This window comes from Stenotrophomonas sp. YJH_SMC_119, from assembly GCF_059368315.1.
On the sequence record NZ_JCAFRP010000005.1, the window covers coordinates 1 to 112,291 of the forward strand.

Below are 112,291 nucleotides of genomic sequence, written 5' to 3' on the forward strand. Positions count from 1 at the left end.
GGTGCGCGACGCTGAAAACGGGCTGGTCCCTGCCTAAGGCCAGCCAGGGCGCAAGACCAAAGGCTGCCGGCCAGCGGCCGGCACTACCGTGCCCGTCTCATGGAGGGGCCAAGTCCCTCCATCAACACAGTTGCTACATGGCCAAGTCGCTGGTATCCAAGACCCTGTCCGGGCCCGGCATCCAGCCCGCCTCCTGGACGTACACATACTCACCACACTGGTCATTCACCGGTGGCTGCACCTCCAACTGCGTTTCAACAACCTGGGAAAACCGGCCCGACGGCGTGCAGGCCGAGTATGTCTTCGGCAACGACTACACCGCCAACATCGGCGACCTGCAGATCGAGCGCCTTCGCCGTGCCGGCCTGGTGGTACAGGAAACCCGGTATGTGAAGGCAGCCGCATCGGGGCCCTACCCCGCACGCTATGGAACGCAACTGGCGCCACGCGGGAATCCGCTGACCACCCAGATCCGGCCGATGCAGGACACCCAGCTGCGCCGGGACGGGATGCTTCATCGTCGTTATGTGGATGCATTCGACGGCCTAGCGCGCCCGGTGCGCATCGTCGAATCGAGCACTGCTGGCCCATGATCGGAGCGTGTCGGGATGCGAGCCGCCGGGCGACCGGAACAAGGCCCCGGCAATGAATTCCCGACAATCGATAGACAGAAGCTATAGAAGTGAATGATTCATTCGATTATTCATTTCATCTGGCCATAGCTAAAGTCGAGTGAAGATGTTCCACCCCGTCTTCACCCGCAGGAGCCAGCCATGAGCCAGTCCGATAACAACAGCCCCAAGTGCCCGTATCACACCGCGCCGTCGCCTGCGGAAGGCACCCAGCAGCAGCGTGAACTGAGCACCACGCCCAAGCAGAAGCACGGCGATGATCCGGTCACGCCGATGACCACGGCCTTCGGCGCACCGGTGGTGGACAACCAGAACAGCAAGACCGCCGGCCCACGTGGCCCGCTGCTGATGGAAGACGTCTGGCTGCTGGAGAAGCTGGCCAACCTCAACCGCGAGATCATTCCCGAGCGCCGCATGCACGCCAAGGGCTCGGGCGCGTTCGGTACTTTCACCGTCACCCACGACATCAGCAAGTACACCCGTGCCAAGCTGTTCGAGAAGGTCGGCAAGCAGACCGAGATGTTCGCGCGCTTCACCACGGTGGCCGGCGAGCGTGGCGCCGCCGACGCCGAGCGTGACATCCGCGGCTTCGCACTGAAGTTCTACACCGAAGAAGGCAACTGGGACCTGGTCGGCAACAACACGCCGGTGTTCTTCCTGCGCGACCCGCGCAAGTTCGCCGACCTCAACAAGGCCGTGAAACGCGACCCGCATACCAACCTGCGCAGCGCGCGCAACAACTGGGACTTCTGGACGTTGCTGCCCGAAGCCCTGCTGCAGGTGACCGTGGTGATGAGCGACCGCGGCATCCCGCGCAGCTTCCGCCACATGCACGGCTTCGGCTCGCACACCTACAGCTTCACCAACGCCGACAGCGAGCGCTTCTGGGTGAAGTTCCACTTCGTCAGCCAGCAGGGCATCGAATCGCTGACCGACGCGCAGGCGCAGATCCTGGTCGGCCATGACCGCGAAAGCCACGGCCGCGACCTGTTCGCCGCAATCGAGAAGGGCGACTTCCCGAAGTGGAAGCTGTTCATCCAGGTCATGCCCGAGCTGGAGGCGGAAACCTACCGCATCCATCCGTTCGACCTGACCAAGGTGTGGCCGAAGAGCGACTACCCGCTGATCGAAGTGGGCCAGTTCGAACTGAACCGCAACCCGGTCAACTGGTACCAGGACGTGGAGCAGTCCGCGTTCGCACCGAGCAACCTGGTGCCGGGCATCGGCCCGTCGCCGGACAAGATGCTGCAGGCACGCCTGTTCGCCTATTCCGATGCGCAGCGCTACCGCCTGGGCGTGAACCACCACCAGATTCCGGTGAACGCCGCACGCTGCCCGGTGCACAGCAACCACCGCGACGGTGCGATGCGCGTGGACGGCAACTACGGCGGCCTGCCGCACTACGAGCCGAACAGCTACGGCCAGTGGCAGGAACAGCCGCAGTACCGCGAGCCGCCGATGAAGATCCGCGGTGACGCCGACTTCTGGAATTTCCGTGAGGACGACGCCGACTACTTCAGCCAGCCCGGTGCGCTGTTCCGCAGCTACAACCAGGCACAGAAGGACCGCCTGTTCGCCAACACCGCCCGCGCCCTGGGCGATGCGCCGGACTTCATCAAGCAGCGCCACATCGACAACTGCAGCAAGGCCGACCCGGCCTATGGCGCTGGCGTTGCCGCAGCGCTGAAGGCGCTGGCCAGCCAGCCTTCGGATCCGTTCAAGCCGGCGCAGCCGGAAGCGGACTTCCCCACCGCGACCCCGGGCGCCGAAGACATCGAGCTCTGATCGCCCTGCCCCGTGAACAGCACGCCGCCTCCCCGTGAGGCGGCGTCGCCGTTTTAACGGTCCGCGTCGTACCTTCTGCACGCCCCACCCCAATCAAGGATTCCGCAGATGAGCCTCACCGACGAACTTCTCGCCAAACTGCAGGGCGCACCGCTGCAGCAGGTGTCGCAGCAGCTCGGCATCAGCGACACCCAGGCTTCCGGTGCGATCAGTGCCGCGCTGCCGGTGCTGATGGGCGCGCTGGGCAACAACGCCTCGCAGCCGCAGGGCGCGCAGGCGCTGCTCGGCGCGCTGCAGAACAACCACAGTGGGCTGGACCTGGGCAGCGTGCTCGGTTCGGTACTGGGCGGCGGTGGCGGTGGTGCCGCCAGCGATGGCGCCGGCATCCTCGGCCACATCTTCGGCGGCAACCAGCAGAAGGTGGAAACCGGCCTGGCCCAGGCCACCCAGCTCGACAGTGGCCGCACCAGCCAGCTGCTGCAGATCCTCGCACCGATCGTGATGGCTTTCCTCGCCCAGCGCCTCGGTGGCGGCCAGGCCGACGCCGGCTCGCTCAGCCAGGCCCTCGGCCAGGAAAAGCAGCAGGTGCAGCAGCAGGGCGGTCTTGCCGGTGGCCTGCTCGGCAGCCTGCTGGACCAGGATGGTGACGGCCAGCTCGGCGTGGGCGATCTGCTGAAGATCGGCGGCAGCCTGCTGGGCGGCAAGCGCTGAGCCAAGGGGGCGCCGGATCCGGTCTGGCGCCCTGCTGCTTACAACGCGTCGATATCGCCGAGCGCGCGGATCAACCGCCGTGCGCGCTTGTCCGGCTTGTGCTCCGGCGGCTGGAAACCATCGCGCGCCGCGATGCGCAACGCGCGCTGTTCGGCACGGCGCGCCTTCGAGGCCTCACTCTCGGCATACAACTGCTGCGCCGTCGGCGCCGGCCCGCGCTGGTCGCTCAGGCCCAGCACCTGGATCTCGAAATGCTCTTCGCCGCGGTCGACCTGCAGCTGCTCACCGACGCGCACTGCGCGTGAGGATTTCGGGCGCTGCCCGGCGACGCTGACCTTGCCGGTTTCGATGGCCTGCTTGGCCAGGCTGCGGGTCTTGAAGAAACGGGCCGCCCACAGCCAGATGTCCAGGCGGACACTGGGCGACAGCGCGGAAAGCTCGGTCATCGGCAGGGACTACTCCGTTCGCTTGTTCAGGGGACGCGGGTTGTCGGGGTCGGTGCGGCAGCCGCTGCCCCCGATCAGGGTGGGAACGCCGGCGGAAAGATCCTGGCGCTGGCTGCCGACCAGGCACTCGGGGCGGTCGGTTGGCCGCACCTGGGTATCGCCCAGCCGGTCACCTGTCGAACATGCGGCCAGCGCGGCGCCGATCAAGGCCAGCGCCAGCCTTCGCTTCACCTGCAGTCGTTGACGCATTGCCACATCCCGCAAACCGGCTTGGTGCTAGTGTGCGCCTCCCGGGATTCGATCACCACTCCATGGCCAAAGCGCCGCTTGACCTGACCTCCGGCCCGATCGGCCGCAATCTCCTGTTGTTTTCCCTGCCGATCCTGGCCGGCAACATCGCGCAGTCGCTGAACGGTTCGGTGAATGCGGTCTGGGTCGGGCGCTTCCTCGGCGAGGCGGCACTGACCGCCACCGCGAACGCCAACAACATCATGTTCTTCCTGATCGGCTCGGTGTTCGGCTTCGGCATGGCCTCGACCATCCTGATCGGCCAGGCGATCGGCGCGCGCGACATCGCGCAGGCGCGGCGCGTGGTGGGTACCAGCGCCACCTTCTTCATCGGCCTGTCAGTGATCATCGCCATCGCCGGCTGGTTCATGGCCCATCCGCTGCTGGCGGCGATGGGCACGCCGGCCGCCTCGCTGCCATTGGCCGAGGCCTACCTGCAGATCATCTTCCTGGCGATGCCGACGCTGTATGCGTTCGCCTTCCTCACCGCCGCGCTGCGCGGTGCCGGTGACTCGCGCACGCCGTTCCGTTTCCTGATGGTGTCGGTGGCACTGGACATCGTGCTGAACCCGGTGCTGATCTTCGGCATGGGGCCGTTCCCCGCGCTGGGCATTGCCGGCTCGGCCTGGGCCACGCTGGTCGCGCAGACGCTGTCGCTGGCCGGCCTGCTGCTGTACATGCGGCACAAGCGCCACACCCTGTGGCTGGGCCGCGCCGACATGCGGCTGTTCAAGCTCGACCTGACCATCCTGAAAGCGCTGGTGCTCAAGGGCGTGCCGATGGGCCTGCAGATGGTGCTGATCTCGCTGTCGGTGATCCTGCTGATGACCATGGTCAACCAGTACGGCACCGACACCGCCGCCGGTTACGGCGCTTCCCTGCAGCTGTGGAACTACCTGCAGATGCCAGCGATGGCGATCGGTGCGGCGTGCTCTTCGATGGCGGCGCAGAACGTCGGTGCGCAGCGCTGGGACCGCGTACGCGGCACCGCACGCCAGGGCGTGCTGTTCAATTTCCTGCTGACCGGCGCGCTGATCCTGCCGCTGGTGCTGTTCGATCGCCAGCTGCTGGCGCTGTTCCTGCCGCCGACCAGCCAGGCGCTGGACATTGCCCGTCACCTCAACCACGTGGTGATCGGCTCGTTCCTGTTCTTCGGCGTCAGCTTCGTGATCTCCGGCGTGGTGCGCTCCACCGGCGCGGTGATCCCGCCGCTGCTGATCCTGGCGGGTTCGCTGTGGGGCGTGCGCGTGCCGTTCGCCGAGCTGCTGCAGCCGTATTGGGGCGCCGATGCGATCTGGTGGAGTTTCCCGGTCAGCTCGCTGGTGTCGATGCTGCTGTCGTTGGCGTATTACCGCTGGGGCGGCTGGCGCAAGGCGAAGATGATCAGCAAGCCCTCGCACGCCCAGGAACTGGCCACGCCGTCGGAAATTCCGGCCTGCCCGCCGTCGCCGGTGGCCGACCCGGATGCCGCACCGCTGCGGTAGTGCCGGCCGCTGGCCGGCAACCTCATGGGCCAGTGAACGCCACGGTAGTGCCGGCCGCTGGCCGGCAACCTCACACCTCTCCAGCAGCATCGCGGCACAGCCGGCCAGCGGCGCCGGCTCTACCGCTTCTTCTTCGCCGCGTTGAACATGGCCGCCGCGCGCATCAACGCCTTGAACGCGGCGGCATCCGGCATCGCGCCTTCATGGATATCGATCGCGCGCCGCGTGTTGCCCTCCAGGCTGGCGTTGAACAGGCCTTTGGGGTCGGCCAGCGCCGCGCCATTGGCAAACGTCAGCTTCACCGCCTGCTTGTAGGTCTCGCCGGTGCACAGGATGCCGTTGTGCTCCCACACCGGTGTACCCCGCCATTTCCAGGTTTCCTGCACGTCGGGCAGCGCCTCATGGATCAACGCACGCACGCGTGCCAGCGCTTCGCCACGCCAGTCGCCCAGTTCGGCGATGCGCGCATCGATCAGTTCGGCGGCCGGGGTTCCGGCATCGGCCGGGTTGGGTGCATGCGTGGCCATCAGCGGCTCTCGTCGGCAAGGAGATCAGAACGGTGGGCTTACATGTGTTCGCCGGGCAATGCCGCGGCCTGGCGCACCCAGTCAAGAAACCGGGCTTCATCCAGTACGCCATCCTGTGCAATGTGCAGGTAGCGCGTATCGGCACTCCTGGACGGCTCCGGCGGCACCGGTTTCAGCGCAGCGCCGCGGAAGAACGCCACCTTGATATAGCGGGTGAAGCAATGGAAGCTGAGAAACCAGCCTTCGCCCGCGGCCACCGCATACATCGGCGAGTTCCACTTCACCGCCTTGTGCACCCCAGGTACGGCCTGTTCGACCAGCGCATCCAGCCGTGCGCCGATCGGCCGCTTCCAGTCCGGCATCGCCGCGATATAGGCCTGTACCGTGGCATCGCCCTCGCCCTTGGCGATCTGCGGATTACCGCCTGACAACAGCTTGGGCGCAGCGGAAGGTGCGGTTCGCTTGGCAGGCATCGCACGGCACGTCCATCGGGATGATGCCGGCAGCCTACCGCGGCCTGTGCCGGGCGGTCACGGCGCAGTGCGCCATCGGCTCAGTCCGCCTGCCCCGCGCGGAACTGGCGCCACTCCGGTAATTTGCGGTGACGGCGCAGCGAGCGCATCAAGCCGGCCATCACCACGCCGAACAGCGCACCAGCCAACAGGCCGGCCGCCAGCAGCAAGGCCAGCGGACGCTCGCTGCCCTGCCACAGCATCAGCCACATCAGCGCGGTCCAGAACAGCCCGAACAACAGGCCCTGCACCAGCGCATTGGTACCGAAGCCGGCCAGGATCGGCGGTGGCAGTGCGATGCCCATGCGCCACAGCAGGCGATGCAGCAACGGCGCCGACTGCACACGCGCCAGTCCCTTGCCGTCGAGGAAGCGCAACGCCGACTGGATCACGGCGGGATAGCGCGGGTTGATGTCGTTCATCACCTGATCGTGGCCGATGCGATGCCGGAAACGCAAACGGCCACCCGAAGGTGGCCGTCGCGGCAACAACCGAAGTTGTTTATCAGGCCTTTTCGGCCAGACGGGCAGCCTTGGCGGCAGCAGCGGCAGCCAGGTCTTCCTTGATGCGGGCAGCCTTGCCTTCCAGGCCACGCAGGTAGTACAGCTTGCCGGCGCGGACCTTACCACGACGCTTCACTTCGACCGAGTCGATGATGGCGCTGTGGGTCTGGAACACGCGCTCGACGCCGTAGCCGTGCGAGATCTTGCGCACGGTGAACGAGGAGTTCAGGCCGGCGTTCTTGGTGGCGATGACGACGCCTTCGTAGGCCTGCACGCGCTCGCGGCTGCCTTCCTTCACCTTCACGTTGACGACAACGGTGTCGCCCTGGCTGAACTTCGGCAGTTCACGGGTGATCTGGGCGGATTCGAATTCCGCGACGATGGACTTGTTCAGCTTGCTCATGGGTTACACCGATTCTTGTTCGGGTGGGCGTGTCATGTAGACAACGTGGGCTCATGCAGTCACCGGACTGTGCTGCACGTTTGTTGTGGGTACTGCGCGCGCCGGCCTGGGCTGGCGGTAATTGGCCATGATAGCCGATAAAGCCGGCCCTGCGCTAGGGGTCGGCCTTCTGTTTCTGGGCCTGACGGCCCTGTTCCAGCAGCGTGCGGTCGGCCTTGCCCAGGGCCTGTTCATCCAGCAGGTCCGGGCGCCGCTGGGCGGTACGGACCAGCGACTGCTGGCGGCGCCACGCGGCGATGGCCGCATGGTTGCCTGAGCGCAGCACGTCCGGCACGTCGCCCAGAGGGTGCTGGGCCGGCTGGCTGTAGTGCGGACAGTCGAGCAGGCCCAGATCACCTTCGAAGCTGTCCTGGGCCGCTGATTCAGCGTCATTCAGGGCCCCGTCCTGCAGGCGGGCCACGGCGTCGATGATGACCGCCGCACCCAGCTCGCCACCCGACAGCACATAGTCGCCGAGGGAGATTTCCTCGTCGACATTGGCTTCCAGGAAACGCTCGTCGATGCCCTCGTAGCGGCCACAGAGCAGGACCATGCGCGGCAACGCCGCCAGTTCCCGCACCTTGGCCTGAGTCAACGGCGCCCCCTGCGGGCTGAGATGGATCACCCGCGCCGGGGTCGGATCAGCATCGCGGATCGCCTGCAGGCAGGCCTGCAACGGCTCGATCAGCATCACCATGCCCGGGCCGCCACCGAATGGACGGTCGTCCACCCGGCGGTAGTTGCCTTCGGCGTAATCACGGGGATTCCAGCCATGCAGGCTGAACAACCCCTTCTCCTGCGCGCGCCCGACCACGCCCAGTCCAGCGGACTGGGCGAGGAACTCGGGGAACAGGGTGATGACGTCGAAACGCATGCTCACACTCAGAACTCGGGATCCCAGTCGACCACGACCAGGTTGGCCTCGAAATCGACCGACTTGACGAAGTCCGGCTGCACGAACGGGATCATCCGCTCGCGGTCACCCCGGACCACCACCACGTCGTTGGCGCCGGTGCTGAACAGGTGCGAGACCTGGCCCAGGGCAACGCCCTCGGTGGTCTTCACGTCCAGGCCTTCCAGGTCCACCCAGTAATACTCATCGGGCTTCGGCGGTGGCAGGGCACTGCGGGCCACGTAGATCTCGGTGCCGCGCATCGCTTCGACGGTATCGCGGTCCTCGACGCCGGGGAACCGGGCGACCAGGTGCTTGCCACTGTCGCGGCCACGCACACCTTCAATCGTGGTTTCCACGCCGGACGGGCTGCGCACGATCCACGGCTGGTAACGGAAAATGGCGGAACGTGGCTCGGTCCAGGACTCGAGCTTGATCTCGCCGCGCACACCAAAAGCGCCGACAACCCTGCCCAGCAGGATGCGGCGCTCGATATCTTTCATCTGCTTCAACCAAGAGGGCCACGCCGAAGCGTGGCCCGTCAGGATCAGGCCGCAGCGGCCTGGGACTTGGTCGCTTCCTTGATCAGGTTGCGGACCTTGTCGGTCGGCTGGGCGCCGTTCTTGACCCAATGGTCAACGCGGGCCAGGTCCAGCTCGATGCGCTTCTCGCCGCCCTGGGCGACCGGGTTGTAGAAACCAACGCGCTCGATGTTGCGGCCGTCGCGCGCACTGCGCACGTCGGTGACGATGATGTGGTAGAACGGACGCTTCTTGGCGCCGCCGCGGGTCAGTCGAATCTTGACCATGGTGTTTTTCCTATTGCCCAGTCGCCAGGATGGCGAGGTAAGCGGGCGATTATAGCGGTAGAGTCCGGCCGAGCCAACCCCCGGGGGGGGCTGGGGTCAGATCCCTTTTGCGGCGCAAAAGGGATCTGACCCCAGCCCCTGCCAAGCTACCGCCGCCAGCACCGCCCTGCCCTGTTCAGCCAGCGCCTGCGAGCCTGGCAGGAGATGCCCGTCGATGGCCTCCAGCGCCCACAGGCCGCTGGCGTTGCAGGCAAAAGCGGCCTTCACACTGCCCAGTTCAGCCAGCGCCAACGGCCGCGCCAACTGCGTATCGGGCCAATGCCGCTTCAGCAGCGCTTCGGCCGTACCGCGCAGGGCCGGCGCCTGCGGCCAGAGCAGCCGTTCACCATCGTGCACGGCCAGGTTCCAGGTGCTGCCTTCACTCACGTCGCCATCAGCGGTCACGAACAGCACATCGTCGAATCCTTCGGCCATCGCCGCGCGGCGCTCGGCGAACAGGCCAAACGTGCCCACGTGCTTGATCCGCGGCATTTCGCGCTGCCAGAGCACACTGCGCACGCGCTTGGGCGCGACCAGGGCCACCGGCGCTGATACTGCCACCAGCACGTCCACCGGCACCGCCGCCAGCGGGTTGCGGAAATCGAACCGGCGCGAGTACACCGTCACCCGCAGCGAGGCATCGGCCAGGCCGGCCTGCTGCAGGGCCTGTGCCATCCAGGTCTGTACCTGCACCGTATCCAGCTCGCTGCCGAACAGTGCACGCGTCGCCTGTGACAGCCGCGCCAGATGCAGGTCCAGTCCCTGCACCGCGTGGTCGCGCACCTGCAGCGAGGTGAAATGGCCGTAGTTGACCAGCGCCGGCAGCAGATCCTCGACCTGTGCCGGCAGGCCGTTGCAGGTCACCGTCATCGCAGCAGCGCCTGCGCCTGGCTCCACATGCCGCGCAGCACGTCGGCGGCCGGCTGTGCCGGCGCCATCCACGCCGACTGCCCGGCCCAGGCCTGCATCGCCGCCAGGCGGTTTTCCTGCGCGGCCTGCTTGCGCATCGGCGCGGTCAGCCCGCGCTGCACCGGGTACGGGCGTGGCGGCGGGGCGCCTTCTGCGGCAGCGGCGCGCACATAGGCGGTCGCCAGGCCGCGGCCCAGGCGGCCGCTGAAAGCGCGGGTCGGCCAGGTGTCTTCCGGTTCGCTGGCGGCCAGCCCATCGGCCCACGCCGAGGCGATCGCGGCTTCGGGCGTGCGCAGGAACGCGGTGCCGATCTGCACCGCGCTGGCCCCCAGCGTGAGCGCGGCCGCGATACCGCGGCCATCGGCGATACCGCCGGCGGCAATCACCGGGATCTGCAGGTGATCGGCCAGGCGCGGCAGCAGCGCGAACAGGCCGACCAGCTGGCGCTCGGCCATCGCCGGATCGAACGCACCGCGATGGCCGCCCGCTTCCATGCCCTGCGCCACCACCGCATCGGCACCGGCGTCCTGTGCTGCACGCGCTTCGGACAAGGTGGTCGCGCAGGCGATCCAGGCAATGCCGGCATCCTTCAACTGCTGCACGTGGCGCGGCAGCAACACACCCATGATGGTCGAGGCCACCGCCGGGCGTGCGGCCAGCAGTGCGGCGAACTGTTCTTCGAAGTCGGCGGGCGTGGCATCGGCGGCGCTGGCCGGCACGTCCGGGCCCCACTGCGTCAGGAAGGCGCGGCTGGCAGCCTCGGCGGCAACGTCACGGGTCGGCACCGGATCCGGCACCCACAGGTTCACCTGCGCCGGGCCATTGGAAGCGGCGCGGAAGTCATCCATCCAGCGGCCGATATCGGCGGCCGGCGACAGCACCGCACCCATCGCGCCCATGCTGCCGGCATTGGCCAGCGCGGCCGACAGCGGCACCGGGCAGGCACCGGCCATCGGTGCCAGCAGGATCGGAAGCTGCAATGAAAAACGCCGACAGAAGGTGTCGGCGCGTTCAAGAATCGGCGATGCATTCACGCGACATACCTGTTGGAGAAGTCGCCATCCAGCATACGCCAGTCATTGTGACCGGGCCCGCGTCGCAATGCGCGCCGGCCCCGTCGCTGCATCAACGGAACGGCATGCCGCGGCCGCCCATGGCGCCCATCATGCCCTTCATGCTGCGCAACATGCCCTTCATGCCGCCGCCGGCCATCTTGCTCATCATCTTTTCCATCTGCATGTACTGCTTCATCAGCTTGTTGACGTCAGCCGGCGTCACGCCCGAGCCCTTGGCGATGCGCGCGCGGCGCGAGCCGTTCAGCAGGTTCGGGTTGCGCCGTTCCTTCTTGGTCATCGAGCTGATGATGGCGATCATGCGCGGCACTTCCTTGCCCTGGCTGACCTGCTGCTTCAGATGGTCGGGGATGTTGCCCAGGCCCGGCAGCTTGTCCATCAGGCCGCCGATGCCGCCCATGTTCTGCATCTGCTCGAGCTGGTCACGCATGTCGTTCAGGTCGAACTTCTTGCCCTTGGCGACCTTCTCGGCCAGCTTGGCCGCCTTGTCCTTGTCGACCTGCTGCTCGACCTGCTCGACCAGCGACAGCACGTCGCCCATGTCGAGGATGCGGCTGGCGATACGGTCCGGGTGGAACACGTCCAGGCCTTCCGGCTTTTCGCTGACGCCGACGAACTTGATCGGCTTGCCGGTGATGTAGCGCACGCTCAGCGCGGCACCGCCACGGGCGTCACCGTCGGTCTTGGTCAGCACCACGCCGGTCAGCGGCAGGGCGTCGCCGAAGGCCTTGGCGGTGTTGGCCGCGTCCTGGCCGGTCATGGCGTCGACCACGAACAGGGTTTCGGCCGGGTTCACCGCAGCGTGCAGGGCCTTGATCTCGGCCATCATCGCTTCGTCGATGGCCAGGCGGCCGGCGGTATCGACCAGCAGCACGTCGACGAACGACTTGCGCGCGTCGTCGATGGCGGCACGGACGATGGCTTCCGGCTTCTGGTCGGCACTGGACGGGAAGAACAGCACGCCGACCTGCTCGGCCAGGGTCTTCAGCTGTTCGATCGCGGCCGGACGGTAGACGTCGGCCGAGACCACCATCACCTTCTTCTTGCGCTTTTCCTTCAGGTGCTTGGCCAGCTTGCCCACCGTGGTGGTCTTGCCGGCGCCCTGCAGGCCCGCCATCAGGATGATGGCCGGCGCGGGCACATTGAGGTTCAGGTCGCTGGCTTCGGCGCCCATCACCGCGGTCAGCTCGTCGCGCACGACCTTGATCAGCGCCTGGCCCGGGGTCAGCGACTTCAGCACTTCCTGGCCAACCGCTCGTACCTTGATGCGCTCGATCAGGGCCTGCACCACCGGCAGCGCAACGTCGGCTTCGAGCAGCGCGATGCGCACTTCGCGGGTCGCCTCGCGGATGTTCTCCTCGGTCAGGCGGCCACGGCCACGCAGGCGCTCGATGGTGCCGGAAAGGCGCTGGGTCAGGGACTCGAACATGCGGCGCAACCTGTCTGAAAGCGGGGGACAATAAGGCAGACAGTATAACGGGTCCGGCTGTCTCCCCGGACTGCGGCCACGGGACCGTCGCCACCACCGCAGGGGTATGCGAAACTGCAACGATGACAATCGTTCTCATCGCCGTCCTGCTCTACCTGGCTGCCAGTGCCCTGCTGGTGCGCGCGCTCGGCCGCGATGAAACCACCGGCTCGCCCACCTGGCTGTGGCCGGCCCTGCCGGCGATGCTGCTGCATGGCAGCTACCACGTGATGGTGGCGATGCGCACCAACGGCGGGCCGGACATGCACTTTTTCGCCGCGCTGTCGCTGGTCGGCCTGGGCATGGCCTGGCTGACCTCGCTGGTCGGCGCACGAGGGCGGATGTCGGCGCTGGGCGTGGTGGTGTTCCCGCTGGCTGCCGTGCTGCTGCTGGCCTACCACGGCTACGGCCACGAACCGAGCAAAGTGCTGGGCTGGCGCCTGGCCAGCCACGCCTGGCTGGCGCTGCTGGCCTACGCCACGCTGAGCATCGCCGCGCTGCTGGCAATCATGCTGTGGCTGCAGGAACGCGCACTGCGTCGCCGCGAGTTCCGGCCGTGGCTGCGGGCGCTGCCGCCGCTGGCCGACCTGGAATCACTGCTGTTCCGGGTGATCATCGTCGGCTTCGCGCTGCTGACCCTGACCCTGGTCACCGGCGTGCTGTTCGTCGATGACCTGCTGGCACAGAAGCTGGTGCACAAGACCGTGCTGAGCGTGCTGTCGTGGGTCGTGTTCGGCGTGCTGCTGGTCGGCCGCCGCCGCTACGGCTGGCGCGGCATGAAGGCGGTGCACTGGACGCTGGCGGCAATGCTGTTGCTGCTGCTGGCGTTCTTCGGCAGCCAGTTCGTGATCGAACTGGTGTTCGGGCATACGCGATAGAAGCGTGCCGACCAACGGTCGGCACCCACCCAACATCACCTGGTAGTGCCGGCCGCTGGCCGGCAACTGGACCGCACCCTGCGTGGATGCTGCCGCCGGTCAGGGCACCGGCTGCGCCAGGATCTTCCGCACCGAACGGCCGCTGTTGGTGAGGATGTCATCGACCTGCCAGCAGCCCTGGCCCTGGCGCACCATCGGCAACCGGGTCACGTAGGCCTTCTTCCAGACCAAATAGCGCATTTCTACCTGGCCGGTGGTCGCCGAGGCCTCTTTCCAGCTGTAACGCACGGGGCTGTCGATGTCGCCATCCTGCGCATCCAGCCACGGATCGGAATCGATCGTGCAGATGCCCTCCTCGCGCTGCTGGCAGGCACGCTCATCACGCAGCGCCTTGCCGAAGGCCGCGCTGACCAGCGCGGCCGGCGGATCCAGCAGATCACCGTTGCCGGTCGTCGCCTCGTAGAAGGCGCGGGCCACAGCCGCAGGCTCCCGGCAGGCGGGAGCAGCCTGCACGGTGGGGGCCAGCAGCAGCCCGGCGATCACGAACATCCCTGTCTTTCGCATGTATTTCTCCTTGAGGGAGTGCCGGCCGCTGGCCGGCACTACAGGATATCCCGGCGCTGCCGGCCAGCGGCCGGCACTACCCGATACCCGGCTTACAACCCGTAACGCTCGATCACGTCCAGGTGCGGCTGGCGATCCTGGTCGCAGGCTTCGGCCAGGCGCAGCCAGCAATGCGGATGCGGCCACGTCGCGGTCTGCTGCTGGAGGAAGCGGTGCAGCGCCAGCGGTGCATGGTCCTGCGGCTGGGCCACGGTGAACAGCAGGCCGGGCAGCGTACCCTCTTCCACATCGGGGTCGGTGACGGTGTAGTCCGGGCGGCTGTGCGACCACACCTTCCAACCCTGTGCTTCGGCCGCCTCGACGAAGACGTTCCAGGCCTCTTCGCCCGGGTGCGCGCCATCGATCATCCAGCTGCGGGCGAAGCCGCCGCGTTCCAGCACATGCACCTGCGCATAGGTCGGGATGAAATGCTCGCGTGCTTCCTCCTCCTCGGGTGCCGGATGCACCAGCGCGGCATCGAACACCACCCAGTCGCCCACCTGCTGGGCGCGGTTGGACGGCGCGTTCTCGACGATGCGCGCGGTCACCGGTCCGCTGCGACGGGCGTAGTACTCCATCGGCTCACCGTTCTCTTCGCTGCGGATGATCACCCAGCCCCACGGCTCTTCGACCATGCCTTCCTGGCTGGACAGCTCCATGCCGATCGCCTTCGCCGAGCGACGCACGGCGTCCCAATCCCGCGCCGCGCTGGCGGCACTCATGTGGTCCCAATGCGCGGCATTCGGCTCTTCCAGCAATTCAACCAGCTGCGCATAGCAGGCCTGTGCTTCGCTGAAGCGGCCGGTTTCCATGTACATGCGCGCCAGCGTGCCGCGCGCGCCGTGCGAGCCCGGAGACAGCTCCAGCAGGGATCGGGCCGCCTGCTCCAGCGCCGGCCAGTCGGACACGCGGCGTGCACGCTGCACCTCGCACCAGTGCGCGAACACCGGCACGCTGCCGCGATAGAGATCGGCCAGCTGGCGCAGACCATCGTCGTCGCCCTGTTCGGCCAGCCAGCGCATCAGCGTGTAGGCCGCGGGACCATCGTTCTGCGCATGGCTGCGTACGAACCGCCACAGCAGCGCGCGCGCCTCGGGCTGCGCGCCGCAGGCATTGAGTGCGCTGGCCGCCATCTCGGCCAGCGCCTCGTCATCGGGCAACTCGGCATGCGCCTGCAGCAACCACTGCGCTTCGCGCTCGGGATCGCGCGACTGGTTCTGTTCGCCCTGCGCGTCCAGCCATGCCAGCAGCTCGCCCGCCGGCACCGGCAGCGGTGCGACATCCGGCAACGCGTCGATGCGCGCGGCCAGGCCGGCCACCAGCGCCGCAGCACCACGATCCTGGCGCAGCTGCGCCAGATGGGTGCGGGCCAGTTCCAGCTGCCGCAGTGCCACCCAGCGCGCGCCACGCTGCAGCGCCAGCTCCAGGCTCAGTGCTGCCACTTCGATCAGCAGGCGATGCGATCCGACCCGGGCAAAGTGCTCGATGATCGTGTTGAAGCGCGTGCCCAGATCCCAGGTATTGCGCGCAGGATCCCGCTGGCAGAGCGCGGCGGCGGTGTTGGCCCACAGGCGCCAGTAGTTCGGAGTCAGCTCGCTCCACGGCACCAGCTGCTGCAGCGCCTCTTCGTCGCGACCCAGCTGGGCCAGCGCCCAGGCCTTGGACAGGCGGCGCGGCACCGTGCAGTTGGCCGGCTCGTATTCTCCGGACGCAGCAACTTCGGCCTCCCGCTTTTCGATCAGCGCCAGTGCCTCATCGGCACGGCCCATTCCCAGCAGGATCTTGATCTGCATCTCCGGGAAGCTGTCGAACACTTCCTTGCCACAGGCCTCCACGGCATCGGCCTGCGCCTGCAGGTAATCCAGCGCCGCCTGGCCACGACCATCATCGAGCAGCGCATCGGCCTTCTCGCAGCTAAGGCACTGGAAACAGGCCCAGCTCGGATCGATGCGACCCAGTGTTTCATCGCAGACCTCGATGCGCTCGGGCACCCAGCCCGGGCCATCGATGTTGCCATAGCAGGCAGCCAGATCCTGGGTCACGCAGATCGACTGCGGGCATTCCAGCGTGTCATCACGGTGCGCACGTTCGAACAGCGCCACCGCTTCGCCCAGCGCGCTCTCGCCTTCGACGCGGTTGCCGACGCGGTTGCGCAGCGCCCAGTGGCCGACATAGACGTCGACCCACGGGTTGTCCAGCGCCTTGCCCAGCGCACGCGCTTCGGGCAGCAATGCATCGACGCGGTCGATCTGCAGTTCACTCACCTCGTCGGCGAGACGGTTCAGCAGGTGCGCGTTCTGCGCCTGGCCGGCCTGGCGCAGGTCACCCTGCAGTTTTTCGACCCAGTTCCAGATGTCCATGGGGTAAGTGCTCCTGTCTAGCGAAGGCTGGATGAGAAGGTACGGTGCTCAGCGCAGCATCTGCTGCAGGGCACCGGCAATATCGGTAAAGGCGCCGTTGAGATCCGGGCCGGGCGTAGCGTTCGCGCGTGCCAGCGGGCGGCCCTGCGCGGCGACGATGATCTTCAGTGAGCGCAGCAGACGGGCTGCGGCTTCGGCCTGTGGATGCCCCTCGCGCTGGGCGCGCAGCAGCGCCTGCACTGCCGGGTTATCGAGATTGAGGTACAGCCGCGACGGCGCGCGCGACTCGATGCGTGCGGTGAACTGCCGGGCCAGGCGCAGCGCGGCCATCGACACGCGCTTGTCGTTCTCGTCGTCTTCCAGGCGCTGCTTCAGCTCGGCTTCGCGGTCGGGCACCACCACCACCGGCAGCGACTCGGGGCTGAAGCGTGCCGGCAGCAACTGTTCGCCGTCGCCCAGCTGCTCGCGCAGCCATGCCAGCTGCGCCTCGTCGAGGCTGTCATCGCTTCGGAACAGTGCACGGTTACCCTGCTCGGTCCCCAGTTCAACCAGGCGCAGGCCCTTGGCCTGGGCCCAGCGACGCAGGAACGGCACGACTGCATAGCGGTGGCCATGCGCGACCGGTACCCCCATCGCGCGGAACAGCATCTCCTCGAAGCCACCGCCATTGTCGAGAATCACATGCACGGCACCACGCGCCGGCAGCGCACTGGCCGGCAGGTCGCCCTGCGAAGTCGGCACGCGCACGTGCTCCAGCAGCAGGTCGAACAGGCGGTCATCGCACAGCGCCGCGCCCAGCAAGGCCTCATTATGGCGCGTGAGAACGCGTCGCCAGGCTTCCGGCTGCTGCCGTGCGACGTCGGCCAGGCCATCAATCAGCGCCTCCAGCAGCGCGTGCTGCACGGCCCGGTACTGGTCATCGCGCTGCAGGTCTTCGCGGCTGGCGGTGGGCGTCAGCCGCGAGGATTCGATCACTCCGCCGATGAAGCCCGCCCACGGCGGCAGCAGGTCGCGCGCATCGTCGTCCAGCAGCATGCCGCGCACGAACACCGAAAGATTGCGGTTGTCACTGGTGCCGTAGGTAGCGCCGTCCTGGACCCACAACAGGCCGGTGGCATCGCTGTCGCCATCCGCGCGCAGTGGCACGGTGACGATCGGCTCGAAATCGTGCTCGAAGCGCGCAGCGAACTGCAGCGCCTGGCGACGCGCCTGCACCGGATGCACGACGACGTCACCCTGGCTGCGCCACGGCGGCGGCTCGGGGTTGAGCGCCTCGGCCGCAGCACCGATGAAGATCGGCTCGGACAGCAGCGCGCAATAGCGGCCCAGCACCTCGTGCAGGCGCGCCTCGTTGGCCAGCGGCAGGAAATCCGGATGCAGCTCCAGTTCCACCTCGGTGCCAACCGCGCGCGCCGGCATTTCGCTGACGGTGTACTGCTCGGCATTGCTGGACACGTACAGATGACCCAGTTCCGGCGTCTGGTACGAGGTGGTACGCACGCTGACCCTGCGCGCCAGCACGAAGGCCGACAGGAACCCGAGGCCGAACATGCCGATCAGGCCTTCATCGTCCTCCCCGCCCTGGCGCAGGCCCCGGGTGTAGCCGACGCCCACGGTAGCCAGGTAGTCATGGATTTCCTGGCGGGTCAGGCCGGCACCGGTATCGGTGATGCGCAGCACGCCGGCAGCGGCATCGACCTGCACCGAGATGCGCGACGGTACTTCGATGCCGGGCTGCTCGATGCGGCGACGGATGATCGAGTCATGCGCGTTCTGCACCAGCTCGCGCAGCGCCACCATCGGGGTGGAATACAGGTGCTTGCCCAGCACCGTCATCAATCCATTGAGATCGACCCCTGCGCGACGGATTTCGGCGTTGGGGGCGGTGGGCGTGGTGTCCTGCATGTAATCGTTTACTCCTGGACACGGAAAGACGCCAGAGGGCGCCTTCGTCGAGCGGGAAAAACTAGCACAGGCAGGCTGACCGTTGCCGTATACGACGTTTGTAGAGGCAGGGCCGCGCGCATCACGCCGCGTCGATAGCCTCGGACAGGCGCTCCACCGCGATCACTTCCATGCCCTTCACCGAACCGCCCTTGGGCGCGTTGGCCTTGGGCACGATGGCGCGCTTGAAACCATGGGTGGCCGCCTCGCGCAGGCGGTCCTCGCCGTTGGGCACCGGGCGGATCTCGCCGGACAGGCCAACCTCGCCAAAGGCAATCGTCTTTTCCGCCAGCGGCCGGTCCTGCAGTGAGGACAGCACCGCCAGCAGCACCGGCAGGTCGGCCGCGGTCTCCTGTACGCGGATACCCCCGACCACATTGACGAACACGTCCTGGTCGCCGACCAGCACGCCGCCGTGACGGTGCAGCACGGCCAGCAACATGGCCAGGCGGTTCTGCTCCAGGCCGACCGCGACACGGCGCGGGTTCGACAGCGGCGATGCATCGACCAGTGCCTGCACCTCCACCAGCAGGGGCCTCGTGCCCTCGCGGGTGACCATCACGCAGCTGCCCGGCTGATGGGTGCTGCCGCCGGACAGGAAGATGGCCGATGGATTGGAGACTTCCTTCAGGCCCTTGTCCCCCATCGCGAACACGCCGAGTTCGTTGACCGCACCGAAGCGGTTCTTGAACGCGCGCAGCAAACGGAAGCGGCTGCCGCTCTCGCCTTCGAAGTACAGCACCGCATCGACCATGTGTTCGAGCACGCGCGGGCCGGCGATGCCGCCCTCCTTGGTCACGTGGCCGACCAGGAACACGGCGGTGCCGGTCTCCTTGGCGAAACGCACCAGCCGCGCCGCGCTCTCGCGCACCTGGCTGACCGAACCCGGCGCGGCGGTCAGGCTCTCGGTCCACAGGGTCTGCACCGAATCGGCCACGATCAGCCGCGGGCCCGCCCTGGAGGCATGCTGCAGGATCGACTCGACGCCAGTCTCGGCCAGCGCGTTGACCCCATCCAGTGGCAGTTCCAGCCGGTGCGCACGACCGGCCACCTGCGCCAGCGACTCCTCGCCGGTGACGTACAGCACCGGCAGTTCGGCCGCCATCTTTGCCACTGCCTGCAGCAGCAGGGTCGACTTGCCGATGCCCGGGTCACCGCCGACCAGCACCACCGCGCCCTCGACCAGGCCACCGCCGAGCACGCGGTCGAACTCGCCGATGCCGGTGCTGACCCGGCGGTGCTCGGTCTGCTCCACGTCCTTCAGCGCGGTGATCTTCGGCGGATCGATCTTGCCCGCCCAACCCGCCCGGCGCGACGCCGGCGCCTTGGCCGCCGCCGCGCTCTCCAGCACGATTTCCGACAGCGAGTTCCAGGCGTTGCACTCGGTGCACTGGCCCTGCCACTTGCTGAATTCGGCGCCGCATTCATTGCAGACGTAGGCGGTGCGGGCTTTGGCCATCGGATGATTTCCAGCAACGGGAACAGGCGTGGCAGGATAGCCGAGCCGGGTCGCAGGTGCTGCGACCGCTCAAGTCCCGCCTGCCCGCGCCGATAGCTGTCGCGGGCGTGCGCCTTGCGGGCGCCCCCTCCCTCCCCCTCTGGATTCAACATGACTGGCAGTTACAGTCAGAGCCTGGTCGCCATCTCCCTGCTGGTGGCCATTCTTGCTTCGTACACGGCGCTGGACATGGCCGGCCGCCTGGCCACCGCCGAGGGCCGCGTGGCCCGCTGGTGGCTGGCCGGCGGCGCGGCGGCGATGGGCCTGGGTATCTGGTCGATGCATTTCATCGGCATGCTGGCCTTCGACCTGCCGATTCCGGTCGGCTACGACCTCGGCATCACCCTGTACTCGCTGGCCGTGTCGATCGGCGCCTCGGCCTTTGCGCTGTGGCTGGTGTCGCGGTCCAGCCTGCCCTGGCGACGTCTGCTGGCCGGCGCCGTGCTGATGGGCCTGGGCATTGCCACCATGCACTACCTGGGCATGGCCGCGATGCGCATGCAGCCGGGCATCGACTATCACCCGGGCTGGTTCGCTGCCTCCATCGCGGTTGCCATCGGCGCCGCCGGTGCGGCGCTGTGGATTGCCTTCCGCCTGCGTGCCGAGCAGCGCAACACCACGCGCCTGCGCCTGCTCGCCTCACTGGTGATGGGCCTGGCCATCGTCGGCATGCACTACACCGGCATGGCCGCGGCGCGCTTCCCGGAGGGCAGCATCTGCGGCGCGGTCGGCAGCGGCGGCATCGACACGCGTTGGCTGGCGGTGCTGGTGATCGTCACCACGGTGGCGACCCTGGGCATCGCCCTGGTGGCCTCGCTGTTCGACCGGCAGATGCGCGTGCGCACCGGGCTGCTGGCCGATTCACTGGCACACGCCAACGACAGGCTGATCCAGGCCGCCCTGCACGACCCGCTGACCCAGCTGCCCAACCGCATGCTGCTGCAGGACCGCATCGAGCAGGCCATCGAGAAGGCGCGGCGGCGCAACCAGGCGGTGGCGGTGATGTTCTGCGACCTGGACGGCTTCAAGGCGGTCAATGATGCCTATGGCCACCAGCTCGGCGACCGTTTGCTGGTGGCAGTGGCGCAGCGCATCGGCGGCCTGCTGCGGCCGCAGGACACCTTCGCCCGCCTCGGCGGCGACGAGTTCGTGATCGTGCTGGCCATCGATGTTCCCGACGATGCAGTGGTGGTCGCCGAGCGGATCATCGCGGCGGCGGGCGAACCATTCCTGCTGGATGCAGCCGAGCTGCAGGTCAGCGCCAGCCTGGGCATCGCCCTGTATCCGGCTGATGCCGGCAACGAGCGCGAGCTGATGGCACACGCCGATGCGGCGATGTACCACACCAAGGAGACCGGCCGGAACGGCTATACGTTCTTCACCCCCTCGATGCAGCTCAGTGCCAACCGCCAGCTGCGCCTGCTGCAGGACCTGCGCAAGGCCATCGCCCGCGACGAGCTGGTGCTGCACTACCAGCCCAAGTTCCCTGCCGCCGGCGCACCGGCCACCGGCGCCGAAGCGCTGCTGCGCTGGCAGCATCCCGAGCTGGGCCTGCTGGCGCCGGATGTGTTCATTCCCATCGCCGAACGCAGCGGTCTGATCCTGCCGATCGGTGACTGGGTACTGGACCGTGCCTGTGCACAGCTGCGCGCGTGGCACGATGCCGGACATTCCGAATGGTCGATGGCGGTGAACCTGTCACCGTTGCAGTTCGCCTCGCCGGCGCTGCTGGACAGTGTGCGCGAGGTGCTGCAACGGCACCGCATCGAGCCGGCGTGCCTGACCCTGGAGATCACCGAGACCACGGCAATGAAGGACGTGGACGCCAGCCTGGCGATTCTCAACGACCTGACCGCGATGGGCGTGCACATTGCCATCGACGACTTCGGCACGGGCTATTCCAGCCTGCTCTACCTGAAGCGCATGCCCGCCACCGAACTGAAGATCGACCGCGCGTTCGTGCACGATCTGGAATGCAATGAAGAGGATGCCGCCATCGTCTCGTCGATCATCGCGCTGGGGCGCACCCTGCAGCTGCAGGTGGTGGCAGAGGGTGTGGAGACGCAGGCACAGCGCGAGTACCTGAGCGAACTGGGGTGTGATCAATTGCAGGGTTACCACCTGGGCCGACCAATGGACGCCGAGGAATTCCTGCGCCGGGTGGGGTGAGACCCCATCCACGCATGGCGTGGATCCTGGTAGAGCCGGCCGCTGGCCGGCTTCCCGCAATTGCCGGCCAGCGGCCGGCACTACCACCCTGTGCCGGCCATGCCAGGCGGGATGAGGCCGATGGCTTTGGGGTCGGATCCCTTGCTGCAGGCAAGGATTCAGACCCCATCCACGCATGGCGTGGATCTCCTGGTAGAGCCGGCCGCTGGCCGGCTTCCCGCAACTGCCGGCCAGCGGCCGGCACTCCCCCCCGTGCCGGCCATGCCAGGTGGGATAAGGCCGATGGCCTTGGGGTCGGATCCCTGGCCGCAGGCAAGGGCTCTGACCCCATCCACGCATGGCGTGGATCCTGGTAGAGCCGGCCGCTGGCCGGCTTCCCGCAATTGCCGGCCAGCGGCCGGCACTACCCCCCTGTGCCGGCCATGCCGGGTGGGATGAGGCCAATGGCTTTGGGGGCGGATCCCTCGCTGCAGGCAAGGGCTCTGACCCCATCCACGCATGGCATGGATCTCCTGGTAGCGCCAGCCGCTGGCCGCCTTCCCGTAATTGCCGGCCAGCGGCCGGCACTACCACCGCGCGTGCCATTCCCGGCGGGCGCGACAAACAAAAAAGGCCGCCCGAGGGCGGCCTTTCTGCGTGGCAACGTCGCGCGGACGTCAGTGCATCATGTGCACGTTCATGTTGTGCATGACCCACAGGGTACCGACCACGATGATGCCGATCACCACCACGGTGAAGGCCGCAGCGTTGACGTTCCAGCGGCTTTCCGAAGAACGGTCCAGGTGCAGGAAGAACACCAGGTGGACCAGCATCTGCAGCACCGCGGTGATGGCGATGACCACACCGTTGACGGTGCGCGAGAAATCACCCGACATCACCATCCAGAACGGGATGACGGTCAGCACCACCGCCAGCACGAAGCCGATCAGGTACGACTTCACGGTGCCATGGCTTTCGCCGCCGGTGCCGTGGTCGTGTGCATGGTTGTCATGTGCCATTACAGGGCTCCATTGAGATAGACGACGGAGAACACGCCGATCCAGATCAGGTCCAGGAAGTGCCAGAACAGGCTCAGGCACGCCATGCGGGTCTTGTTGGTCGGGGTCAGGCCGTACTTCTTCAGCTGCACGAACATCACCAGCAGCCACAGCAGGCCGGCGCTGACGTGCAGGCCGTGGGTACCGACCAGGGCGAAGAACGCCGACAGGAAGGCACTGCGGTCCGGACCGTAGCCCTGGTGGATCAGGTGCTGGAACTCCCACACTTCCATGCACATGAAGCCGAAGCCCAGCAGCCAGGTGATGCCCAGCCACAGGTACATCTGGCCCATCTGCTTGCGGTGCATGGCGATCATGCCCAGGCCGAAGGTCAGCGACGAGGTCAGCAGCAGCGCGGTTTCCCATGCCACGAACGGCAGTTCGAACAGGTCCTTCGCGGTGGGGCCACCATCGGTGCCGCCTGCCAGCACCACGTAGGTGGCGAACAGCGAGGCGAAGATGAGGCAGTCGCTCATCAGGTACACCCAGAAACCGAAGACGGTGTTGCCGCCGGTGTCGTGGTGCTCGTGGTCGTCATGGCCATGGGCCGCCGCATGCGCGGCGTGCCCGTGGCTCAGGGTCGAGGTATTGGTGCTCATGCCTTCAGCTCCGACTTCACCAGGCCCTGCGCTTCCAGGTGCTTGCGGTGTTCGTTCTCGATGCGTTCCACCTCGGCGGCCGGGACCCAGTAGTCCACGTCCTGGTCGAAGGTGCGGTAGATGAACGTGGCGATCATGCCGACGAAGCCGACGATGGCCAGCCACCAGATGTGCCAGATCATCGCGAAGCCGAACACCAGGCTGAAGGCACCGATGACAACGCCCGTGCCGGTGTTGCGCGGCATGTGGATGTCGGTGTACTTGGCCGGCTTCGGCCAGGCTTCACCACGCTGCTTGCGCTCCCAGAAATCGTCCAGTTCGGTGACTTCCGGCAGGGTGCCGAAGTTGTAGAAGGCCGGCGGCGAAGAGGTTTCCCACTCCAGCGTACGGGCATCCCACGGGTCGCCGGTCAGGTCGACGGTCTTCTTGCGGTCGCGGATCGACACGGCCACCTGGATGATCTGGCACAGGATGCCGGCGCCAACGATGAAGGCACCTGCGGCGGCGATCAGCAGCAGCGGCTCGTAGGCCGGGTTGACGGTGCTCTGCAGGCGACGGGTCATGCCCATGAAGCCCAGCACGTACATCGGCATGAAGGTCACGTAGAAGCCGATGAACCAGCACCAGAACGCGCACTTGCCCCAGAACTCGTTGAGGCGGAAGCCGAACATCTTCGGCCACCAGTAGGTGATGCCAGCGAACATGCCGAACACCACGCCGCCGATGATGACGTTGTGGAAGTGGGCGATCAGGAACAGGCTGTTGTGCAGCACGAAGTCGATGGCCGGGATCGCCAGCATCACGCCGGTCATGCCGCCGATGACGAAGGTGACCATGAAGCCGATGGTCCACAGCACCGGGGTGGTGAAGTGCACGCGGCCGCGGAACATGGTGAACAGCCAGTTGAAGATCTTCACGCCGGTCGGGATCGAGATGATCATCGTCGTGATGCCGAAGAAGGCATTGACGTTGGCACCCGAACCCATGGTGAAGAAGTGGTGCAGCCACACGATGAACGACAGCACGCCGATGCAGGCGGTGGCGTAGACCATGCCCTTGTAGCCGAACAGCGCCTTGCGCGAGAAGGTCGCGATGACTTCGGAGAACACACCGAACGCCGGCAGGACCAGGATGTACACCTCCGGGTGACCCCAGATCCAGATCAGGTTGATGTACAGCATGGCGTTGCCGCCACCGTCATTGGTGAAGAAGTGCGTACCCAGGTAACGATCCAGGGTCAGCAGCACCAGGGTGATGGTCAGCACCGGGAAGGCAGCGACGATCAGCACGTTGGTCACCAGGGCGGTCCAGGTGAACACCGGCATCTGCATCAGCTTCATGCTGGGGGTACGCATCTTCAGGATGGTGATGAAGAAGTTGATACCGCTCAGCGTGGTACCCAGGCCTGCGACCTGTAGACCCCAGATGTAGTAGTCCATGCCGACGCTTGGACTGTATTCGATGCCCGACAACGGTGGGAACGCCAGCCAGCCGGTGGCAGCGAACTCACCGATCCACAGCGACAGCATGATCAGCACAGCGCCCGACACGAACAGCCAGAAGCTGAGCGAGTTGACGAACGGGAACGCGACGTCGCGCGCACCGATCTGCAGCGGCACGGCCAGGTTCATCAGGCCGGTGATCAGCGGCATCGCCACGAAGAAGATCATGATCACGCCGTGGGCGGTGAAGATCTGGTCGTAGTGGTGCGGCGGCAGGTAACCCTCGGACCCGCCGACGGCGAGCGCCTGCTGGGTACGCATCATGATCGCGTCGGAGAAGCCGCGCAGCAGCATGACGAAGGCGACGATGAGGTACATCACGCCGATCTTCTTGTGATCCACCGAGGTGAACCACTCCTTCCACAGATAGCCCCACAGCTTGAACTTGGTGATCAGGGCCATGACGCCCAGACCACCCAGCACCGCGCCGACCAGGGTGGTCAGCACGATCGGATCGTGGGGGATCGACTCAAGAGAGAGTTTTCCCAACATGTTCATTCTCCCGAACCCGCGTGGCCAGCATGGCCAGCGTGTTCGTGTTCGGTGGCATCCAGGTTTTCACCCGATTCCTTGGAATCATGCGCGTCACTGGGGGCATGCCCCTCGTGCGCTTCATGGCTGGCGGCATCGGCAGCGGCGGCACCGGCGTGCGAGTGCTTCATGCCGTAATGCTTGTTGTCGCCCATGTGCTTGGCGATGACCCAGTCGAACAGGCCTTCTTCGGTCTTGCCGAAGTAGGTGACCGGATACCACTCGGCGTTGCGTGCTTCACCCAGGGCCTTGAACGAGGCCTTGTCCAGGGTCTGCTCACCGGCACGGACCTGGTCCAGCCACTGGCGGTATTCGGCATCGGTGACCGAGTAGGCGGTGAAGTGCATCTTGGCGAAGCCTGCGCCACTGTAGTGCGAGGACATGCCCGGGAATTCACCGGTCTCGTTGGCGATCAGGTGGAGCTTGGTCTCCATCGCAGCCATCGAGTAGATCATGCTGCCCAGGTGCGGGATGAAGAAGGCATTCATCACCGAATCGGACGTGATCTTGAAGTTCAGCGGCGTGTTGACCGGGAACTTGATTTCGTTGACGACCGCCACCTTCTCTTCCGGATAGATGAACAGCCACTTCCAGTCCAGCGAGATCGCCTCGATGGTGACCGGTTTGACGTCCGATTCCAGCGGACGATACGGGTCCAGCGCGTGCGACGAACGCCAGGTCAGGACCGCCAGCACCAGCACGATCATGCAGGGAATGGACCACACCACCACCTCGATCGCCGTCGAGTGGGACCACTTCGGCTCGTAACGGGCCTTGGTGTTGGAGGCGCGATACTTCCACGCGAAGGTCAGGGTCATGATGATGACCGGGATGACGACCAGCAGCATGAGCACGGTGGCCGTGATCAGCAGGGTCTTCTCATCCTGGCCGATCTGGCCCTTCGGACTGAGGATGGCCACGGCATCGCAGCCGGTGAGCATCACCAGCAACGACAGCAGCAGGCCCGGGCGCAACCAGCGCCCAAGGGTTTTCAACGGAATCATCGGTCGATCCAATTGCGAGGGAATGCCGTTCCCCGTCCTGCCTGTTCCGGCCAAAGCCGGTCCCACCGGTCCGGGAGACAGGTAGGGAGGTGGGTCGAGTCAGCCTTTCAATTTTAGGCCGTCACCCACCATTTAAGAAAGGCATTGACATTGATCGAGCGCAGGAAAGGCCCGATTCTGGCTGCGACACGTTGTCGCACCGCGCGGGCATGACGGGGCGCATGACCCAAGGCGGCATTCCGGCCCCCGACGTTTGCGGGCCGTTCGCCCTCGTTCGGCAAAGTCACCTGAATCGGTTCAGGCGTGCTGACGGGTGCCTGGCATGGGATGCTCGGCACAGGAGGAAGACCCCGATGGACAAGATCGACTTTAAGAAGCGCGACCGGGCACTCTATCACCCGCCCGCCGGCCAGTTCGTACCGGTCGATGTACCGCCCCTGCCCTACCTGATGGTCGATGGTCGCGGCGACCCGAACACTGCCACGGCCTACCTGCAGGCGGTGCAATGGCTGTACTCGGTGAGCTATGCACTGAAGTTCGCCCTGAAGGCCGGGGGCCAGGACTACGTGGTGCCACCGCTGGAAGCGCTTTGGACCGCCGAGGATCCGTCGAGCTTTGTGGCACGCCGCAAGGATGAGTGGAGGTGGACGGCGATGATCCGCACGCCGGATGGGATCCGTCCAGCGCAGTTGGAGGCTGCCATTGCCAAGGCGGCGAAGAAACTGGGCGACGTTCCGGCCAGCCTTCGCCACGAAATTCTCGAAGAAGGCCTCTGCCTGCAGACGCTTCACGTAGGCGCCTACGATGACGAGGGTCCGGCCCTGGCCCATCTGCACGACGAACTGATGCCCGCACTGGGTTACACCTTTGCCGGCCCCCATCATGAGATCTACCTGAGCGACCCGCGCAGGACCGACGCGACGCGGTTGAAGACCGTGCTGCGGCAGCCCGTCCGCGCGGAATGACCGCCTGCGAGCACCGCTCTGACAAGGGAGCAGAAGATTCATGCCCCTGATTGATCGTTTACTGCGCTGGACCACCCTGCCCACCGGGCGCCGCGCCTTCGCGCTGCTGTGCAGCGTGTTGTTGCTTGTACTGGCCTGCAATCCCGACCTGCTGCCGCTGCTGTCGCTGATCGATGCACTGGGGATGGATGTGGTGGTGTTGCTGCTGGCTGCACAGGTAACGGTGGTACTGCCCTGGCTGCGGGAACACACCGGGCGATGGTTCCGGCTGGCCATGCGGATCGCGGCCGGGGTGCTGGCCGGGGTGATCGGCGGCTATCTGCGGCAACTGGTGATGCTCGTGCTCATCAGATCCGGCACCTGCTGCGCTATATATAGGGCTTGATGCCCCGGGCCTGCAGGGAAGACATGAAACAGCTCGCTATCACACTCGGTGCACTGCTGCTGTCCGGCAGCGCATGGGCCGATACACACCAGACCGGAAAAATCACCAAACTGGTTGTCGAATCCACGTTCGTTTCCGTGTGGCTGGAAGGCCAGCCCACCAACAACGAGTGTGCTTCCGACGGGCGCTGGACAATCGATCTGGCCAGCGACAAATCCGGACGGGAAAAGTACGCGGCCATCCTGTCGGCGGCGTCATCGCGGACACAGATCGGCTTCCACGCTCTCACCAGCGAAGGTTGCGGCGTGTTCGGAGCAAAGAAGATCTACTATTTCGATCTTGCTTATTGAGGCAGATCTTCTCCCCAACTCGCGCTGCCCCATGGCGGGGATTGCCAACGCCTTCCATGGCCTGACCGGGCTCATTCAATCCAGACGTTGGAAATCGAATGTGACCTTCCTGGTGCAGCGGGATGGGACCGGAGGGAAACGCCACTTCGCCACGGCAACCAAGGCTGCGCGCTCATAAGCAGCATTGTCGACCCTCCCCCGGTCCAGCGCTTCAAACTGTGACCGCGTGATGACGGGATTTGTCACCCGCCCATCCTCTTCAACGACGACGGTCGCCACGACAGAGCCACGCACCTGCATCTCAGTCGCGGCGGAAACGACCGGCGCAATGGACTCCACCGGACTGCTTGCCGCCTGGCAAGGCCCAGGGAGCTCCTCACCGGCGCGACATGAGGCACTGGACAAGGCCAACGCAAGCATCAGAACGCGGTTCATTCAACACTCCCGATTGCTGGTGGGGGAGCAGACATTAACCGTGCCGTTCGTGTCGCTGTAGCTCTTCCGGGCAGGCTCCCCCAGCTCACGCGCGGCCCGGGTCTCCACCCCCGTAGCCCGCGCCTCCTCCGAAGATACGCCGACTCGGATCTGCATCACGCCGTTGCTCTCCGAGTTGGACTGTGGCGCAACAAGCGAAGCTTGGAAAGCGGACAATCCAACCCGATCATGCTGGGCAGCATGGCTCACCTCGTGACCGCCCCCCAGAGCAGGAGACTGGATCTCCCCGGAGGATTTGACGCGAAGTCCAGAGGTGACATCAATGCTGATGATTCTCTTGTTCTCGTCATATCCAAAATCACCATTGCGATTGAACTGTATGGTGTAGGTCTCATCGGATAGGAGAATCTGCTTCAGTTCAGAGCTGATGGTTTCTGACTTCATCCAATGGTTGAGCACGGCAGCACCATCACGCAGCGTCGCTCCGCCTTCAAATGCGTACTTGACGATTCGCCCATCTGGATCCGTGAACCTGTAAGGATTCCCGTTCGCATACCTATACCGGTTGAACTGCCCCACCGGCTGCTCATACGCCGTGACCGGATCAACCGACAGGAACACCCCCAACTGCGGATCCATGTAGCGCTGCTGCATGTAGATCAGGCCCGTTGCCGAGTCGCTCACGTGCCCGGTATACCCCGGCCCGTCCGTGACCTGACCACCGACCACGGCCCCGTAGGGCTCGTAGTCATAGCGCTTGATCACATTGCCGTTGGCATCGCTCTCAGCCACGACCGAGCCCAGGGCGTCAGTGTGGATGTACGTCACAGTGGTCTGGGCGATTGCGGATGGCGACAGACCAAGGCCGATCAGCAGCACACAACACAGCCAAGCGCCTGATGCCCCCAGCTTGCGAATTCGATCTCCACATCTCCTGAAGCGGGTAAACACGCCGCCTGCAGTTCCCCCGAACCTGCGCATCCTTCCAATCTCTGAAAGAGCCTTGAAGCAAGGCTGGGTATTCATAGCACAGGAATGACCGGCTGCAGTTGCCAGGTCAGGAACTGTGCAAGGAGCCATGCGCCTGGGAAGGCGGAGGGGCGGGTAGATCGCGAGGCTCAGAAATCGCGACCTGCCAGCCATGGGCTGGCACTTCTGGGGTTGCCGGCCAGCGGCCGGCACTACCAGAGCATAAAAAAAGCCCCGACCAAGGCCGGGGCTTTTCTACAACTGGTGCCGGAAACAGGAGTCGAACCTGCGACCTACGCATTACGAATGCGCCGCTCTACCAACTGAGCTATTCCGGCGGAGCCCGCGATTTTACGGGCTGGGCGCCCCGGCGGTCAATCCACCCGGCTCAGTCCGCCTCTACCCGGTTGGCACACACCCGCCCAGCCGCGAAATCCTGCAGGTTCCCCAGCGTGATCGCCGAGATCTCCTGCAGCGCCTCCACGGTGAAGAAGCCCTGGTGGCCGGTCACCAGCACGTTGGGGAAGGTCATCAGGCGCTGGAAGGCCTCGTCGTCGATGATCTCGCCGGACAGGTCCTGGAAGAACAGCGCGCTTTCCTGCTCGTACACGTCGATGGCCAGGTGGCCGAGCCGGCGCGACTTCAGCCCGCGGATCACTGCATGGGTATCCACCAATCCGCCGCGCGAGGTGTTGACCAGCATCGCGCCCGGCTTCATCCGCGCCAGCGAGGCGTCATTGATCAGGTGCTGGGTATCGGGCGTCAGCGGGCAGTGCAGCGAGACGATGTCAGCGCGCGCCAGCAGTTCATCCAGCGCCACCATCTCGCCGATACCTGCGAAGGCCGGCGACGGGTACGGGTCGTGCCCCAGCACCGTGCAGCCCATGCCCTTGAAGATGCGCGCGGTGGCCAGGCCGATCTTGCCGGTACCGACGATACCGACCGTGCGGCCATGCAGGGTCCGTCCAAGCAGGCCGTCGAGCATGAAGTTGCCTTCGCGCACGCGGTTGTAGGCACGATGGGTCTGGCGGTTGAGGGTCATCACCAGCGCCAGTGCATGCTCGGCCACGGCTTCGGGCGAATACGCCGGCACCCGCGCGACGAACAGGTCCAACGCTTTCGCAGCGGCCAGGTCCACATTGTTGAAGCCCGCACAGCGCAGCAGCACCGCACGCACGCCCAACGCGTGCAGCGCGCGCAGCACCTGCGCATCCAGCCGATCGTTGACGAACACGCAGACCGCGGCGCAGTCCTGTGCCAGCGCTGCGGTATGCACATCCAGCGCGGCATCGAAGTAGACGAACGTGTAACCCTGCCCCGCCGCCTCACGCAGGTTGGCTTCGTCCAGGAAGCGACGGTCGTAGGGTCGGGCGCTGAAGACGGCGATCTGCATGGAAGAACCTGGATGGAATGCCATGCCGACCATACCGCAGCCGCGCGTCCGTGGGGATGGCACCGGCGATGCGAACATCGCCGGTGCCCTGTGCCACTCAGAACTTGTAACCCAGCCCCAGCATCACGCCGTTCTGGATCTGCCCGTCACGACGCTCGCCCACGTAGTCGGCCATGATCGACAGGCGTTCGCTGGCGCGGCTGGTCACGCCCAGGTTCCAGGCCAGCACCTGCTCGCCCACGGCCTGGCTGCTTGCCCCGAACACCAGATCCGGAGCGGCGGCGAAGCCGGTGCTGTAGCGCGCCTGCGAGTCGCCCAGTTCCTTCTGCCAGACCACGCGGGCACGCGGGGTAATGCGCTCGCCGTTGTTGCCTTCGAAGGTCCTGAACAGCTGCAGGCCGGCGCCCACGCGGATGCTCTCCAGGCTGCCGCTGCGACCGACCAGTGCACCCGCACCCTGCCCTTCATTGAAGCGCGTGGCCGAGGTACGCGCGTAGTCCACCACCGGCAACAGCGGCTGGATCACCAGGCCCTTGCCCGTGGTGAATGAGAACGCGTGCTCCACCCGCGCGGAGATCGCATCGTTGCTGTACTTGGCACGCAGCGGCTGCTGCAGGCCATCGATACCGCTGACGCTGCGGCGGGTGTCGTGACGCAGGTCTGTGTAGCGCACCGCCGCCGACAGATAGCCGCGCGAATAGGTCGCGTCCAGGTAGCCGCCCACGTCCAGCGCGCGCACGTCACCACTGAAGTCGGAGCCGTCGCGGCCCTTGGTCGACATATCCGCCGCTGCCACGCTGACGCCCAGGGTGACGCGGTCATCGGCAACGCGGGTATCGGCGCCGACGACGATGCCGCCGATGTTATGGCTCAAGCCTGCCACGCCACCGTCGGCATCGATGCGGCCGTGGCTGGCGAAACCGCGCGCCCACAGGCCATGGTTGCGACCAGAGCCACTGCCTTCACCGCCACCCGCCGCCGGCTCGACCAGATGCATGGCCAGCTGGTTGAACAGGCTGCCGTGGCGCATGCCCGGCTGCGCCGACACCGATTGCGCGGCCTGCGAAGCCAGGCCGTCGGCATCACCACCACTGCGCATCGCGGCCTGGTGTTGCTGCACCACGTCGCCGATGCTGCCCACCAATGCGTTGTCGGCCAGGCGCAGGGTCGCGTGCGCGTCACCGCGCAGGGTACCGGCCTGCTGTGCGATCACGTCACGGTCGGCGAACTGCAGGGCGCCGAGCAGCGACTTCAGGCCACCATCCCTGCGATCGGAAGCGGTCGCCAGCGCGCGGCCCAAGCCATCGCCGGAAGTGCCGTTGGTGAACAGGCCCAGCTGGTCGAAACCCGGGTTGGCGGTCAGCCACAGGCCGTCAGCGGCCTGCTTCACGTTGAAGCTCAGCAGCGAGTTGTGGCGCGGGCGGAACACTTCGCCGCCGGTGATGCTGGCGCTGTAGCCGGTGTCACCCAGGCGCACGACATCTTCGAAGCCGCCCTGGTAGATCGGGCCCTGCACCAGGTCACGGCGGAAGTCCTGGCCGTAGTAACCCTGCGCCACGTTCAGTTCGAGGAAGGCCCCTTTGGAGATCACCAGCGCGCCGTCGGTCTGCTTGCTGTCGAAGAAACTGCCTACGCGCAGGCGGCCACTGCCCGCCCCGCCGTTCTCGGTCACATCGAACAGCACCTTCCCGCCCGGCATGATGTTGACGTAGCCATGGGTGACCAGATCACCGCCGCGCGGCATCAGGGTCCCGTACACGCGCAGGCGGTTGAAGCCGTCCTCGCGCCAGGACGGGCGGGTACCGCTGGCCAGCGCACTGAGATCCATAGCGGTGCCGGCCACGTCACCATTGCCGACCAGCATGCCTGCGCCCATTACCCGCACCTCCGAAGCGCGCAGGGCGCCGCCTTCCAGTGCGATGGTACCGTTGTCGACCAGCATGAAGTCGGCACCGGTGGTCGCGGAGGTCCGCCATGTCGCGCCATTGGTCACGCGGATCACGCCCATGGAGTTGTCCAGCGTGGACACATCCAGGTCGCCCAGGCGCAGCTTCGACAGCAGCAGGGCCTTGTATGTAGGATCGTTCTGGTAGTCCTGTACCGAGTTCGCGCCGATGCCCTGCGGACCATTGCTGGACGCGTTGTAGATGCTCTGCGCCAGGTTGATGTAGCTGGACTGCCAGTTGGTGTTCCAGCGCGCGAAGTCATCATCGACGAAGGTCTGCAGCTGGCGACCGGTGCGCAGGTAGCCCGGGTTGATGTCGCCGCTCACGTTGGCGGTGACATTCAACGTATCGCCCGGATCGCGGTAGCCCTTGGCGGTGATGACCCTGTTGCTGTAGATGTCCTGCCCCGGGAACGACTCCAGCTTGCTGCCGCTGCCATCAGGATCGAAAGTGACCGAGGCACCCGTGGTGCGCGCCGGATCGCGGAACACCAGCAGGCCGTTGGGCTGCACGACTTCATACATGGCCTTGTGCAGCAGCCCGGCATCGATGCCACCGCCGTAGTTGCCGGTATAGATCTGGGTCATCCGCGGCGACGGCGTGTAGATCACTTTGCCGCTGTTGCTGGCCGCGTGGATCTGTACCGAATCGACGATCGGCAGATCACCGGCCAGATAGCGTTCGACGCCACCGGACTGCATGATCGAGCAGGACGAAATGCAGTGGCCGGACACGATGGTGTTCAGGCCGGACGTGCGGATCACGCCCTGCAGCCACTCGCCGGCGATCAGCGCGCCACCATTGGAGGTGCGCAGCACCACTTCGCGGATCGGCCGCCCCTCGGCCTGTGCCTTGGCCAGCAACGCGGGCAACGACACCACATCGGCGTAGGTCACCCCGCCGCTCAGGAAGATGCGATCCCCCTGCACGTGATAACTCATTGCCATGACGTCATCAGCCGCCGCGATGGCGCCAACGGCGATCAGCCCGGCCAGGGCCAGGCTCAACTTCGAATGCTTCATACGTTCTCTCTCTCCACCCGCAACACGCGGGTAAGGAGTCAAACGGCAAAGCGCCGGAATCTCCCCCAGCCCGGTCGGCCGGAAAAAATGAATGCATTCACAATGAGAGAGGGGCACCACACACTCTTCCCCATCCGGTCATCGTCGCGTAAAACTCGAAGGCGCACCCGCCAACGTCAGCCGAGGCCAGCCCTGTCCGTTCCGTCCCCCCTGATCCACCACGCGCCGGAGCCACCCGCGCCTGCGGACGCCTTCATCGCGTTCGTACGCGAGGAACGCGCGCCACTGTGCGCGTTCCTGCGCACACGGGGCGTCGGGCCGGAGGATGCAGAGGACATCGCGCAGGACTGCATGGAGCGGCTGATCCGCTATCGCGCGCACGGCACCGACGAACTGCGCCTGCTGCTGTATCGTATCGCGCGCAATCGCCTGGCCGATCGCGGCCGATCGCCGCAGTCGCGACCGCACCTGTCACTGGCCGAGCATGATGGTCACGACGAGCCCACCAGCCCGTCGCCGGACCCCTTGCGCCAGGCAGAGTCCGGGCAGATGTTGTCCCTGCTGCGGCAGGCCCTTTTCAAATTGCCCGAGCGTGCGCGCGAGGTGTACCTGCTCAACCGGATCACCGGCATGAGCTATACGCAGATCGCGCGGCACTGTGGAATTACAGCCAAGACCGTGGAAAAACACATCGCCCGCGCCCTGCAGGGCCTGCGCCAGGAGTTGGGACCGGATCCGCTGCACAACGACGGGGATACCGAATGAGCAGCCACCGGCACACGGAAGACGCCTCGCTGTTCGCACGCGCCAGCGCCTGGGTAGCGCGGTTGGAGGCCCCGGACTGCACCCCTGCCGAACGCGAGTCGTTCGAAGACTGGCTGGCTGAAGACCCTGCCCATGTCAAAGCCTGGGCGCAGGCCGAAGATCTTTTCCAGCAAGGCCAGGGCCTGGCTGCGGACCCATGGCTGCGGACGGCTGCGGCGCGTGCGGCACGGCCTGCCCGACGCCGCTGGCTGCCTGCTGCGGCCGCGGCCGCTGGTATCTGCCTGGCCATCGGCGTGGGCTGGATGGTAGCGGTGGATGGCAACCCAGCCCCGCAGCGCTTTGCCAATGACACGCATCAGGCGCAGCGGCTGACCCTCCCCGATGGCAGCGTAGCCATGCTCGATGCCGGCACGACGCTGCACGCACGCTTTGGCTGGCGCCACCGCGAGCTGGACCTCGAACGCGGCCGCCTGCAGTTGCAGGTCGCGCCATCGAACAAAGCACTGCAGCTGCGCGCCGGCACCAGCACCATCCGCGATATCGGCACCACCTTCCAGGTCGAGCGCCTGCACGATGGCCTGGTCGAGGTCGCGCTGCTGGAGGGTGCGGTGGAAGTCAGCAACGGCGCCGCCCAGCACACCCTGGCCCCTGGCCAGCAACTGCAGGTACTCCCCTCCGGGCGCATCCAGCCCGGTCCAGCGCTGTCCTCCACGGCAGCCGCCGAGGGCTGGCTGCATGGGCAGCTGGTCTTCGATGCCACCCCGCTGTCGATCGTGGTCGAACGCATGAACCGCTATGGCCATGCACCGCTGGTGATCGCCGACCCGGAGATCACCGATCTGGCAGTCAGCGGCACGTTCCGCGCAGGCGACGCACAGGAGTTGCTGTCCGCGCTGGAACTTGGCTGGTCCATTGCTGGCCAGACGCGCCCGGATGGCGCGCTGGAACTGCGCCGCACGTACTGAGGAGGCCTGCGGTGATGGCAGGACCAGGCGCGCTGCAGTGGGGGCTGCTCCGCCCCCTGCTGTGCCTGGCGCTGCTGGTCGCCGCGCCGCCTGCCGCCCTCGCAGGCGATCCGGCTGCCACCCACGACTACCGCATCAACGCGGGCCCGTTGCCCTCGGCATTGCAGCAATGGGCACGGCAAAGCGGCATCGCTCTGGTGTTCGATGCCCGGGAACTGGCGGGGCTCCATGCCAACGGCACCCATGGCCAGGCCGATCCAGCATCGGCCCTGAAACAGCTGGTCGCCGGCATGCCGGTGACCATCCTTCGAACACCGTCCGGTGGCTTCGTGGTCCGCCGCATCCGCGTCGCGCCCGCCGTCGCGCCGCCGGTTCCGGCAACGGTGGCGCCGCGCCCGCGCATGCCCCCGCAGTCGCCCCCCCAGGTGGACCTGGCGCCGATCCATGTCACCGGCAGCCGGTTGCCGCGCACCTCCGTGCAGACCACCCTGCCGGTGACCACGATCGATCGCTCAGATATCCTGCGCAGTGGCTACGGCAGCCTGTTCGACCTGCTGCGACACCTGCCCGGCATGAACGGGCTGCCAGCGATGAGCAGCGCACGCAGTGGCGATTCGCAGTACCTGCCTGTCGGTGCGGCCGCCACCACCAGCCTGGATGGCATGGGACCGCGCGCCACCCTGTTCCTGGTCAATGGCCGGCGCCTGCCCCGTTATCCGATGGTGTCCCTGGAACAGGGCGGGCTCACCGACCTGGGCGGCATTCCACTCAGCTTTGTCGAACGCATCGAACTGGTGCGCGGCGGTGCTTCGGCCATCTACGGTGCCGATGCCATGTCCGGCGTGGTCAACATCATCCTCCGCGACCAGGCCGACGGCCCGGAGGCAACGCTGCAGACCGGTCTGAGCAGTCGTGGCGACGCCGGCCAGTACCGCGTGCAGGCCGCCACCGGAGGCCTGCGCGGGAGCGGCGACCGCTGGTTCGCAGGCATCGACCTGCATCGCGTCGATCACCTGGCGGGGGACCAGCGTGACTGGCACGCCGAGACGTCGCAGTACCTGATCGGCGCCTTCCGCGATGGCGACTACTGGCCCGCTACGCGCTGCGACGGACCATTGAAACGACGCAATGGCGCCTGCTGGTTCGACAGTTCGCGCCCTCGTTCGCTTCAACCGGCCTCCGATACCGCCTCGGCCTATCTGCGCTACCGGCATGAGCGTGGCCAGGGACGCTACGTCTATGCCGAAGCCCGCGCCAGCCACAACCGGCAGCGTTTCGATCTGGGCCCGACCGCCGTCGCCCTCGGCCTGTACGGCTACACCTTCAACAGCGTCCTGCGCGAAGCCGGCAATGTGCGTCCCCAGGTACGTGCCACCGACGCCGATCTCACCCTGGGCATCGGCCGGGACCAGGGCAGCCACAGCTGGGACGCCGGCATCAGCGCGCAGCGCAGCGACGTCACCCTGGCCACGCCGGGCACCGTGCGCGCCGAACCGTTCATCGAGGCGGCGCAGTCGCTCAGGTTCCTGCCAGGCTTCGATGCATTGCCCGCCGATGAAGCCACTTCGCTCTTCCCATCGATCCGCAACCGTGGACTTACCGAGCAGTGGCAGGGCTGGTGGGGCATACAGCGCGCATTGATGCCGATGCGGGGCGGCAATGCGCAGCTGGCTACCGGCATCGATCTGCGCCATGAACGCTGGACGTCGCACCCGGACACCCTGCTGAGCCAGGGCGATCTGGCACTGGGGCTGCCGCAGCAGCAGCGGCGCCTGTCGCAGCAGAGTGGCGGCGCGTATGCGGAACTGGGCCTGCCACTCACGTCGGAACTGCGCATGGACCTGGCCGCGCGCTGGGACTACGACGGCGACTACACGGCATTCTCGCCCCGTGCCGGCCTGCGCTGGACGCCAACACCGCACTGGTCGTTCCTGCTGGCCAGCGGCCGCGGCTATCGCGCGCCCAGCCTGTTCGAACAGCGCCGCCCGCCAGGACAGTTCGGCACCCTTACCCTGCCCGTCTCAAGCGCACTGCCACCTTGTGCACAGAGCGGGCCGGACGGCCGCTGCGTGGTCACTGCGGATGTGGAGGAGAACAACGCGCTCAAGGCCGAGAGCTCACGCAGCCATTCGCTGGCGGCGACCTGGTCACCCAGCGATGCGTTCTCGCTTTCGCTGACCCACAACATCGTCGAGCTGCGTAACGAGATCCTCGCGCTGCAACCGGCCGATGCCGTGTGGAACCGTGACACCTGGCAGTTGGATGAGGATGGCAACCTGAGCAGCCTCCGCCTGTCGTTCGACAATATCGGCCGCACCACTTCCCGCAACTGGGTGCTGCGTGGCGAATACCGGGTCGACACCGGCAGCACCGGCCAGTGGTTGTTCTCGCTGGACGCGCTGAAGCAGCAGGAGCTGCGCCGCCGTCGGGACCACGAGCCGGCGATCGACCTGCGCGGGCATGTCACGCCCGAGATGGCCGCGGTCCTCAACGTGCAATGGCAGAACAGCAACTGGGACATCGCCCTGCGCGGCAACCAGGTGGGCCGCACCCGCGCATGGCTGCCCGGCGCCGAGTGCCCGCAGCGGCAGATCGAACAGAACCACTGCATGAATCCGCGCCAGCTGCGCTGGAACCTGCACCTGGCGCGCCGCCTGGGCACACGCGTCATCGCGGCGCTGGACGTGCACAACGTGCTTGATGCGCAACCGGTGAACTACCTGGTCGGCAATGGTGGGCAGTTGCCGGGGCTGGACGATCCACTGGGTCGCTACTACCTGCTTACCCTGCAGTTCCGCTGAGCGTAGTACGCTACGCGGCCTGTTCCACCGGTCTGCCACCTTCCCCATGAAAGCCTATCTCTGGTTCTGGGGCGCGTTCCTGCTGTTCTTCGCGTTGCCCTTCCCCTGCATCCTCTATTTCGGAACCTCCTGGCCGGTGGCGCTGGCTGATCGCAGCGCGCCATGGCTGTCCCTGCTGCTGCTTGTGCTGTCGCTGGCTGCATGGCTCTCTCTGCTGTTCGCGTTCCTGCATTTCCTGCTGCTCGGCCCACCGCGCGCCCTGCATCGCGTCCGCTCGATCCTCGCCGATGGCGAACCGCGCGATGCGCTGATCGAACACGCTGAACAGACCGGCGTACAGGTGCGTGGCTTCGCGCAATGGAAACTGCAGCTGTCCTTCAAGAACCTGTCCGGCACGCCGATCCGCGAACAGCTGCTGGTGGTCGACAGCAAGCCGCAACTGCAGCGCTTCGGCGTCGGCAGGCACGTCGATGCACGCCTGAGCCGGGTGCCGGGCGCGTTCCCGAACGTGGTACTGGACGGTGCCCAGCCCGAACTGGATGTCGCCAGCCTGTGGCGGCGAAGCATCGGCGCAGCGCTCTGCATCGTCCTGGTAGCCGCTGCCTATGTGGCGGCCTACCGGCTGCAGAGCGAGGGCCTTGGCTGGACCTTCCTGTCCTTCGGCCACCCGCTGCTGGTGTGCCCGCTGGTGCTGTGTGGGTACATGTTGGGGCTGCGCCTGCTTGGCCGCCTGCTGCAGGCTGATGCGCGCGGCGACGCGTTGAAGTACCGCGGCATCGGCGTTGAGGCCAGGGTGCTGAAGGTGCGTCAGACCGGCACCTACCTCAACGAACAGCCGCAGGTGGAGTTCCAGCTGGAGTACACCGATCGTGACGGCCGCGCACAGCAGGTGAGCGTGCGCCGCTTCATCCCGCTGATCGATCTAGCCAACATCCCGCGCGAAAACGTGACCCTGCTGTACGACCCGGATGACCGTGGCAACGTGCACCTGGAGGGCGTATGAAACAGCCGCCCTCTACCCGCGCCGTGTTCCTCGTACTGCTGCTGGTTCTGGCGGGCGTGGCCGTTGCCGGCGGCGCAGTGCAGACCATCAGCGAAACGCTGGGGCATTCGGTACAGCCGGACCGGTTGCCACCCTCCGTCCCGTCTCAGTCGCCGCGCGAACAACCCGTATCGCTTGTGCCATCCCCGGCGCCCTTCCCCGCGGCGAGTACCGCTGCGGCGCCCGAGCGCAACAATCGCCTGTTCGATGCGGACTACCTGCTGGCTGCCCGCCAGGCACTGGAGCAGTTGCCAGCGCTGGCCGGACAGCGGTTGACGGTGTTCCACAGCATCCACTTCTATGACGATGGCCGCATCAACCTCGATCTGGTCGACCCGCAACAGCCGGGCCACGTCGACAGCTACCACTTCGAACGTGGCCAGTGGCGCAAGGGCAATCCGGTGAACCCGCAGCAGTTCGCGCCAACCATCAGCCTGCAGCGCAGCAGCACACCCCTGGCCAGCATCGATTTCGAGGCCGTGCCGCGCGTGGCGCAGGCACTGCAGGAACAACGCGACGCGCTGCAGAACCCCGCATCCGAAGTCGGCCACGTCTACGTGATCGTGCGCAAAGGCGGCAAGCTGGTGTGGCTGCCGGATGACGTCGCCGGTGACCGCGAATCCGTGCGCCTGCAGTTCGATGCGCAGGGCACCCTGCGCGGCGTGAACCGCCGATAGGCCACACAAAAAGGGGACGGAGGGGATTAAGTCGCATGTGCCTTGGTGCGGATTGCGACTTAATCCCCTCCGTCCCCTTTTTCTATTTCACCGAGCGGGCGATTGCGTACTGCGCGCCGTAGTACGTGGACAGCACCAGCAGGCTGGCCAGCGGCAGACCGCCGGCGAAGCGGTCCCAGGCCAGCAGTGAATCGCTGGCGACGAACAGCAGCGCACCGGCGGCCGCCCAGCGCGCGCTGCTGGCTTCCACGGCAGCGGGCTGTGGCCGGCGCCACTGGCGTGCCAGTGCCAGCACCGCCATCGAGGCCAGCACCACCACATACGCCAGCACCGGCGCACGCATCGGTGCAGGCAGGTGCGGCCACAGGCCAAGTACGTTGAGCACGGCAAACGTCGCCAGCAGGACGCTGGCCGCCAACAGCCCACGTCCCGCACGCAGGCCGTCGCGGAAGGCCACGATGTAGCAGAGGTGGGCCAGCAGGAACGCAACCAGGCCCGGCACGAACGCATCCATCGGCAGCATCAACGCGATGTCACCCACGCACGACAGCAGCATGCCGGCCAACACCGCGCGTCGATAGAACGGCTGCGCGGGATCATGCACGCGCCAGACGATGGCAGCGATCAGCAGCGTGGTGGTCGGCTTGGCCAGCCAATGCAGCCAGCGCCCGTCACCGTGCAGGAAGGCACCGATGATGGCCAAGATCGCCATCAGCAGGATCACGCCATCGCGGGCGCGCGGCTTCATCGCGCCTTCCACAATTCTGCGAGGCGGTCAGGCTTGCCGGCGATACGCTCCAGCACCGGGTACTGCAGGCCACCGTGGTAGGCGATGCTCATCGTTTCGATGCGGTCGAACTGCTTCACCAGCAGCACGATCGGCGCCTTGTCCTTCTCTGCCGCAGCCACCGCGTCCTTCAAGCGCTGGCTGCTGTACTCACGGCCGCCAACCGCGATCACCTTCATGCCCGGTGCAAGACCGGCGTTGAACGCCGGGCTGTCCCAGATCACATCGCCGACCGTACCGCTGTCGAGTACGGTCGCGCCCAGCGAATAGGCCAGCAATGCCGCCTTGGCGCGTTTTTCCTGTGCCTTGTAGGCGTCGTTCGGCGTATCGCGGTAGACCAGCTTCCAGCCCGCCAGCTCCAGGCCGCCGGTCAACGAACCGTGGCCGTCCAGGCGCCCGCGCAGGAACGTCGCCCAGTCGTACGGCGCGATGCCGTTCAAGGTCGCGACCACATCATCGAAGGTGTACGGGTTGACGTCCCAGTCGCCATTGCCGACGCCGAAGAACGCACGCGCGAAGTCGTCCAGGCTGCGGCGGTTGCCGCTCAGTTCGCGCAGCTTGCCCTCCACTTCCAGCCACAGCATCTGGCCGCCGGAGTAGTAGTCCTCGCTCATCTGGTAGTTGCGGTAGGGCAGCGTGCGGCGCTGGGCGATGGTCGGATCGTTGGTAGTGTCCTGCAGCGGCCGCCAGGCCAGGCCCGGTCGGCCACGGTCGTAGGTCGCGGCCACATTGGCCAGCATGTCGCGCGCCTGCGCGGTCGACCACAGCCCCGAACGCGCCGCCAGCACCTGGCCCCAGAACTGGGTCTGGCCCTCGTACACCCACAGCAGGCTGTCGCCCATCGGCACGTTGAAGTTGGCGGTGGCCAGGTCGGCGCCGCGACGGTACTTGCCGTTCCAGGAATGGGTGTACTCGTGCGGCAACAGATCGCGCATCCACGCGTTGCTGTCCCACTCGGTGAAGTAGCCCGGATCGGCGCTATTCTCGCTGGAACGGTGATGCTCCAGGCCGATGCCACCGAGGCGGTCGGTCAATGCCAGCAGGAACTCATAGTGGTTGTAGTGGCGCGCACCGTAAAGCTTGTCGGCCTGCTGCACCAGCGCGCGATGCATGGTGATCTGTGCCTCGCTCGGCTTCAGCGACTTGGCGTCGTCGGCAAACACATTGAGGTGCACCGGCACCTTCGCGCCCGGGTCGAGATCGATGCGCTGGTAGTGCTCGCCGGCGAACAAGGGCGAATCGACCAGATGGTCATACGAGATCGGCTTGAACACCACGGTGTCACCGTCGCGCCGCGCGGTTTCCAGCGCGGTTGCGAACGACCAGCCCTTGGGCAGGGTCACGCTGGCCTGCGCCTGCAGGTTGCGCGCATCGACGCCGGCCGGATACAGCGAATTGGCGTTCCACTGCAGGTTGAGCATTTCCGGGGTCATCACCACCCGGCCCTGGCTGCCGCCCTGCGAGGACAGGAAGTCGAAGTGGGCGACAATCTCGCTCACGCCCTCGGGCACGTTCACCTTGAACGCATAGACGTTGAACTGGTCACGCTGCCAGGCCAGCGGCTTGCCGTTGGCGGTCACGCGCAGCCCGGCCAACTTGTCGATCGGGCCGGTGGGCGAATGGTTGCCGGGAATCCACTGCGGGTACAGCAGGGTCATCGGGCCGGGCTTGGCCGGCACCGTAGCGGTCACCTTGAAGATGCGCCGGGCCAGATCGCGCGCGTCGACGTCGATGCGCAGCAGGCCGGGGGCCTCAGCGTTCGCCGGTGGCGAGGTCTGCGCCAGTGCAGGCGTGGCCGCCAGCGCGAACAGCAACGACATCGCCAAGGCTCGGGTCTTCATCGGGCAGGTTCCAACAGCGGAGAATCTTCCGATGCTAGGCCTGTAACGTGCCCTGCCCCATGGCCAAAGGTCATGGGCGGGCCGCCCATCCTTGAATGCAAAAAAGCGTGCGAACCAAGGTTCGCACCCACCTTGTGCTGGTTTTCACCCACCGTGTGCCAGTTCGCACCCACCAGAGCAGTTCCAGTAGATCCACGCCATGCGTGGATGAGGCGCTTCCCGGTCAGTCGACCAGGCGCAGGCGCAGTTCCTTCGGCAGCGCGAACACCATCGATTCCGGTTCGCCGTCCAGCTCGCCCACGCCGGTGGCGCCCAGCTCGGCCAGGCGCGCCAGCACGCCATCGACCAGCACCTGCGGTGCCGAGGCGCCGGCGGTCACGCCGATGTGCTGCTTGCCTGCCACCCATGCCGGGTCGATCTCGTGCGCGCCGTCGATCAGGTACGACTCCACGCCCTCACGGCGGGCCAGCTCGCTCAAGCGGTTGGAGTTGGAGCTGTTCGGCGAACCGACCACCAGCACCAGGTCGCAGCGCTTGGCCAGATCGCGCACGGCATCCTGGCGGTTCTGCGTGGCGTAGCAGATGTCGTCGTTCTTCGGGCCCTGCATCGCCGGGAAGCGCTCGCGCAGGGCGTCGATGATGCCGCGCGTATCGTCCACGGACAGCGTGGTCTGGGTGGTGTAGGCGAAGTTCTCGGGCTGGTTGATCTGCAGCGTGGCGACCTGCTCCACATCCTCCACCAGGTAGATCTGGCCGGTACCGGCTTCCTGGTTCCACTGCCCCATGGTGCCTTCCACTTCCGGATGGCCGGCGTGACCGATCAGCACCACGTCGCGGCCCGCACGGCAATGGCGCGCCACTTCGAAGTGGACCTTGGTGACCAGCGGACAGGTGGCATCGAATACCTTCAGGCCACGACGCTCCGCTTCCAGGCGCACTGCCTGCGATACACCGTGGGCACTGAAGATGACCGTGTTGTTGTCCGGCACCTCGTCCAGTTCCTCGACGAAGATCGCACCGCGCTGCTTCAGATCATCGACCACGAAGCGGTTGTGCACCACCTCATGACGCACGTAGATGGGCGCACCGAGCGTTTCGATCGCGCGCTTCACGATCTCGATCGCACGATCGACACCGGCACAGAAACCACGCGGGTTGGCGAGCAGCACATCCATCAGTTCAATCTCCCGGCAGCGGCCGGCTTACGGTTTCGGAGTGGCATTATCCGCCTTTTTGGCGGACCTGCCGTCGAACAGGCCGGTCAGGGCGATGCCGATGGCACCGACCACGATGGCCGAGTCGGCGATGTTGAACGCCGGCCAGGTATAGCTGCCAACGTACCACTGGATGAAATCGACGACATGACCGTGCACCTGGCGGTCGATCACGTTGCCGATCGCCCCGCCGATGATCAGCGCATAGGGAACGGCAGCCTTCCAGTTGCCACGGGCGGTGCCACGCAGCCACCATGCCATCAGGCCGCTGATGGCGATCGCCAGCGCCGTGAAGAAATACTTCTGCCAGCCACCGGCGTCACTGAGGAAACTGAATGCGGCACCGGTGTTGTAGGTGCGGTACCAGTTCCAGAAGCCATCGACGACCACCACCGGCTGGAACTCCGGCAGGCTCGACAGGACCCAGGCCTTGGACCACTGGTCCAGGCCGATGATGGCCGCCGACAGCAGCAGCCAGACCAGAGCGTTGGGATGTGGACGGGCGGCGCTCATCAGAACCAGCTCCGCACTTCGCCAGCGCCGTCGATGTTGCTCACGCAGCGACCGCACAGTTCCGGGTGATCGGCATGGCTGCCGACGTCGGCGCGGTGATGCCAGCAGCGCACGCACTTGGCCTTGGTGGTCGGCTGGGCACTGACGAATACCTCGTCGGTGGTTGCCGGACGTACCTGCACGTCACCGCTGATGAACAGGAAGCGCAGTTCATCGGCCAGCGGCTGCCACTTCGCGGCCTGCTCCTCGTTGGCGGCAATGGTGATCTCCGCTTCCAGCGCGGCACCGATGGCGCCGTTGGCACGCATCGGCTCGAGCACCTTGGCCACCTGCTCGCGCACAGCCAGCAACTGGTCGAAGTCGGTGGCGTTGAGCTGGGCATCGGCCGGCAGCGGCGCCAGGCCGTCGTACCAGGTGGTGAACAGCACATGGCCGGCATGCTCGCCCGGCAGGTAGCCCCACAGCTCGTCGGCGGTGAAGGTCAGGATCGGCGCAACCCAGCGGGTGAACGCTTCGGCGATGTGGTACATCGCGCTCTGTGCCGAACGGCGACCGTGCGAATCGGTCGGCATCGTGTACAGGCGGTCCTTGGTCACGTCCAGGTACAGCGAGCCCAGGTCCACGCTGCAGAAGTTCAGCAGCAGCTGCACGATCTCGGCCATGTTGTAGCCGTCGTAGGCCGCCTTGATCTTCTCCTGCAGCTCCCACGCGCGATGCACGATCCAGCGGTCCAGCGCGACCATCTGGTCGAGCGGACGCAGGTGCTGGGCCGGATCGAAACCGTCCAGGTTGCCGAGCAGGAAGCGTGCGGTGTTGCGCAGGCGGCGGTAGGCATCGGCGTTGCGCTTGAGGATCTCCTGCGACAGCGACATCTCGTTGCTGTAGTCGGCCGAGGCGATCCACAGGCGCAGGATGTCCGCGCCCAGCTTGTTCATGATGTCCTGCGGCTCAATGCCGTTGCCCAGCGACTTGGACATCTTGCGGCCCTGCTCGTCCACGGTGAAGCCGTGGGTCAGGCACTGCTTGTACGGCGCGCGCTTGTCGATCGCCACGCCGGTCAGCAGCGAGGACTGGAACCAGCCGCGATGCTGGTCGGAACCTTCCAGGTACAGGTCGGCCGGCTTGCCGAAGCCACGCGCGGCAAGCACGCCCTCATGGGTCACGCCCGAATCGAACCAGACGTCGAGGATGTCGGTGACCTTCTCGTAGTCGGCCGCTTCGGCGCCCAGCAGTTCGGCGGCATCCAGCGAGTACCACACGTCGATGCCCTCGGCTTCGACACGGTCGGCGACCTGCTGCATCAGCTCCACCGAGCGCGGGTGGATCTCGCCGGTCTGGCGATGGGTGAACAGTGCGATCGGCACGCCCCAGGTGCGCTGGCGCGAGATCGTCCAGTCCGGGCGACCGTCGACCATGCTCTGGATGCGCGCCTTGCCCCAGCTCGGGAACCAGCCGACGGTGTCGATGGCGGCCAGCGCATCGTTGCGCAGGTTGGCCTTGTCCATCGAGATGAACCACTGCGGGGTGGCGCGGAACACCACCGGCTTCTTGTGACGCCAGCAGTGCGGGTAGCTGTGGCGGATCGGATGGAAGGCCAGCAGCGCACCGTTGTCACGCAGCACGCCGACGATGGCCTCCTGCGCCTGCCATAGATGTTGGCCAGCCAGCACCACGTCACCGGCCGGCGGGGTCGATTCCAGGTATACGCCACGGCCGTCGATCGGGGTGATCTGGCCGGCGTTGTACTTGTCCAGCAGGCCGTACTTCTGGCTGACCACGAAGTCTTCCTGGCCGTGGCCGGGGGCGGTGTGCACCGCACCGGTACCGTCCTCGTCGGACACATGGTCGCCGTTGAGCACCAGGATCTCGCGTTCCGGGTAGAACGGATGCGCCAGCAGCTGGTTTTCCAGCGCCGCACCGGTGGTTTCACCGTGCAGCACCACGTTTTCGACGCCATAGCGCTGCAGCGCGCGCTCGGCCAGCGCCGCAGCCAGCACCAGCCAACGGCGCTTGCCGTTGTGCGCCGGGCCTTCGGCCAGCACGTAGGTGATCTCCGCGCCCAGCGACACCGCCAGCGAGGCCGGCAGCGTCCACGGGGTGGTGGTCCAGATCGGTACGGCCACTTCCACGTCGGCCGGCACGCTCACGCCGAACGCCTGGCCGATGGCCTGCGCATCGCGTGCGGCGTAGGCCACGTCGATCGCCGGCGATTCCTTTTCCTGGTACTCGATCTCGGCCTCGGCCAGCGCCGAGCCACAGTCGAAGCACCAGTACACCGGCTTGGCGCCACGCACCAGGTGGCCGTTGGCCACGACCTTGGACAGTGCACGGATCTCGTTGGCTTCGAAGTCGAAGCTCAGGGTCTTGTACGGGTTGTCCCAGTCACCGGTCACGCCCAGCCGCTTGAAGTCCACGCGCTGGATGTTGATCTGCTCTTCGGCGAACTCGCGGCACTTCTGGCGGAATTCAACGGCGTCGAGCTTGGTGCCGACCTTGCCCCACTTCTTTTCCACCGCGATCTCGATCGGCAGGCCATGGCAGTCCCAGCCCGGCACGTAGGGCGCATCGAAGCCGGCCAGGTAGCGCGACTTGACGATGATGTCCTTCAGGATCTTGTTGACCGCGTGGCCCAGGTGGATGCGGCCGTTGGCGTACGGCGGGCCGTCGTGGAGCACGAACAGCGGGCGGCCGGCGGCGTTGTCGCGCAGCTGCTGGTAGAGCCCCTGCGCTTCCCACCGCGCCAGAATGCCCGGCTCGCGCTTGGGCAGGTCGCCGCGCATCGGGAATTCGGTGGCTGGCAGGTTCAGGGTGGTCTTGTAGTCCTGGCTCACGCAGTGGCTCGCAATCTATGTTCGGAAAGGATGGCGCGCGCCTGTTCGGCGTCGCGGTGCATCTGGTCGGTCAGCGCCGCCAGATCATTGAATTTCTCTTCGTCGCGCAGCTTGGCGACGAACTCCACATCGATGTGGCGCCCGTACAGGTCGCCCTGGAAATCGAACAGGTGGGCTTCCAGCAGCGGCTCCACGCCCTCCACCGTCGGGCGGGTGCCGAAGCTGGACACCGACGGCCACGGCTGGTCGAACACGCCATGCACCCAGGTCGCGTAGATGCCCGACAGCGCCGGGGTCTTCGGGAACCGCAGGTTGGCGGTGGGGAAGCCCAGCGTACGGCCGAGCTGGCGCCCGCGCACCACCCGGCCGCTGATCGCGTACGGACGGCCCAGCAGGTCGTTGGCACGGGCGAAGTCGCCCTGCTGCAGCAGCTGGCGGATGCGGGTGCTGGAAATGCGTTCGCCATGCAGGTCGACCGCTTCAATTTCGCCCGCAGTGAAACCCAGTTCGGCACCCATTTTCTGCAGCAGAGCCAGGTCGCCACGGCGGCGGTTGCCGAAGCAGAACTCCGGGCCGATCCAGACCTCACGCGCACTCAGGCGCTTGACCAGCAACTGGCGCACGAAGGTCTCGGCCGGCATCGCGGCCATCGCCGCGTCGAATCGCAGCAGGCCGACCGCATCGACACCGAGCTCGCGCAGGATCTCGACCTTGCTGCGCGCCAGGGTCAGCCGCGGCGGCGGTGTGCCCTGGGCGAAGAACTCACGCGGCAGCGGCTCGAACGCCACGGCCACGGCGGCCACGCCCAAGGCGCGCGCGCGGGCAACCGCATGGCGGACCAGCGCACGATGGCCCAGGTGGAGGCCGTCGAATGCACCGATACAGACCACGCTTCCGTTGGGGAACAGCTCCCCGCCCTCGACGCTTCTGAACAGCCTGCTCATCAACTCTCGTTCCGGCCCGACCGGGGCCGCCGCTTCAATGGTGTAACCCTGAAGTATAGCCGCCACAAGCCGCGATCAATGCCCACGCAGATCGCGCGGGCGGAAGCCCATCGCCAGCATGGCTACCGCGTAGGTGGCACCGCCACCGCCGACCAGCAGCGACAGGCTGCCGATCCGCTCCCACACGCTCATCGCCGAGAAGCCTGGCAGCCAGTGCAGCAGGGCCAACAGCACACCAACCATGGCCGCACAGGCCAGCAGCAGTCGCAGCAGATAGCCGCCCCAGCCCGGCCGGCGCTGGTAGACGTCGGTATTGCCCAGCCAGTACCACAGCAGGCCCAGGTTCAGGTAACTGGACAGTGCACTGGCAATGCCCAGCGCCAGATGCAGGCCCGGCTGCTTGCCGATGGCCGCCATCACGCCCTGCGCCTTCAGCTCGTCCGGCACCATGACCTGGTACAGCACTGCCAGCAGGGCGAAGTTGAACACCATGTTGGCCACCAGCGCGGCCACACCCGCGCGCACCGGGGTCTTGGTGTCCTGGCGTGCGTAGAACGCCGGCAACACCACCTTCAGCAGGGCGAACGCCGGCAGGCCGAAGCTCAGGCCGTACACCGACAGCGCGGTCATGCGGGTATCGAAGGCACTGAACTGGCCGTGCTGGAAGATGGTCGCGATCAGCGGTTCGGCCAGCAGCAGCAGGCCCAGCATGGCCGGCACCGAGATCAGCAGGGTCATCCTCAGGCCCCAGTCCAGCGAGCGCGAGAAGCCTTCGCGGTCGGTGCTGACGTGGTGACGGGCCAGCGCCGGCAGGATCACCGTGCCCAGCGCCACGCCGAACACGCCCAGCGGCAGCTCCAGGAAGCGGTCGGCCAGCGACAGCCAGGACTGCGAGCCATCGGTCAGCTTGGCCGCGATGACGGTGTCCAGCAGCAGGTTGATCTGCGCCACCGAGGAGCCGAACAGGGTCGGCACCATCAGCGTCATCACCTTGCGCACGCCCGGATGGCTCCAGCCCCAGCGCGGCAGGGTCAGCAGGTTGATGCCCTTCAGCGAGGGCAGCTGGAACAGCAGCTGCAGGATGCCGGCAGCCAGTACCGCCCAGCCCAGCGCCAGGATCTGTTTCTCCGGGGTGCCGCCCAGCCGCGGGGCCAGCCACAGTGCACCGGCGATCATGCACAGGTTGAGGATGACCGGGGTCAGCGCCGGCATGGCGAAGCGCTGGAAGCTGTTCAGCGCGCCGCCGGCCAGGGCGGTCAGCGACACGAACAACAGGAACGGGAAGGTCAGGCGGAACAGGTCGACCAGCAGGCCCTGCTTGACCGGATCGGTATCAACGCCACTGGAGAAGACCGAGGCCAGCTGCGGCGCGAAGATCAGCGCCAGCGCAGTGACCAGCATCAGCACCCCGCCCAGGGTGCCGGCGGTGCGGGCCATCAGTTCACGCAGCTCGGCGTGGCTGCGGGTCTCCTTCACTTCCGTGAACACGGGCACGAAAGCGGTGGCGAAAGAGCCTTCGGCGAACAAACGTCGCAGGAAATTGGGTACCCTGAAGGCGACCCAGAAAGCATCAGTGATGGCGTTGGTGCCGAACGTGGTGGTCACCACGAAGTCCCGGACAAGTCCGAGAACGCGCGAGACCATGGTCATGCTGCTGAACGACAGCAGGCCCCGCAACAACTTGGGTGAACTCACTCAGCGTCCCTCTTGACAATCGACTTGACGTGCATTTCTTACGCCATCATACTAGCTAGCTTGCTGTTCCCATAACACCGATTTTTTCAGGAAACCACCACCGTGGCCAATATCAAGTCCGCCAAGAAGCGCGCCAAGCAGACCGTCGTGCGCAACGCGCGCAACGTGGCTCAGCGCTCGATGCTGCGCACCGCTGTCAAGAAAGTGATCAAGGCGCTGGACGCCAACGATGCCGCCGGCGCCGAAGCCGCCTTCGCCGTTGCCCAGCCGATCCTGGATCGCTTCAGCGCGCGTGGCCTGATCCACAAGAACAAGGCTGCTCGCCACAAGAGCCGCCTGAACGACCGCATCAAGGCCCTCAAGGCCGCCTGATCCGGCGTTGCCGCCCTGCCCTCCGGGGCCGGGCTGCAGACAAGAACCCGGCCCCGGCCGGGTTTTTTGTTGCCTGCGGTCCGGTAGTGCCGGCCGCTGGCCGGCACTACCGGAAAATGAAAAACCCGGCCGAAGCCGGGTTTTTGCCAACGCCAGTCGACTGACAGTCGACTCTACTGCGCGTTACGGGCTTCCTGCTCTTCTTCCTTCTGGCGATCGAAGAAGGCCATGATCCGGCTCATGATCGGGAAGGTACCTTCGCGGCCCAGCGCGGAGACCAGGAACCACGGCTCCTTCCAGCCCAGCTCGGCGACGATCTGCTCGGCCGCAGCCTTCGCTTCGTCTTCGAACATCAGGTCAGCCTTGTTCAGCACCAGCCAGCGCGGCTTCCGCAGCAGTTCCGGATCGTGCTTTTCCAGCTCGCGCTCGATGGCGCGCACCTGCTCGACCGGGGAAATGCCTTCCACCCCACCCTCCATCGGCGAGATGTCCACCAGGTGCAGCAGCAGGCGGGTGCGCTGCAGGTGGCGCAGGAACTGCGCACCCAGGCCGGCACCGTCGGCCGCGCCTTCGATCAGGCCCGGGATGTCGGCAATCACGAAGCTGCGATAGTTTTCCACCTTCACCACACCCAGGTTCGGGTACAGCGTGGTGAACGGGTAATCGGCCACCTTCGGCGTCGCCGCCGAAACGGCACGGATCAGGGTGCTCTTGCCGGCGTTGGGGAAGCCCAGCAGGCCGACGTCGGCCAGCAGCTTCAGCTCCAGCTTCAGCGTGCGCTCCTCACCCGGCTCGCCCGGCAGCGCCTGGCGCGGCGAGCGGTTGGTCGAGCTCTTGAAGTGCATGTTGCCCAGGCCACCGCGACCGCCCTTGGCCACCAGCAGGCGGTCGCCGTGCTGGGTCAGGTCGCCGATGACTTCATCGGTGGCAACGTTGATCACCACGGTGCCGACCGGCACGGTGATGGTCAGGTCTTCGCCGCCCTTGCCGTAGGCCTGGCGGCCCATGCCGTTCTCGCCACGCTGCGCCTTGAAGATGCGGTCATGGCGGAAGTCGACCAGGGTATTCAGGTTTTCGTCGGCGCGGATGTACACGCTGCCGCCCGCACCGCCGTCGCCGCCGTCCGGGCCGCCGAGCGGAATGAACTTCTCGCGACGGAAGCCAATGCAGCCGTTGCCGCCGTTGCCGGCGAACACTTCGATTTCTGCTTCGTCTACCAGTTTCATTGTTTCGATGCCTGCGATGGGCGCGGCCTGCCGGCCGCCACCTTGAATGTTATGCCTGCCGATGGCCGGCAGCCCGGCCTGGCCGGTCTTGCTTCAACTCTAACGAAAAGCCCCGCCGAAGCGGGGCTCTTCATGCAGCACCCCCATGCCGAGGCACGGGCGCCGGCGATGCCTGGATCAGGCGTCGGCCGAGACGATGCTGACGGTGCGACGCTTCTTGGCGCCCTTGACCGAGAACTCCACCTTGCCGTCCACGAGGGCGAACAGGGTGTGGTCACGGCCCAGGCCAACGCCGGTGCCCGGGTGGAACTGGGTGCCGCGCTGACGCACGATGATGTTGCCGGCTTCGATGGCCTGGCCGCCGAAGATCTTGACGCCCAGGTACTTCGGGTTGGAGTCGCGACCGTTGCGCGAGGAGCCTACGCCCTTTTTATGTGCCATGACTGCTTCTCCTGATGCTTAGCCGGCGATGCCGGTGATCTCGATTTCGGTGTAGTACTGACGGTGACCCTGACGCTTCATGTGGTGCTTGCGGCGACGGAACTTGATGATCCGGACCTTGTCAGCACGCCCCTGGGACAGGACCTTGGCGGTGACGGCAGCGCCCTTCAGCGCATCGCCCAGCTTCACGCCGTCGCTGTCACCCAGCATCAGGATGTTGTCAAACTTGATCTCGCTGCCGACTTCGACTTCGAGCTTTTCAATGCGGAGCTTTTCGCCCTGCGCCACGCGGTATTGCTTACCGCCGGTGACCAGTACTGCGTACATGACCAGGCCTTCCTCTGTAGTTATTGTGGTCTGAGCTGCCGCCATCGAGGGCGGACAGGAGCGGAATTGTACGCAGATCAGCGGGCGCGGGTCAAGTCAACCCCTGAACGTCGAAGGAGACGGCACCGGAAAGGGGTCAGAAGCATTTTCACGCCGTGAAAAGGGATCTGACCCCTGGCTGACGGCCTGTCTCACAAGGTGAGACACCGGGCTGGCATTGTCGCCCATTGCCCCCATCTGGTCACCTCGGTAGGCTGACCGATTGCCGTTCCCTGCTGGCCCGGCACCCAGCCAACGCCCCCACAACCGGATCCCCCATGGCGATGGATTTCATCCGCATCCGCGGCGCGCGGACGCACAACCTGAAGAACCTCGACCTCGACCTGCCCCGCGACAAGCTGATCGTGATCACCGGCCTGTCCGGCTCGGGCAAGTCCTCGCTGGCGTTCGACACCATCTATGCAGAAGGCCAGCGCCGCTATGTCGAGTCGTTGTCGGCCTATGCGCGCCAGTTCCTGAGCGTGATGGAAAAGCCGGACCTGGACCACATCGAAGGCCTGTCCCCGGCCATCTCGATCGAGCAGAAGTCGACCTCGCACAACCCGCGTTCGACCGTCGGCACGATCACCGAGATCTACGACTACCTGCGCCTGCTGTACGCCCGCGTCGGCACCCCGCGCTGCCCGGACCACGGCTATCCGCTGGAAGCGCAGACGGTCAGCCAGATGGTCGACCAGGTGCTGACGCTGGACCCGGAACAGCGCTACATGCTGCTGGCGCCGGTCATCCGCGACCGCAAGGGCGAGCATGCGCAGGTGTTCGACCAGCTGCGTGCGCAGGGCTTCGTCCGTGTGCGCGTGGACGGCGAGCTGCATGAAATCGACGCGGTGCCGCCGCTGGCACTGCGCCAGAAGCACACCATCGAGGCGGTGATCGACCGCTTCCGCCCGCGCGAGGACATCAAGCAGCGCCTGGCCGAGAGCTTCGAGACCGCGCTGAAGCTGGGCGACGGCATGGCCTCGGTGCAGAGCCTGGACAACACCGAAACCGCGCCGACGCTGTTCTCCTCCAAGTATTCCTGCCCGGTCTGCGATTACTCGCTGCCGGAGCTGGAACCGCGCCTGTTCTCGTTCAACGCACCGATGGGCGCCTGCCCCGGCTGCGATGGCCTGGGCATGGCCGAGTTCTTCGACCCCTCGCGCGTGGTGGTGCATCCCGAACTGTCGCTGGCCGCCGGTGCGGTGCGCGGCTGGGACCGCCGCAACGCCTACTACTTCCAGCTGATCGCTTCGCTGGCCAAGCACTACCGGTTCGACGTCGACGCGGCGTGGAACTCGCTGCCGGCCAAGGTGCAGCAGGCCGTGCTGTACGGCAGCGGCGACGAAGCGATCACCTTCACCTACTTCACCGAAGCCGGTGGCCGCACCCAGCGCAAGCACCGCTTCGAGGGCATCATTCCCAACCTCGAACGCCGCTACAAGGAAACCGAGTCGCCGGCGGTGCGCGAAGAACTGTCCAAGTACATCAGCGAGCAGCCGTGCCCGGAATGCCACGGCGCGCGCCTGAACAAGGCGGCTCGCAACGTTTTCGTGGCCGACCGCCCGCTGCCGGACCTGGTGGTGCTGCCGATCGACGAGGCGCTGAAGTTCTTCAGCGAACTGAGCCTGCCGGGCTGGCGTGGCGAAATCGCCGCGAAGATCGTCAAGGAAATCGGCGAACGCCTCGGCTTCCTGGTCGATGTGGGCCTGGATTACCTGACCCTGGAGCGCAAGGCCGACACCCTGTCCGGTGGCGAGGCACAGCGCATCCGCCTGGCCAGCCAGATCGGCGCCGGCCTGGTCGGCGTGATGTACGTGCTCGACGAGCCGTCCATCGGCCTGCACCAGCGCGACAACGAACGCCTGCTCGGCACCCTCACCCGCCTGCGCGACCTGGGCAACACGGTGATCGTGGTCGAACATGACGAGGATGCGATCCGCCTGGCCGACTATGTGCTGGACATCGGCCCGGGCGCGGGCGTTCATGGCGGCGAGATCGTCGGCCAGGGCACCCTGCAGGACATCCTGGAGGCACCGCGCTCGCTGACCGGCCAGTACCTGTCCGGCAAGCGCGCGATCGAGATTCCGGCGCGCCGGCACAAGCCGAATCCGAAGATGACCCTGCACCTGCGCGGGGCCAGCGGCAACAACCTGAAGGGCGTGGACCTGGCGATTCCGTCGGGCCTGCTGACCTGCGTGACCGGCGTGTCCGGCTCGGGCAAGTCGACCCTGATCAACGACACCCTGTTCTCGCTGGCCGCCAACGAGATCAACGGTTCCTCGCACCCGATCGCCCCGTACAAGGAGATCGATGGCCTGGACCTGTTCGACAAGGTGGTGGACATCGACCAGTCGCCGATCGGCCGCACCCCGCGTTCGAACCCGGCCACTTACACCGGCCTGTTCACTCCACTGCGCGAACTGTTCGCACAGGTGCCTGAAGCGCGTGCGCGTGGCTATTCGCCGGGCCGCTTCAGCTTCAACGTGCGCGGCGGCCGCTGCGAAGCCTGCCAGGGCGACGGCCTGATCAAGGTCGAGATGCACTTCCTGCCGGATGTGTACGTGCCGTGCGATGTCTGCCATGGCAAGCGCTACAACCGCGAAACGCTGGAGATCCTGTACAAGGGCTTCAACATCAACGACGTGCTGGAAATGACCGTCGAGGATGCGCTGAAGCTGTTCGAGCCGGTGCCGTCAATCGCGCGCAAGCTGGAAACGCTGGTCGACGTCGGCCTGAGCTACATCAAGCTGGGCCAGAGCGCGACCACGCTGTCTGGTGGTGAAGCGCAGCGCGTGAAGCTGTCCAAGGAACTGTCGCGCCGCGATACCGGCCGCACCCTGTACATCCTCGACGAACCGACCACCGGCCTGCACTTCCACGACATCGAAGCGCTGCTGGGCGTGCTGCACAAGCTGCGCGACGAGGGCAACACGGTGGTGGTGATCGAGCACAACCTGGACGTGATCAAGACCGCCGACTGGATCGTCGATCTGGGCCCGGAAGGCGGGCATCGCGGTGGCACCATCCTGGTCACCGGCACGCCGGAAGACGTGGCGGCCTGCCCGCAGTCGTACACCGGCCAGTTCCTGGCCCGCATGCTGCCGTCCACCAGCGCGCGCCCGGAACAGCCGGCCGCCGTGGCCAACAAGCCCGATGCCCGCCCGCCGCGCAAGGTGAAGCCTGAGAAGCCGGCCAAGGTGGCGAAGAAGGCGGTGGCTGCCAAGAGCAGCGGCAAGGCCAGCAAGAGCACGACCAAGAAGAAGGACGCCTGATGAGCAGCGAACACAAGATCCTGGCCCGCATCCCGATCAGCGTACGCTGGCGTGACATGGACAGCATGGGCCACGTCAACAACGCCAAGTACATTTCCTACCTGGAGGAAGCGCGCGTGCGCTGGATGCTGGGCGTGGACGGCGTGTCGATGACCGACCGCATCGCCCCGGTGGTGGCCGCGACCAACGTCAATTACCGGCTGCCGATCGTGTGGCCCAACGACATCCTGGTCGAGCTGTTCGTCGAGCGCCTGGGCAACAGCAGCGTGACCATCGGCCACCGCATCGTCGACCAGCAGGACGATTCGAAGCTGTATTCCGACGGCAACGTGGTGGTGGTCTGGATGGATACGCAGACCGGCAGGAGCGCACCGCTGCCGGAGGCGATCCGCAGCGCGTCGAGCTGATCCGCTTCTGGTAGATGCCGACCTTGGTCGGCGTCTGGTCCGCCGGGCATGGCCCGGCGCTACCGTTGCAATTCAAAGGATTGACATGATCCACCAGACTGAACTGAGCGACCTGCTGCCCGGCATGGTCCCCTTCCCCACCGACGTCTTCCCCGCTGACCAGGCGTGGCTCGCCCAGCATCTGCTGCCGCTGCTGAAGATCGACCTGGGCGTGCTGCGCCCGGAACTGGCTGGCCAGGTGGCAACGATGCTGTGCCCGATCGAGCCGTACGACGGCTGCATCGGCGAGACCACCGAAGAACACCACAACGATTTCACCGGCACCAACTGGATCGCCTTCGAACTGACCGCCGGCAACCAGATGCGCTTCCTCGGCAACGAGGGCTATTTCATCGGCGATGCGGTACAGGACAAGGACGCACAGGAACACATCGCGCAGATGCGCGAGAGCTACGCCAAGGCCCGCGACTACCATGCCACGCACGGCCGTCTCGCCTGCTACTCGCGCTACGGCAAGGGTGAGGCCAGCGAGCGCGATTATCTGGATACGCTGGGTGGCCCCATTGGTTTCGGCAACTGGACCGAGACCGCGGAGATTCCCGCAGCCTTCGAACTGGGCTTCACCGAGGCGGCCGATGACCCCAATGCTGCGGACGATGCCGAAACGGTGATCATCACCCGCGATGGCAACAAATTCTTCGCCGTGGCCGACGTAGCCGGCTACAACTGGTGCGCCACCGGTGCCGACGCGATCGTGATGCTGTACGAGCCGGTCAGCCGCACGGTGCTGTTCTCTTACGACTGGTCGTAAGCCTGTTTGGTAGTGCCGGCCGCTGGCCGGCATACCGAGTTGCCGGCCAGCGGCCGGCACTGCCATCCCGCTACGGCGCAGCCTTGCGCACGGTCAACGTCGCACTCGCTTCGCTACCCCCTTCCAGCTGCAGCCGCAGCGGCAGCACCTGCCCTTCCTTCAGCGCGCCCTTGCCCTGCATCAGCATCAGGTGCAGGCCGCCGGGCTTGAGCTCGGCACGCGCGCCGGCTGCCAGCGGCAGGCGCTCGATCGCGCGCATCCGGCTGACCCCGTCGACAATCGTGGTCTCGTGCAGCGACACATCACCGAAGCTGCTGCTGGTCGCGCCGGTGATCGCCACCGCCTTGCTGCAGCCATTGTGGATGACGCCGTAGCCGGCGGTCATCGGCATTGCCGGATTCGGAGGCAACCGCGCCCAGCCCTGCTCCACCGTGACGCAGGCCGGTTCGGCGGCCGAGGCCGATGCTGCGGTCGCACACAGGACCCACAGTACGCCAACGAATGGTTTGGTTATCATCGCCCAGGTTCCTTCTTCGCAACGAGACCGCAGCATGACGACGCTCATCGAGGTGATCAACCATGGCCCCATCCGCGAACTGCGCCTGGCACGGCCGCCGGTCAACGCACTGGACACCGAACTGTGCCGGCAGTTGATCCATGCCATCGAGCTGGCCATGGCCGAAGACGCGCATGGCATCGTGCTGTCGGGCAGCGAGCGCGTCTTCACCGGCGGCATGGACGTGCCGCACCTGCTCTCGCATGGCGATGACAAGCACAAGTTGTTGGACACCTGGAACGCCTTCTTTGGCGCCGTGCGCACGCTGGCCGAGAGCCGCATTCCGGTGGTCGCGGCGATCACCGGCCACGCCCCGGCGGGTGGCTGCGTGCTGGCCCTGTGCTGCGACTACCGGGTGATGGCGCGCAGCGCCGATCCGTCGCGGCCGTATGCCATCGGCCTGAACGAAGTGCAGGTCGGCCTGATCGCGCCGGAGGGCATCCAGCGCCTGCTGCGCCGTGCGGTGGGCGTGCACCGCGCCGGTGTGCTGCTGACCACCGGTTCGCTGGTGCCGGCCGAACAGGCGCTGCAGATCGGCCTGGTGGATGAGCTGGCCGAGGGAGACCTGGTGGTGGCACGCGCCATTGCCTGGCTGCAGAACCTGCTCAAGCAACCGCGCCAGCCGATGCTGCTGACCCGCGCGATTGCCCGTGCCGACCTGCATGAGGCGCTGCACCCGGACCTGATCCAGCTGGACCGCTTCGTCGAGGCCTGGTTCGCTCCGGATGCGCAGAACGCCCTGCAGGCACTGGTAGCCCGGCTGGGCAAGTAAACGGTAGTGCCGGCCGCTGGCCGGCAACCAGGCAATCCTTCCGGGACGCCTGTGGCTGCCGGCCAGCGGCCGGCACTACCGATGATGGGCTGGCCTGCACCGGTATAATCGGGGCCTCTTCACTGCTGTGGCCGCCCCCCCTTGAACGACACGCCCGAACCCGTCGTCTCCGAGCTGATCGACCTGCTCACGCTGGAGCGTCTGGAGGACAACCTGTTCCGCGGGCAGAGCCGCGACATCGGCACCAAGTACGTGTTCGGCGGGCAAGTGCTGGGCCAGGCGCTGGCCGCAGCGCAGGCCACGGTCGACAATGGCCGCCACGTGCACTCACTGCACGCCTATTTCCTGCGCGCCGGCAACATCGACCACCCGATCGTCTACGACGTGGACCGTACCCGCGACGGCGGCAGCTTCTCGGTGCGCCGGGTCACCGCGATCCAGCACGGCAAGGTGATCTTCTTCTGCGCGGCCTCGTTCCAGCAGGCCGAGACCGGCGCCGAGCACCAGCACAAGATGCCCGAAGTGCCACAGCCGGAAGACATCGAGCCGAATCGTCCGCTGCCGGCGGAAGTGCTCGAACGCCTGCCGATCAAGGTGCAGCGCTGGCTGTCGCGCGGTGGCCCGTTCGAGTTCCGCCACGTGTACCCGCGCGACGAACTGAACCCACCCAAGCGCCCGCCCTACCACCAGGTGTGGCTGCGCCTGAGCGAACCGGTGGGCGATGCGCCGGAGCTGCACCAGGCGCTGCTGGCTTACGCCTCCGACTTCCACCTGCTGGGCACGGCGACCTTCCCGCACGGTATCAGCTACTACCACCCGCACGTGCAGATGGCCTCGCTCGACCACGCGATCTGGTTCCACCGCCCGTTCCGCGCCGACGACTGGCTGCTGTATTCGCTGGACAGCCCCAGCGCGCAGGATTCGCGCGGCCTGGCCCGCGGCCAGTTCTTCACCCGCAATGGCGTGCTGGTGGCCAGCACCGCGCAGGAAGGCCTGATCCGCGTCGTTCCCGACCAGGCCGCGGCCGCTGCCGTGCCAGCCAAGGAGTAACCCCATGCGCCAGATCTTCAGCAGCCAGCGCGTGGAAACCGTCGAAGGCGTGGCCGAGCTCCTGCGCGAGCATGGCATCGACGTCAAGGTGACCAACGGGCGCTCGTACAAGACCCGCCGCCGCGGTCAGTTCAGCTATACCGACCTGGGCAACGCCAACGCCTATCCGGCGGTGTGGATCGTACGCGCCGACGACCAGCCGCGCGCGCGTGAAATCCTGCGCGAGGCGCGCCTGCTCGACACCACCCGTCGCGACCACCCGACCGCCGAGTTCGCCTTCCGCGACGCGCCGGAACCGGGCAGCGGCGGCCGCAGCTGGGCCTGGCGCATCCGCATCGCCCTGCTGGTGGTGATCGCCGGCGTGGCGTTGGTGATCGGCCTGCGCCATCGCGGTGCCCCGGCACCGGTCGCACCGGCCCCTGCGCCGCAGGCCCAGCCGCAGCAGGTACAGCCGGCACCGCAGGCCGCGCCGGAAGAGGAAGAAGAAGTCCGGGTCCGCATCCAGCCCTCAAAATGACGCACGGGTAGTGCCGGCCGCCGTCCGGCAGCCACAAAAAGGGGACGGAGGGGATTAAGTCGTTTGAGGCACAAACGACTTAATCCCCTCCGTCCCCTTTTTTGTCATGAGGATGCCGGCCAGCGGCCGGCACTACCGCACAGAAAGTCGGTCACATTGGGCGCGCGGCTCCGTCATGGGACACAATCCCAGCAGGAGAGCCGCCGCCATGACGACGTTCGCCGCATCGATCGACCAGACTCTGGAACGCGAACTGCCGGCCGCCGCCAGCGGTTGCCAGCACGCCTATGGCCGCATCGTGCTGGCCTGCCAGAACACGGTCACCGCCATCGCGCTGGCCATCACCCGCGACCGCCAGGCCAGCGAGGACATCGCCCAGGAAGCCTTCGTCAAGGGCTGGCAGCAGCTGCACCAGCTGCGCAGTTCGACCAGTTTCCTGCCCTGGCTTCGGCAGATCACCCGCAACCTGGCCCGCGATTGGCTGCGTGCACAACGTGGCCGGCCGCTGACCGGCGAGGCCGCCGAGGTGGCGATGGGCATGGCCGCCGACCCTTCACCGGGCGCGGCCGACCGGCTGCAGCGGGTGGAAGAAGAGATCGCCGCCGAGGACATCATCTCCGCGTTGCCGGCCGACAGCCGCGAAGTCCTGCTGCTGTACTACCGCGAAGGGCAGCGCTCGCAACAGGTCGCCGACCTGCTCGGGCTCAGCGATGCGGCCGTGCGCAAGCGCCTGTCACGTGCACGTGCCCTGGTGCGCGACGGCCTGCTGCAGCGCTTCGGTGAGTTCGCGCGCAGCAGCGCGCCGAGCGCCGCATTCGCTACGGCGGTGGTTTCGATGGTACTGGTGGCCGCGCCCGGCACGGCCAGCGCAGCGATCCTGCTCGGCACCGGTGTCGGCGTGGGCGGCAGCAAGCTGGGCCTGGGCGGCGTCAGTGCCGCAGGCGGGGCAGCCATGGGTTCACTGACGGCCGCCGCCAGCCAGCTGCACCTGATTCCCGCCAGCGACTGGGCCACCGTTGCAGGTGGCGTCGTCGGCGGCATCATCGGCAGCTACCTGGGTGGCCGCTTCCTGCTGCGCTTCGCAGACACCCAGCAGGAACGAACAGCAGTGCGACGCTTCGTGCACCTCAATACGTTCACCGCGATGGTCGTCTGCACCAGCCTGCTGATCTCGCTGATGCTGCAGGTGCCAATCTGGCTGCAACTTGCGATTCTCGTCATCGGCCTGGGTACGGTGAACTACCAGTGCCTGGTGCCGCTGCAGCGCGTGATGGCACCCATGATCGCGCGCGATTCAGCGCGACGCGGCCGCAGCGGAACCAACTGGAAATACGAATCCGTGTACGGGCGCACCGGCATCATCGGGGCGAACGTATTCGTGATCGGCCTGGTGGTATATGCGCTGATGCGCAACGGAAACGTGTAACGGACAACGCCGGCAGCCTGCCGGCGTTGTCGTCATTCACTGCGTTGAACCTCAGCGCTGCGGCTTCGGCGCAGCGCCATCACGCGGACCGCCATGGCGCGGGCCACCGTGCATCGGGCCCTTGGCGGCGTCGAACTCGGCCTTGCTCAGCTGGCCATCCTTGTTGGTGTCGGCGGCAGCGAACCAGGCATCACGATGCTGCTTCATGCGCAGCTCGCGGTCGGCCTTGTCCAGGTAGCCGTCCTTGTTCAGATCAAGCTGGTCGAAGCGCGCGGCCAGGCGCGGATCGGCCTTGGCTTCCTCGCGGCTGATGCGGCCGTCCTTGTTGACGTCCAGCTTGGCCCAGCGCTCACCGCCGTGGCCACGTCGCCCATGCTGCCAGCGCGGCAGCTCATCGCGCGAGAGCTTGCCGTCCTTGTTCTTGTCCAGCTCGTCGAACTTCGCGGCCAGGCGCGGGTTGGCGGCGGCCTCGCTGCGGTCGATGACGCCGTCGCCGTTGGTGTCCAGCCTGGCCGGGCGCGGCGCGGGCGTGGTCGGGGTGTCGGCGGCCAGCGCGATACCGGAAGCGGAGGTGCCCAGCAGCAGGGCCAGCAGCAGGGGGGTACGGATCATGAGGTCACTCCTGGGGATGGGAACAGCGTCGGGGTGATCACTTCACCCTCGGGGGACAACAACGCCCGGGCGCGACGTCGGTTGACGCTACTGCCGATTCCATTCATCCGCCGGACAGTCGCCGCCACTGCGACAACCTGGGGCTATGCTGTGCCCATGGCGATACATGGCGACAGAGACGACGAACTGCGACTTTTCCAGACCGGCGAGCACCCCTGCGGGTACTGGTCGGACCGGGTGGCACGCGACCTGGTGCTGGACCCGAACGACCGCCGCCTCGGTGCGCTCTATCCGCTGGCACTGAGCTGGGGCTTCCGCCGCAGCGGCGACTTGGTCTACCGGCCGCATTGCGCGCACTGCCAGGCCTGCGTGGCGGTGCGCATCCCGGTGGCGCGCTTCGCTCCGGACCGCAGCCAGCGCCGCTGCGCCGCCCGCAATGCCGACCTGGAGGTGCGGATCACCGCCGCCACCGCCCGCGACGACCTGTTCGCGCTGTATCACCGCTACCTCACCCACCGCCACGCCAACGGCGGCATGGACGACCATGGACCGCACGAGTTCGAGCAGTTCCTGATCGGCAGCTGGTCGCACACCCGCTTCATGGAAATGCGCCTGCCCGGCCACGACGGCCAGCCCAGCCAGCTGCTGGGGGTGGCGGTGACCGACGTCACCGAGCACGGGCTGTCGGCGGTCTACACCTTCTTCGACCCGGACCATGCCGCGCGCGGGCTGGGCACCTTCGCGATCCTGCAACAGATCGAATGGGCGCGCCGCGAGGGGCTGCCACACGTGTATCTGGGCTACTGGATCCGCGGCCACCAGAAGATGGACTACAAGCGTCGCTTCCATCCGCTGGAAGCCTACGATGGCCGCCGCTGGCACGATTTCGACAATGATCTGGACGGGCGCTGACAAACCGCTGACACCGGGCCGGGTGCACAATACGGCCCATGAACATGACCCGCCGCCCCCCCCTGATCCTCGCCCTGGCCCTGCTCTGCGGCGCCACCGCCCCTGCCTTCGCCACGTCCCCCGCGATGACCGAAAAGCCGTCCGCTGCGCTGCGCCTGGCCACCTACAACACCTCGCTGTACTCCGATGACGCCGGTGGCCTGATCAAGGAACTGGAAGGTGACAGCGAACACGCGCGCAAGATCGCCGCGGTGCTGCAGCAGGTGCGCCCGGACCTGGTACTGCTGAATGAGTTCGACTTCGACGACGCCCATCGCGCCGCCGACCTGTTCCAGAAGCGCTACCTGGAAGTGGCCCAGCCTGGCGGCGGCAAGCCGCTGCACTTCGCCTACCGCTACCTGGCACCGGTCAACACCGGCGTGCCCAGCGGGCTGGACCTGGACAACAACGGCGTGGTCGGTGGCGAAGGCCGCAGCCGCGGCAACGATGCATGGGGCTACGGCCTGCACCCGGGCCAGTACGGCATGCTGGTGCTGTCGCGCTACCCGATCGATGAAGCCAAGGTGCGCAGCTTCCAGCTGCTGAAGTGGAGCGCGATGCCCGGTGCGATCCGCCCGGTCGATCCGCGTACCGGCAAGAGCTTCTACAACGACCACGTGTGGTCGCAGCTGCGCCTGTCGTCGAAGTCGCATTGGGACGTGCCGGTGAAGACCCCGGCCGGCGTGGTGCATGCGCTGGTCTCGCATCCGACCCCGCCGGTGTTCGACGGTCCGGAGAAGCGCAACGCGGCGCGCAACCACGACGAACTGCGCCTGTGGCAGGAATACCTGTCCAAGGGTGACAAGCCGTGGCTGTGCGACGACAAGGGCCAGTGCGGCGGCCTGGCGCAGGACGCGCGCTTCGTGATCCTCGGCGACCTCAACAACGACCCGGTCGACGGCGACGGTCGCCATGAGGCGATCGTCGAGCTGATCGAGAACGCCCGCGTGCTGCGCTACCCCACCCCGCGCAGCGTCGGCGGCGAGCAGACCAGCCTGGCCTATGCGGCCAAGGGCATCGAGCGCAAGGGCGCACCGTTCCACGCCACCGGCGATTTCGGCCCGAAGTCCGGCACCATGCGCCTGGACTACGTGCTGCCCTCGACCGGTTTCGAATACGTCGGCAGCGGTATCTTCTGGCCGGCCAATGAAAGCCCGGAAGCGAAGATCGCCGACGGCAGCGACCATCATCTGGTGTGGGTGGACGTGCGGTAGAGCAGCGTACCGACCAACGGTCGGTACCCACCGGGTTTCGGTAGGCGACGACCGTTGGTCGTCGCTCCTTTTTCAGGGGCGCAGTTCGACGCCGATGGCTTCGGCGGCATCACGCGCGATGGCGCGTGCTTCGTCGATGGTTTCCGCGCGCGCCAGGGTCACGCCCACGCGACGATGACCGTGCACGCTCGGCTTGCCGAACAGGCGCACGGCGGTGTCCGGCACCTGCAGCGCGGCGGCGACGTTGTTGAAGTACGGCACGCCCTCGCCGTGTGCCAGCAATGCGCACGATGCCGACGGGCCGCTCTGGCGGATCACCGGAATCGGCAGGCCAAGGATGGCGCGCGCATGCAGCGCGAATTCGCTCAGTTCCTGCGATACCAGCGTCACCAGGCCGGTGTCGTGCGGGCGCGGCGACACTTCGCTGAACCACACCTCATCACCCTTCACGAACAGCTCGACGCCGAACAGGCCCCAGCCGCCAAGGTCGTCGGTGATCGCGCGCGAAATCTCTTCGGCACGCGCCAGCGCGGCGCTCGACATCGGCTGCGGCTGCCAGCTTTCGCGGTAATCACCATCCTTCTGCAGATGGCCGATCGGCGCGCAGAACGAGGTGCCGCCGGCATGGCGCACGGTCAGCAGGGTGATCTCGTAATCGAAATCGATGAAGCCTTCGACGATGCAGCGGCCGGCACCGGCACGGCCACCGGTCTGCGCGTACTCCCACGCCGGGGCGATGTCCGCCTCGCTGCGCAGGGTGCTCTGGCCCTTGCCCGAGGACGACATCACCGGCTTGACCACGCACGGCAGGCCGATGGCGGCCACGGCAGCACGGTATTCGGCCTCGGTATCGACGAAGCGGTACGGCGAGGTCGGCAGGCCCAGGGTCTCGGCGGCGAGGCGGCGGATGCCTTCGCGGTCCATGGTCAGGCGCGCAGCGCGCGCGGTCGGGATCACCCGCAGGCCCTGTTCCTGTTCCAGCTGGACCAGGGTTTCGGTGTGGATGGCCTCGATCTCCGGCACCACCAGGTGCGGCTGCTCCTGGGCGATCAGCGCACGCAGGGCCATCGCGTCGAGCATGTCGATCACGTGCGAGCGGTGCGCGACCTGCATGGCCGGCGCATCGGCATAGCGATCGGCGGCGATCACCTCCACGCCCAGCCGCTGCAGCTCGATGGCCACCTCCTTGCCGAGTTCGCCCGAGCCCAGCAGCAGCACGCGGGTGGCGGAGGGGGACAACGGAGTTCCAAGCTTGGCCATGGCGGTTCCAGCAGCGATGTGAAGGCGGGTGGGCATTCTAGCTGGCCGACCGCCCCGGCCACGGCATCCGACGAACGGTAGTCGACAAGTGATATCACTTTGATATCTTCAACTCGAACCCTCAAGGACGTACTGCCATGAAAGAGAAGTCACTGTCTTCCCTCAACGGCCTCGGCACGCTGGTCGGCGCCCTGCTCGTCGCCCTCGCTGGCGCCGCCCTGTTCGTACTGGGAGTGGCAGCCAAGGCCAGTGCCGGCTCGCCCAATCTGTTGCTGATGCTGCTGGGCGCCCTGCTGGTGGTGCTGGGCGTGTTCATCCTGGCCGGCCTGTACACCATCCAGCCCAACCAGGCGGCGGTGCTGAGCCTGTTCGGCAAGTACGTGGGCACCGTGAAGGACAACGGCCTGCGCTGGAACAACCCCTTCTATGCCAAGCGCCGGGTCAGCCAGCGCGTGCGCAACTTCGAGAGCGGCAAGCTGAAGGTCAACGAGCTGGACGGCAGCCCCATCGAGATCGCCGCAGTGATCGTCTGGCAGGTGGTCGACGCCTCCGAAGCGGTCTACAACGTGGACGACTACGAGAGCTTCGTGCACATCCAGTCCGAATCCGCGCTGCGCGCGATGGCCACCAGCTATCCCTACGACCAGCACGAGGATGGCCAGCTGGCCCTGCGCAGCCACGCCAGCGAGATCTCCCAGCACCTGAAGAACGAGCTGGCCGAGCGTCTGGCCGACGCCGGCGTGCAGGTGATCGACGCACGCATCAGCCACCTGGCCTACGCCGCTGAAATTGCCCAGGCCATGCTGCAGCGTCAGCAGGCCAACGCGGTGATCGCCGCTCGCACGCGCATCGTGGCCGGTGCAGTCGGCATGGTCGAAATGGCCCTGGCCGAACTGCAGAAGAACGGCGTGGTTGAACTGGACGAGGAACGCAAGGCGCACATGGTCAGCAACCTGCTGACCGTGCTGTGCTCGGACCGCGGCACCCAACCGATCGTCAACGCCGGTTCGCTTTACTGAGCCATCCTCGCAACGGGGTGCCCCACCGCCCCGCCAGGAGTTTTCATGAGTGAGAAGAAAGCCTATCCGCTGCGCATCAATGCCGAGGTCCTGGCCGCGGCACAGCGCTGGGCTGACGACGAGCTGCGCAGCCTCAACGCGCAGATCGAATACGTACTGCGCGACGCCCTGCGCAAGGCAGGACGCCTGCCGAAACCCACGCCATCGCCGGAGGACAAGGAATGAGCAAGCGCTGGAGCTACCAGACCATCGAGGTCAAGACGTCCATGATGGGTGTACTCAAGCCCGAGGACGTGCAGGCCGAACTCAGCCGCCAGGGCCAACTGGGCTGGGAACTGGTCAACATCATCATCCCGGCGCCGATGCGCCCGGCGATGCTGGTGTTCAAGAAGGAGGCCTGAACCATGGGCGGCAGCGACCCGAAACCCTTTGACGTGGCCGAGAGCTCGCCGCTGCGCGTGCTCTGGATCGTGCTGCCGCTGCTGGCTGCCTTCGTGGCCTGCCTGTATGCGCAGCTGTACAAGGCACCGGCGAGCGCACCCTGGATCGAAGTAACGCTGTCGCCGCCCTGGTTCCGGATGGGCGGCAGTGCGGCATGGAGCCTGCTGGTGATTGCCCTGCTGGGCATTGGACTGGGCACGGCCTTCTTCCGCCGCCGGGTGGAACTGGCCGGCGATGTGCTGGACGTGCGTTCAACGATGTACCGGCGGCGGGTGCCGGTGGCGCAGTTGCGGCTGGACCAGGCCGAGGTGGTCGACCTGCAGCGTGACCGCCGCTACGGCATCCGTGTCAAAACCAATGGCTATTCAATGCCGGGCTTCTACTCGGGCCACTTTCGCCTGCAGGGAGGCGGCAAGGGCTTCGCCCTGGTCACCGACCGTGCGCGTGTGCTCGCCCTGCCGGTCAGTGATGGCAGCACGCTGCTGCTCAGTGTGGACCGGCCGCAGGCGCTGCTCGATGCGCTGCGCAAGGTGGCCGCGTCGGCGCCACGGCAGTAAGCTGCGGCGATGCAACGACGCGCGCCCCTGCTGATCAATACCGAGGCCATCGAGCTGTGGCCCGCCCACCTGTTGCGCGCACGCAGCAACCTGGATGCACGCCTGCTGTCGCAGGCGCAGTGGGTGCTGCGGCGCAAGCGTGATGGCCGCTATCTGGCGGTGGTACTGGCGCAGGGTGTGCACGCCATGGTGCCGCGCCTGCCGCGCGAACCCGGGGTCGAGGAAGCACTGGCACTGCTGGATGCCGCGGCTGCACGGCCCTTCGGCGCCGGACTGGAAGATCAGTGGCTGCCGCTGGCCGGGTTGCAGCAGCGCCTGCAGCAGCTTGGCCTGGATGCACAGCGCTATGCCGACGACAGCGGCCTGCCGCTGGAATCCGAGCCGTGCCTGCTGCACTTCGCCGGTCGCGACCGCTTTGCACGCCCATTGTGGCTGCGCCGTGGCGCCGCGCAGGGCTGGCGACGGATGCGACTGCACGCGGCACAGGATGGAATTGCGCTGGATGCCATCTCCGGCTTCCGCAGCCATGCCTACCAGTTGGGCATCTTCGAACGGAAGCTGGCGCGCGGCTTGAGCGTGGCCGAGATCCTGAAGGTGAATGCCGCACCGGGTTTCAGCGAACACCACAGCGGCCACGCGCTGGACATCGGCACACCAGGCGACGCCCCGGCCGAAGAGTCGTTCGAAGCCACCAACGCGTTCGCGTGGCTGCAGGCGCATGCCGGCGGGCACGGCTTCCATCTGAGTTACCCGCGCGACAACCCGCACGGCATCGTCTACGAACCGTGGCACTGGTGCTGGAGACCGGCCAACGGCTGAGCCCCTCGTGGCGGCCGCAGGGCGAAATTCATGGAGCTGTCCGGGCGGATTCCGCGCGCGCCCACCACGAGATGGAACAAGAAGGCAAAGACAGAAGCCGGTCGCTTCGCTCGAAGCCTCTACAACGGATCAGCGCGCGGCTGTTGGGTCCGCCTTCAAGCGAGCCGAGCACCGCAGGTCCGGCGAGGGCGAAGAGGTGCGGGTGTCTGAGCGCAGCGAGTTCCCGCACCGCCCCTCGACGGGCCGAGGAGCGCAGGGGACCGGTGCGCAGCACCGGCTCGCGGCCGGCGGCGCGTTTCTTTTGGTTACTTTTCTTTTCGCGCGAAAAGAAGAGTAACGCCCATGGACGGCGCAGATCGCATCAGCATGGATCGAAGAAACAACCTCGACTCAGTCACCGCCTCAACGCATTGATCGCCAGCAACACCCACCCGGCCATCATGCTGGTGCCCCCGATCGGCGCCATCCGCGTCGGCCACTGCCACAAGGCACCGCCCACCAGGCTGCCGGAAAACAGCAACACGCCCAGCAGCAGCACGTACAGCGCCAGGTGCGCGGTCGCCCCCTGCGCACGCGGGCCAAGCGCCACCAGCACCGCGCCATGCGCGAACGCATACAGTGCCGCCATGTTCAGGTGCTGCTGCGCCAGCGGGTCAGCCACACCGTGCGATGCGTAGGCGGACAGGCCGATCGAGGCCGCCGCCAGCAGCGCACCAAGGCAGGCCAGCAGGGAAGGCTTACGTGCGCGACGTTCCAGGTTGAACATGGGGGCTCCTTGCACAGCGCCCTTTCCGGGCGCCAGATGAAAAAAAACGCGCCGCAATGAGCGGCGCGTTTTCGTGTCCAACACTACATGGGTCAGCCGAGGCTTACTTGACGGCCCAGTAAATGTCGTAGGTACCTTCCGGGGTGAACGACTTGTCGATGCCATCCTTCCAGGTTTCGTACGGACGGTCGATCACTTCGTTGCCGGAGGTCACAGCCCAGGCGCGCAGGCCGTTGCGGGCAACGTCCAGACCCGCCATGTGGCCGGTGTAGGCCGCATGTGCCGAGCGGTGCGGAGCCACGTGCACGTACTTCACCGGAGCGCCACCGTCGATCTTGACGGTCAGGGCTTCAGCGGTGGCACCTTCAGCACCCTTCTTCTTCACCGGCTGGGCGATGTCGAAGGCGTACTTCTCCTGGCCGAAGTCGGTGGTGATGATGCGGAACGGACCGGCGGCTTCAAGGCCATTGGCCTCCATCACGCGCTTGATCCACTCCTGGTTGTCCTTGATGGACTTGGTGATCGTGTCCTGACCGCGGTCCACGTTACCGGCGTTGACGACCAGCAGATCCTCAGCCGGCACATCGACGATGGCCAGATCGGTCAGCGGGGCTTCCGGCGTGCGGTAGTCGACGTTCGGGACGGTAGCCAGCATGTTGGCCATGCGCGACAGGCCCATCTTGATGTCGTCGCCGATCTGGCGGCTGACATACAGGCCTGCATAACGGCCGAACAGGTCGAAGCCGTACTTCACCGAGTAGTCCTGGGTGATCTTCACGTTGCGGCCACCCTTGCCGGTCGGCTCCAGGGTGAAGGTGGTGACCTTGTCGTGACCCTTGGTGGCGTCTTCGATGGCGATCGCAACGCGCTTGTTCTCTTCGGCGTCGGTGATCTTCCAGGAGCCGGTGCCCAGGTCCTTGGAGGTGAAGTCCAGGGTGGCACCCTTGCCGGAGGCCGGGCCGGACAGCTTCAGTTCAACGGCGGGATCGCGCAGTACCAGCGGGTTCCAGTCCTTGAAGCGGCGCAGGCTGCTGACCGTGTCGTACACGATCGTCATCTTGCGGTTGGTCTCGATGCTTTCGGTGATGTGACGCTCGCCCGGCAGACATACGCCAATGATGACGAACAGGCCAGCCACGATCCCCAAGGCGATCAGGAACTCGATAATACGGGTCATTCAGAGAGTCTCCGGGGCCGATCCCACGGCCGGGTTGATTGAAGCGAAGCGCCAATCCTAGCAGGCTTCGCGGGCATTGTTTATCGGGATTGGCGCACCGGTTTCCCTGCCGGCTGCGTATTTGTATGGACAAAGAATTCGAAGGGTAACGCATACCGCTGCCCGGCAAGTAGGGGGGCACCTTGGCCGGAACCCCCTGCCACCACCCAAGTCTTTGTACCGAAACGATTTTCCTCAGACCAGCTGGAGTTCGAACGCCTTCAGTACCGCGCGCGTACGGTCGCGCACACCCAGCTTGGAGAGGATGTTGGACACGTGGTTCTTGATGGTGCCCTCGGCCACGCCCAGCGAGTTGGCGATCTCCTTGTTGGAGAAGCCGCTGGCCATCAGCCGCAGGATCTCGGTCTCGCGGTCGGTCAGCGGGTCCGGGCGGTCCAGGCTGACGAACTCGTTGCGCATGTGCTCCAGGCCCGACAACAGGCGCTGGGTCACCGCCGGCTGTACCAGCGAACCACCCTCGGCCACGGTACGGATGGCACCGACCAGCTGTGCCAGGGTCACATCCTTGAGCAGGTAACCCTTGGCACCGGCCTTGAGGCCAGCCAGCACCAGCTGATCGTCATCGAAGGTGGTGAGGATGATGGTCGGCGGCAGCTGTTCCTGCCGCGACAGCACCTGCAGCGCTTCCAGTCCGGACATCACCGGCATGCGCATGTCCATCAGGACCACGTCGGGGCGCACCTGCGGGATCAGCTCGACCGCCTGCCGGCCATCGCCGGCCTCGGCCACCACCTCGATGCCATCGTCGAGCGCCAGCAGGGAGCGGATTCCCTGCCGCACCAGGGTTTGGTCATCGACCAGGCAGACGCGAATCATCAACGTACTCCTTCAGGAACCTTGGTAAGGGCGGCCACCAGCACCGTTGCCGGCACCGTTGCCCGCAGGCGGAAGCCTTCACCGGGACGGGTCTCGATCTGCAGCTGGCCACCACATTGTTGCAGGCGCTCGCGCATGCCGCGCAAGCCATTGCCCACATTGACCATGTCCGCGCCGACACCGTCGTCGCGGGCCTCCACCACCACCCGGTCCGGGGCTTCACGGTACACCTTGATCCACAGGTGGCGCGCACCGGCGTGGCGCACGGCGTTGGTGATGATCTCCTGCGTGCAGCGCAGCAGGACGTGGGCCCGCTGGGGGTCCTCCACGTTCAGCGGATCCTCGATCTCCAGCTGGATGTCCAGCGAGGGCACGTTCTCGGTCAGCGGGCGCAGCGCCGCGGCCAGGTCGATCGCGCCGGTCTCGCGCAGCTGGCTGACCACCTCGCGCACGTTGCCCAGCAGCAGTTTGGCCAAGGTGTGGGAGCGCTTCACGTGCTCCAGCGCCTGCCCTTCGGCCAGGTGCCCGGCCACTTCCAGGTTCAGGGTCAGCGCGGTCAGCTGGTGGCCCAGCAGGTCATGCAGCTCGCGCGAGATGCGGGTGCGCTCATTGACGCGGGCACTCTCGGCAAGCAAGGCGCGGGTGGCACGCAGCTCTGAATTGAGCCGGCGCTGTTCGTCGCGCGCCTCGGTCTGCTGCCGGGCAACCAGGCTGGTCACGAAGATGAACATGGAAAAGCCGCCGTACAGCAGCGACTGCATCACCGCTTCGAACAACGGGAAGCGCAGCAGCAAGTAGTAGACCGGGGCCACCGCCAGTTGGCTGACCAGCAGCCACAGCACGCCCAGCCGCACCGACAGCATCCACGGGATGACCCCGGCGGCCACCATCATCAGGATGCTGCCCAGGCCCGAGCCGCTGAGGAAGCTGACGCCCAGCGCCGAAATCGTCAGCAGCAGCAGCAGGCCGCGGTCCAGCCAGCTGGTGGGGCTGTCGCTGCGCAGGATGCGGGTCAGCCAGTAATAGGAGGTGCCGAAGGACAGGTAGGCGACGAACAGCAGGACCGCCCAGCCGCCCATGTCACCGCGGCTGTGCAGGTTCTCGAACTGCGAGTACGCCAGGGGCAGACCGACCATGACCCAGGTGAACAGGCCGGCCAGGCGAAGGACGCGGGTATGGCTGAGGACTCCCAACATGCCAGCACTCTACGGGCCCGGCCTGCACATCGCACCCCACGGAAGTCATGCCTGCCCGGTCGCCTGTTCATGCCGCAGCCCACCCCGGGCATGCAATAATCGTGCGCAGGGTCCCTTGATGGACCAACCGCGTTACCCCACGGAGTCACAATGTCGATTGTCATCCGCGACGTGCGCGAGCACGAGCTCGATTCCGTCCTGGCTTTGAACAACAACGCTGGCCTGGCCATCCTTCCCCTGGATGCGGCCCGCCTGCGCCTGTTCTATGAAACCGCTGAGTATTTCCGCGTCGCCGAGCGCGACGGCAACCTGGCCGGCTTCCTGATCGGCTTCGGCAGCGACAGCCAGCACGACAGCAGCAACTTCGCCTGGTTCAAGCAGCAGCTGGACACCCCCTTCTTCTACATCGACCGCATCGTGGTCGCCAGCCGCCGCCGCGGCGGTGGCGTCGGCCGTGCGTTCTATGCCGACGCGCAGAGCTTTGCCGAGCTGCGCTACCCGCAGATGACCTGCGAAGTCTTCCTCGACCACGGCGCCGATGCCGCCCTGCTCTTCCACGGCAGCTTCGGCTTCCGCGAGCTGGGCCAGAACACCATGGCCCAGGTCGATGTGCGTGCCAGCATGCTGGCCAAGGAACTGTGCAGCTACCCGTGGGTCCAGGAGACCTACGGCGGCAAGCTGCCGGATGTGGCATGGACACGCGCCCGGCAGCTGCCGGCGCAGGCACAGCGGCCGACGGGGACCTGAGCGTGGCGGTGAATTTCGATTACGAACAGGCCGGTGAACTGAAGATCGGCCAGGTGGGCATCGCCAACCTTCGCATCCGTACCCTTGATGTCGAACGCCTCGTGCAGGAAATGCGCGAGCGCGTGACCCGTGCGCCGAAGCTGTTCGGCCGCGCGGCGGTGATCCTCGATTTCGGCGGCCTGAGCCAGGTTCCGGACGTGGTCACCGCACAGGCGCTGGTCGATGGCCTGCGCAGCGCCGGCGTGCTGCCGGTGGCGCTGGCCTATGGCACCAGCGCGGTCGACCTGCTCTCGCAGCAGCTCGGCCTGCCGCTGCTGGCCAAGTTCCGCGCCCAGTACGAACGTGCCGAGGCCGAAGCGGCCCCGCCGCCGCCCGCACCGGAACCGCGCCGCGCCACGCGTGCCGAACCGAAGCCAGCCCCGGCCGCACCGGTGGCCAAGATCGCCGATGCAGCCGCGCCGCAGCCAGGCCGCATGCAGCTGGGCAACGTGCGTTCGGGCCAGCAGCTGTACGCGGAGAACTGCGACCTGACCGTGATGGCCACCGTCGGCGCCGGCGCCGAGGTCATCGCCGATGGCAGCATCCATATCTACGGCACCCTGCGCGGCCGCGCGCTGGCAGGGGCCCAGGGCAACACCGCGGCACGCATCTTCTGCCGTGATTTCCATGCGGAACTGGTGGCCATTGCAGGCCACTACAAGGTACTGGACGATGTTCCGGACAACCTGCGCGGCAAGGCCGTGCAGGTGTGGCTGGAACAGGACCAGATCAAGATCGCTGCGCTGGACTGACGCAGCCCCAAACTAATGCAGAACCAGGAGAAGTCCTTTGGCTGAAATCATCGTAGTCACCTCCGGCAAGGGCGGCGTGGGCAAGACCACTTCCAGCGCGAGCCTGGCCTGTGGCCTGGCGCGGCGCGGCAAGAAGGTGGCGGTGATCGACTTCGACGTCGGCCTGCGCAACCTCGACCTGATCATGGGGTGCGAACGCCGCGTGGTGTACGACTTCGTCAACGTCGTGCATGGCGAAGCCACCCTCAAGCAGGCCCTGATCAAGGACAAGCGCTTCGACAACCTGTATGTGTTGGCCGCCTCGCAGACCCGCGACAAGGACGCACTGACCCAGGAAGGCGTGGGCAAGGTCCTGAAGGACCTGGCCGCCGATGGCTTCGATTACATCATCTGCGACTCGCCGGCCGGCATCGAAAAGGGAGCGTTCCTGGCGATGTACTTCGCCGACCGCGCCGTGGTGGTGGTGAACCCGGAAGTGTCCTCGGTGCGCGACTCCGACCGCATCATCGGCCTGCTGGACTCGAAGACCCACAAGGCCGAATCCGGCCAGAACGTGCCTGCCTTCCTGCTGCTGACCCGCTACACCCCGCTGCGCGTGGAAACCGGCGAGATGCTCAGCATCGCCGACGTCGAGGAAGTGCTGGGGCTGAAGGCCATCGGCGTGATCCCCGAATCGGGCGACGTGCTCAATGCGTCCAACAAGGGCGAACCGGTGATCCTGGATGTCGAATCCGCTGCCGGCCAGGCGTATGACGACGCCGTCGCGCGCATCCTCGGCGAAGATCGCCCGATGCGCTTCACCAGCGTCGAGAAGAAGGGCTTCTTCAGCAAGCTGTTCGGAGGGTAAGCATGGGCCTGTTCGATTTCCTCAAAGCGAAGAAGACCACCGCCGAAACCGCAAAGAACCGCCTGCAGATCATCATCGCGCAGGAACGCAGCCACCGCGGTGGCCCGGACTACCTGCCGCTGCTGCAGCGCGAGCTGCTGGAAGTGATCAAGAAGTACGTGAACATCGACGTCGATGCGGTGAAGGTCGACCTGGTGAAGGATGGCCAGCACGATGTGCTGGACATCTCCGTGGCGCTGCCTGAAGGCCCGGACAAACCCTGATGCCCCGCCCCGCCCGTGCCTGCATGGGCGGGGCCGCGTGACATGCATGACCGATACGACAACCGCCGTGGACATCACCTGCGTGGGCGACATCGCCTTCGCCGACGCGCAGTGCCTGCTCGCCGCGCATGGCCTTCGCCTGCACCACGTGGCCGCAGGCGAACCGATTCCCGGCAGCTACTGGGGCGAGCCCGAGGCGGGCATCATCGCCAGCAATGTCTATGTGCGCGATGACACCCCGGTGCATTCGATGCTGCATGAAGCCTGCCACCTGATCGTATTGCCGCCGGAGCGGCGCGCGCAGGTGCACACCGACGCCACCGATTCGGTCGCCGAGGAAGATGCCACCTGCTACCTGCAGATCGTGCTGGCCGGGCGTTTGCCTGGTGTCGGCAGTGCGCGGTTGATGGCCGACATGGATGCCTGGGGGTACACGTATCGGCTGGGGTCGACACAGGCGTGGTTCGAGCAGGACGCCGAAGACGCGAAGGCGTGGTTGGTCGAACGCGGGTTGCCGGTGGCGTGATTCACCGGGAACCGGGGTCAGATCCCTTTTGCGTCGCAAAAGGGATCTGACCCCATCACCCCATCGCCGTATCAGCCCTGCCCGGCCAGCGCGCGCAGGGTGATGCCGACGATGTAAGCCAGGTAGGTGCCGGTGGCGTAGCCCATCGTGCCCAGCAGCACGCCCACCGGCGCCAGTGCCGGATGGAATGCCGCGGCCACCACCGGCGCAGAGGCCGGTCCACCGATGTTCGACTGCGAACCGATGGCGAAATAGAAGAACGGCACCTTCAGCAGCTTGCCCAGGCACCACAGCAGCACGATGTGCACGGCAATCCAGATCAGGCCGAGCAGGAACAGCCACGGGCGATCCAGCAGCGCCAGCAGATCCATCTGCATGCCGATGCAGGCAATCAGGAAGTACAGTAGCAGCGAGCCCAGGCGCGATGCGCCCGCGCCTTCCAGCGTGCGCGCACGGGTGAAGCTCAGGCTCAGGCCCAGCGTGGTCGACAGCACCACCACCCACACGAACGGCGTATCCAGGCTGAACTGCGCGGCCCAACCGACGTTGGCCTTGAACCAGGCCGCCAGCGGCGCGCCGATCGCGTGCGACAGGCCGACACCACCGAAGGCCACCGCCACGATCAGCATCAGGTCGGTAAGGCTGGGAATACGCTCGTGTTCGGCCTGGAAGCGCGCGATACGCTCCTTCAGGTCGTCGATGGCCGAAGTATCGGCGCCACTGCGTGCATCGATCTTCGCGGCACGACCGGCCAGGAAGATCAGCGCGGCCATCCACACGTAACCGACACCCACGTCGACCACCGCGAACTGGCCGAAGGTGGTGGCGTTGACGTCGAACACCTCGCGCATCGCCAGCATGTTGGCACCGCCGCCGATCCAGCTGCCGGCCAACGCGGCCATGCCGGCCCAGGTGTCACCGGCCACGGTTTCCGGATGCACGGCGCGCATCAGCAGGAACGCCACCACCGCACCGAGCATGATGCTGGCCGAGGCGCCCAGGTACATCAGCACCAGCTTCGGGCCGAGCCGCAGGATGCCCTTGATGTCGACCGCGAGGGTCAGCAGGATCAGCGCCGCCGGCAGCAGGATGTCACGCGCGATCGGGTTGTAGAGCTTGGTGTTCTGCCCGTCGATCAGGCCGACGGTATTGTAGATGCCGGGAATCAGGTAGCACAGCAGCAGCGCCGGCACGAAGGTGTAGAAGCGCTTCCACAGCCCCTGCTCGCGCGAGGCGGTCCAGAACACGGCGCCGAGGGTGGCGGCGATCAAACCGAAGACGACGATGTCGTTCTGGATCATGCAGGCGCTCTGGGTGGAGCCGGCCGCTGGCCGGCTGCTGTTGGCGGCGAATCATGAAGGTGTGCCGACCAACGGTCGGCATCCACCGGCAAAGCAGATGGCGAAACAAAAGCGCCGCCCCGAAGGGCGGCGCTGCAATCATCAATTGCCGATGTGCTGCTTCAGCCAGGCATTGACGGTGTCATGCCACAGGATGCTGTTGTTCGGCTTCAGCACCCAGTGGTTTTCGTCCGGGAAGTACAGGAACTTCGACTCGATGCCCTGGCGCTGGGCGGCGGTGAACGCGGCCAGGCCCTGCTCGACCGGAATGCGGAAGTCCTGCTGGCCGTGGATGACCAGGATCGGTTTCTTCCAGTCCGCCACGTGGTTGACCGGGTTGAACTTCTCGTAGTTCGCGGCCTTCTGGTACGGCGTACCGCCCTGCTCCCACTCGGTGAACCACAGTTCTTCGGTGGCGTAACCCATCATGCGCTGGTCGAACACGCCGTCGTGGTTGACCAGGCACTTGAACGGGCTGTTCCAGTTGCCGGCGATCCAGTTGACCATGAAGCCGCCGTAGCTGGCGCCCAGCGCACAGGCCTTGTCACCGTTGAGGAAGGAATACTTCTTCAGCGCCGCGTCCCAGCCCTTCTGCAGGTCTTCCAGCGGACGGTCGCCCCAGTGCTGGCTGATCGCATCGGTGAAGGCCTGGCCATAGCCGGTGGAACCGTGGAAGTCGATCATCACCACCGCGTAGCCCTGGCCCGCGTAGGTCTGCGGGTTCCAGCGGTAGCTCCAGCCGTTGCCGAAGCTGCCCTGCGGGCCGCCGTGGATCAGGAACGCGACCGGGTAGGACTTGCCTTCCTGGTAGTTGTGCGGCTTGACCACGTAGCCGTGCACGGTGTCGTTGTTCCAGCCCTTGAACTCGAACTGCTCGTAGTCGCCGAAGGACACGTCCTTCAGCACCTCGCCAGCGGCCGGGGTCAGCGCGCGCAGTTCGCCGATGGCCTCGCCCGCAGCCGGCAGCAGGCCGACCAGCACCTGGTCGTTGCTCTTCAGGCTGTTGCGGGTGATCGCCACGCTGTTGCCGGCCACATCCACCGAGGTCACGCTGCCGTCGCCGATCAGCTTGGTGGCCTTGCCGCTGGCCACGTCGATCTGGAACAGCGGGTGTTCGCCAAGGTCATCGGCCGTGGTGTAGATGCTGGCACCATCGGCGGACAGGGTGATGCCGCCCGCCGAGCGATCCCACTGCGGCGCGATTTCGCGGGTCTTGCCGCTGGCCAGGTCCATCGCCATCAGGCCGAAGCGGTCGGCCTCGAAGCCCGGGCGCTTCATCGCACGGTAGAACAGCGTCTTGCCGTCGGCGCTGAACACCGGGCCGGCATCCCAGGCCGGGTTGGAGGCGGTCAGGTTGACTGGCGCCTGCTTGCCGGCGGCGTCGAAGCGGTACAGGTCGAAGTTGGTCGACCACGGCTCCTGCTTGCCGGCCACGCGGATGCTGGCCACCACGCTGGCGCCGTCCGGCGACCACGCGAAGTCATCATTGCCGCCGAACGGCTTGGACGGCGCATCACCATCGATGGTCGCGCTCAGCGCCGACGCACCCTTGACCGCACCGGCCTTGGCCGTCGGCAGCGGAGCGACGAACAGGGTGTTGCGGCGACCGTCGTTCCAGGTGTCCCAGTGGCGCACGAACAGCGAATCCCACACCTGGCCGCTGGCCTTGGCGTCCTTCTTTTCCTTCAGCTTCTTCTCGGTGCAGGCCAGGTCCGAGGCACAGTCCTGGAACACGCCGGCGCTGAACAGCACGCGGTCGTCCTGCGGCGACACGTGGTAGCTGTCCACGTCGACCGGGAAGTCGGTCAGCTGGCGCGGAGCACCGCCGCTGATCGGCTGCGCGTACAGCTGCTGGCTGCCGTTCCTGGCACTGAGGAAATACACGGTCTGGCCATCGGCCGACAGCGAAGCGGAATTGACGTTCCAGCCGGCCGGGGTGATCTGCTTCGGCGGCGCTGCATCGCGGGTGCGCAGGTTGCGCGCGAACAGCGCGGTGGAGGCCTTCAGGTTGGCATCGACGCTGCGCTTGGCGAACACCACGGTGCCACCGTCAGCGGTCAGCACCGGCGCGGAGACGCGGTCCATGGCCACCATGTCGCGGACTTCCAGGCCACGGGCAGCGGCGACGCTGGGCAGGGCGGCCAGCAGGCTCAGTGGCAGCAGGGCATGACGCAGTTTCATCGGGGTCTCCGCAGGACGGCAAAAAACCGATGGTAGGCCCGTGCGGCCGGGGCTGCCAAGGCCATCGGTCATGGCTGCAGGCAGGCAATCGCCAGAAACAGCAAACCGCGCCGTAGCGCGGTCTGCGGTAGTGCCGGCCGCTGGCCGGCAACCAGGGGTATCACGGGATTCCGGGATTGCCGGCCAGCGGCCGGCACTACCCGTTGAACCCAGGGGCAGAGCCCCCTTACGCCTTGGCGTACTTGCCGGTGCGGTAGATCAGCCAGCCGACCAGGAACAGCACGGCCAGGCCGATCCACTGCGCGCCCGGCAGGTGGAACGGCACGGCCAGCACGTCGGCGCGGCTGCTGACCACGATCGGAATCGCGATGGCGATGCCCATCAGCGCTTCGCCGGTGATCAGGCCGGCGGCGAACAGCACGCCCGGCTTGTGCACGCGGTCGCGGCCTTCTTCGTCATCGGCGCGCACCTTGTGGAAGCGCTCGACCAGGTGGGCGATCAGGCCGCCGAGGAAGATCGGCACCATCAGTTCCAGCGGCAGGTAGATGCCGATGGCGGCGGCCAGCACCGGCACGCGGAAGCGGGCGTTGCGCGCCTTCAGCCAGCTGTCGAAGGCGATGATGGCGGCACCGACCACGGCACCGATGCCGATGAAGGTCCACGGCAGTTCACCACCGAACAGGCCCTTGGCCACCGAGGCCATCAGGTTGGCCTGCGGTGCGGCCAGCGCGTTCGGGTGCAGCTCGGACTTCACGCCGATGCCGTAGGCGGTGGCCAGCAGGTTCAGCACCGGGGCCATGATCAGCGCACACGAGAAGGCACCGATGCCCAGCATCAGCTGCTGCTTCCACGGGGTGGCGCCGACGATGTAGCCGGCCTTGAGGTCCTGCAGGTTGTCACCACCAACCGCAGCGGCGCAGCACACCACCGCGCCGATCATGATGGCGGCCACGGCGCCCAGCGGCGCGCCGCCGGCACCGACCGGCTTCAGGCCGTCGGCGCCCAGCAGCACGACCAGCACGGCCGAGGCGAACAGGATGGTGGAGATGGTGATGCCCGAGACCGGGTTGTTGGACGAACCGATCAGGCCGGCCAGGTAGGCCGAGACCGAAACGAACAGGAAACCGGCGACGATCATGATGAGGGTCATCGGGATCGACACGTGCCACTGGCCGACGATGGCCTGGTACAGGGCCAGCAGCGGCAGCACGAAGACCACCAGGGCCACCAGCATCCACTTCATCGGCAGGTCGCGCTCGGTGTGCGCCAGCACCGGGCCACCGCTCTTGCGGGCGGCGGCAAAGCCGCTCTTGACGCCGTTGAGCAGCGACTTGCGCAGCGAGATCAGCGTCCAGATGCCACCGATCAGCATCGCGCCGACACCCAGGTAGCGCATCTTCGCGCCCCAGATGGCGAACGCCGCCTCGGTGGACGAAGCCGCGGCAACCGACGCGGCCAGTGCCGGATCGGTGTTCATGAAGAACGCCTGGTAGATCGGAATGGCGATGTGCCAGGTCAGGATCGAACCGGACACCACCACGATGCCGACGTTGAGGCCGACGATGTAGCCCACGCCCAGCAGTGCCGGCGACAGGTTGGTACCGATGAAGGCGGTGACCTTGGAGCTGCCGACGTAGGCCGAGGTGGCCCAGGCATCCGGGATCAGGCGCATGCCGCTTTCCGCGGCCAGCTTGACGAAGGCACCGATCACCGCCGACAGGCCGAGGATCTTCAGGCCCGGGCCCGGATTCTCACCGGCCTTGAGCACTTCGGCCGCAGCCTTGCCTTCCGGGAACGGAAGCGGGTCTTCGACGATCATCGAACGACGCAGCGGCACCGAGAACAACACGCCCAGCAGGCCGCCGAGGCCGGCGATGCCGAGCACCCACCAGTACTTGAAGTCCGGCCAGTAGCCCATGATCACCAGCGCCGGGATGGTGAAGATCACACCGGCGGCGATCGACGAACCGGCCGAAGCGCCGGTCTGCACGATGTTGTTTTCAAGGATGGAGCCACCGCCCAGCAGGCGCAGCACGCCCATGGAAATCACCGCGGCGGGAATGGCGGTGGCGATGGTCAGGCCTGCGAACAGACCGAGGTAGGCGTTTGCGGCCGACAGCACCACCGCCAGCACGATGGCCAGGGCCACTGCGCGGAAGGTGAGCTGCTTGGGCGCAGCGTCGTGGTTCATGGAAGCCCCTGCTGGCAAAAAATCCCTTGCACGCTAGCGTTCAGGAGGCAGCAAGTCCAGTGCGGTTCGGGAGGGTTGCGGCCAGGTCGGCAGTGAGATAGTCGCTTCTGGCCAAACTCGGCCAACGCATCAAGCGCATGGGGCACATGCCGGAGGGCTGCCGGGCCTCGCGGTCTCTTTGTCCTGCAGGGGCCCGGCCAACCAGTACTGCAGCATTCCAGCCATCATCGTTTGAAGTGCCTCAACGCCCCGTGCATCGTGTTCATGATCTGAACCGATGACGCTGAGCCGCCCGATGAACAACCCACTGCGGATCCGCCCGATCAAATTACCGGTCGTGGCTGTCGTGACCCTGACCTGCCTGATGCCGCTTTGCGATTACGCATCTGCCTGGAGCCGCATTGGCGCAGTCGAGATCACCGACCACGCCGGCAAACCTTGTTTCGGACTACCCAGGAAGGAGCGCAAGCGTATCGGTAAAACTCCGGAGGTGTTTGGTGTGGAGGTGCATGACGCAATTACTCCACCGCTGCGGCGGCAATGGTCGTTCTACTTTGCCCATCCCGCATCAATCCCACTTCCACCCGGAGCCTGCGTGGTCTACGGAGAACTGCCAGCCAACGCCATTTCAAGGCGGACGGCGATGCCGCTGCAGCCCGGACGCCTGTACGACGTTTCGCTGTCGGCCACCAGGACCGGCGCCACGCAACACCACAGCGCCCGATTCTGCTTGAAGGCCAACCCCGACGGGAGCCTGCGAGCAATCCAGGTCCACTACGACGAGGCGCTGGGCTGGAGCCCCTCGGTTTGCCTGCCCTGAGCCGACGCGCGCGCTCGTCGGAACCGCCCAGCACACGCTGGAAAGACGCAATTGTAATGTTATATCCTGTCACGCCGACCGAACCTCGTACGTGGCCCCTTCCCCCACTACCCGCCTGGCCTCCATCGACCAGCTGCGCGGCACCGTGATGCTGTTGATGTTGCTCGACCACGTGCGCGAGACCTTCTTCCTGCAGCACCAGGTGAGCGACCCGATGGACGCGGCGACGGTCTCCCCCGCGCTGTTCGCCTGCCGTCTGCTGGCCCACCTGTGCGCACCCGTGTTCGTCCTGTTGACCGGCCTGTCGGCCTGGCTGTACGGCCAGCGCCAGGCGGATCCGCGCCGGGCCACGGCCGCGTTCCTGCTCAAGCGCGGGCTGTTCCTGGTCGTGCTGGAACTGACCCTGGTGAATTTCGCCTGGACCTTCCAGCTGCCGCCAGAAACCCTGTACCTGCAGGTGATCTGGGCCATCGGGCTGAGCATGATCGCGCTGGCCGGGCTGCTTTGGCTGCCGCGCCCGGCCCTGCTGGTGCTGGCAATCGCGGTGGTGGCCGGGCACAACCTGTTCGACGGCTTACGGGTGCAAGGCAATGGCCTGCTGGCGCTGTTGTGGAAAGTGCTGCACCAGCGCGACTGGATCGAGGCCGGCGCGCTGCGCCTGCGCACCTCCTATCCGGTACTGCCATGGATCGGGGTGATCGCCCTGGGTTATCTGTTGGGACCGTGGTTCGCCCGCGAGCGCGACCCGACGCAGCGCCAGCACTGGCTGCTGTGGCCAGGCGTCGGTGCGCTGGCCATGTTCGCGCTGCTGCGGTTCGCCAACCAGTATGGAGATGCACCGTGGCAGTACCAGACCAGCGCGTTGCGCACCTGGATTAGCGTGCTCAACATCACCAAGTACCCGCCGTCGCTGCAGTTCCTGCTGTTGACCCTGGGCGTAGGGCTGTTGCTGCTGCGCCTGTACGAATGGCCGCCACTGGCGCGTGCGCTGCGCCCGCTGGCCGATATCGGCGCCGCGCCGATGTTCTTCTACCTGCTGCACCTGTATGTGCTGAAGGCGCTGTACCTGGGCGCGCTCGCGGCCTGGGGGCCGACCCATGGCGAGTTGTATGCCCTGGATTCGGTCAGCGGCCTGCTGCTGGTGGCCTGTGCGCTGGCGGTGGTGCTGTACCCGCCGACCCGGGCATTCGCGCGGTTCAAGGCGCGAAGGCGTGACCTGGCGTGGTTGCGGTACCTGTGATCGCCCAGGCCAGTCCGGCAATCCACGCATGGCGTGGATCTACTGAAAGCGGATCGGGCCACAGGCCTATAATTCCGCGATGAATTCCACCGCTATCGCTTCCGACGACTTCCTGGGCCACCCCAAAGGCGTCTATGTCTGCTTCTTCACCGAAATGTGGGAGCGCTTCTCCTTCTACGGCATGAAGGCGCTGTTGCTGCTGTACCTGACCAAGTACCACCTGTTCGGCGACAAGGCCGGCCTGGACCTGCTCGGCGCCTACGGTGGCCTGGTGTACTGCATCCCTGTATTCGGCGGCATGCTGGCCGACCGCTGGCTGGGCATGCGCCGGGCCGTGCTGTTCGGCGGCATCCTGCTGGTACTCGGCCACCTCGGCATGGCCTTCGAAGGCCACGCTGCGTACCGGGTGAACGGCGAAGTGGTGCGCGACACCTCGGCACTGGCGGTGACCTACCTGTCGCTGGCGCTGATCATCATGGGCGTCGGCTTCCTCAAGCCGAACATCTCCACCATTGTCGGCAAGCTGTACGCCAAGGACGATCCGCGCCGCGATTCGGGTTTCTCGCTGTTCTACGCCGGCATCAACCTGGGCGCGCTGTTCTCATCGCTGGTGTGCGGCTTCCTCGGCGAGGCCTACGGCTGGAAGTACGGTTTCGGTGCGGCCGGCATCGGCATGCTGGCCGGCCTGGCAATGTTCCTGTGGGGCCAGAAGTACCTGCAGGGCCACGCCGAGCCGCCGCAGCCGGCGGCGTTGAAGCAGAAGGTGCTGGGCCTGCCGCGCGAATGGCTCATCTATCTGTGCGCGGTGCTCGGTGTGTTGCCGGTGGCGTGGCTGATGTGGGCGGCCGGCAACGGCGCGTTCGCGCTGGGCGGTGAAATCAGCCTGGCACTGATGTTGATGGTGGTGGTGCTGGGCGGCGTGCTGGTCTGGTTCGCCTGGTTCACCGGCAGCAAGTGCACGCCGGTACAGCGCCAGCAGATGATCGCGCTGATGGTGCTGATCTTCATGGCGCTGGTGTTCTTCACCATGTACGAGCAGTCCTACGGCTCGTGGGTGACCTTCACCGACCGGCTGCTGACCAAGGACATCGTGCCCTCGCTGGTGATCACCGGCGGTACGCCGCTGCCGTGGTCGATCCTCTCACTGCTGCTGGCACCGCTGGGCTTCGTGGTCAGCGCGCGGTTGTCCGAGCGTCGTCCGGGTTCGGCTGCGCCGCGCACGTTCTTCGCCGCCATCGTCGTGCTGATGCTGGTGCTGCTGGTGCGCGACTGCCTGGTGATTCCGCAGACCGCCGGCTCGCTGACCTACCTCGGCGGCCTGTTCCTGGTGCTGCTGGCACCGGCCTTCGCCGCACTGTGGACGTGGATGGACCGCCGCGGCTGGGAACCGGGCAAGCCGGTCAAATCAGCCTGGGGCCTGGTGATCGGCGCACTGTCGTTCGTGCCGCTGGCCCTGGCCGCGCAGCAGGTGGGCGCTACCGGCGAGATGGCCAGCGTGTGGTGGCTGGTGCTGGCCTACTTCCTGCTGGCCAGTGGCGAGATGTGCCTGTCGCCGGTCGGCCTGTCGGCGGTGACCCAGTTGGCCGTGCCGCGGGTGATGAGCCTGATGATGGGCACCTGGTTCCTGGCCACCGCCTTCTCGGAGACGCTGGCCGCGCTGTTCGGCAAGCTGGCCGCGATCGAGGTGCCGGAAGGCGAATCGCTGGACATGGTGGCCGCCGCCGGTGCCTATGCGCACCTGTTCTGGCTGCTGATGTGGATCGGCCTGGGCTGTGCGCTGGCCGCTTTCATTGCCGCGCCACTGTTGAAGAAGATGATGCACGGGGTGAAGTAAGCCCACGCACAGGCAGGAACCGGGGCGGCGGTTGGATCATCCGCCGCCGTTGCGTTACGGCGCCCTGCCCTTGCCGTCCGCAGCCGCAGTCGTGGCGGTCTTGCCACCCAGGCTGCGCGACAGGAACGCCAGCAGCTTGCCGTAGTACTCGCTGCGATGGGCCTGGGTATAGAAGCCGTGCCCTTCGGTCTTGTAGTACAGGCTTTCCACCGGCGTACCGGCACGCTTGAGCGCCGCTTCCATGCGCTCGGTGTGCTGGATCGGCGCGCGCTTGTCCTGACCACCGGCCGCCAGGAACACCGGCACCTTGATCCGCTCGGCCAGGTTGACCGGCGAGACCGCGCCCAGCGTGGCCGGATCACCCAGCCACTCGCGCAGGTAGCTCATTCCGGAATCGCGGTCCTGGATATCGCCGCCAGTAAACATCAGCGGCAGGTCGTAGACGCCCACATAGCCGGCCGCGCACTGGTACAGCCCCGGTTCGCGCGCGGCGCCCATCATCGCCGAGTAGGCACCGTAGCTGGCACCGTAGATGCAGATGCGCCGGGCATCGGCGATGCCTTCGCTGATCGCCCAGCGCGTGGCGTCGGTCACGTCGTCCTGCATCGCGCGCCCCCACTGTTTCAGTGCTGCCCGGCTGTGGGCACGGCCGTAGTTGCCCGAGCCGCGGAAATTGATCTGCAGCACGGCGTAGCCGGCAGCGGCCAGCAACTGGTTCTCGTGATCGAAACTACCGTTGTCGAATATCCCGATCGGCCCACCATGCGGCACCACCACCATCGGCAGGTCACGGCCAGTGCTGCCATGCGGGACTGTCAGGAATCCATGGAGCTCCAGCCCGTCACGCGCCTTCAGCAGGACCGGCCGCACCGACGCAGTGGTCTCCGGGTCAATCCATTCGCTGCGCGCCATCAGGAAGCGTGCCTGGTTGCGGTCGCGGTCGTAGAGGTAGAACTCGCCCGGATTGGAACCGGACCCGGTTTCCACCAGCAGCCGGCGACCGTCGCGGGTACTGGAGGTGATGAATACTGTACGCCCGGGGAAGGCCGCCTCCAGGCTGCGGTACAACCGTGCCTCGTCCGAGCTTTCGTCGAAGAACCGGGTATGCGGCGTGTTTCCCAGGAATAGCGCGCCGACCGGCACGGTGCTGCCCGGGCTGCGGATCAGTCGCGCCGGATCGACAACCTCATCGCGCAGCACGACTCTGCGCTCCTGCGTGGCCGGGTTCCAGCTGACGATGGCATCGGGGCCGCTGGGCTGCTCGCTGAGCAGGTAGGCCAGCTGGTCGTCGGCGGAAAAGCCCAGCGCCGCCTCGCTGCGACCACTCCGTTTCTCATCGTTGACCAGCGCCCAGTCGCCACCGTTGCGGTGGTAGAGCCGATGGACGTTGTCAGTACCGGCGCCCTGTACGAAACGTACGTCGCCGCGGGCATCCACCACATAGGAGGCACCCGGCATCGGCGCGCGGGCCAGCAGCCGCTGCTTGCCGCTTGCCAGTTCCAGCTGGGCCGCATAACCGTTGGCATCGAGCCGTGATCCGCCTACTGCGATGACCACATGGGCATCATCGCCAGGCAGGGCGTCACTGAGGAACGCCGCGGCCGACGTCCGGTACTTGGGCCGCACGCGCAGGCCAAGGTCGCGGTAGCCCACCAGTAGTTCCGGTCGTCCGGTGCGTGCATCCAGTGTCAGCAGCTCGCCGGTGGCCCACGGCGCGTCGCGGGTACCGAACTTCTGCGCCAGACCGAACATCACCTGATCGTTGTTGACCCAGTGCAGGCCGAAGACATGCGAATTGAGTGGTGGGCGCAGGTTGCCCACCGGCGTGTTGTCGTCCGTACGAAGGATGATCACAGCGGTGAAGCCGTCCGCAGGCACGGTCGCGGCCAGATAATCGCCCCCGGGAGACAGCATGACATCGCCGAACTTGTCCGCTCGCACATAGGCGCCCAGATCGATCGCAGCAGCGGTTCCACACCAAAGTCCCGCCACGATGATGGCGGCCAGCCAGCGCTTGTGCATCCTTCTCTCCCCCTGCCTGGACCCCTTGTCCCGGCTGGCCGATTCTAGGCAGGCCAGTGCCCGGCCCGCCAGTGGCGCAAAAAAAACGACGGCACCGTTGCCGGTGCCGTCGTTACCACTACCTTGGAGAGAGAGTCAGGACGTGGGTTCGGGGGGCGTGCGCCGGGTCAGTGGACCCCGCGCACCGCCAACGTGAGGGCCAGGATGCTGAGGATCACCGCGATGGTGCCGTCGAGCACGCGCCAGGTGCTGGGCTTGGTGAACAGCGGCGCCAGCAGGCGCGCGCCCAGGCCCTGCGCGGTCAGCCACAGGCAACTGGCGGTGACCACACCGGCAGCGAAGGCCATGCGGGCGTTGCCGAAGTTCTCGGCGATCGAACCGATCACCATCATGTCCAGCCAGAAGTGCGGGTTGATCAGCGAGAAACCGACCGCCGCCATCAGCACTGCGCGGCGGCTGCCGTCGTCGCTGTCAGCCTCGCCCATGCCGCCGCCACCGGCGATCGCGCGGCGCGCCGACTTCATCGCGTACCAGGCCAGGAACGCCACGCCCGTCCACAGCACGGCGGTGGTCAGCCACGGCAGCGCCGAAGTGAGCGTGCGCAGGCCGGCCACGCTGGCAAAGATGAAGATCGCATCGATGGCCGCACAGGTGGCGACCACCGGCACGATGTGCTTGCGCAGGATGCCCTGGCGCAGGATGAAGGCGCTCTGGGCGCCGACCACGGCGAACAGGCCGATGCCGGTAGCTGCACCAGAGAACCAGGCACCGAGGCCGGTGCTGGCGGAGATGACCGAGAACATGGGATTCACTGCCTTTACTTGCTTGGGGGGACGGTGCCTCGCGAAGGCGGACAGCACCGGAACGAGCGCCATTGTCGCGCCGCAACATGAAAAAGACGAGCTAAACTTCCTAAACCAACATTAGCGGAACTTAATTCGATGCGTATCGACCATGCCCAGCTGCGTGCCCTGGCCGCAGTGATCCGCGAAGGCAGCTTCGACCGCGCCGCGCAGTCGCTGAATGTCACCCCGTCCGCCATCTCGCAGCGGGTCAAGGCGCTGGAGGACCGGATCGGCCGGCTGCTGGTCAAGCGCGGCACCCCGGCCACCGCCACCGCCGAGGGGCAGTTGCTGGTGCAGCTGGCCGAGCAGACCGCCCTGCTCGAGCACGATGCGCTGCACCGGATGGGCCTGGCCGACGAGGACCTGCCACAGGCCAGCATCCCGGTGGCGGTGAACCACGACAGCCTGGAAACCTGGTTCCCGCAGGCGGCCTACCAGTTCGCGCAGACCACCGGCACCACGCTGGACCTGCGCGTGGAAGACCAAGACCACACCGTCGAACTGCTGCGCCAGGGCACGGTGCTGGGCGCGGTGACCACCCTGGACGAGCCGGTGCAGGGCTGCCAGATCCATGCGCTGGGCAGCATCCGCTACGCCGCCACCTGTACCCCCGAGTTCCGCGAGCGTCATTTCGCCAAGGGCGTGACCGCGCAGGCGCTGGCGCAGGCCCCGGTGCTGGTGTTCAACCGCAAGGACGACATGCAGTCGCGCTTCGCCCGGCGCATGGCCGGCGACGACCTGCCCAGCACCGCGCCGACCTGGTGGATTCCGTCCACGCGCGCCTTCGTGCAGGCCAACCTTGGCGGCATGGGCTGGACGATGAATCCGTTGCCGCTGGTCAAGCGGCACCTGGACGCGGGCCGCCTGGTCTACGTGCGCCAGCGCGCGTGGGAAGACGTGCCGCTGTACTGGCAGCATTGGAAGGGAGACGTGCAGACCATGGCCCTGCTGACCCGCGCGGTGCTGGATGCCTCCTCCGCGCTGATCCGGCGCAAGCGCTGAAAAGGGGACGGAGGGGATTAAGTCGTATAAGGCCCAAGCGACACATCGGGCAAAGACGACTTAATCCCCTCCGTCCCCTTTTTGCTCCATCCAATCTCCATCAACCCTCCACACCGGGTCCATGCGTGATGCGGATACTGGCGGGCCAATCACTACAAGGGTGTCCTGTATGCCGATAGCCGTGCGCGATGCGCGCCCCGAAGATGCCGCCGCCTGCATCGACCTGCGCGGGCGCACCCGCGAAAACGCCTTCAGCGCCGCGCAGTTGGCAGAGCTGGGCATCACCGAGGACAGCTGGGCAGCCGGCATCGCCCAGGGCGATTCGATCGGCCGCGTCGCCTGGGAGGGCGAGCGCATGGCCGGCTACTGCTTCGCCGACCGCGACAGCGGCGAGGTGCTGGTGCTGGCCCTGCTGCCCGAGTATGAAGGCCGCGGCATCGGTCGGCAGCTGCTGCAGGAGGTGGTCAGCCTGACCCGCGATGCCGGCCACCAACGCCTGTTCCTGGCCTGTTCGGCCGACCCACGCTCGCGCTCGCATGGCTTCTACCGGCGCCTGGGCTGGCGCCCGACCGGGCAGGTCGACGAGGCCGGTGACGAGATTCTTGAGCTGGTCTGAGTGAAGCTGTCGCCAGGGATGGCCTGACGCTGGCAAGGCTTCGTTCGCCGGGTATCACCCGGCGCTAGCGGGTGAGGATGGCGCGAAACGCCGGATGCTGCGTTGCATCAAAAACAGACCGGATCCGGTTAGAATCGCATGTGGATGCTGCAAGGCGTTGTTTCTTCACGCCCTTTCCCTGTCCCACGCGCATCCTGACCCCTTCCCCTCCGCCAACGATCCCGCCCCCATGAAGAAATTTGGCAAGGCTCTTCTCGCCCTGCTCGTGCTGCTGTTGCTGGCCGCCGCGCTGTTCCTGTACTGGCCGCTGACCCAGCGCTCGGTGCCCGCCGCCAGCAACGACAAGCCCGTCGACGTTGTGCTGGTCGGCGCCGGCATCATGAGCATCACCCTGGCCACCTACCTGCAGGAACTGCAGCCGGACTGGAACATCCAGGTCTACGAACGCCTCGACGGCGTCGCCGGTGAAAGCTCCGACGGCTGGAACAACGCCGGCACCGGCCACTCGGCCTTCGCCGAACTGAACTACACCCCGGAACTGCCCGACGGCAGCATCGAAACCAAGCGCGCAGTCGGCATCGCCGAATCGTTCGAGGTCTCGCGCCAGTTCTGGTCGCACCAGGTGAAGGAAGGCCGGCTGAGCCAGCCCAGCGACTTCATCAACCCGACCCCGCACATGAGCTTCGTCTGGGGCGATGACAACATCGCCTACCTGCACAAGCGCCAGCAGGCCCTGGTGAAGAATCCGCTGTTCTACGGCATGCAGTACTCGGAGGATCCGGCTCAGATCAAGCAGTGGGCCCCGCTGCTGATGGAAGGCCGTGACCCGAAGCAGAAGGTTGCCGCGACCTGGATGCCGCTGGGCACCGACGTCAACTTCGGCGTGATCACCCGCCAGCTGACCGCCGGCCTGCAGCGCAGCCCGAACTTCAGCCTGCACCTCAACCACGAAGTGAGCGCGCTGCGGCAGAACGCCGACAAGAGCTGGAACGTGACGGTGAAGGATCTCAAGGCCGGCACCGAGTCCACCACCCACGCCCGCTTCGTGTTCATCGGTGCCGGTGGCGCTGCACTGAAGCTGCTGCAGATGTCCGGCATTCCGGAATCGAAGGACTACGCCGGCTTCCCGGTCGGTGGCCAGTTCCTCGCCTTCCAGGGCCAGGACGTGACCTCGCGCCACGGCGTGAAGGCCTACGGCATGGCCGAGACCGGCTCGCCGCCGATGTCGGTGCCGCACCTGGATGCGCGCAAGCTGGACGGCAAGCCGGTGGTCCTGTTCGGGCCGTTCGCGCTGTACAGCACCAAGTTCCTCAAGCACGGTTCGTGGTGGGACCTGTACTCGTCGGTGAACCACAACAACGTCGGCCCGATGCTGGAAGTGGGCAAGGACAACCTGGACCTGGTGCAGTACCTGATGGGCCAGGCGCGCCTGAACGATGCCGACCGCCAGGCCGAGCTGGTCAAGTACTTCCCCACTGCCAAGCCGGGTGACTGGAAGCTGGTCACCGCCGGCCAGCGCGTGCAGATCATCAAGCGTGATCCGCTGAAGGGCCCGGTGCTGCAGTTCGGTACCGAGATCGTGACCGACAAGGACCACACCATCGCCGCCCTGCTCGGCGCTTCGCCGGGTGCGTCGACCTCGCCGCCGATCATGCTGGACCTGATGGCCAAGGCCTTCCCGGACCAGATGAAGGCCGGCTGGGAAGCCCGCCTGCGCGAGATCGTGCCGTCGTACGGGCGCAAGCTCAACGACAGCGCCGCGCTGGTCAACGAGATCCGTACGCTGACCAGCCAGACCCTGCATCTGCCGTATCTGGAGGTGCCGGTGGATGCGAACGCGGCATCGCCTGCTGCGGCTGCAGTGCCGGCAGCGGCCAAGGAAAAGCGCAACGCCAACGAGGAACTGCAGGCGCTGTAAGCCCGCAGTTTGCTTTCGATGCAGACGGACGGCCACCTTCGGGTGGCCGTCTGTTTTTGTGCGAAATGGGTCGGATTCCTCCCGCACGGGAGGGCTCTGACCTGCACCTGGGCGCCGATGATGGGGTCAGAGCCCATTGCCTGCGGCGACGGGATCCGACCCAGCACGCCACTGCTCTGCGCCGGAAAGCCCCTGCGAATGACGCGAATTGTAATGTTGTTAAGAATTATTTACATTTGCGTCCTGTGCAGTGATCGCACCTCCCCAGATGGACCTGACCGTGCCCGAAGCCGCCGCCCCGGGTGCTGGACGACTGTTGCCGCCCTTCCCCGCTTCCGAGCCTCGAGCCCACCATGTCCCTGATCCTCCGTAACCGCCTGCCCCGCCGCGCGTTGCTGCCGGCTGCCCTGCTTTCGTCGCTGACCCTGCTGGCCGCGCCCAGCGCGTTCGCCGCCGCCGATGGCACTGCCGATGCCAAGACCCTGGACCGGGTCAGCGTCCGCGCCGAACAGTCCGCACCACCGTCGAGCACCACGCGCCTGCCGATCACCCTGCAGGAGACCCCGCAGTCCGCCACCGCCATCAGCCTGCAGCGCCTGCAGGACGAATCACTGTTCAGCATCAACGATGTGATGCGCAATGTGACCGGCGTGAGCGTGTCCTTCTATGACACGCAGCGCCCGCTGTACTACGCGCGCGGCTTCGCCATCACCGACTTCCAGGTCGATGGCATTCCCACCTACAGCGGCTCCACCAACCAGGAGTACGACACCGCCTTCTACGACCGTATCGAAGTGATCCGCGGCGCCAACGGCCTGCTCAGCGGCGCCGGCGTGCCGTCGGCCACGGTCAACCTGCTGCGCAAGCGCCCGGGCAAGGAATTCGATGCGTCGTTCGCGGTCAGCGCCGGCAGCTGGGACTACCGTCGCATGGAAGCCGACGTGACCGCGCCGCTGACCGCCGACGGCCGCTTCCGCAGCCGCGTGGTCGCCGCCTACACCGATCGTGGCCTGTATTACGACCGCTACGACGAGAACAAGATGGCCGGCATGGCGGTGCTGGAAGGCGACGTCACCGACAGCACCACGATCACCCTCGGCTACCAGAGCCAGGACAACAACCCCACCGGCTCGACCTGGGGCACCGTGCCGTTCTTCGACAACCAGGGCCATTTCGCGCACCTGCCGCGCTCGACCAACCTGTCGCCGAAATGGAGCTACTGGAAGCGCGAGAGCAACACCGCCTTCGCCAACCTGGAACAGCGTTTCGGCGACAACTGGCTGTTGAAGATCAACACCGCCTATACCCGTGGCAACGTGCAGAACGTGCGCCTGTACGGCACCGGGGAGCCGGACCCGGTGACCGGCTCGGGCATCTTCCTGCGTGCAGCCGCCGGTGATTCGAAGGACACCCGCCGCAACGTCGATGCCTACCTGACCGGCAGTTTCGATCTGTTCGGCCGCGACCACGACGTGACGCTCGGCGCACAGTGGTCGGACCTGGAAGGCACGACGAATACCCTGGCACTGAACTTCCCGAGCGACTGGGCAACGTGTGTCAGCGCCACGGGTGCACGCGAGCGCTGCTACTACATTCCCAACGTGTACAACTGGAACGGCGACATCTCCGAGGTGACCTACCGCCGCACCGGCGCGCGCCGCGTGGCCAAGACCACGCAGAGTGGCGTCTACCTGGCCACCCGCCTGCGCCTGGCCGATCCGCTGTCGCTGATTGCCGGCGCACGCCTGAGCCGCTGGGAAACCCTCACCCGCTCCTACAACGCCGCTGGCGCCTACACCGGCACCAGCGGCGCGTACAAGGTGAGCGATGAAGTCACTCCCTACGTGGGCCTGGTCTACGACATCACCCCGAGCGTGTCGGCCTATGCCAGCTACACCGAGATCTTCAACCCGCAGAACTTCAAGGACCGCAACGAAAACCTGCTGGCACCGGTGCAGGGTTCGAACCTGGAAGCGGGCATCAAGACCCAGTGGCTGGACGGCCGCCTGACCGCCAACGCCGCCGTGTTCGAGGCCAAGCAGGACAACTACGCCGTGCGCGACATGGGCGTGCCGGAAGGTTCGCTGAGCGATGGCACCTCCGCCTACATCGGCGTCAACGGCACCAAGGCACGCGGCTGGGAAGTAGACGTCAACGGCGAGATCCTGCCGGGCTGGACGGTCAATGCCGGCTACACCCACGTCAAGGTCACCCGCGCGGCTACCGACCTGCTGTACGCCAACCCGCCGAAGGATCTGTTGCAGCTCAACACGCAGCTGCAGCTGCGCGGTGCGCTGGAACGCCTGAGCGTTGGCGGTGGCGTGCAGTGGCAGAGCAAGGTGCAGGGCTACAACATCGCCTATCCGCTGGGCGGCACGGTGACGGTGAACCAGCCGGCCTACATGCTGGTGCAGTTCAATGCCAACTACCGCATCAGCGACAGCTGGACCGCAACGCTGAGCGTGCGCAACGCACTGGACAAGACCTACTGGGCGAATCTGGACTACAACAACTACGGCGAACCGCGCTTCGTGTCGGCCAGCCTGCGCTGGACGTTCTGAGCAACCCGCGAACCGGTGGGTGCCTGCTGGGTGCCGACCGTTGGTCGGCACGCCCTCCGCCACGACCCACGGTCGTGGCCTACCTGAATGGGCCCGCCTCCGCGCGGGCCCTTCCTTTTGCTGCACTGCAGGTTGCGGCGTCCTTCGTAATTATGTCGTAATTACATCGACACCAATCGGAAGCCGGTCGATGAACCCGAGCTGGGATACGTTGGAACGCAGCCGCCAGGCCCGCCTGGAACGTGCCGCGCCGTGGGCCCGGGGACGCGAGGTCGCCGCCGGCGACGTAAGCGAGCTGCTGCACGCACTGCTGGAGCCAGGCGACAAGGTCTGCCTGGAGGGCAACAACCAGAAGCAGGCCGATTTCCTCGCCCAGGCCCTGGCCGATCTTGACCCGGCCCGCGTGCACGACCTGCACATGGTGCAGTCGGTGCTGTCGCTGCCGTCGCACCTGGATGTATTCGAGCGTGGCATCGCGTCGAAGCTGGACTTCTCGTTCTCCGGCCCGCAGTCAGTGCGGTTGGCCAACCTGGTGGCTGAAGGGCGCATCCAGATCGGTGCCATCCACACCTACCTGGAACTGTTCGGCCGCTACTTCATCGACCTGACCCCGCGCGTGGCCCTGGTCGCCGCGCAGGCCGCAGATCGGCACGGCAACCTGTACACCGGGCCGAACACCGAAGACACGCCGGTGATCGTCGAAGCCACCGCCTTCGGTGGCGGCATCGTCATCGCCCAGGTCAACGAGATCGTCGACACCCTCCCCCGCGTCGACATTCCCGCTGACTGGGTCAACTTCGTGGTGCAGGCGCCGAGGCCGAACCATATCGAACCGCTGTTCACCCGCGACCCGGCGCAGATCTCCGAGATCCAGGTGTTGATGGCGATGATGGCGATCAAGGGCATCTACGCCGAGTACGGCGTGAACCGCCTCAACCATGGCATCGGCTTCGACACGGCGGCCATCGAACTGCTGCTCCCCACCTACGCCGAATCGCTCGGCCTGAAGGGAAAGATCTGCCAGCACTGGGCGTTGAACCCCCACCCGGCACTGATTCCGGCAATCGAATCGGGCTTCGTCAGATCGGTGCATTCGTTCGGTTCGGAACTGGGCATGGAGAAGTACATCGCCGCGCGGGGCGATGTGTTCTTCACCGGCGCCGATGGCTCGATGCGTTCCAACCGCGCCTTCTCGCAGACCGCCGGCCTGTATGCCTGCGACATGTTCATCGGTTCCACACTGCAGATCGACCTGCAGGGCAACAGCTCCACCGCCACCCGCGACCGCATCGCCGGCTTCGGTGGCGCACCGAACATGGGTTCCGATGCACGTGGCCGGCGCCATGCCAGCGAGGCCTGGATCAAGGCCGGCCAGCAGGCCGCACGCCCGGGTGAGATGCCGCGCGGGCGCAAGCTGGTGGTGCAGATGGTGGAAACCTTCCGCGAACACATGGCGCCGGCCTTCGTCGACCGCCTCGATGCCTGGGAACTGGCCGAGCGCGCACAGATGCCGCTGCCGCCGGTGATGATCTACGGCGACGACGTCAGCCATGTGCTGACCGAGGAAGGCATTGCCAACCTGCTGCTGTGCCGCACCCCTGAGGAGCGCGAACAGGCGATCCGTGGCGTGGCCGGCTATACCGCCGTGGGCATGGGGCGCGACCGCGCGATGGTGGAGAACCTGCGCGACCGCGGCGTGATCCGCCGTCCCGATGACCTCGGCATCTCCGTGCGCGATGCCAGCCGTGACCTGCTGGCGGCGCGTTCGGTGAAGGACCTGGTGCGCTGGTCCGGCGGTCTGTACGACCCGCCCAAGCGCTTCCGAAACTGGTAAGGGGCTGAGCATGGAAACCCTCGACTATCGATTCGAAGGGCACACTGCGGTGCAGTTTCCGCGCGGAGCGGTGCTGGTCGGCGTGCTGGCCTCGGGCAACCTGGAAATCCTGCTGGAGCCGGCCGCACTGGACGGCGCGATGACGGTGCGCATCATCACCGCCGCGAAGGGCTTCGGCAGCGTGTGGCAAGCGGTGATCAGCGACTTCGCACAGCGTCATCCGCTGCGCGATGTACGCATCTCGATCAACGATGCCGGTGCGACCCCGGCGGTAGTCAGCCTGCGCCTGGACCAGGCCGTGGAAACCCTGCTTGCTGGAGAACCACGATGAACCGGACGCAGCGCTACAGCTACTACGAAGCCGATGCGCGCGAGCGTATCGCCAGCCTGGTCGATGCCGGTTCCTTCAGGGAATTCCTCGGCCCGGCGCGGCGGATGATGAGCCCGCACCTGGCACAGCTCGACCAGCCCGCGGCGTTCGACGACGGCATCGTTGTCGGCGAAGCCACGCTGCGTGGCCGACGCGTGCTCCTGGCCGCGCAGCAGGGTGAATTCATGGGCGGCGGGGTGGGCGAAGTGCACGGTGCCAAACTGACCGGGCTGCTGCGCCGCGCAGCCGAAACACATCCCCAAGGCGTGCTTCTGCTGCTGGACACCGGTGGTGTGCGCCTGCACGAAGCCAATGCAGGGCTCATCGCCATTTCCGAGATCATGCGCGCCACCCTGGACGCGCGTGCAGCGGGTGTGCCGGTGATCGCGCTGATCGGCAGCGGCAACGGCGCCTTCGGCGGCATGGGCATCGTCGCCCGCTGCTGCACTACGGTCATCATGTCCGAAGAGGGTCGCCTGTCGCTGTCCGGCCCGGAAGTGATCGAGACCGTGCGCGGCGTAGAAGAGTTCGATTCCCGCGATCGCGCGCTGGTCTGGCGCGTAACGGGAGGCAAGCACCGCTACCTGATCGACCAGGCACAGGTGCTGGTGCCCGATGCCATCGAGGCCTTCGCGCAGGCGGCCAGCAACGCGCTGCAGCCTGATACCAGCAGCACCGATCCGGATACTGCACTGGCTGCGCTGCAGGAACGCCATGCGGTATTGAAGGCGCGCGTGCAGGCCTGGGGCGATTGCCGCGATGGCCTGGAGATCTGGGCCCGCCAGGGCATCGCAGCCCCCGAGCGACTACCGCTGCTCGACACCGATGAGTTCCTCATCGCCACCGCCGACCGGAGCCTGCCATGAGCATGCCGTTGCAGAACCTGCTCGATGCCCTGTTTCCGCATGGGCATGCCATTGCGGTGAACGATTCGGTGCTGACCGGCAGCGCCACCACCGAGGATGGCGAGGTGACCGTGATCGGTACCGCCGACAAGCTTGAAGTCGGCGTGGACCACGCACTGGCACTGGCCGAAACCGTGCTTGCCAGCACCGGCGCACATCCACAGCGACCGATCGTGATGCTGGTGGATACCGCCGGACAGCGCCTGGCGCGGCGCGACGAACTGTTGGGCATCAATGGTTACTTTGCGCATCTCGCGCAGACGCTCGATCTGGCACGCCGCCGTGGCGCGCGCCTGATCACCCTGGTCTACGGCGAATCCGTCAGTGGCGGCTTCCTCTCATTCGGCCTGATGGCCGACCACATCCACGCCCTGCCCGATGCACAGGTGCGGGTGATGGACCTGCGCGCAATGGCGCGGGTGACCAAGCAACCGCTGGAGAAGCTGCAGGCGCTCAGCCAGAGCTCGCCGGTATTCGCGCCGGGCGTCGCCAACTACGTGGCGATGGGTGCGGTGGACTCGTTGTGGGAGGGCGATCTTTCCCAGCACCTGCTGCAGGCCCTGCGCACGCCCGCCGAAGGCGACCTGCGTGCCGTGCAGGGTGCCGAACGTGGCGGTCGCATGCTGGCCGCACGCGTGGCTGAAGCGGTGAGTCAGGGCGATGCCTGAGCGGCTGCCCCGCCATACGCTGGTCTGGCTGTCAGCGCACGCCGGCTGGCAGGCGGACATCGCCGCGCATGAGTCGCGCCTGGCCGACTGGTTTGCGCAGGGCCGGCCGGCCATCGTCGCGCGGCGTGCCGCCGACGATGCCGATCCACGCCTGCGTCTCGGCGTGCCGCTGCCACCCGCCGAGGGCAAACTGCGCTTGGCCCTGCGCATGCCGGCACACGATGTGCTGCGCACCGCAGCGCCACCGACACTTCAGGCGGTGCTGGAAGGCGACCTTGTGCAGGACTGGCAGCGCCCGCTGCAGGCATTGCAGGACATCGCCGCAGCGCGTGTATTCGGTGCCTTCGCATGGCAGCACCTCACGGGCCTGCACTATGTGCACGCGCGCTCGGACATCGATCTGCTGTGGCGGATCGACACCGCCGCACAGGCCGATGCCCTGGTCGCACGGCTGCAGGCATGGGAGACCGAACACGGCCGGCGGGTCGATGGCGAACTGTGCCTGGTGGATGGTGGCGCGGTGAACTGGCGCGAATACGCCGGGCGCAGCCGCGAGGTACTGGTCAAGCGCCTCGATGGTGCCGCACTGGAACTACGTGATGCGTTGTTCGCCTCCACCGGGGTGAGCGCGTGAATGCCCTCGTGCAACCGGCGGTCAGGCCAGCTGCCGTGGACAGCGCGCGTCTGGGGCGCCTCGCCATCGCCAGCCTGCACGCCGAACTGGCCCTTGCACCCAAGCCAGGGTTGGTCACGCCATTCGACAGCGGCAGCCACCACGACATGGACGCAGGCACGTTCCTGCGCAGCCTGTTTACGCTGCGCCACTACTTCATCGCCGTGGCCGACGCCGGTGCCAGCGCGGCACCGTTCCAGACGTTGCGCCGGCACGGCATCGCTGCGGAGATATCGATGCTGCACGCCACTGCGGGCATCAACACCCATCGCGGTGCGATCTTCAGCCTTGGCCTGCTGGTGGCGGCTTCCGCTGCCTGTCGGGGCCGCGCGGGCGGCGCCGTCGCAGCCGAGCAGGTCTGCCAGGAAGTGCGCCGCTGGGCTGCCGAGCTCGCCGGCGCACCACTTGATGCGAACAGCCCTGGCCAGCGCGCGCGCGCACGGCACGGCGTGCAGGGTGTGCGCGAACAAGCGGCCGCCGGCTACCCGCTGCTGCGCGAGGTGGCACTGCCTACCCTGCGCCACGCGCTGGCCAGCGACCTGCCACGCGAGGCCGCGATGTGCCAGACCCTGGTGCAGCTGATCGCGTGCGTGGATGACCTCAACCTGCTGCACCGTGGCGGCGCCAACGGCCTGCGCTGGGCCCAGCAACAGGCGCGAGGCTTCCTCGATGCCGGTGGCGCCTTCGTACCCGGCTGGCAGGCACGCCTGCACAGCATCGGTGATGGATTCGTCGCACGCCGGCTGAGCCCCGGCGGCAGTGCCGACCTGCTGGCCTGTGCCTGGTTCCTGCTGCAGCAGGAGGTCGCATGAGTCTTGCCCTGCTCTGCCCCGGCCAAGGTGCGCAGCATGCCGCGATGTTCGACCGCGTGCGCGATCTGCCTGCCGTGCGCGACGTACTGGAGACCGCCAGCGCAGTGCTTGGACGCGACGTATTTGCGGCAGCTGCTGACGAATCGCGCTTCGACAATGTTCTGGCGCAGCCCTTGCTGTGTGCAGCCAGCCTTGCGCACTGGCAGGGACTTCGCGAAGCGGTGCCTGCACCGGTGCTGGTGGCCGGCTACAGCATCGGCGAGCTCGCCGCGCATGCCATCGCCGGCAGCTTTGATGCGGCCACCTGCCTGGCGCTGGCTGCGCAACGTGCGCAGTTGATGGACAGCGCCAGCCCCGCCGATGCAGGCCTGCAGGCGGTGCTCGGGCTGGAACGCCATGTACTGCAGCCGCTGTGCGATCTGCACGGCGCGCACGTGGCCATCGCCAACGGGCAGGACCATTTCATCGTGGGCGGCACGCACGCCTCGTTGCAGCGGCTGGACGATGCAGCGCGGGCGCAGGGCGCGGACATCCGTCTGCTGCCGGTGCGCGTGCCCGCACACACACCATTGCTGGCGACGGCGGTCGCACCGTTCGCTGCCGCACTCGATGCATCGCCACTGCAGGCCCCACGCCTGCCGCTGCTGGCCGGCATCGATGCGCGACCGGTGCGGGACCGCGCAACGGCAGTCCACACGCTGTCGTTGCAACTGGCGCAGACCATCGAATGGGCGCAGGTGATGCGCCAGGCCTTCGAGCGCGGCGCGCGCGTGTTCCTGCAGCTGGGCCCGGGCAACGCGCTGGCGCGCATGGTCGCGCCGGCCTATCCGTGCTGCGAGGTGCGCGCGGTGGAAGAGTTCCAGAGCCTTGAAGGCGCGGCGGCCTGGGTCCGCAGCGCGCTGGAGCGGCTGCAGTAACGGGTTCGAGCAGTACGTATCACGCAACACGCCGTACGTCGCCTTACCCCGGGATGGCGGGTCTCCATCCGTGCTGTACGTGAGTCACGTGTCTGGGAGGGCGCATGAGTCCACAAATCGCAACGATCATCGGTCTGGTGATCATGTTCATTGTTGCCACGGCGATGCCGATCAACATGGGCGCCGTCGCCTTCGCGCTGGCCTTCATCATCGGCGGGCTGTGGGTCGACATGGGCGGCAAGGAGGTCCTGGCCGGCTTTCCCGGCGATCTGTTCCTGACCCTGGTCGGCATCACCTACCTGTTCGCCATCGCGCAGAAGAACGGCACCATCGACCTGCTGGTGCACTGGGCAGTAAAAGCCGTGCGCGGCCATATCGTGGCCATTCCGTGGGTGATGTTCGTGATCACCGCGGTCCTCACCGCGTTCGGTGCGCTGGGCCCGGCGGCGGTCGCGATCATCGGTCCGGTCGCGCTGCGCTTTGCCAAGCAGTACAACATCAATCCACTGATGATGGGCCTGCTGGTCATCCATGGCGCGCAGGCCGGTGGCTTCTCGCCGATCAGCGTGTACGGCAGCATCACCAACGGCGTGGTGCAGAAAGCCGGGCTGGAAGTGACCGAGATGGCGGTATTCCTGACCAGCCTGGGCTTCAACTTCATGATGGCGACGATCTGCTTCTTCGCGTTCGGCGGCATCGCCCTGCTGCGGCGTGGCTCGATCACCGCGGCCGGAACGCTCGGCAATGCCGAGCTGGCGATGGCCGGTGGCCCACAGGCCTCGTCGCGCCAATTCGCCATCGAAGGCCATGGCGCGCTGGTCGCAGCCGGCGGCGGCACGCTCAGCAATGATCCGGCAGCACTGGATGCGGTGAGCCTGACCCGCGAGCGGCTGTTCACCCTGATCGGCCTGCTCGGCCTGGGCGTGGCCGCGCTGATCTACAACCTCAACGTCGGCCTGGTCTCGATCACCGTGGCTGTCGCGCTGGCACTGCTGTCGCCACAAAGCCAGAAGGGCGCGGTGGATGGCATCAGCTGGTCCACCGTGCTGCTGATCTGCGGTGTGGTGACCTACATCGGCGTGCTGGAACATGCCGGCGCGGTGGACTTCATCGGCAATGGCGTGTCCGACATCGGCATTCCGCTGCTCGGCGCGCTGCTGGTCTGCTACGTCGGCGGCATTGTCTCCGCATTCGCCTCGTCGGCTGCGGTGCTGGGCGCCACGATTCCGCTGGCGGTGCCGTTCCTGATGCAGGGTCACCTCAGCGCCGCCGGCGTGATCTGCGCGCTGGCGGTGTCGTCCACCATCGTCGATGTCAGCCCGTTCTCCACCAATGGCGCACTGGTGGTGGCTTCGGCAGCCAAGGAGGAACGCGAGACCCTGTTCCGCCGCTTCCTGGTCTACAGCGGACTGGTGGTGGCCCTGGGGCCGCTGCTGGCCTGGCTGGTATTCGTGGTACCGGGCTGGATGTAACCACCCAACGGTAGGGCCGGCCGCTGGCCGGCAATCCCATGAAGTCATCCAGCGATCATGGGTTGCCGGCCAGCGCCCGGCACTACCTGGCGGTACACTTCCTCCATGGCTATTGCCCCTGCCCCGCGGTCACCGAAGAAGCGCGCGCCTCTGTATGAAGAGGTTGCCGAACACGTGCGCGAACGCATCTACGATTACCGCCTGCCGCCGGGTGAGTGGATCGACGAGCCCGCGCTGTGCGAAGAACTGGGCATCAGCCGCACACCGCTGCGCGAAGCGCTGAAGCTGCTGGCCGCCGAAGGTCTGGTGCAGATTGACGCGGGTCGTGGCAGCAGGGTCACCCGACTGACGCTGGAAGACCTCAACCAGCTGTTTCCGGTAATGGCGATGCTGGAAGGCCGCTGCGCGCACGAGGCGGTCAGGCACATCGACGATGCCGGCGTGCAGCAGCTGGAAGACCTGCATGCCGCGATGGAAACCGCGGCAGCCGAGGGCAACATCGCCGAGTACTACCGCAACAACTACCTGATCCACGAAACCGTGCAGCACTACGCCGGCAACCCGTGGCTGATCCGCATCACCCACGATCTGCATCGCATCCTGAAGATGCATCGCGGCCGCCAGCTGCTGACACCGGGGCGCACCGCGCAGTCGCTGGCCGAACATCGCGAGCTGATGGAGTGCTTCCGCCGCCGCGACGCGCAGGCTGCCGAACGCACCATGGAGCGCCATCTGCTCAGCCAGGGCCAGGCGCTGGCCGCCTATGTGGCGGCAGGCGGGCTGTTGAACGTGCCGGCGCCGTTGCCGACCGAAGGCGGCGGTTGAGCGGATGAGGTTGCCGGCCAGCGGCCGGCACTACCAGGACGTGACCTTGGCCGGCATCCTGGAACATCTCGTCAATCGCCACCACCGCAGCTGCCGCCGTCACCACCCCCACCGCTGTCGCCGCTTCCGCAGTCGGAGCTGCTGTAGCTGTGATGGCTGTGGTTGTCACTGGAATAGCCAACGGAGGTGTCATGGCTTCCGCCGCCATCCCCCCGGCTGCCCGAGCCATCGGCCGTGGCCACCGCCATGCACAGGATGGCGCCGACCAGCGGCAGCAGCCAGACCAGCAGCAACTGCACCGTCCGGCCGCCTGCCGAGAGGCCATCGCGCCTGACGATCACCACGGTAGCCACCACGTTCAGGCCCAGCACCAGCAGGACCAGCAGAAGGGCAACGATCAGCATTCGGCGGTTCCGTGCCTGGACTGGGGGCATTATGGCCTGCCTCCCCGGCAATGGCCCTGCCTGTCATGAAGATGGGACAATGTAGGGCGCGCCGGCCTGCTTCCGGGCCGCCGGCGCCCCCCGCACCACACGGAAGAAGAAGAACAACAACATGCTGAAAGTCATTTTCGATACCGACCCGGGCGTCGACGACGCCCTGGCCCTGCTGTACCTGCACAAGCACGCCCAGATCGACCTGATCGGCGTCACCACCACCTTCGGCAATGCCTCGGTGGAGTCGACCACGCACAATGCGCTGTACCTGAAGCAGGCCTGGGGCTTTGCCGCCCCGGTCGCACGCGGTGCCGGCGGCCCGCTGCAGCCGGAAGCCACCCCGGAAGCCTGGCCGGTGCACATCCATGGCCACAACGGCCTGGGCAACCACCCGGTGCCGGCCAGCCTGGACGTGGCGGCCGATGCGCGCCCGGCCCACCAGCTGATCATCGACCTGGTCCGCGCCCATCCGGGCGAGGTGACCCTGGTCGCGGTCGGCCGCATGACCAACCTGGCCCTGGCCCTGCAGCAGGCGCCGGACATCGCCGGCCTGGTGCGCGGCGTGGTGATCATGGGCGGCGCCTTCCACGTCAACGGCAACATCACCCCGGCCGCCGAGGCCAACATCTGGGGCGACGCCGAAGCGGCCGACGTGGTGTTCACCGCCAGCTGGCCGGTCACCGCCATCGGCCTGGACGTGACCACCCGCGTGGAAATGGACCGTGACGGCCTGGACAAGCTGGCCGCCATCGGCGGTGCCGATGCCGAACTGGTGCGTGCGCTGTCGCAGGATTACGTGGACTTCTACCTGCAGGCCGGCCACAAGGGCATGGTCGTGCACGACTGCTGCGCCTGCATCGCGCTGACCCGTCCGGAGCTGTTCCAGTTCGAGCGCGCCAGCGTGCGCGTGGCCACCGACGGCGTCGCCCGCGGCATGACCATTCCCAAGCCGGAAGGCCTGGCGTTCGGCCCCAGCGTGTGGGACGGCCACGTGGTGCAGTCGATTGCCATCGGCGTGGATGCGGCCGCCGTGCTGGCCGACATCGAGCAGACCCTGAAGGTCTGACCCGCTAGCGCTTGGCCCTGCCCGGGACCGTCTCGGGCAGGGTCCACAGCACCGGCAGCACCAGCACCGCCACCAGCGCGATCATCGCGCCTGGCGCTGCTGCCCAGCCGCTGCGTTCCACCCACCATTGCGCCAGCCATGGCGTTGCACCGCCGAACACGGCCGTGGCCATGGTCACCCCCAGTGCCAGCCCGCTGACCCGCCCTTCGCCGGGGAACTGCTCGGCCGTGGCCGGGGCCGCCACCGCGCTCACGCCACCGGCCACGCAGGCCAGCAACACCGCGGCCAGCGCGATGCCCAGCGGCGTCGCCTGCGCCATCCACGCGAACAAGGACAGCGGCAGCAGCGCTGCCAGCACGGTCAGGCCCAACAGCACCGGCCGTCTTCCGACACGGTCGGACAATGCGCCGCACAGGGGCGTGATCGCGATCACCGCCACGGCCGCAATCGTCGACAGCCACAGCGCATCGCCCTCATCGTGGCCCCGCGCATGCAGGAATGCGGGCACATAGGTGATGCCGACGTAGTAAGTAATCGAGCCCAGCGCCGAGATCGCGAACGTGCGCGCCACCGCCAGCGGATGGTTGCGCAGCACATGCTTCAGCGGCGTCGCGGGAATGCTGCCCTCGCGGCGCTGCCGCTCGAACTCCGGCGACTCGTGCATGCCCGAGCGCGCGACCAGGATCACCAGTGCCAGCGCCGCGCCAACGAAGAACGGAATACGCCAGCCCCAGCTGTCCAGCTGCGCGGGCGCGAGCAGCGCCACGGTAACCGCGGAGATCGCCACCGCCAGCAACGCACCCACCTCGCTGGCTGCGGACGCCAGCGAGGTCACCAGGCCACGTCGCTGCGCCGGTGCGCTTTCCAGCAGGTACGCCACCACCCCGGTGTACTCACCGCCCACCGAAAACGCCATCACGCAGCGCAGTACCAGCAGCAGCACGCCCGCCGTGGTGCCTGCGGTGGCCGCGGTTGGCAGCAGCGCGGTGGCCAGCATTGCCGCCGCCATCAACGCCATCGAAGCCAGCAGCATCCAGCGCCGGCCCAGGCGGTCGCCCAGGTGGCCGAAGCACAGCGCGCCCAGCGGGCGCATCAGGTAGGACACCGCGAAGCCTGCCAGGGTGGCCAGCAGCGCCTGTTCGCCGCCGCCGAAGAACACCCGCGACAACACCGTGGCGAAGTACAGGTACAGGGTGAAGTCGTACCACTCCACCACCGTGGACAGGCCCGCCACCCACATCGAGCGCTGCCGCGCCGCGGTCATTGCGTATTCGCCTTCAACAGCCTCGATCCCGGTTGCGCAGGTTCCGCGCAGCGTGGCATGGACGGGGTGAAATACCGGTCATCGGCTGTCTGCTGCCTGCATGTACTGGGTTTCATGGCCGGTGAAGCGCTCACCGTCAAAGCCGAAGCAGAAACGGCCTTCCTCGAACACGCGGTAGACCAGCAGCGCACCATCGAGGCAGAACTGCGGCTGGTCCACGCCCGTTTCCAGTGTCCCGTAGCCGGTAGCATCACCGCCCTTCCCCGCCGGGCCGGTGAAGGCATCGATCGGCAATGGCGTGGCGCGTCCGGTGCGGGTGTCGACCAGCACCAGCGTGCGCTGGAAGTACTCGGGTCGATCATCGACCTGCACCAGCAGGTAGTGCTTGTTGAAATTGGGTTTCTGATGCTGGAGGGCATCTTCGATGGCTCCGCGGTGCCGCGCATCGCAGAAGTCGACCGGGCTGTAGCGGTAGCTGCAACCGTCGTGGTCGTAGGGCAGGTTCATGCCGGAATAGCTGACGCCTGCCTGGCTGCCCAGATCGTCTCCCGGTTCCGGCGTGCTGCACAGCAGCCATGAGCGCTGCGCATCCTCGGGATCGGCCAGCAGCTTCGGCTCGCGGCCCGCCTCGTACGCCGCGCCACCCGGGAATTCCTGCCCGAAGCGCTGGCGGACGATGGGACGTGCCTTCTCCAGCGGCAGGCCGATCTTCGCGCCACGGAACGAGACGAAGGTCATCGTCGGCAGGATCACCTCCTCCACCGGCAGCCCCTTCCATTGCCCCTGCACGCAGAACGTGGCGATCTCGTTCTCCCCGAGCTCCTTGCAGGGCTTCGGCGCGTTCGTCGCCAACCAGGGATGGGCCGGGCGCCTGGTCTGCTGATCGATGTACCAGCCGTCCAGCGCGCAGGTCGGCAGGGCATCGAGCAGCGGAGAGAGGTCTGTTGCGGTGGCCGGGGCGGCAAGCGGTGTGCCCGCTACGGGTGCCCCGGCCGGCGCATCCGGTATGCGTTGGCATGCCGCCAGCGTGAGTAGACCGACCAGCAGCGCGACGTGGCGCGGGCGCCGGATTGAATGCTGCGTTCCCTGCATTGCGTGTTTCCTGGTTTCGACACTCCCTGCAGATGATCGCCGATCCCGAGGCCGTGCAGGAACGTCGCAGATCCCACGTCGGGGTCAGCGCCCTTCGCTCCCGCAAAGGGATCCGACCCCGCCCGTTACCCCGGCAGCTGCAGTTCCGCCCGCAGGCCGCCGCCCTCGCGGTTGTGCAACCTCAGCGAGCCGCCCAGCGACTGTGCCAGCTGCACCGCGATGGCCAGGCCCAGGCCAGTGCCGCCTGTATCGCGGTTGCGCGAGCTTTCCAGCCGATGGAACGGCGCCAGCACTGCCTGCAGCTGGCCCTCGGGAATGCCAGGGCCACGGTCGGAAATGCTGATCCACACTCTGCCGGCGTCATCACGGCCCGCCTCGACCTCGGCGGCACCCGCGTAACGCAACGCGTTGTCGACCAGATTGCCGACCACCCGGCGCAGCGGCTGCGGCCAGGTCTGCACGACCAGTCCAGCGGGCGCACCACCGCTGACCGGCTTGCCCATGTCCTCGTAATCGCCGACCACACTGGCCAGGAACGCGCCCAGGTCCATCGACACCGGTGCGCCACTGGCGACGTGGCTGCTGCGCGCATAGGCCACGCCCTCACGCACCAGTTGACCCAGTTGGTCGAGGTCGTCCAGCAACCGCTGCTGGGTGCTGTCTTCAGGCAGGGTCTCCACCCGAAGCTTCATGCGCGTGATGGGGGTCTGCAGGTCATGCGAGATCGCGGCCAGGATCTGCAGGCGCTCACTGACATGGCCACGAATGCGTGCCTGCAGTGCGTTGAGCGCAGCCGCCGCGCCGCCCACTTCCGCCGGGCCATCTTCAGGCAGTTCGGGCCCGTCCTTGCCCGGCTGCAGATGCTCCACCGCATGCGACAGCTGCTGCAGCGGGCGCATGGCCAGGCGCACCGCCAGCCACGCGCACACCAGCAGCAGCGCCAGCTGCACCAGCAACACGGCGGGCAGCCAGCGCGCCAGCGGCAGGCCCGACGGGGTGACTTCGATGGTCAAGGGGGTGCCGTCGTGCAGGCGCAGTTCCACCTCGAACCGCTCCGGCAGGCGAGCCACCTGGCGTGCCTGCAACGGATAGCGGTGCTGCAGGCTGTCGTCGATGATCGCCGTGACCTGGCGTGCACGATCGGTCTGCAGCCCGGGTCCTGCGGCGACCGGGCGCAACAGGTAACGGTAGGTGCGCCGCTCCAGCCGCGGCACCCAGGCTGCGCGCTGGCCTGCGGGCAGGTGTTCCAGCAGCGCGACACTCACGGCCACGTCTTCGTCCAGGTTGCGCAGCATCATGCTGCGGGTGGACTGGTAGCGTTCGAAGAACAGCAGGCCGAAGGACAGTGCGTGGGCCAGGGTCAGTCCGCCCAGCAGCACCAGCAGCAGCCGCGCCGACAGCGTGCGCGGCCAGCGTGGGCGGTGTGCGGTGGTGTTCATTCGTCCGGCCCCAGCAACTGCACCGGCACGCTGAACACATAGCCTTCGCTGCGCACGGTCTTGATGTAGGTCGGCTCGCGTGCGTCGTCACCCAGGCGCTGCCGCACGCGGCTGACCAGCAGATCGATCGAGCGGTCGAACAGTTCGGCATCGCGGCCCTGGGTGAGGCTGAGCAGCTGGTCACGGCTAAGCACCCGATTGGCGTGATCGAGGAACACGCGCAACAGGCGGAACTCGGCGCCACTGAGCGGATGCGCGGTGTCCTGCGCATCCAGCAGATGGCGTGCGGTGGTGTCCAGGCGCCACTCGCCGAAGGCCAGCTGGCGACCTGCTTCGCTCACCTGCAGATTTGGCGGCAGCATCTGCGTGCGGCGGATCACCGCATTGATGCGTGCCAGCAGTTCGCGCGAAGAGAAGGGCTTGGTCACATAGTCATCAGCGCCCATTTCCAGGCCGATGATGCGGTCGGTCTCGTCGTCGCGGGCGGTCAGCAGCACCACCGGCACCGCGCGATGCTTGCCGGCGCGCAGGTTGCGGCACAGGCTCAGGCCGTCCTCGCCCGGCATCATCACGTCCAGCACCACCAGATCCACGGCATGGGTATCCATCAGCGCGCGCATGGCCCGGCCACCGTCGGCCTGGCTCACGCGCAGGCCGTTGCGCTGCAGGTAATCGGCCAGCATCTGGCGGATCTCGCTGTCATCGTCGACGACCAGGATATGCGGTACGTGGTTCATTGCGTTCTCGATGAAGACGGAGGTCAGGGCCGCGCTGCGCGGCCATGGTAGCGCGGCTCAGGGGTTGGCCAGCAGGCGCTGGATCTCGCTTTCGGTACGTGCGTAGTCGCCCTCGCCGTAATGGCGGTAGACCACCTGCCCCTGACGGTCGAGCAGGTACAGCGCGGGCCAGAAGCGGTTGCGCCAGGCGTTCCAGATCCGGTACTGGTTGTCCTGCACCACCGGCCAGGTGATGTCCAACCGTGCGATGGCCTTGCGCACGTTGCCGGGCAGCCCTTCATAGGCGAACTCCGGCGTATGCACGCCGATCACCCTCAGGCCCTGCGACGCGTAGCGTGCATGCCACTGGTGGACATGCGGCGCCACGTTGAGGCAGTTGCGGCAGGTGTAGGTCCAGAACTCGACCAGCACCACCTGCCCCCGCAACTGCTTCAGTGTGAGCGGTGGGCTGTTGTGCCAGGGCCCGCCACCGTCGAACCCAGCCATCGGTTCTGCATCGAGCGGTTGCGCGCCGGCATCCGCGCCGGGCCATGCCAGCAACAACGCCGCTCCGCCCAGCAGGGCCAGCAACAGCGGCAATGCGTACCCTCGCAGTGCGGCCATCGCTCAGCCCCCCTGCTCGGCCAGCGGCAGTTCCGCCGGCTTCACCCCCGCCGCTTCCAGGATGCTGTCGGCCACCTGCGCCGGATGCGAAAGCAGCGACACATGGCTGCTGCCGATCGATTGCAGCTGTGCACCGATGCGACGTGCGGTCGCGGCCTGCAGCTGCGGCGACAGCATGCGGTCATCGCGGCTGAGCACGTACCAGCTCGGCTTGCTGCGCCACGCCGCAACGTTCACCACCTCGCCCAGAGCGCTGGCCTTCAACGGGACCTGCGTGCTGTACAGCAGTGCGGCCGATTTTTTCATCACGTCCGGCGCGAAGTCCTGGGCGATGGCATCAGCCGGCAAGGTCAGGTAGCCGTCCCTTTCCTGCAGTCGGGCCAGACCCGGACCGACCGGGAAACCTTCGCCCTGTTGCGCCGAAGATTGCCCTGCGTCCGGTGCGAACGCCGCCACATACACGAGCGCCTGCACCTTCGGGTCATTGCCCGCTTCGGTGATGACCGTGCCACCCCAGCTGTGGCCGACCAGCACCACCTTGCCAGGCGCAGCGGCAATCGCACGACGGGTGGCGGCGACGTCGTCGGCCAACGAGGTGAGCGGATTCTGTACGGCCACCGCCGGCAGCTTCCAGTCATGCAGGGTACTGATGACCTTGCTCCAGCTGGAGCCATCGGCGAAGGCGCCGTGCACCAGGATGACGGTGGGCGGTGCAGCGGTATCGACCTGGCTGGCGAAGGCGGGGGTGGCTGCGCCGGCAAGGGCGAGAGCAGCGGCAAGCAACGAGGTACGGATCATGGGTGGCACTCCGGTGTTGGGAATGGCCATTTCCGCCTGCCGGTGTATCACCGCTGTTTCTCCGCTGCGCGGAGTTGTACCGGACTGTAGGGCGCAGGCGGGTTTCTACAGTGGGATACATTCGCGCGCCGGTCCTGGCTGGGCGCTTTCGGGTGAATATCGCTCCCCGCACGCGGGCGCGCAACGCCCCGATGTGCGTCAACGCATCGTCTTTGTATCTGACTGTACGAAACCCCGGCCGCGACCACAGTCGCTGACAAAACCCCGGGCAACGGCACACGTTGCCGATACCTGCGCCGCCTGGAATGGCCTCCATCGACCACTGGCCCGCAGGACACCACCATGATCAGCACCGCCTCTTCCTTGTATACCCCCCGCCTGGATGCCGTCGGCCGCTGGCTCTCGCCATTGGCGCTGCGCACCCTGCTGGCCTGGGAGTTCTTTGAATCCGGCCGCGAGAAGCTGGGCGGCCAGAACTGGTTCGCCGACCTGGAAGGCCGCTTCCCGTTCCCGTTCTCCGCCCTGCCCGCATCGCTGAACTGGCAGCTGGCGACCTGGCTGGAACTGGTGGGCGCGGTGATGCTGCTGCTCGGCCTGGCCACGCGCTCGGTGGCCTACGTCTTCTGGGTCCTCACCATCGTTGCCATCGCCGCCGTGCACTGGCCCGACCAATGGAACGACCTGGGTGAGCTCTGGCAGGGCTATGCGATCACCGACCAGGGCTACGGCAACTTCAAGCTGCCGCTGCTGTTCCTGACCATGCTGCTGCCACTGATCCTCAACGGCGGTGGCGCGCTCAGCGTAGACCGGCTGTTGGCCGGCTCACAGCATGCCGCTGTCGGCAATGACGGCCTGGGCTGGGGCGTCAGCCTGATCGCCCTGCTGCTGCCGGTTGCCGCGCTGCTGCCCGGCATCGGCTTCGGCGGTGCCCTGCTCGGCGGCGTGCTGCTGCTGGGCTATCTGCTGCGCCGTCGCCACGCCGCCTGAGCTGATTCCCCTGTTCCCGCGCCTTTCGCTTTCCGTCGCCTCCTCGGCGGCGTCCATCCCGCACGCCCCGCGTGCTTTCCCAAGGAGTCATCACCATGTCCATCTCGACCAGGAACACCCCCTCCTCCCGCCTGCCGCGCATCGGTGCCATCGGCATTGCCTTGGCCGGTGGCCTGCTGCTGGCCGGCCAGGCCGCCGCGATCCAACCGCTGGCGATCAGCGCGGTGGCCATGAGCGCCGCCGCCGAAGGCAAGTGCGGTGAAGGCAAGTGCGGGGCCAACAAGGCTACCACCGGCAAGCCCGCCGGCAAGGCCAAGGTGGCCGAAGGCCAGTGTGGTGAAGGCAAGTGCGGCGACGCCTCGTTTGCCCGCACTGACCGCGACCACGACGGCAAGGTCTCGCGTGCCGAGTTCAACGCTGTGGCCGCCAAGCGCGCCGCCGAGTTCGACCGCATCGACACCGACCACGACGGTTACATCAGCGAGCAGGAAGCGCACGACTACCTGCGCAGCGTCTACACCGCCAACGGCAAGCCGATGCCGAAGGGCCTGTTCTCCCGCGTTGCCGATTGATCGACGTCCAACCGGCGCCGCCTTCAGGGCGGCGCCCTTTCTCTGGAGCATCCGCCATGTCCCTGCCCCTGCCCTTCAATGCCGCCGGCCTTGGCCTGCGCCGTGGCCTGATCGACGAACTGCTGGCAATGCCGGCCGGTGCCATCGACTTCCTCGAAGTCTCCCCTGACAACTGGATCGGCGTCGGCGGTGCACACGGCGCCGCGCTGCGCCAGCTCAGCGAGCGCCATCCCCTGACCTGCCACGGCCTGTCGCTGTCGCTGGGCGGTCCTGATCCGCTGGACCGCACCCTGCTGGCACAGACCCGTGCCTTCCTCGACCTGCACCAGGTGCAGCTGTACAGCGAACACCTGAGCTACTGCGCCGCCGGTGGCCATGTCTACGACCTGCTGCCACTGCCGTTCACCGCCGAGGCCGTTCACCATGTCGCCGGCCGTATCGCCCAAGTGCAGGACATGCTGGGCCGACGCATCGCCGTGGAGAACATTTCCTACTACGCCATCGCCGGCGCGGACATGAGCGAGATCGACTTCATCAACGCCGTGCTCGCCGAAGCCGACTGCGACCTGCTGCTGGACGTCAACAACGTCTTCGTCAATGCCTGCAACAACGGTTACGACGCCTTCGAATTCCTGGCCCGCGTGCCGTCCCACCGTGTCGCCTCGCTGCACGTAGCGGGCCACTTCGATGAAGACGACGGCTTCAAGATCGATACCCATGGTGCGCCGGTGAAAGGCGTGGTCTGGGCGCTGTTGCGCGAGGCCTACATGCGGGTGGGCGTGCGCCCCA

The 112,291-nt window shown here is 66.7% G+C and carries 107 protein-coding genes and 1 tRNA gene (1 of these 108 cut by a window edge); 54 read left to right on the forward strand and 54 right to left on the reverse strand.

Annotated elements, in window-relative coordinates; all coding sequences use genetic code 11:
- Positions 1-137: 137 nt before the first annotated feature.
- The 3 genes from AC5P6S_RS09185 to AC5P6S_RS09195 all read left to right on the forward strand — a co-directional run bounded on the left by AC5P6S_RS09185 (position 138) and on the right by AC5P6S_RS09195 (position 3,128).
- A complete protein-coding gene (locus tag AC5P6S_RS09185; protein ID WP_258391784.1) occupies positions 138-593 on the forward strand; it encodes a hypothetical protein in 456 nt (151 codons plus the stop codon).
- 180 nt (positions 594-773) lie between these two features.
- Complete coding sequence (locus AC5P6S_RS09190) at positions 774-2,417, forward strand: catalase (protein WP_043035634.1); 1,644 nt, start codon at positions 774-776, stop codon at positions 2,415-2,417.
- A gap of 108 nt (positions 2,418-2,525) precedes the next feature.
- On the forward strand, positions 2,526-3,128 hold the full coding sequence (locus AC5P6S_RS09195; protein ID WP_005408604.1) for a DUF937 domain-containing protein: 603 nt from the start codon (positions 2,526-2,528) through the stop codon (positions 3,126-3,128).
- 38 nt (positions 3,129-3,166) lie between these two features.
- Here AC5P6S_RS09195 and AC5P6S_RS09200 read toward each other — a convergent pair whose 3' ends face one another.
- Together AC5P6S_RS09200 and AC5P6S_RS09205 are read right to left on the reverse strand one after the other, a co-directional pair.
- Positions 3,167-3,574 carry an RNA-binding S4 domain-containing protein gene (locus tag AC5P6S_RS09200; protein WP_024956742.1) on the reverse strand — a complete coding sequence of 136 codons (408 nt, stop codon included), beginning with the start codon at positions 3,572-3,574 and terminating at the stop codon, positions 3,167-3,169.
- Positions 3,575-3,583: 9 nt separating this feature from the next.
- A complete protein-coding gene (locus AC5P6S_RS09205; RefSeq protein ID WP_005408602.1) occupies positions 3,584-3,823 on the reverse strand; it encodes a hypothetical protein in 240 nt (79 codons plus the stop codon).
- Positions 3,824-3,885: 62 nt separating this feature from the next.
- Here AC5P6S_RS09205 and AC5P6S_RS09210 point away from each other — a divergent pair, with 62 nt between their 5' ends.
- Positions 3,886-5,346 (forward strand): MATE family efflux transporter, encoded by a 1,461-nt coding sequence (locus AC5P6S_RS09210; protein WP_138969749.1) that lies wholly within the window; start codon positions 3,886-3,888, stop codon positions 5,344-5,346.
- A gap of 119 nt (positions 5,347-5,465) precedes the next feature.
- Here the strand turns inward: AC5P6S_RS09210 and AC5P6S_RS09215 are convergent, their stop codons facing one another.
- The 10 genes from AC5P6S_RS09215 to ffh form a co-directional block, all read right to left on the reverse strand.
- Positions 5,466-5,873 carry a DUF1801 domain-containing protein gene (locus AC5P6S_RS09215; protein ID WP_005412656.1) on the reverse strand — a complete coding sequence of 136 codons (408 nt, stop codon included), beginning with the start codon at positions 5,871-5,873 and terminating at the stop codon, positions 5,466-5,468.
- A 38-nt stretch (positions 5,874-5,911) separates the two neighbouring features.
- Positions 5,912-6,346 (reverse strand): DUF1801 domain-containing protein, encoded by a 435-nt coding sequence (locus AC5P6S_RS09220; protein ID WP_005412655.1) that lies wholly within the window; start codon positions 6,344-6,346, stop codon positions 5,912-5,914.
- 80 nt (positions 6,347-6,426) lie between these two features.
- On the reverse strand, positions 6,427-6,807 hold the full coding sequence (locus AC5P6S_RS09225; protein WP_012479532.1) for a DUF6404 family protein: 381 nt from the start codon (positions 6,805-6,807) through the stop codon (positions 6,427-6,429).
- Positions 6,808-6,889: 82 nt separating this feature from the next.
- Complete coding sequence (rplS, locus tag AC5P6S_RS09230; protein WP_005408597.1) at positions 6,890-7,291, reverse strand: 50S ribosomal protein L19; 402 nt, start codon at positions 7,289-7,291, stop codon at positions 6,890-6,892.
- Positions 7,292-7,445: 154 nt separating this feature from the next.
- On the reverse strand, positions 7,446-8,204 hold the full coding sequence (gene trmD / locus AC5P6S_RS09235) for a tRNA (guanosine(37)-N1)-methyltransferase TrmD (RefSeq protein WP_005412653.1): 759 nt from the start codon (positions 8,202-8,204) through the stop codon (positions 7,446-7,448).
- A gap of 8 nt (positions 8,205-8,212) precedes the next feature.
- Complete coding sequence (gene rimM, locus AC5P6S_RS09240; RefSeq protein WP_005408595.1) at positions 8,213-8,725, reverse strand: ribosome maturation factor RimM; 513 nt, start codon at positions 8,723-8,725, stop codon at positions 8,213-8,215.
- A 44-nt stretch (positions 8,726-8,769) separates the two neighbouring features.
- Positions 8,770-9,030 carry a 30S ribosomal protein S16 gene (rpsP, locus tag AC5P6S_RS09245; protein WP_005408594.1) on the reverse strand — a complete coding sequence of 87 codons (261 nt, stop codon included), beginning with the start codon at positions 9,028-9,030 and terminating at the stop codon, positions 8,770-8,772.
- 96 nt (positions 9,031-9,126) lie between these two features.
- On the reverse strand, positions 9,127-9,939 hold the full coding sequence (locus AC5P6S_RS09250; RefSeq protein ID WP_495204568.1) for an aminotransferase class IV family protein: 813 nt from the start codon (positions 9,937-9,939) through the stop codon (positions 9,127-9,129).
- Positions 9,936-11,012: an NAD(P)H-dependent flavin oxidoreductase gene (locus AC5P6S_RS09255; RefSeq protein ID WP_076739557.1), complete on the reverse strand. Its 1,077-nt coding sequence runs from the start codon at positions 11,010-11,012 to the stop codon at positions 9,936-9,938. Before AC5P6S_RS09255 ends, AC5P6S_RS09250 begins: the two co-directional genes overlap by 4 nt.
- A 91-nt stretch (positions 11,013-11,103) precedes the next feature.
- Positions 11,104-12,480: a signal recognition particle protein gene (ffh, locus tag AC5P6S_RS09260; protein WP_005408591.1), complete on the reverse strand. Its 1,377-nt coding sequence runs from the start codon at positions 12,478-12,480 to the stop codon at positions 11,104-11,106.
- 122 nt (positions 12,481-12,602) lie between these two features.
- Between ffh and AC5P6S_RS09265 the strand changes: the two genes are divergently transcribed.
- Positions 12,603-13,397 (forward strand): cytochrome C assembly family protein, encoded by a 795-nt coding sequence (locus AC5P6S_RS09265; RefSeq protein ID WP_012479528.1) that lies wholly within the window; start codon positions 12,603-12,605, stop codon positions 13,395-13,397.
- Positions 13,398-13,496: 99 nt separating this feature from the next.
- Here AC5P6S_RS09265 and AC5P6S_RS09270 read toward each other — a convergent pair whose 3' ends face one another.
- From AC5P6S_RS09270 to radA, 4 genes are all read right to left on the reverse strand, one after another.
- Positions 13,497-13,961 carry a YqhG/Tai3 family protein gene (locus AC5P6S_RS09270; protein ID WP_005412649.1) on the reverse strand — a complete coding sequence of 155 codons (465 nt, stop codon included), beginning with the start codon at positions 13,959-13,961 and terminating at the stop codon, positions 13,497-13,499.
- 92 nt (positions 13,962-14,053) lie between these two features.
- Entirely contained in the window at positions 14,054-16,360 is a 2,307-nt protein-coding gene (locus AC5P6S_RS09275) for a hypothetical protein (protein ID WP_495204569.1), read from the reverse strand.
- A gap of 48 nt (positions 16,361-16,408) precedes the next feature.
- A complete protein-coding gene (locus tag AC5P6S_RS09280; RefSeq protein WP_005412647.1) occupies positions 16,409-18,265 on the reverse strand; it encodes an ATP-binding protein in 1,857 nt (618 codons plus the stop codon).
- Between the two features lie 121 nt (positions 18,266-18,386).
- A complete protein-coding gene (gene radA, locus AC5P6S_RS09285) occupies positions 18,387-19,763 on the reverse strand; it encodes a DNA repair protein RadA (RefSeq protein ID WP_005408586.1) in 1,377 nt (458 codons plus the stop codon).
- Between the two features lie 150 nt (positions 19,764-19,913).
- Between radA and AC5P6S_RS09290 the strand changes: the two genes are divergently transcribed.
- Complete coding sequence (locus tag AC5P6S_RS09290) at positions 19,914-21,971, forward strand: putative bifunctional diguanylate cyclase/phosphodiesterase (protein ID WP_495204570.1); 2,058 nt, start codon at positions 19,914-19,916, stop codon at positions 21,969-21,971.
- Positions 21,972-22,627: 656 nt separating this feature from the next.
- Here AC5P6S_RS09290 and cyoD read toward each other — a convergent pair.
- From cyoD to cyoA, 4 genes are read right to left on the reverse strand one after another with little or no spacing between them, the layout of a single operon-like run.
- A complete protein-coding gene (cyoD, locus tag AC5P6S_RS09295) occupies positions 22,628-22,969 on the reverse strand; it encodes a cytochrome o ubiquinol oxidase subunit IV (RefSeq protein WP_005408584.1) in 342 nt (113 codons plus the stop codon).
- Positions 22,969-23,607, reverse strand: a complete 639-nt coding sequence (gene cyoC / locus AC5P6S_RS09300) for a cytochrome o ubiquinol oxidase subunit III (protein WP_005408583.1) — start codon at positions 23,605-23,607, stop codon at positions 22,969-22,971. Before cyoC ends, cyoD begins: the two co-directional genes overlap by 1 nt.
- Positions 23,604-25,601, reverse strand: coding sequence for a cytochrome o ubiquinol oxidase subunit I (gene cyoB, locus AC5P6S_RS09305; protein ID WP_005408582.1), 1,998 nt, complete (start codon positions 25,599-25,601; stop codon positions 23,604-23,606). The genes cyoC and cyoB overlap by 4 nt, the downstream gene beginning before the upstream one ends.
- A gap of 2 nt (positions 25,602-25,603) precedes the next feature.
- The gene (gene cyoA, locus AC5P6S_RS09310; RefSeq protein WP_005408581.1) at positions 25,604-26,644 is read right to left on the reverse strand and encodes a ubiquinol oxidase subunit II; all 1,041 of its coding nucleotides are present in this window, start codon (positions 26,642-26,644) and stop codon (positions 25,604-25,606) included.
- Positions 26,645-26,997: 353 nt separating this feature from the next.
- Here cyoA and AC5P6S_RS09315 point away from each other — a divergent pair, with 353 nt between their 5' ends.
- From AC5P6S_RS09315 to AC5P6S_RS09325, 3 genes are read left to right on the forward strand one after another with little or no spacing between them, the layout of a single operon-like run.
- Complete coding sequence (locus AC5P6S_RS09315) at positions 26,998-27,609, forward strand: GyrI-like domain-containing protein (RefSeq protein WP_495204571.1); 612 nt, start codon at positions 26,998-27,000, stop codon at positions 27,607-27,609.
- Positions 27,610-27,649: 40 nt separating this feature from the next.
- Positions 27,650-27,994 carry a hypothetical protein gene (locus AC5P6S_RS09320; protein WP_065183103.1) on the forward strand — a complete coding sequence of 115 codons (345 nt, stop codon included), beginning with the start codon at positions 27,650-27,652 and terminating at the stop codon, positions 27,992-27,994.
- Between the two features lie 23 nt (positions 27,995-28,017).
- On the forward strand, positions 28,018-28,344 hold the full coding sequence (locus tag AC5P6S_RS09325) for a hypothetical protein (protein ID WP_005412640.1): 327 nt from the start codon (positions 28,018-28,020) through the stop codon (positions 28,342-28,344).
- A gap of 75 nt (positions 28,345-28,419) precedes the next feature.
- Here the strand turns inward: AC5P6S_RS09325 and AC5P6S_RS09330 are convergent, their stop codons facing one another.
- From AC5P6S_RS09330 to AC5P6S_RS09350, 5 genes are all read right to left on the reverse strand, one after another.
- Positions 28,420-28,779, reverse strand: coding sequence for a TonB family protein (locus AC5P6S_RS09330; protein WP_024957469.1), 360 nt, complete (start codon positions 28,777-28,779; stop codon positions 28,420-28,422).
- Positions 28,780-29,730, reverse strand: a complete 951-nt coding sequence (locus tag AC5P6S_RS09335; RefSeq protein ID WP_024957468.1) for an RHS repeat domain-containing protein — start codon at positions 29,728-29,730, stop codon at positions 28,780-28,782.
- A 280-nt stretch (positions 29,731-30,010) separates the two neighbouring features.
- A tRNA-Thr gene (locus tag AC5P6S_RS09340) sits at positions 30,011-30,086 on the reverse strand.
- A gap of 50 nt (positions 30,087-30,136) precedes the next feature.
- Positions 30,137-31,141: a 2-hydroxyacid dehydrogenase gene (locus AC5P6S_RS09345; RefSeq protein ID WP_012479515.1), complete on the reverse strand. Its 1,005-nt coding sequence runs from the start codon at positions 31,139-31,141 to the stop codon at positions 30,137-30,139.
- Positions 31,142-31,238: 97 nt separating this feature from the next.
- A complete protein-coding gene (locus tag AC5P6S_RS09350; protein WP_495204572.1) occupies positions 31,239-34,109 on the reverse strand; it encodes an autotransporter domain-containing protein in 2,871 nt (956 codons plus the stop codon).
- Positions 34,110-34,364: 255 nt separating this feature from the next.
- On the opposite strand from AC5P6S_RS09350, the gene AC5P6S_RS09355 reads away from it, so the two are divergent.
- The 5 genes from AC5P6S_RS09355 to AC5P6S_RS09375 are packed head-to-tail and all read left to right on the forward strand — an operon-like array spanning position 34,365 to position 40,359.
- Positions 34,365-34,874: an RNA polymerase sigma factor gene (locus AC5P6S_RS09355; RefSeq protein ID WP_080052359.1), complete on the forward strand. Its 510-nt coding sequence runs from the start codon at positions 34,365-34,367 to the stop codon at positions 34,872-34,874.
- Complete coding sequence (locus tag AC5P6S_RS09360; protein ID WP_005408571.1) at positions 34,871-35,839, forward strand: FecR family protein; 969 nt, start codon at positions 34,871-34,873, stop codon at positions 35,837-35,839. The genes AC5P6S_RS09355 and AC5P6S_RS09360 overlap by 4 nt, the downstream gene beginning before the upstream one ends.
- A 14-nt stretch (positions 35,840-35,853) precedes the next feature.
- Positions 35,854-38,640, forward strand: coding sequence for a TonB-dependent receptor (locus AC5P6S_RS09365; RefSeq protein ID WP_049395515.1), 2,787 nt, complete (start codon positions 35,854-35,856; stop codon positions 38,638-38,640).
- A 46-nt stretch (positions 38,641-38,686) separates the two neighbouring features.
- On the forward strand, positions 38,687-39,643 hold the full coding sequence (locus AC5P6S_RS09370; protein ID WP_495204573.1) for a hypothetical protein: 957 nt from the start codon (positions 38,687-38,689) through the stop codon (positions 39,641-39,643).
- On the forward strand, positions 39,640-40,359 hold the full coding sequence (locus AC5P6S_RS09375) for a hypothetical protein (RefSeq protein WP_495204574.1): 720 nt from the start codon (positions 39,640-39,642) through the stop codon (positions 40,357-40,359). Before AC5P6S_RS09370 ends, AC5P6S_RS09375 begins: the two co-directional genes overlap by 4 nt.
- 82 nt (positions 40,360-40,441) lie before the next feature.
- Here AC5P6S_RS09375 and AC5P6S_RS09380 read toward each other — a convergent pair whose 3' ends face one another.
- The 7 genes from AC5P6S_RS09380 to murJ all read right to left on the reverse strand — a co-directional run bounded on the left by AC5P6S_RS09380 (position 40,442) and on the right by murJ (position 50,168).
- Positions 40,442-41,107: a lysoplasmalogenase gene (locus AC5P6S_RS09380; RefSeq protein WP_065183109.1), complete on the reverse strand. Its 666-nt coding sequence runs from the start codon at positions 41,105-41,107 to the stop codon at positions 40,442-40,444.
- Positions 41,104-42,987 carry a M61 family metallopeptidase gene (locus AC5P6S_RS09385; RefSeq protein ID WP_495204575.1) on the reverse strand — a complete coding sequence of 628 codons (1,884 nt, stop codon included), beginning with the start codon at positions 42,985-42,987 and terminating at the stop codon, positions 41,104-41,106. Before AC5P6S_RS09385 ends, AC5P6S_RS09380 begins: the two co-directional genes overlap by 4 nt.
- A gap of 223 nt (positions 42,988-43,210) precedes the next feature.
- Positions 43,211-44,161 carry a 4-hydroxy-3-methylbut-2-enyl diphosphate reductase gene (gene ispH / locus AC5P6S_RS09390; protein ID WP_111196858.1) on the reverse strand — a complete coding sequence of 317 codons (951 nt, stop codon included), beginning with the start codon at positions 44,159-44,161 and terminating at the stop codon, positions 43,211-43,213.
- A 27-nt stretch (positions 44,162-44,188) separates the two neighbouring features.
- Entirely contained in the window at positions 44,189-44,713 is a 525-nt protein-coding gene (lspA, locus tag AC5P6S_RS09395) for a signal peptidase II (protein WP_329750569.1), read from the reverse strand.
- Positions 44,713-47,544 carry an isoleucine--tRNA ligase gene (gene ileS / locus AC5P6S_RS09400; protein WP_495204576.1) on the reverse strand — a complete coding sequence of 944 codons (2,832 nt, stop codon included), beginning with the start codon at positions 47,542-47,544 and terminating at the stop codon, positions 44,713-44,715. The genes lspA and ileS overlap by 1 nt, the downstream gene beginning before the upstream one ends.
- The gene (locus tag AC5P6S_RS09405) at positions 47,541-48,488 is read right to left on the reverse strand and encodes a bifunctional riboflavin kinase/FAD synthetase (RefSeq protein WP_012479506.1); all 948 of its coding nucleotides are present in this window, start codon (positions 48,486-48,488) and stop codon (positions 47,541-47,543) included. The genes ileS and AC5P6S_RS09405 overlap by 4 nt, the downstream gene beginning before the upstream one ends.
- A gap of 75 nt (positions 48,489-48,563) precedes the next feature.
- Positions 48,564-50,168 (reverse strand): murein biosynthesis integral membrane protein MurJ, encoded by a 1,605-nt coding sequence (gene murJ / locus AC5P6S_RS09410; RefSeq protein WP_087944429.1) that lies wholly within the window; start codon positions 50,166-50,168, stop codon positions 48,564-48,566.
- Positions 50,169-50,285: 117 nt separating this feature from the next.
- Here murJ and rpsT point away from each other — a divergent pair, with 117 nt between their 5' ends.
- A complete protein-coding gene (gene rpsT, locus AC5P6S_RS09415; RefSeq protein WP_005408560.1) occupies positions 50,286-50,555 on the forward strand; it encodes a 30S ribosomal protein S20 in 270 nt (89 codons plus the stop codon).
- Between the two features lie 173 nt (positions 50,556-50,728).
- Here rpsT and cgtA read toward each other — a convergent pair whose 3' ends face one another.
- The 3 genes from cgtA to rplU all read right to left on the reverse strand — a co-directional run bounded on the left by cgtA (position 50,729) and on the right by rplU (position 52,549).
- On the reverse strand, positions 50,729-51,781 hold the full coding sequence (gene cgtA / locus AC5P6S_RS09420) for an Obg family GTPase CgtA (RefSeq protein WP_012479454.1): 1,053 nt from the start codon (positions 51,779-51,781) through the stop codon (positions 50,729-50,731).
- Between the two features lie 177 nt (positions 51,782-51,958).
- Positions 51,959-52,222, reverse strand: a complete 264-nt coding sequence (gene rpmA / locus AC5P6S_RS09425; RefSeq protein ID WP_005408558.1) for a 50S ribosomal protein L27 — start codon at positions 52,220-52,222, stop codon at positions 51,959-51,961.
- A gap of 18 nt (positions 52,223-52,240) precedes the next feature.
- Positions 52,241-52,549: a 50S ribosomal protein L21 gene (gene rplU, locus AC5P6S_RS09430; protein ID WP_005408557.1), complete on the reverse strand. Its 309-nt coding sequence runs from the start codon at positions 52,547-52,549 to the stop codon at positions 52,241-52,243.
- A gap of 317 nt (positions 52,550-52,866) precedes the next feature.
- Between rplU and uvrA the strand changes: the two genes are divergently transcribed.
- From uvrA to AC5P6S_RS09445, 3 genes are all read left to right on the forward strand, one after another.
- Entirely contained in the window at positions 52,867-55,860 is a 2,994-nt protein-coding gene (uvrA, locus tag AC5P6S_RS09435; protein WP_062606729.1) for an excinuclease ABC subunit UvrA, read from the forward strand.
- On the forward strand, positions 55,860-56,267 hold the full coding sequence (locus tag AC5P6S_RS09440; RefSeq protein WP_065183114.1) for an acyl-CoA thioesterase: 408 nt from the start codon (positions 55,860-55,862) through the stop codon (positions 56,265-56,267). Before uvrA ends, AC5P6S_RS09440 begins: the two co-directional genes overlap by 1 nt.
- Before the next feature lie 85 nt (positions 56,268-56,352).
- Positions 56,353-57,078: an enolase gene (locus tag AC5P6S_RS09445; RefSeq protein ID WP_495204577.1), complete on the forward strand. Its 726-nt coding sequence runs from the start codon at positions 56,353-56,355 to the stop codon at positions 57,076-57,078.
- 70 nt (positions 57,079-57,148) lie between these two features.
- On the opposite strand, the gene AC5P6S_RS09450 is transcribed toward AC5P6S_RS09445, so the two are convergent.
- The gene (locus AC5P6S_RS09450) at positions 57,149-57,595 is read right to left on the reverse strand and encodes a copper chaperone PCu(A)C (RefSeq protein WP_005412625.1); all 447 of its coding nucleotides are present in this window, start codon (positions 57,593-57,595) and stop codon (positions 57,149-57,151) included.
- A 34-nt stretch (positions 57,596-57,629) separates the two neighbouring features.
- On the opposite strand from AC5P6S_RS09450, the gene AC5P6S_RS09455 reads away from it, so the two are divergent.
- The 4 genes from AC5P6S_RS09455 to AC5P6S_RS09470 all read left to right on the forward strand — a co-directional run bounded on the left by AC5P6S_RS09455 (position 57,630) and on the right by AC5P6S_RS09470 (position 61,399).
- On the forward strand, positions 57,630-58,406 hold the full coding sequence (locus AC5P6S_RS09455; protein ID WP_012479449.1) for an enoyl-CoA hydratase/isomerase family protein: 777 nt from the start codon (positions 57,630-57,632) through the stop codon (positions 58,404-58,406).
- Between the two features lie 141 nt (positions 58,407-58,547).
- Complete coding sequence (gene tesB / locus AC5P6S_RS09460) at positions 58,548-59,456, forward strand: acyl-CoA thioesterase II (RefSeq protein ID WP_005412623.1); 909 nt, start codon at positions 58,548-58,550, stop codon at positions 59,454-59,456.
- A 4-nt stretch (positions 59,457-59,460) separates the two neighbouring features.
- Entirely contained in the window at positions 59,461-59,973 is a 513-nt protein-coding gene (locus tag AC5P6S_RS09465; protein WP_012479448.1) for a hypothetical protein, read from the forward strand.
- A gap of 208 nt (positions 59,974-60,181) precedes the next feature.
- Positions 60,182-61,399 carry an RNA polymerase sigma factor gene (locus tag AC5P6S_RS09470; RefSeq protein ID WP_012479447.1) on the forward strand — a complete coding sequence of 406 codons (1,218 nt, stop codon included), beginning with the start codon at positions 60,182-60,184 and terminating at the stop codon, positions 61,397-61,399.
- Positions 61,400-61,450: 51 nt separating this feature from the next.
- Here the strand turns inward: AC5P6S_RS09470 and AC5P6S_RS09475 are convergent, their stop codons facing one another.
- Positions 61,451-62,011 carry an EF-hand domain-containing protein gene (locus tag AC5P6S_RS09475; protein WP_005412620.1) on the reverse strand — a complete coding sequence of 187 codons (561 nt, stop codon included), beginning with the start codon at positions 62,009-62,011 and terminating at the stop codon, positions 61,451-61,453.
- A gap of 156 nt (positions 62,012-62,167) precedes the next feature.
- Here AC5P6S_RS09475 and AC5P6S_RS09480 point away from each other — a divergent pair, with 156 nt between their 5' ends.
- The gene (locus AC5P6S_RS09480) at positions 62,168-62,923 is read left to right on the forward strand and encodes an arginyltransferase (protein ID WP_005408547.1); all 756 of its coding nucleotides are present in this window, start codon (positions 62,168-62,170) and stop codon (positions 62,921-62,923) included.
- Between the two features lie 38 nt (positions 62,924-62,961).
- Positions 62,962-64,176, forward strand: a complete 1,215-nt coding sequence (locus AC5P6S_RS09485) for an endonuclease/exonuclease/phosphatase family protein (protein WP_044569657.1) — start codon at positions 62,962-62,964, stop codon at positions 64,174-64,176.
- A gap of 72 nt (positions 64,177-64,248) precedes the next feature.
- On the opposite strand, the gene purT is transcribed toward AC5P6S_RS09485, so the two are convergent.
- The gene (gene purT / locus AC5P6S_RS09490) at positions 64,249-65,436 is read right to left on the reverse strand and encodes a formate-dependent phosphoribosylglycinamide formyltransferase (protein ID WP_005412617.1); all 1,188 of its coding nucleotides are present in this window, start codon (positions 65,434-65,436) and stop codon (positions 64,249-64,251) included.
- Between the two features lie 137 nt (positions 65,437-65,573).
- Between purT and AC5P6S_RS09495 the strand changes: the two genes are divergently transcribed.
- The 5 genes from AC5P6S_RS09495 to AC5P6S_RS09515 are packed head-to-tail and all read left to right on the forward strand — an operon-like array spanning position 65,574 to position 68,272.
- A complete protein-coding gene (locus tag AC5P6S_RS09495; protein ID WP_012479444.1) occupies positions 65,574-66,455 on the forward strand; it encodes an SPFH domain-containing protein in 882 nt (293 codons plus the stop codon).
- Positions 66,456-66,500: 45 nt separating this feature from the next.
- On the forward strand, positions 66,501-66,680 hold the full coding sequence (locus AC5P6S_RS09500; RefSeq protein ID WP_005408543.1) for a type II toxin-antitoxin system antitoxin: 180 nt from the start codon (positions 66,501-66,503) through the stop codon (positions 66,678-66,680).
- Complete coding sequence (locus AC5P6S_RS09505) at positions 66,677-66,856, forward strand: DUF4177 domain-containing protein (protein ID WP_005408542.1); 180 nt, start codon at positions 66,677-66,679, stop codon at positions 66,854-66,856. Before AC5P6S_RS09500 ends, AC5P6S_RS09505 begins: the two co-directional genes overlap by 4 nt.
- A 3-nt stretch (positions 66,857-66,859) precedes the next feature.
- Positions 66,860-67,453, forward strand: coding sequence for a PH domain-containing protein (locus tag AC5P6S_RS09510; RefSeq protein WP_024956285.1), 594 nt, complete (start codon positions 66,860-66,862; stop codon positions 67,451-67,453).
- A gap of 9 nt (positions 67,454-67,462) precedes the next feature.
- A complete protein-coding gene (locus tag AC5P6S_RS09515; protein ID WP_171968359.1) occupies positions 67,463-68,272 on the forward strand; it encodes a D-alanyl-D-alanine carboxypeptidase family protein in 810 nt (269 codons plus the stop codon).
- Between the two features lie 394 nt (positions 68,273-68,666).
- Here AC5P6S_RS09515 and AC5P6S_RS09520 read toward each other — a convergent pair whose 3' ends face one another.
- From AC5P6S_RS09520 to AC5P6S_RS09535, 4 genes are all read right to left on the reverse strand, one after another.
- Entirely contained in the window at positions 68,667-69,038 is a 372-nt protein-coding gene (locus AC5P6S_RS09520) for a DUF423 domain-containing protein (RefSeq protein WP_005408539.1), read from the reverse strand.
- A gap of 103 nt (positions 69,039-69,141) precedes the next feature.
- Complete coding sequence (locus AC5P6S_RS09525; RefSeq protein WP_005408538.1) at positions 69,142-70,215, reverse strand: polyketide cyclase; 1,074 nt, start codon at positions 70,213-70,215, stop codon at positions 69,142-69,144.
- 234 nt (positions 70,216-70,449) lie between these two features.
- Entirely contained in the window at positions 70,450-71,091 is a 642-nt protein-coding gene (locus AC5P6S_RS09530) for a response regulator (protein WP_005408537.1), read from the reverse strand.
- Positions 71,091-72,287, reverse strand: a complete 1,197-nt coding sequence (locus tag AC5P6S_RS09535; protein WP_005408536.1) for a sensor histidine kinase — start codon at positions 72,285-72,287, stop codon at positions 71,091-71,093. The genes AC5P6S_RS09530 and AC5P6S_RS09535 overlap by 1 nt, the downstream gene beginning before the upstream one ends.
- 150 nt (positions 72,288-72,437) lie before the next feature.
- Between AC5P6S_RS09535 and AC5P6S_RS09540 the strand changes: the two genes are divergently transcribed.
- The 5 genes from AC5P6S_RS09540 to AC5P6S_RS09560 are packed head-to-tail and all read left to right on the forward strand — an operon-like array spanning position 72,438 to position 75,461.
- On the forward strand, positions 72,438-73,034 hold the full coding sequence (locus AC5P6S_RS09540) for a GNAT family N-acetyltransferase (RefSeq protein ID WP_005408535.1): 597 nt from the start codon (positions 72,438-72,440) through the stop codon (positions 73,032-73,034).
- Positions 72,980-73,825 carry a septum site-determining protein MinC gene (gene minC, locus AC5P6S_RS09545; protein ID WP_099561806.1) on the forward strand — a complete coding sequence of 282 codons (846 nt, stop codon included), beginning with the start codon at positions 72,980-72,982 and terminating at the stop codon, positions 73,823-73,825. The genes AC5P6S_RS09540 and minC overlap by 55 nt, the downstream gene beginning before the upstream one ends.
- A 37-nt stretch (positions 73,826-73,862) precedes the next feature.
- Complete coding sequence (minD, locus tag AC5P6S_RS09550; protein WP_005408533.1) at positions 73,863-74,672, forward strand: septum site-determining protein MinD; 810 nt, start codon at positions 73,863-73,865, stop codon at positions 74,670-74,672.
- Positions 74,673-74,674: 2 nt separating this feature from the next.
- Complete coding sequence (gene minE, locus AC5P6S_RS09555; RefSeq protein ID WP_005408532.1) at positions 74,675-74,935, forward strand: cell division topological specificity factor MinE; 261 nt, start codon at positions 74,675-74,677, stop codon at positions 74,933-74,935.
- Positions 74,936-74,981: 46 nt separating this feature from the next.
- The gene (locus tag AC5P6S_RS09560; protein WP_044569652.1) at positions 74,982-75,461 is read left to right on the forward strand and encodes a hypothetical protein; all 480 of its coding nucleotides are present in this window, start codon (positions 74,982-74,984) and stop codon (positions 75,459-75,461) included.
- A gap of 71 nt (positions 75,462-75,532) precedes the next feature.
- Here the strand turns inward: AC5P6S_RS09560 and AC5P6S_RS09565 are convergent, their stop codons facing one another.
- The 3 genes from AC5P6S_RS09565 to AC5P6S_RS09575 all read right to left on the reverse strand — a co-directional run bounded on the left by AC5P6S_RS09565 (position 75,533) and on the right by AC5P6S_RS09575 (position 81,173).
- Entirely contained in the window at positions 75,533-76,762 is a 1,230-nt protein-coding gene (locus AC5P6S_RS09565) for a DUF819 family protein (RefSeq protein ID WP_262247635.1), read from the reverse strand.
- Positions 76,763-76,903: 141 nt separating this feature from the next.
- Positions 76,904-78,982, reverse strand: a complete 2,079-nt coding sequence (locus AC5P6S_RS09570) for an alpha/beta hydrolase family protein (RefSeq protein ID WP_043034135.1) — start codon at positions 78,980-78,982, stop codon at positions 76,904-76,906.
- Positions 78,983-79,208: 226 nt separating this feature from the next.
- A complete protein-coding gene (locus AC5P6S_RS09575; protein ID WP_005408528.1) occupies positions 79,209-81,173 on the reverse strand; it encodes an OPT family oligopeptide transporter in 1,965 nt (654 codons plus the stop codon).
- 277 nt (positions 81,174-81,450) lie between these two features.
- Between AC5P6S_RS09575 and AC5P6S_RS09580 the strand changes: the two genes are divergently transcribed.
- The 3 genes from AC5P6S_RS09580 (at position 81,451) to AC5P6S_RS09590 (ending at position 85,067) form a co-directional block, all read left to right on the forward strand.
- Positions 81,451-81,993, forward strand: a complete 543-nt coding sequence (locus AC5P6S_RS09580; protein WP_495204578.1) for a hypothetical protein — start codon at positions 81,451-81,453, stop codon at positions 81,991-81,993.
- A 91-nt stretch (positions 81,994-82,084) separates the two neighbouring features.
- Positions 82,085-83,233, forward strand: a complete 1,149-nt coding sequence (locus tag AC5P6S_RS09585; protein ID WP_111174207.1) for an acetyltransferase domain-containing protein — start codon at positions 82,085-82,087, stop codon at positions 83,231-83,233.
- A gap of 79 nt (positions 83,234-83,312) precedes the next feature.
- Positions 83,313-85,067 (forward strand): peptide MFS transporter, encoded by a 1,755-nt coding sequence (locus AC5P6S_RS09590; protein WP_033833344.1) that lies wholly within the window; start codon positions 83,313-83,315, stop codon positions 85,065-85,067.
- Between the two features lie 54 nt (positions 85,068-85,121).
- Here the strand turns inward: AC5P6S_RS09590 and AC5P6S_RS09595 are convergent, their stop codons facing one another.
- Both AC5P6S_RS09595 and AC5P6S_RS09600 read right to left on the reverse strand, forming a co-directional pair.
- A complete protein-coding gene (locus AC5P6S_RS09595) occupies positions 85,122-87,089 on the reverse strand; it encodes an alpha/beta hydrolase family protein (RefSeq protein ID WP_065183131.1) in 1,968 nt (655 codons plus the stop codon).
- A 167-nt stretch (positions 87,090-87,256) separates the two neighbouring features.
- On the reverse strand, positions 87,257-87,892 hold the full coding sequence (locus tag AC5P6S_RS09600) for a LysE/ArgO family amino acid transporter (protein ID WP_005408523.1): 636 nt from the start codon (positions 87,890-87,892) through the stop codon (positions 87,257-87,259).
- A gap of 138 nt (positions 87,893-88,030) precedes the next feature.
- On the opposite strand from AC5P6S_RS09600, the gene AC5P6S_RS09605 reads away from it, so the two are divergent.
- The 13 genes from AC5P6S_RS09605 (at position 88,031) to AC5P6S_RS09665 (ending at position 102,507) form a co-directional block, all read left to right on the forward strand.
- On the forward strand, positions 88,031-88,936 hold the full coding sequence (locus AC5P6S_RS09605) for a LysR family transcriptional regulator ArgP (protein WP_005412604.1): 906 nt from the start codon (positions 88,031-88,033) through the stop codon (positions 88,934-88,936).
- A 169-nt stretch (positions 88,937-89,105) separates the two neighbouring features.
- Positions 89,106-89,552, forward strand: coding sequence for a GNAT family N-acetyltransferase (locus AC5P6S_RS09610; RefSeq protein WP_495204579.1), 447 nt, complete (start codon positions 89,106-89,108; stop codon positions 89,550-89,552).
- A 229-nt stretch (positions 89,553-89,781) separates the two neighbouring features.
- Positions 89,782-91,470 (forward strand): malate dehydrogenase (quinone), encoded by a 1,689-nt coding sequence (gene mqo, locus AC5P6S_RS09615; protein WP_087802937.1) that lies wholly within the window; start codon positions 89,782-89,784, stop codon positions 91,468-91,470.
- 353 nt (positions 91,471-91,823) lie between these two features.
- Positions 91,824-94,031 (forward strand): TonB-dependent siderophore receptor, encoded by a 2,208-nt coding sequence (locus tag AC5P6S_RS09620; RefSeq protein WP_495204580.1) that lies wholly within the window; start codon positions 91,824-91,826, stop codon positions 94,029-94,031.
- A gap of 190 nt (positions 94,032-94,221) precedes the next feature.
- Positions 94,222-95,865, forward strand: a complete 1,644-nt coding sequence (mdcA, locus tag AC5P6S_RS09625; RefSeq protein WP_012479430.1) for a malonate decarboxylase subunit alpha — start codon at positions 94,222-94,224, stop codon at positions 95,863-95,865.
- 10 nt (positions 95,866-95,875) lie between these two features.
- The gene (gene mdcC / locus AC5P6S_RS09630; protein WP_005408516.1) at positions 95,876-96,196 is read left to right on the forward strand and encodes a malonate decarboxylase acyl carrier protein; all 321 of its coding nucleotides are present in this window, start codon (positions 95,876-95,878) and stop codon (positions 96,194-96,196) included.
- The gene (locus AC5P6S_RS09635) at positions 96,193-97,101 is read left to right on the forward strand and encodes a biotin-independent malonate decarboxylase subunit beta (protein ID WP_005408515.1); all 909 of its coding nucleotides are present in this window, start codon (positions 96,193-96,195) and stop codon (positions 97,099-97,101) included. The genes mdcC and AC5P6S_RS09635 overlap by 4 nt, the downstream gene beginning before the upstream one ends.
- A 2-nt stretch (positions 97,102-97,103) precedes the next feature.
- Positions 97,104-97,808 (forward strand): biotin-independent malonate decarboxylase subunit gamma, encoded by a 705-nt coding sequence (mdcE, locus tag AC5P6S_RS09640; RefSeq protein WP_495204605.1) that lies wholly within the window; start codon positions 97,104-97,106, stop codon positions 97,806-97,808.
- A complete protein-coding gene (mdcG, locus tag AC5P6S_RS09645) occupies positions 97,801-98,442 on the forward strand; it encodes a malonate decarboxylase holo-[acyl-carrier-protein] synthase (protein WP_005408513.1) in 642 nt (213 codons plus the stop codon). The genes mdcE and mdcG overlap by 8 nt, the downstream gene beginning before the upstream one ends.
- Before the next feature lie 35 nt (positions 98,443-98,477).
- On the forward strand, positions 98,478-99,293 hold the full coding sequence (mdcB, locus tag AC5P6S_RS09650) for a triphosphoribosyl-dephospho-CoA synthase MdcB (protein ID WP_080334772.1): 816 nt from the start codon (positions 98,478-98,480) through the stop codon (positions 99,291-99,293).
- Positions 99,290-100,210: a malonate decarboxylase subunit epsilon gene (gene mdcH, locus AC5P6S_RS09655; protein WP_043034144.1), complete on the forward strand. Its 921-nt coding sequence runs from the start codon at positions 99,290-99,292 to the stop codon at positions 100,208-100,210. The genes mdcB and mdcH overlap by 4 nt, the downstream gene beginning before the upstream one ends.
- Positions 100,211-100,314: 104 nt before the next feature.
- Positions 100,315-101,682 carry an SLC13 family permease gene (locus AC5P6S_RS09660; RefSeq protein ID WP_005408510.1) on the forward strand — a complete coding sequence of 456 codons (1,368 nt, stop codon included), beginning with the start codon at positions 100,315-100,317 and terminating at the stop codon, positions 101,680-101,682.
- 105 nt (positions 101,683-101,787) lie between these two features.
- Positions 101,788-102,507: a GntR family transcriptional regulator gene (locus AC5P6S_RS09665; protein ID WP_005408509.1), complete on the forward strand. Its 720-nt coding sequence runs from the start codon at positions 101,788-101,790 to the stop codon at positions 102,505-102,507.
- 71 nt (positions 102,508-102,578) lie between these two features.
- On the opposite strand, the gene AC5P6S_RS09670 is transcribed toward AC5P6S_RS09665, so the two are convergent.
- Positions 102,579-102,911, reverse strand: a complete 333-nt coding sequence (locus AC5P6S_RS09670) for a hypothetical protein (RefSeq protein ID WP_043034145.1) — start codon at positions 102,909-102,911, stop codon at positions 102,579-102,581.
- A gap of 151 nt (positions 102,912-103,062) precedes the next feature.
- Here AC5P6S_RS09670 and AC5P6S_RS09675 point away from each other — a divergent pair, with 151 nt between their 5' ends.
- The gene (locus AC5P6S_RS09675; RefSeq protein WP_004147861.1) at positions 103,063-104,010 is read left to right on the forward strand and encodes a nucleoside hydrolase; all 948 of its coding nucleotides are present in this window, start codon (positions 103,063-103,065) and stop codon (positions 104,008-104,010) included.
- Positions 104,011-104,014: 4 nt separating this feature from the next.
- Here the strand turns inward: AC5P6S_RS09675 and AC5P6S_RS09680 are convergent, their stop codons facing one another.
- The 6 genes from AC5P6S_RS09680 to AC5P6S_RS09705 all read right to left on the reverse strand — a co-directional run bounded on the left by AC5P6S_RS09680 (position 104,015) and on the right by AC5P6S_RS09705 (position 109,943).
- Positions 104,015-105,274: an MFS transporter gene (locus AC5P6S_RS09680; protein WP_049397625.1), complete on the reverse strand. Its 1,260-nt coding sequence runs from the start codon at positions 105,272-105,274 to the stop codon at positions 104,015-104,017.
- A 78-nt stretch (positions 105,275-105,352) separates the two neighbouring features.
- Positions 105,353-106,366: a hypothetical protein gene (locus AC5P6S_RS09685; RefSeq protein WP_495204581.1), complete on the reverse strand. Its 1,014-nt coding sequence runs from the start codon at positions 106,364-106,366 to the stop codon at positions 105,353-105,355.
- A gap of 125 nt (positions 106,367-106,491) precedes the next feature.
- Entirely contained in the window at positions 106,492-107,805 is a 1,314-nt protein-coding gene (locus tag AC5P6S_RS09690) for a sensor histidine kinase (protein WP_012479421.1), read from the reverse strand.
- Complete coding sequence (locus tag AC5P6S_RS09695) at positions 107,802-108,542, reverse strand: response regulator (RefSeq protein WP_005408504.1); 741 nt, start codon at positions 108,540-108,542, stop codon at positions 107,802-107,804. The genes AC5P6S_RS09690 and AC5P6S_RS09695 overlap by 4 nt, the downstream gene beginning before the upstream one ends.
- 57 nt (positions 108,543-108,599) lie before the next feature.
- Entirely contained in the window at positions 108,600-109,145 is a 546-nt protein-coding gene (locus AC5P6S_RS09700) for a redoxin domain-containing protein (protein ID WP_111193225.1), read from the reverse strand.
- Between the two features lie 3 nt (positions 109,146-109,148).
- Complete coding sequence (locus AC5P6S_RS09705) at positions 109,149-109,943, reverse strand: alpha/beta fold hydrolase (RefSeq protein ID WP_099474316.1); 795 nt, start codon at positions 109,941-109,943, stop codon at positions 109,149-109,151.
- A 342-nt stretch (positions 109,944-110,285) separates the two neighbouring features.
- Between AC5P6S_RS09705 and AC5P6S_RS09710 the strand changes: the two genes are divergently transcribed.
- The 3 genes from AC5P6S_RS09710 to AC5P6S_RS09720 form a co-directional block, all read left to right on the forward strand.
- A complete protein-coding gene (locus tag AC5P6S_RS09710; RefSeq protein ID WP_495204582.1) occupies positions 110,286-110,930 on the forward strand; it encodes an HvfX family Cu-binding RiPP maturation protein in 645 nt (214 codons plus the stop codon).
- Between the two features lie 95 nt (positions 110,931-111,025).
- Entirely contained in the window at positions 111,026-111,502 is a 477-nt protein-coding gene (locus AC5P6S_RS09715; RefSeq protein WP_033833324.1) for an HvfA family oxazolone/thioamide-modified RiPP metallophore, read from the forward strand.
- A 56-nt stretch (positions 111,503-111,558) separates the two neighbouring features.
- A protein-coding gene (locus AC5P6S_RS09720) for an HvfB family MNIO-type RiPP peptide maturase (RefSeq protein ID WP_111174195.1) crosses the window boundary here: on the forward strand, positions 111,559-112,291 show its 5' portion. The gene runs 113 nt beyond the window's last position; the window shows 733 of its 846 coding nt (coding positions 1-733); its start codon is at positions 111,559-111,561; its stop codon lies beyond the right edge, outside the window.

Bases quoted from the DNA above. Each gene is read 5' to 3' on its own strand.
- AC5P6S_RS09185 (WP_258391784.1), top strand. From the start codon at position 138: ATGGCCAAGTCGCTGGTATCCAAGACCCTGTCCGGGCCCGGCATCCAG.
- AC5P6S_RS09190 (WP_043035634.1), top strand. From the start codon at position 774: ATGAGCCAGTCCGATAACAACAGCCCCAAGTGCCCGTATCACACCGCG.
- AC5P6S_RS09195 (WP_005408604.1), top strand. From the start codon at position 2,526: ATGAGCCTCACCGACGAACTTCTCGCCAAACTGCAGGGCGCACCGCTG.
- AC5P6S_RS09200 (WP_024956742.1), bottom strand. From the start codon at position 3,574: ATGACCGAGCTTTCCGCGCTGTCGCCCAGTGTCCGCCTGGACATCTGG.
- AC5P6S_RS09205 (WP_005408602.1), bottom strand. From the start codon at position 3,823: ATGCGTCAACGACTGCAGGTGAAGCGAAGGCTGGCGCTGGCCTTGATC.
- AC5P6S_RS09210 (WP_138969749.1), top strand. From the start codon at position 3,886: ATGGCCAAAGCGCCGCTTGACCTGACCTCCGGCCCGATCGGCCGCAAT.
- AC5P6S_RS09215 (WP_005412656.1), bottom strand. From the start codon at position 5,873: ATGGCCACGCATGCACCCAACCCGGCCGATGCCGGAACCCCGGCCGCC.
- AC5P6S_RS09220 (WP_005412655.1), bottom strand. From the start codon at position 6,346: ATGCCTGCCAAGCGAACCGCACCTTCCGCTGCGCCCAAGCTGTTGTCA.
- AC5P6S_RS09225 (WP_012479532.1), bottom strand. From the start codon at position 6,807: ATGAACGACATCAACCCGCGCTATCCCGCCGTGATCCAGTCGGCGTTG.
- rplS (WP_005408597.1), bottom strand. From the start codon at position 7,291: ATGAGCAAGCTGAACAAGTCCATCGTCGCGGAATTCGAATCCGCCCAG.
- trmD (WP_005412653.1), bottom strand. From the start codon at position 8,204: ATGCGTTTCGACGTCATCACCCTGTTCCCCGAGTTCCTCGCCCAGTCC.
- rimM (WP_005408595.1), bottom strand. From the start codon at position 8,725: ATGAAAGATATCGAGCGCCGCATCCTGCTGGGCAGGGTTGTCGGCGCT.
- rpsP (WP_005408594.1), bottom strand. From the start codon at position 9,030: ATGGTCAAGATTCGACTGACCCGCGGCGGCGCCAAGAAGCGTCCGTTC.
- AC5P6S_RS09250 (WP_495204568.1), bottom strand. From the start codon at position 9,939: ATGACGGTGACCTGCAACGGCCTGCCGGCACAGGTCGAGGATCTGCTG.
- ffh (WP_005408591.1), bottom strand. From the start codon at position 12,480: ATGTTCGAGTCCCTGACCCAGCGCCTTTCCGGCACCATCGAGCGCCTG.
- AC5P6S_RS09265 (WP_012479528.1), top strand. From the start codon at position 12,603: ATGACAATCGTTCTCATCGCCGTCCTGCTCTACCTGGCTGCCAGTGCC.
- AC5P6S_RS09270 (WP_005412649.1), bottom strand. From the start codon at position 13,961: ATGCGAAAGACAGGGATGTTCGTGATCGCCGGGCTGCTGCTGGCCCCC.
- AC5P6S_RS09275 (WP_495204569.1), bottom strand. From the start codon at position 16,360: ATGGACATCTGGAACTGGGTCGAAAAACTGCAGGGTGACCTGCGCCAG.
- AC5P6S_RS09280 (WP_005412647.1), bottom strand. From the start codon at position 18,265: ATGCAGGACACCACGCCCACCGCCCCCAACGCCGAAATCCGTCGCGCA.
- radA (WP_005408586.1), bottom strand. From the start codon at position 19,763: ATGGCCAAAGCCCGCACCGCCTACGTCTGCAATGAATGCGGCGCCGAA.
- AC5P6S_RS09290 (WP_495204570.1), top strand. From the start codon at position 19,914: ATGACTGGCAGTTACAGTCAGAGCCTGGTCGCCATCTCCCTGCTGGTG.
- cyoD (WP_005408584.1), bottom strand. From the start codon at position 22,969: ATGGCACATGACAACCATGCACACGACCACGGCACCGGCGGCGAAAGC.
- cyoC (WP_005408583.1), bottom strand. From the start codon at position 23,607: ATGAGCACCAATACCTCGACCCTGAGCCACGGGCACGCCGCGCATGCG.
- cyoB (WP_005408582.1), bottom strand. From the start codon at position 25,601: ATGTTGGGAAAACTCTCTCTTGAGTCGATCCCCCACGATCCGATCGTG.
- cyoA (WP_005408581.1), bottom strand. From the start codon at position 26,644: ATGATTCCGTTGAAAACCCTTGGGCGCTGGTTGCGCCCGGGCCTGCTG.
- AC5P6S_RS09315 (WP_495204571.1), top strand. From the start codon at position 26,998: ATGGACAAGATCGACTTTAAGAAGCGCGACCGGGCACTCTATCACCCG.
- AC5P6S_RS09320 (WP_065183103.1), top strand. From the start codon at position 27,650: ATGCCCCTGATTGATCGTTTACTGCGCTGGACCACCCTGCCCACCGGG.
- AC5P6S_RS09325 (WP_005412640.1), top strand. From the start codon at position 28,018: ATGAAACAGCTCGCTATCACACTCGGTGCACTGCTGCTGTCCGGCAGC.
- AC5P6S_RS09330 (WP_024957469.1), bottom strand. From the start codon at position 28,779: ATGAACCGCGTTCTGATGCTTGCGTTGGCCTTGTCCAGTGCCTCATGT.
- AC5P6S_RS09345 (WP_012479515.1), bottom strand. From the start codon at position 31,141: ATGCAGATCGCCGTCTTCAGCGCCCGACCCTACGACCGTCGCTTCCTG.
- AC5P6S_RS09350 (WP_495204572.1), bottom strand. From the start codon at position 34,109: ATGAAGCATTCGAAGTTGAGCCTGGCCCTGGCCGGGCTGATCGCCGTT.
- AC5P6S_RS09360 (WP_005408571.1), top strand. From the start codon at position 34,871: ATGAGCAGCCACCGGCACACGGAAGACGCCTCGCTGTTCGCACGCGCC.
- AC5P6S_RS09365 (WP_049395515.1), top strand. From the start codon at position 35,854: ATGGCAGGACCAGGCGCGCTGCAGTGGGGGCTGCTCCGCCCCCTGCTG.
- AC5P6S_RS09370 (WP_495204573.1), top strand. From the start codon at position 38,687: ATGAAAGCCTATCTCTGGTTCTGGGGCGCGTTCCTGCTGTTCTTCGCG.
- AC5P6S_RS09375 (WP_495204574.1), top strand. From the start codon at position 39,640: ATGAAACAGCCGCCCTCTACCCGCGCCGTGTTCCTCGTACTGCTGCTG.
- AC5P6S_RS09380 (WP_065183109.1), bottom strand. From the start codon at position 41,107: ATGAAGCCGCGCGCCCGCGATGGCGTGATCCTGCTGATGGCGATCTTG.
- AC5P6S_RS09385 (WP_495204575.1), bottom strand. From the start codon at position 42,987: ATGAAGACCCGAGCCTTGGCGATGTCGTTGCTGTTCGCGCTGGCGGCC.
- ispH (WP_111196858.1), bottom strand. From the start codon at position 44,161: ATGGATGTGCTGCTCGCCAACCCGCGTGGTTTCTGTGCCGGTGTCGAT.
- lspA (WP_329750569.1), bottom strand. From the start codon at position 44,713: ATGAGCGCCGCCCGTCCACATCCCAACGCTCTGGTCTGGCTGCTGCTG.
- AC5P6S_RS09405 (WP_012479506.1), bottom strand. From the start codon at position 48,488: ATGAGCAGGCTGTTCAGAAGCGTCGAGGGCGGGGAGCTGTTCCCCAAC.
- cgtA (WP_012479454.1), bottom strand. From the start codon at position 51,781: ATGAAACTGGTAGACGAAGCAGAAATCGAAGTGTTCGCCGGCAACGGC.
- rpmA (WP_005408558.1), bottom strand. From the start codon at position 52,222: ATGGCACATAAAAAGGGCGTAGGCTCCTCGCGCAACGGTCGCGACTCC.
- rplU (WP_005408557.1), bottom strand. From the start codon at position 52,549: ATGTACGCAGTACTGGTCACCGGCGGTAAGCAATACCGCGTGGCGCAG.
- uvrA (WP_062606729.1), top strand. From the start codon at position 52,867: ATGGCGATGGATTTCATCCGCATCCGCGGCGCGCGGACGCACAACCTG.
- AC5P6S_RS09440 (WP_065183114.1), top strand. From the start codon at position 55,860: ATGAGCAGCGAACACAAGATCCTGGCCCGCATCCCGATCAGCGTACGC.
- AC5P6S_RS09445 (WP_495204577.1), top strand. From the start codon at position 56,353: ATGATCCACCAGACTGAACTGAGCGACCTGCTGCCCGGCATGGTCCCC.
- AC5P6S_RS09450 (WP_005412625.1), bottom strand. From the start codon at position 57,595: ATGATAACCAAACCATTCGTTGGCGTACTGTGGGTCCTGTGTGCGACC.
- AC5P6S_RS09455 (WP_012479449.1), top strand. From the start codon at position 57,630: ATGACGACGCTCATCGAGGTGATCAACCATGGCCCCATCCGCGAACTG.
- AC5P6S_RS09465 (WP_012479448.1), top strand. From the start codon at position 59,461: ATGCGCCAGATCTTCAGCAGCCAGCGCGTGGAAACCGTCGAAGGCGTG.
- AC5P6S_RS09470 (WP_012479447.1), top strand. From the start codon at position 60,182: ATGACGACGTTCGCCGCATCGATCGACCAGACTCTGGAACGCGAACTG.
- AC5P6S_RS09475 (WP_005412620.1), bottom strand. From the start codon at position 62,011: ATGATCCGTACCCCCCTGCTGCTGGCCCTGCTGCTGGGCACCTCCGCT.
- AC5P6S_RS09480 (WP_005408547.1), top strand. From the start codon at position 62,168: ATGGCGATACATGGCGACAGAGACGACGAACTGCGACTTTTCCAGACC.
- AC5P6S_RS09485 (WP_044569657.1), top strand. From the start codon at position 62,962: ATGAACATGACCCGCCGCCCCCCCCTGATCCTCGCCCTGGCCCTGCTC.
- purT (WP_005412617.1), bottom strand. From the start codon at position 65,436: ATGGCCAAGCTTGGAACTCCGTTGTCCCCCTCCGCCACCCGCGTGCTG.
- AC5P6S_RS09495 (WP_012479444.1), top strand. From the start codon at position 65,574: ATGAAAGAGAAGTCACTGTCTTCCCTCAACGGCCTCGGCACGCTGGTC.
- AC5P6S_RS09500 (WP_005408543.1), top strand. From the start codon at position 66,501: ATGAGTGAGAAGAAAGCCTATCCGCTGCGCATCAATGCCGAGGTCCTG.
- AC5P6S_RS09505 (WP_005408542.1), top strand. From the start codon at position 66,677: ATGAGCAAGCGCTGGAGCTACCAGACCATCGAGGTCAAGACGTCCATG.
- AC5P6S_RS09510 (WP_024956285.1), top strand. From the start codon at position 66,860: ATGGGCGGCAGCGACCCGAAACCCTTTGACGTGGCCGAGAGCTCGCCG.
- AC5P6S_RS09515 (WP_171968359.1), top strand. From the start codon at position 67,463: ATGCAACGACGCGCGCCCCTGCTGATCAATACCGAGGCCATCGAGCTG.
- AC5P6S_RS09520 (WP_005408539.1), bottom strand. From the start codon at position 69,038: ATGTTCAACCTGGAACGTCGCGCACGTAAGCCTTCCCTGCTGGCCTGC.
- AC5P6S_RS09525 (WP_005408538.1), bottom strand. From the start codon at position 70,215: ATGACCCGTATTATCGAGTTCCTGATCGCCTTGGGGATCGTGGCTGGC.
- AC5P6S_RS09530 (WP_005408537.1), bottom strand. From the start codon at position 71,091: ATGATTCGCGTCTGCCTGGTCGATGACCAAACCCTGGTGCGGCAGGGA.
- AC5P6S_RS09535 (WP_005408536.1), bottom strand. From the start codon at position 72,287: ATGTTGGGAGTCCTCAGCCATACCCGCGTCCTTCGCCTGGCCGGCCTG.
- AC5P6S_RS09540 (WP_005408535.1), top strand. From the start codon at position 72,438: ATGTCGATTGTCATCCGCGACGTGCGCGAGCACGAGCTCGATTCCGTC.
- minC (WP_099561806.1), top strand. From the start codon at position 72,980: ATGGACACGCGCCCGGCAGCTGCCGGCGCAGGCACAGCGGCCGACGGG.
- minE (WP_005408532.1), top strand. From the start codon at position 74,675: ATGGGCCTGTTCGATTTCCTCAAAGCGAAGAAGACCACCGCCGAAACC.
- AC5P6S_RS09560 (WP_044569652.1), top strand. From the start codon at position 74,982: ATGACCGATACGACAACCGCCGTGGACATCACCTGCGTGGGCGACATC.
- AC5P6S_RS09565 (WP_262247635.1), bottom strand. From the start codon at position 76,762: ATGATCCAGAACGACATCGTCGTCTTCGGTTTGATCGCCGCCACCCTC.
- AC5P6S_RS09570 (WP_043034135.1), bottom strand. From the start codon at position 78,982: ATGAAACTGCGTCATGCCCTGCTGCCACTGAGCCTGCTGGCCGCCCTG.
- AC5P6S_RS09575 (WP_005408528.1), bottom strand. From the start codon at position 81,173: ATGAACCACGACGCTGCGCCCAAGCAGCTCACCTTCCGCGCAGTGGCC.
- AC5P6S_RS09580 (WP_495204578.1), top strand. From the start codon at position 81,451: ATGACGCTGAGCCGCCCGATGAACAACCCACTGCGGATCCGCCCGATC.
- AC5P6S_RS09590 (WP_033833344.1), top strand. From the start codon at position 83,313: ATGAATTCCACCGCTATCGCTTCCGACGACTTCCTGGGCCACCCCAAA.
- AC5P6S_RS09595 (WP_065183131.1), bottom strand. From the start codon at position 87,089: ATGCACAAGCGCTGGCTGGCCGCCATCATCGTGGCGGGACTTTGGTGT.
- AC5P6S_RS09600 (WP_005408523.1), bottom strand. From the start codon at position 87,892: ATGTTCTCGGTCATCTCCGCCAGCACCGGCCTCGGTGCCTGGTTCTCT.
- AC5P6S_RS09605 (WP_005412604.1), top strand. From the start codon at position 88,031: ATGCGTATCGACCATGCCCAGCTGCGTGCCCTGGCCGCAGTGATCCGC.
- AC5P6S_RS09610 (WP_495204579.1), top strand. From the start codon at position 89,106: ATGCCGATAGCCGTGCGCGATGCGCGCCCCGAAGATGCCGCCGCCTGC.
- mqo (WP_087802937.1), top strand. From the start codon at position 89,782: ATGAAGAAATTTGGCAAGGCTCTTCTCGCCCTGCTCGTGCTGCTGTTG.
- AC5P6S_RS09620 (WP_495204580.1), top strand. From the start codon at position 91,824: ATGTCCCTGATCCTCCGTAACCGCCTGCCCCGCCGCGCGTTGCTGCCG.
- mdcA (WP_012479430.1), top strand. From the start codon at position 94,222: ATGAACCCGAGCTGGGATACGTTGGAACGCAGCCGCCAGGCCCGCCTG.
- mdcC (WP_005408516.1), top strand. From the start codon at position 95,876: ATGGAAACCCTCGACTATCGATTCGAAGGGCACACTGCGGTGCAGTTT.
- AC5P6S_RS09635 (WP_005408515.1), top strand. From the start codon at position 96,193: ATGAACCGGACGCAGCGCTACAGCTACTACGAAGCCGATGCGCGCGAG.
- mdcE (WP_495204605.1), top strand. From the start codon at position 97,104: ATGCCGTTGCAGAACCTGCTCGATGCCCTGTTTCCGCATGGGCATGCC.
- mdcG (WP_005408513.1), top strand. From the start codon at position 97,801: ATGCCTGAGCGGCTGCCCCGCCATACGCTGGTCTGGCTGTCAGCGCAC.
- mdcH (WP_043034144.1), top strand. From the start codon at position 99,290: ATGAGTCTTGCCCTGCTCTGCCCCGGCCAAGGTGCGCAGCATGCCGCG.
- AC5P6S_RS09660 (WP_005408510.1), top strand. From the start codon at position 100,315: ATGAGTCCACAAATCGCAACGATCATCGGTCTGGTGATCATGTTCATT.
- AC5P6S_RS09665 (WP_005408509.1), top strand. From the start codon at position 101,788: ATGGCTATTGCCCCTGCCCCGCGGTCACCGAAGAAGCGCGCGCCTCTG.
- AC5P6S_RS09670 (WP_043034145.1), bottom strand. From the start codon at position 102,911: ATGCTGATCGTTGCCCTTCTGCTGGTCCTGCTGGTGCTGGGCCTGAAC.
- AC5P6S_RS09675 (WP_004147861.1), top strand. From the start codon at position 103,063: ATGCTGAAAGTCATTTTCGATACCGACCCGGGCGTCGACGACGCCCTG.
- AC5P6S_RS09680 (WP_049397625.1), bottom strand. From the start codon at position 105,274: ATGACCGCGGCGCGGCAGCGCTCGATGTGGGTGGCGGGCCTGTCCACG.
- AC5P6S_RS09685 (WP_495204581.1), bottom strand. From the start codon at position 106,366: ATGCAGGGAACGCAGCATTCAATCCGGCGCCCGCGCCACGTCGCGCTG.
- AC5P6S_RS09690 (WP_012479421.1), bottom strand. From the start codon at position 107,805: ATGAACACCACCGCACACCGCCCACGCTGGCCGCGCACGCTGTCGGCG.
- AC5P6S_RS09695 (WP_005408504.1), bottom strand. From the start codon at position 108,542: ATGAACCACGTACCGCATATCCTGGTCGTCGACGATGACAGCGAGATC.
- AC5P6S_RS09700 (WP_111193225.1), bottom strand. From the start codon at position 109,145: ATGGCCGCACTGCGAGGGTACGCATTGCCGCTGTTGCTGGCCCTGCTG.
- AC5P6S_RS09705 (WP_099474316.1), bottom strand. From the start codon at position 109,943: ATGATCCGTACCTCGTTGCTTGCCGCTGCTCTCGCCCTTGCCGGCGCA.
- AC5P6S_RS09710 (WP_495204582.1), top strand. From the start codon at position 110,286: ATGATCAGCACCGCCTCTTCCTTGTATACCCCCCGCCTGGATGCCGTC.
- AC5P6S_RS09715 (WP_033833324.1), top strand. From the start codon at position 111,026: ATGTCCATCTCGACCAGGAACACCCCCTCCTCCCGCCTGCCGCGCATC.